The sequence below is a fragment of the Acidobacteriota bacterium genome, assembly GCA_033549365.1.
GTDB lineage: Bacteria > Acidobacteriota > Aminicenantia > Aminicenantales > Saccharicenantaceae > JAWSUF01.
Genome location: JAWSUF010000009.1, coordinates 1 through 110,277, shown reverse-complemented (window position 1 = coordinate 110,277; position 110,277 = coordinate 1). Strand labels below are relative to the sequence as shown.

The window sequence follows — 110,277 nt, the reverse complement described above, 5'->3', positions numbered from 1 at the left end:
TGCTTGGTATGAGCTCCCGTGGCGTATCTGACCATAGCCAGATTATGCCGGATTTGCCTCCACTTCGCCAGCTTCGCTGGCTTCGTTCCGGGTGCCATTCATCCCCAGGCTTAAAAGCCTGGGGTTTTCTGGCAATGATATAATGATATGAACGCATTCCGGCTGCAGGCTTCGTTCCGGGCGCAGGGCGACCAGATCCGAGCCGTCACCGAACTCAGCCGAGGCCTCGAACAGGGACTCCCCCGCCAGGTTCTGATGGGCGTTACGGGATCCGGAAAAACCTTCACCATGGCCAATGTCATCGCCCGGACCGGCCGACCCGTTCTCGTCATATCCCACAACAAGACTCTGGCCGCCCAGCTCTACCAGGAGTTCCGGAGGTTCTTTCCTTCAAACGCGGTCGAATACTTCGTCAGCTACTACGATTACTACCAGCCCGAGGCCTATGTGCCCTCCACGAACACCTACATCGCCAAGGAGGCCACGGTCAACGACGAAATAGACAGACTGCGCCTCCGGGCGACAAACGCCCTGTTCGAAAGGCGCGATGTGATCATCGTCGCCTCGGTGTCCTGCATTTACGGCATCGGCGCCCCGGCGACATACCATGCCATGAGCTTCGGCCTGAAATGCGGCGACGCCCTGGGGCGGAAAACTCTTTTGGAAAAACTCGTCTCCGTGCAGTACGAACGGCGCGACGACGCGCTTGTCCGGGGGACGTTCCGCGTCCGTGGAGACACCGTCGAGGTCTTCCCGGGATATGAAGAATCGGCCCTCCGGATCGAGATCGAGGACGGCCGGATTTCCGGGATGGCCGTCATCGACCCTCTGCTGGGTACCGTTCTGGAAAAGCGCGACGCCGCGATGATCCATCCCCGGACTTTCTTCGCCGTGCCCGCAGACATCCTGACCGCGGCGATCCGGAACATCGAAGACGAACTCCGGGAGAGGGTCGCCTTTTTCCGGGACCGGGGCCGGCTTCTCGAAGCCGCGCGGATCGAGGAGAAAACCCTCTACGACCTTGAAATGCTCCGCGCCTTCGGCTATTGTCCGGGAATCGAGAACTATTCCCGCCACCTCAGCCGCAGAAGCCCGGGCGAGCCGCCCTTCACGCTTCTCGATTATTTTCCCGACGGGTTCCTGACCGTCATCGACGAATCTCATGCCACCGTCCCCCAGATCGGCGGCATGCACGCCGGCGACCGCTCGCGCAAGCTCAATCTCGTCGAGCACGGCTTCCGCCTGCCCTCGGCCCTGGACAACCGCCCCTTGAATTTCGAAGAATTCGGGGCGCGGATCGGCCCGGTTCTTTTTGTTTCGGCCACACCCGCCGCGTATGAAATCCGCTCTTCCGGAGGCCGCGTCGTCGAACAAATCATCCGGCCGACCGGTCTGACCGACCCGGCCGTCGAGGTCCGCCCGGTGCGCGGCCAGGTCGACGACCTGATGCGCGAAATCCGGGACCGCGCGACACGGAACGAGCGCGTTCTGGTCACGACGCTGACCAAAAAGATGGCCGAAAACCTGACTCGGCACTATCACGAACTCGGCCTCCGCGTCCGCTACCTGCATTCGGATATCGAGACCCTGGACCGGGTCAAAATCCTCCGGGATCTCCGGCTGGGCGTCTTCGATGCTCTGATCGGCATCAATCTCCTCCGCGAGGGCCTGGATCTTCCCGAAGTCTCGCTGGTGGCCGTCCTCGACGCGGACAAGGAGGGTTTCCTGCGGTCGTCGACGTCGCTGATCCAGACTTTCGGCCGGGCCGCGCGTCACACGGCGGGCCGGGCCATCCTCTACGCCGATACCGTCACGGAATCCATGCGGGCGGCCATCGAGGAAACCAACCGGCGCCGAAGCATCCAACAGGACTGGAACACCCTCCACGGGATCACACCCCGATCGATCATTAAGGATATCGACGGCGCCCTGACCGGAGCCGCGGACAGGGATTACCTGGACATCACGCGGGTGGCCGAGGACAGCGAGATCTATCTTTCTCCGACCCGGCGGAAGAAGCGGATGGAGGATCTGGACAAACAGATGAAAGAGGCCGCAAACCGGCTGGACTTCGAAAAGGCGGCCCGCCTGAGGGACGAACTCCGCCGATTGAAAATCCGCGACCTGGAACTCGATCTAAAACAGCCATGACCCTTAAACGCCTCAGGGACAAGGCCGCAAGGCTTCCGGACAAACCGGGAATCTATTTCTTCCGGGATGCCGGCGGAGCCGTCGTCTACATTGGGAAAGCCCGTTCGCTCCGGGACCGGGTCAAATCCTATTTTTCAGCGTCCGGCGACGACAAGGTTCGACGCATCCTCGAGCGGACGGCCGATATCGACGTCATCCTGGCCGGTTCGGAACGGGAGGCCGCCTTCCTCGAAAGCAATTACGTCCGCCAGCACCGACCGCCCTTCAATCTCCGCCTCAAGGACGACAAGAGTTTTCCCTTCCTGAAACTGACCGCCGGAAACCGTTTTCCCGGAATCTCTTTGAGCCGCAAGGTCGATCCGGCCGGAAGCCGGACTTTCGGGCCTTTCAGTCCGGCCTCGCGGGCCCGAGCCGCGCTCCGCCTGGCAGCCAAACATTTCGGTCTCCGGACGTGTCCCGATTCCGTCTTCAAGGGTCGGAAAAGACCCTGCCTCGAACACGATCTCGGGCTCTGTTCCGCACCCTGCACGGGCGTCATTTCCGAATCGGCCTACGCCGAGAATGTTGCCGACGCTCTGTTGTTTCTCGAGGGCCGGACAGGCGAACTGTCATCATCATTGAAAAAGAAGATGGATGCGGCGTCGGCCGACCAGGACTTTGAACAGGCCGCGCGTCTCCGGGACCTCATCTTTGTTCTCGACGACCTCAACCGGAAATCGGAAACCATTTCAACAGGCCTGGAGGACCAGGATGCGGCCGGCTTCGCCCGTTCGGGCGGCCGCGCCGTTCTCTTCATGTTCCACATGCGGGCGGGCCGTGTCGAAGACTCCCGGGTCATCGTCAAGGACGTGGCTCCGGCGGCCTCGAGTTCCGCCGTTCTCACCTCACTTCTGGAGGAAGCCTACAAGGATGAGCCTCCTCCTCCGCGTCTGCTTCTCCCCTTTTTTCCCAAGCCCAAGCGGCCATTTCACAACGTCCCCCGGTCCGGGCGGGCGAAACATCTCGTCGATCTTGCCTCGCGAAACGCAGAGGCCGCGCTCTCCGGCGGAACGGCCGTTCTCTCATCCACGGGCGTCCTGGCCGAACTCCTGGGTTTGAAAAAATCCCCGGAAACGATCGAGGGCTTTGATATCTCTCATACCGGCGGTGAGGAGTCCGTGGGTTCCCTGGTGGTCTTCACAAACGATCGTCCCGATCGAAAAAATTACCGCATCTTCCGCATCCGGACGGCCTCCAAATCCGACGATACGGCCGCCCTCGCCGAAGTCATCCGCCGCAGGTATTCCCGGATTCTCCAAGAAAACGGGAGGCTTCCGGATCTCGTATTTGTCGACGGTGGAAAGGGGCAATTGTCGGCGGCCCGGAAGGCCCTGGCCCGGCTCGGACTTGATGCCGTCCCTGTTGTCTCTCTGGCCAAGCGTGAAGAGATCATCTTCTCCGCGGGAGCTCCCAACGGCCTTCGCCTCGAAGGAACATCGCCGGCCCTGAAGCTGTTCCAGAGAATCCGGGATGAAGCCCATCGGTTTGCGGTCATCCATCATCGCAAGCGGCGGGAAAAAAAGAGTTTGGTCTCGCTTCTCGATGGGATTCACGGAATCGGCCCCAAAAGAAAACAGGCTTTGCTGGAACGTTTCGGCAGCCTGGAAGCCGTTCAGGCCGCCCGGGAGGAAGACGTGGCGGCGATCGTCGGTCGAAAAGCCGCCCGGACTCTCAAGGCCGGAGTTCTTTGCGAGCCGGACTGATGACCTTGAACGGCCGGACCAGCCTCCGTCCTTGGCCATCGACCAGGATCAGCACCCGGTCTCCCGGATCGGGATCAACGGCGATCTGGTGGAACCTCTGGGTCGAAGTCACGTACATGTCGTCGATATGCCAATGGATCACGGCATCGACCTCGCTGTGGACGGCCTCGAAGACAACCTCCCCCCTGCGCCCGTCAATGTCCACGGGGATATAGACCGACGTATCGGGATCGGGATAGACCAGATTCATGACCTGACGGCCCGCGTCCAGAGGGCTGCCGCAGTCGGCGCGAAAGGGAGGCAGCAGCCGGTATTCCGGATGGTCTTTCCTGTAGTAAAACTCCTGAACCGGAGGAAGGATGAACCAGGACTCGGGTCGCATCCGGTCCACGGACTCGCAACGGCTGTCCACCCGAAAGCGTCCCGAGGCGTCGAGATGAATCCGCTGGTGGTAGACGCAGACCCGGTTGAAACGGCTTTCCTCGGGAACCCAAACCGTTTCTGAAGGACAGAGAGGCGAGGCAAGAAAGCCCGAGTCGCGGCACACCTGAATCGGCTTGAGACCCCGGCGGGGCCGGTTGATCCTCCCGCCCGTATCGAGGGCATGAAGAACATCAAAGAGAACCGGGGCCGCCGCGGACAGCCCCGTCAGGCCGGGTTTGCCCTCGCCGTCGGCGTTCCCGGCCCAGATTCCGACCGTATAGCGGGGCGTGACGCCGACCGCCCAGGCATCTCTCAGGCCGAAGCTCGTGCCGGTTTTCCAGGCCGCCCACTTGGCCGAGCTGAAATTCCTCCAGAAACCCTCCTCGTCGGGGCGGTTGACCGCGGTCAGGGCTTCGAGCGTCAAATAGGCCGCTCCGGGGCCCAGTTCGCTCAACCTCGAGGGAACCGGAGTATCGTCGCGCAGCAGCCGGAGTTCCAGACTGCCGTCCTCGAATTCCATGGCCGTCCTGGCCAACCCTGCATAAAGTGCGGCGATCTCCAGTAACCGGCCTTCGGCGCCGCCGAGAACCAGGGTCAAGCCGTAATGTTCGGGAGAACGGGTGAGGGTCGTCATGCCCCATTGTCTCAACCGGTTGGTCATCCGCGGAATCCCGAACTCCCTCAACATCCTCACGGCGGGCACATTCAAGGACCAGGCCAGAGCGGCCCGGGCCGGGACGGCTCCACGGAACCGGCGGTCGAAGTTTTCCGGGCGGAAATTTTCGAAGCGGACCGGAGTGTCCGGGACGAGCGTCAACGGCGTGATGCCGCCCTCCTGAATCATGGCCGCATAGAGAAAAGGCTTGAGGATGCTCCCCGTGCTCCGCGGACTCAGAAGGATATCCACATGTTGACCGCAATCCCCCTCCCGGTCGAGGCCCACGTTGCCGATGTAGGCGACAACGTCGGCTGTCGAATTGTCGATGATAACGGCGGCCAGATTCCGGATGCCGATGTGGAACAGCCGGTCGCCCTGCTCCCGGGTGATGCGGGCGAGAGTTCTCTGAAGATCGGCCTTCAGCAAAGAATGGTAGGGCGTCCGGATATCTCTCCGGGCGGCCAGGCTGTCAAGAAGGTGGGGCGCTTCGCGTGGCACGGGGCGGAAAGCTTCGGGTATGGATTCCGTAAGGGCCAGACGGTACTCCAGGTCGGATATGATATTCCGGCGCTTCAGACGATCGAGCAGCGCATTTCTCTTTTCAAGGATGCGCATCCGGCCTTCCGGCGAGGCGATCAATCCCGGATCCTTGGGAAGAACGGCGAGATAGGCGGCTTCGGCCCAGCTCAATTCCCGCGGACTTCGCCCGAAATACATCCAGGATGCGGCGTCGATGCCGACGACGTTGCCGCCGAACGGGGCATGGGCGGTGAAAAGCGCCAGGATCTCTTTTTTCGACCGCGAGAGCTCGACCCTGAAGGCCAGAGCCGCCTCCTTCATTTTCTCGAAATAGGTCCGCCTGGGGTTTTTTCTCGACAGCCTCACCACCTGCATGGTGATCGTGCTCGCTCCGCTCCGGACCCGGCCGGCCCGAAGGTTGAGCGCTGCGGAGCGGACGACGGCCGCGGGATCGACGCCCGGATGCCAAAAAAAGCGCCGGTCTTCATATTGAAGAAGAACCCGGAAAAAGCGGGCGGGCACATCTTCCCCCTGGGGAAAGCGCCATTGCCCGTCAACGGCTGTGCGGGCCCCCAGGAGCCGGCCCTCCTGACTGAATAGAACCGGCGAAAGCGGATCGTCGAAAAGCGCCCCCGGGGCGGTCAGTTTGAGAATGACGATCAAAGCGGCGACTCCCCCGGCCGCAGCCAACCCCATTCTCTTGGTTCTCTTGCTTGGCTTGGCCATCCTATTGATATGTAAAAATAAACGCTATTTTTCCCATGAAAACGAGCGTTCTAAGCTTTTTCAGCGCACGATCTCGATCCACTGCCCCCGGGTGTTGGCATGAACGGCCGCTTCATACATGGCCTCGACGGCCAGGCCCGGCTGATAGTAACGGCCGCGGTACGAAGCGTTGAGGACCACCCGGAACGTCTTCTCAGCTCCCGGCTCCAAGTCGAAATAGGTGTAGACGCGGTCATCGCGGAAATCCTGGTAATCGACGGGTGCGGCCGATTCGTCATCCAGGGCGAACCGCGGATTCTTGATCTGGCAGCCGGCGGCGACAAGATGAGAAAGCACAAGGTTGTTGAGTTTCCGCGAGGTCAGGTTTTTCACCCGGATATCGACCAGAAGATCCAGTCCCTGAGACAGCCGGTCGATCGGGATGGGTGTCCGTCTCATGTCAAGGTACCGGACTGTAAGCGCCAACCCGTTTGAAGACTCCTTTTCGAGACCGGCCGGAGGCATGCCCCGGCGATAGATGTTCACGTAGAGCGGCGAATCTCCGGGATTTTCAACCGCGAGACTGCGTCCCGCCGCCGGAAAATCGGCGAACACCTGCTGATAGAACGGCACGGCCGAGTCGATTTCCCTGAGGGCTTCCTTGTCCCAGCCGAGACGGAAACGGAAAGGCTTGATGTCGGCGCTGCCGTAATAGGACGAAACGGCCATGAGGCCGAACGCGGCCTCCTGGGTGGACAGCCAACGGTCGGAACCCAGAACGCGGGACACGTCATCGAGCAGGGATTTGGCCCTGTCCGAACGGCCGATCTGCACCAGTCCGCGGATCATGAGGGCGGTATCCCGAAACTCCGATCCGAAGGTTACGGAGTCGTCCCTGTACGGCGCAACCTTCAGGTCGGCCCTTTTGCCCAGATCGGCGGCGGCATCGGGCTGTCCGGTCAGGTGAAACGCCGCAGCCAGGGTGACCGCGGCCGTCCCGTCCAGATTGGCCGTTTCCCTGAGTCTGTTCATGGCTCCCAGGTCGGGGGTGCGAGCCGAAGCCAGGCCGTACAAACGAAACGCCTGAATCAGCTGTTGGGCGGCCGGTCCGGCTGTCCAGGCGTTGGAGAGCATTCTCTGGTTGGCCTTCCACTTATCGAGCATGGCGGTCGGAACGTGATAGCCGAGGCGGGCGGCTTCGAGCAGGAAGAACCCGGCATAGGCCGTCGTCCAATCATGGCCTTCGCGGTCGCCCGGCCAATAGGAAAACGCTCCGTTGGGCATCTGGAAACGCCCCATTTTATCGATGGCCGCCTTGACATTGTCTTCGATGGCTTTTTGACGTTCCGGATCGAGCCTCAGGAGTCCCTTGAGATAGAGTTGCGGAAGAACGGTCGACAGGGTCTGTTCGAGACAGCCGTGCGGAAACTGAATGAGGTCGTCCATTCTCTTTTCCAGGTTGAGCGGAGGAACGGAGGAGGCCTCGACGGTCACCGTATTGGTGTTAGCCAGCCCGAACGGCGCGACCTCATGTTTGAGCGTTTCGCCGGGCCGGACCTCAAGGGGCGTCGTCTGTGTGACAAGCGGGTTGGATCCCAAAACGGGAATGGCGACAACGTCTTCAATCCTTTCGGAACCGCTGCGGACACGGAACCGCACTTCGCCCGACCCGACCGCATCCGCCGCCCGGAGGGTGAACGAGGCGATCTGATCGCCGGGAGCCGCGAAAAACACGTTCTTGGTGCTTTCGCCCTCGATTTGGAACATGGCGTTCGTTTCCAGCCCGACCGTGACATTCTTGAGGGAGGGATTGGTCACGAAAACCGCAATGGGCATTTCGATTTTTTCGCCGGGCCGGACAACGCGGGGCAGCGTGGGCAGGGCCATCAAATCACGCCGGACGGGCACGGATTTCGAATCGGACCCGAAAGCGCCGTCACGCCCGGCCACGACCATGACCCGAACGGCGCCGAAATACTGCGGCATCTCGAGCTCGTGGGTCGCGGTTTCTCGAGCCTTGAGTTCAAAAGGACCTTCGAACAGGACGACCGGAGGAAAACGCCTCGGTTTGCGGGCCTCTTCCCCTTCCTCGCCGCTTTCATCGCCTCCCAGGGCCAGGATGCGGGCCAGCTCGGCGCCGTAGGCACCGACGACTTCGTCAAAAAGATCCCACGTTTTGACGCCCAAGGCTTCTCGTCTGAAGAATTCGCTCCGGAGATCGGGAGTCTGGAAACGCGTCAAGCCCAGGAGACCTTCGTCGACAACAGCCAGGGTATAGACGGCCGGACGGGCGTTTTTCTCCCGCACCTGGATTTTGATTTTTTCCAGAGGGCGGAATTCATCGGCCGCCTGGAGGATGGGTTCGAGACGTGTTGCGGGGTCGTCGACCATGATCGGAATGACCCCGTAAAGGCGGATGGGCGCATCCGAGACCCGATCCCGGTGCGGCTGGATGAGTGTGACGTGAACATAAACATTGGGCGTCATGTCCCGGGTCAAAGAAATTTCGAACCGGTTTTCCCCTTTCCGGGTCGAAACCCACATTTTCTGGAGAACTGAGGAGCCGTTCTCGATGGACACCAGGGCGCGCCCCTGGACCGCCTCGGGCAGAAAGATGACGGCTTTTTCGCCGACCTGATAGCGGGCCTTGTCGGCGGTGAAGGTGAGCCGCGCGGCGGCCGCGTCGGATTCGTCGCGGGCCCGGCCGGCCCAACCCGGCCAGTCGATATAGACGATTTTTCCCGCGGCGTGGCCGCCCTCGGGATCCTCGACCCGGATGAGGTAGCGTCCCCACTCGGGGTATTTGATCTGGAACGTCCACCGCCCCACACCGTCGCGGGTCGTGACCTCCCCTTTGAGCAGGGGTTGAACCCGGGTGCTCGAAGCATAGTGCGCCAGGGATTCACCGCTTCTATCCCACCACCATCGCCATTCGATCTTGTAGAGGGAAACGTGAAGTTTCGGACCGGACACGGGCCGGCCGGAGGGATCCACCGTCACGATGTCGACGACATGGTCCTGATCGGTCAGGAGCATGCCCCGGGCTTCGTCGCCTTTGGGGGTTTTGAGACCGACATAGACATCATAGGGATAGTAGGGATACGAAACCGTATCGATGCTGAAGTCGCCGCTTTCCTCAAAGATGCGCGTTGTGAAGGAGGCTTCGAGCAGGCCTGGGCTGGGTTGTTCCGGCCTGAAGTCCAGGCTGACCGTCCCTTGGCCCTGGGCGTCGAGACTTCCCCTCCCCGTCGTTACGTCTCCCCCGCTGAATTCCCTCGCGGGGTCGTCGAAGGCGTAGTCGGCAAACTTGTCGAAACGGGTCGCACGCGGTGACAGCCCGACGGTCACGTCGAAGGCCAGGTTCGCGGCCGGAGCGCCGTGAAGCCATTGGCCGATAACCGTTGCCGTGAACGGCATGTGGCGGCGCGTCAGGATGTCCCGGCCTGTCTGAAAATCGACCTTGAGCCGATTGGGCACGACGGTTTCGATTTTGAGGGTTTTGTTGAAGGTCAATCCTCCGACAAGAACCCGGGCCCGCCAATTGCCTGTGGGCACGGCCTCATCCGTGGCAAAACGGAAGGCATGGAACGGTTCCACCGATTTCGCCGGTTTCAGGGTCCGGACAAGTTGTCCCAACGGGGAATAGATCTCCATGACCACGGGATGGCCGGCCGGAAGCGTGCGGTCGCGGTCGAAAAGCACAAATGTCAGAAACAGGGTATCGCCCGGCCGCCAGACGCCCCGTTCTCCATAAATCGCGCCCTTGACGCCCTTCACGACGGTCTCGCCGCCGACATCGAAGTGACTCATGGGCAGGGCGGAGTCGTTGTTAATCCTCAGGTAGCCGGTATCGTTCCCCGATTGAGCGGACACGAAAAAAGCCCGGTCGGCAAGCTTGAGAACGGCGAAGCCGTTGCCGTCGCTCGCGGATTCGCCGACGAGCTGGTTCTGGAAGTTGTAGGCCCGAACCCGGGCGTCGGTCAGAGGCCGCCCCGAAAGGATATCGGTCGTCACGACATGAAGCGTGCCGTTCTCCTCGAGCTTGGCGGCAAGACCGATGTTCGAGGCGATGAAATTGCGGGAGACCCGGGCATTGGAGTTGAAGTTGGGGTTGTAATAGGCATCTTCGCAGGGATTGTTGCGGTTCTGCCAGCCGTCGTATCCATAGCCGTAGGCGCCCTCGAAATAGTCCCAACTCGAATAGCCGGTATAATCGGGGCTGTCCTGATTGACCAGCGGGGGCTCGGCGACGACGGGCTTATCGCTCGGCGGACACGGATAAGTCGAATTCCCGCGGTTGAAAGTCAGAACAATGCGGAAGAGGCTGCCGGGATTCTCCTTGAACAGCGAGGTCACGTCCAGATCATAGCGCGACCAGCGGCCGGTCACGGCCGGATCGTCGGACAGAGGGATGGTTTTCCGCCAGAGATAACGGCCGACCCGTGTCATTTCTTCCGAACCCTGGAGAGGGTTGACCTGGAAGAACTGAGCCATGTTGTTGACATAGATCTGGAACGCCGCGACCTGAACGGACTTCAGGTTGACGGCTTCGATGGGAACGGTCAAGCGGTCCTTCTGGGGCAGGATCGCGCCCTTGCCGACGAAACGCACCTGAGGGTGGATGGACTCGAAAACAACCGGGCGGCTGTCTCCCTGGGGCAGGCGGCGGTTGAGATAGTTTCGGATGCCGGGCGAAACCTCGACCGTGAGACCGCCCATGAACTCGCGGCTGGAATAGACACGGATGACGTTTCCGTCGATCTCGAACGTAAGGGGAAAGTCGCCGATGCGGATGAGTCCCTGGAGGTCCTGGTTCCGGGCCAGGACGTCGGAAAACCTCAGCAAAACATGCCGAGCCTCGTCGAGAACGGGTTCCACGCTCACCCATTCGAACATTCCCTGGGCGGGAATATCGACCGTCCGGGATCCGCGCTCATCGATCCTGAGGGGAGCGCCGTTCCAGGCGAGAAGAACGGCCGAGGCCTGTTCGCGCCGTTCGACATCCTTGATGGTGAAATAATGGCTGCGGCGGTCTTCCGTATGACTCCACTCGATGTTCAGAAGTTTTCCATCCTGGAGAGCTTCCAGGACTTTTTGCACGAGGGCGGGGTCTTCGGCGTCTGAAGTGTTGAGCCGGCCCCGGATGACCTGAACGAGGGGACGGGCCGGATCTTCGACAAAAAGACCCTGGATCTGAATTTCCATCTCCGGACGGATGACATCGAAGCCGAACTCGAACCGGGCGAAACTTCGAGGCAAATCGAGGATGCGGCCGGTCTGCAGGACGGCCTTGTAGGCCGTTCCCGGCTTGAGGTCCTCGGAGGGTCGAAACACCAATTCACGGGGACTTCTCCACTCCGCCGTTCCCTTCAGAGAGGGCTTGAACTCGAAGAGATTGGCGGCCGCCGGCCCGGTCTCGCCTGCGGGACTTACGAAAAGGATCCGGATTTCGGCCTTGCGGGACACCGTTCCCGATGTATAGGCGCTGATATAGCGGTACCATTCCTGGGCCCGGGAGTCGGGTTCTCTTTTCTCTTTCGGCTTGCAGCCCTCGACGGCGAAAACCGATGCGATAATCAGAAGACCGGCGATGATGTTCTTTCTCATGGATGCGCCTCCCTCACCCCGCCATCGTAAGCGGGAGCCCCGGTGAAGTCAAGCCTTGCGCAGCATCGTGGAACTCTTCCCCGGGAGCATCGCCGCCTGACCCGACTTACAGACCCAGAAGACCGAGAAGTCCGGACGAACGGAGCAAAACGAGAAGGATGACAACGGGACAGAAGTATTTCAGCAGCACGGCCCAGACCTTGGACTGAATGCCGAGAAATTTCTCGTTGCCCAGGCAGATCTCCTTGACCGCCTCGGGGATACCCCAGCGCCAACCCACCAGAAAAGCGAACATCACCCCGCCAAGCGGGAGGGCGATATTGCCGAAAATGTAGTCCATCATGCCGAAAAAGGAGATGCCTCCGAAAATCGGCAGGCTCGTGAAGAAGTCCGAGGCGCCGAAGGAGAGGGCCGAGGGGATGCCGAACAGAACGGTGGTCCCGCCGACAAGCCACGTGGCGACCTTGCGGCGCATGTTTTTCTCGTCGATCAGGAACGCCACAGGCACCTCGAGGAGCGAAATCGTCGAGGTCAGGGCGGCGATGGAAAGCAGAATAAAAAACAGCGTCCCGACCAGGATGCCGCCGGGCATCATCCGGAAGATCTCAGGCAGCACGACGAAGACGAGTTCGGGACCGGCCGCAGGACTTTTTCCCATGGCGAAGACGGCCGGAAAGATGGCCAGCCCGGCCAGAAAGGAAATCAGGATGCCGAAGGACACGACGCCGATTCCCGAGCTGATGATATTCTGCTTCTTGTCGAGATAGCTTCCGTAAGTGACCATGGCCCCCATGCCGAGGCTGTTGGCGAAAAAGGCCTGGCCCAGGGCGATGAGAACGGTGTTTCCGGTGACACCGGCGAAATCAGGACGCAGATAAAAGCGCAGGCCGGCCATGGATCCGGGAAGCGTCAGCGAATAGATGATGATGAACAGGAGAATGATCGGCAGAATCGGCATGAGAATCTTCGACCAACGCTCGATGCCGCCCTGCACGCCCCCGTAGACCACTCCGATCGTCATGAGAATGAAAGCCAGGTAGAGCAGCGCGTTCAGAGGCGCGTTGCCTGCGAACTGCTGGAAGCTGACCGTATTGCCCAGAAGCGTTTTGAAGATATAACCGAACGTCCAGCCCGCGATGAGTGCGTAGTAGGAGAGGATGAAAAGTCCGCATGAGACGCCGAGATAGCCGAGGTATTTCCAGTTGCTTCGCGGAGCCACTTTTTTGATCGCGCCGACCGGATTGAGTTGGGCGCGCCGGCCCAGCGTCAGCTCGGCGAACAGAATCGGGACGCCGATGATGAAGACGCTCGCAATGTAGAGAAGGACAAACGCGGCGCCTCCGTTTTCTCCGGTCACATAGGGAAAGCGCCAGATGTGGCCCAATCCCACCGCCGATCCGGCGGCGGCCAGAATGAAGCCCATTTGAGATCCCCAGGTTCCGCGCGATTCCGTCGTCATGTCGCTCTCCGTCGGTCGAAAGATCAGGCGAACTATAGCCTCGCCGCGGCCGTCCTGTCAATGTTGAGCTTCATCCGCATCTCACGCATGCTTTAAGTTGGGTTTTTTTTTCATGTCCTACGATATCCTGACTATGATACAGCCAAGCAAAATCAAATCAAGAGCCGGACAAGAAGGCTGAGAAGAAGGGCGACGGTGATGTTCAGGGCGGCGGAGAGGAGCGCGTAGAGTCTTCCGATTTCCTTCCAGATCACGGCGACGGTGGAAAGACAGGGAATGAAAAAACTGATGAAGACCGAGAAAACGAGAACCTGTTCCCGGCTGAGGACCGTGAGGACATCCTGGAATTCCACTCCGAGGGCCTGGAGCATCATGATCAGGGACAGTTCCTTTCTGAGGAAACCGAAGATCAGGGTGACACCAAGCTCATCGGGAAGACCGAGTGCTCCGGAAACGAGAGGCGAAAGAATCGTATTGATATGCCGGTCGGCTCCGAGGGCGTGAAGGATGCTCAGGACGATGCTGCCGCCGATCAGGATGGGCCAGGCAAACCGGATGAAGGAGTACAGCTGGAGCCAGGTTTTCCGCCAAATGTTCCGAAGCCGGGGGATTTTCAGCGATGGAATCTCCAGGATCAGACCCGGAGAGGCGCCCTTGAAAAAACGGCTCAGAATCCATCCCAAAACGGCCACGATGACTAGGTTGACCGCGTAAAAACCCAGAGCCCAGAACGGGCCGAGGTAGTAGGCCACCAGAGCGAGAATGATCGTCGTCCGGGCCGCACAGGGGATGAACGGAATGAGAAGCGTCGTCAGGATCCGATCCCGTCTCGACTCCAGGATGCGCGTGGCCATGATGGCCGGGACATTGCACCCGAAACCCAGGAGGAAGAGAGAGACGGATTTGCCGTGAAGTCCCAGCCGGTGCATGAATGTGTCCAGAAGGAATCCGGCCCGGGATAGATAGCCGAGATCATCGAGAAGGGACATGAGAAAAAGAAGGGGAATAAAAAACGGAAGAACGATGCCCAGGCCGCCGCCGAAGCCCTGGATCAGTCCGTCCAGGACGACGAAGACGGGTCCGCCGCCGAAATTCTGTTTAAGGATCTCTCTTAACGAACCCAGAGGCCCCAGGACCAGTTCCTCAAGCGGCGTCCCGATCTTGAAGATGACCAGAAAAAATGCCAGGAAAACGGCCGCCATGATGACGTACCCGAAGAACGGATGCATGAGGATGCCGTCGATCTTTTTGTCCCAGGTCAATCGGCGGCCGCGTTCGACCCGGCTGCTCTGTTCAAAAAACTTGAGAGCCAAGTGGTGGCGTTCGGCCGAGATGATCTCATAGGCGGGAACGCCGCGGTGCGCCTCCATCTCCCGCCGGATTCTCTCGACATTCCCTTTCAACTCCGGCGCAATTTCGCCGAGCAGCTCGTCACATGCCATATGAGCCGATTCCAAAAGCTTGACGGCGGTGAAACGGCGGTTGCCCAAAATCGGGTAGTCCTCAGGGATCAGGCTTTCGAGTTCGCGGACCTTGTCCTCGACATCTCCCGACCAGCACCGCGGATCGGGCTTAGCGCCTCGGGCCAGGACATCAAAAGCGGCATCCAGGAGCTGCTTGACGCCGCGGCCGTGAGTGGCGATGGTCGGAATGACCGGAACGCCCAGAAGAGCTTCCAGCGCGGCGGGGTCGATGGTCACACCCTTGCTTTCGGCCAGATCGATCATATTCAGAGCGACGACAAGCGGATAGCCCAATTCGACGAGTTCAAGCGTAAATTCAAGACTTCGACTCAGGATCGAGGCGTCAATGACGTTGACGACGATATCGGGCTTTTCCGTGAAAAGATGGACCAAGGGGACCTGTTCATGAGGGTCGCTCGGACAGAGAGAATAGGTCCCCGGAAGATCGACAATGGTCAGGAGGCGGCCGGCGTCATTGACGTTGCTGTGCATGTGCGTAAAGGTCGTGCCGGGAAAATTGGAAGTTTCCGCCTTATGTCCGGCCAGAGCGTTGAAAAGCGTGCTTTTGCCGGAGTTCGGCTGGCCGACAAAAACAGCGACGGGAATGTCAGGCCGGCTCATCGGCGATCGCCACCAGGATCTTCTGAGCCACTCCCCGGCCGAGAGCGACACGGGCGTCCGAGGTCAGATTCCTGACGATGACGGGACCGCGCAGGATGGCCTGGGAATTCAGCTCGACGAGATCATCCTTGTGGAAGCCGAGCGCCATGAGTTTGCGGCGGACGCCGTCCCCGCCGTCGATATTGACGATTTTCAGAGTTTTGCCCTTGGGGGCATCTATCAGAGTCATCGGTTCTCCTTGTACCGGGGTCCCCACAGGGAGGACGCCTTTTCCGGTCAACCATCATAGCCGGGCACGGGGAAAAAATCAATTGCCGCGGCGGACCGTTTCTGGACATCGCCCCGGCCGCAACTTATAATAACTTTATGAAATCACTGACCGAACACATTTGGATACGGACGAACGAGGAGCGGGCTTTTGTGAGGATCACGGACAAAGTCCGGGATCTTGTGCATCGCAGCGGAATCCGGGAAGGTCTCTGCCTCGTCAACGCCATGCACATCACAGCCAGCGTTTTCATCAACGACGATGAAGGGGGTCTGCACAAGGACTTCGCCGTCTGGCTCGAAGGGCTGGCGCCGCACGATCCGTCCCGGTGGCAACACAATTTGACCGGAGAGACGAACGCCGACGCCCATCTCAAACGGACGATCATGGGCCGCGAGGTCGTCGTAGCCGTCACCGACGGAGATCTGGACCTCGGCACCTGGGAGCAGATTTTCTACGGCGAGTTCGACGGCCGGCGCCGCAAACGCATCCTGGTCAAGATCATCGGCGATTGAGTGCCCTTCTTGCCTGGAGTTCGATTTGCGCCCCTGCTGCTTTCTAAAAGCCTTCTTGACCGTGCCGATCTTTTCTTGGACTTTTCCGGCCGTTTTTTCACCCCGGCCTTCCGCTTCCAACTTTGGGTTATCGCTCAGTTTTCCCGCGATCGCTAATCCTTCTTCCCCGCAAAGAACATCAGGGCACCGCCGATGACGATTCCCGCCACACCGGCCCAGATAGGGATGTTGACCCTTTCCTTGTCTTGTACGGTCAGCTTGAAAGGCCCCAGCTTCGTTGTGTGGGAATCACTGATGTAGCTGAAACCTCCGTACACCAACGCCAGAATGCCGGCCACAATCAACACGATCGCCAGAATTTTCATTGTTTCCTCCTGCCAAGTCAATTATTCGATTGTCATGCGGTTGTCGATGCGGACAACGCCGCGGATATCTTCAATGCGCTTGTTGACCAATTCTCTTTCCGCGGCGTTCTTGGCCACGCCGGACACGGTGACCACTCCTCTATCAACAATAATATTGGTTCTTAAGGGATTTGTGCCTCGGTGGAAGAGCAACATCAATTTGATCTGCGATTTAACCGATGCATCGTCGATATACTCTTCAACCGTTCTGGATTTCTTTTTGGGCGATGTCGCCACAGTCAGCTTATTTTCAATATCCTTCACCCCTTCGACATCTTTGACATATTCGGCGGTCAGCCCTCTTTCGGCTTGGCTTCCGACTTCGCCGTGCAGGGTGACCAGACCGTCTTTCACATCCACCACGATATTGTCGCTATCCAGATTGCGATGCAGCAAAAGCATATTTTTGACTCTCGTTTGGATCCAGGCATCGGAATTTTTTTCCGGAATTCCGCCCCTGATTTCGAGCTGGTTGATAACACTTACGACTCCGGGCAGATCGGCGACAGTTTCCGCCGCCAATAATGAATGAGGTTCGCCCGCCACAGTCCCTGTCAAGGTGACAACGCCGTCTTTGGAATGAATTTGGATGTCATCGCTTTTTAGAAACGTTTTAAAGATATACGATTTTCTGGCGGCCGATTCGATCGCAGCGTCCCTATCCTCGGCAAACGCGTCTCCGTTAGCCGCCAAGAACAGGCATAATCCCGCCATCACCGACAATACCGCCAATCCCGGCACCAGGGCGTTCCGGCACTTTGAACAGTTTTGCATACTTATCCTCCTTGCTTCATAGTCACATAATCAATCCTGCCGTTTTTATGCCAATCTATAGAAACCAGTTCAACAGATAAGCGTTCGGCATGTTCTGAGAAACGAATTGACGAGAAATGTCCTGATAAATAGGAATCAGCCTGTTTAATGAACCAGTTTCTCCGTCTTTGATTCGCCCGTTATGTGGTTTTTTCCCTTTTATGGATACAAACAAAGGAACGTGCCTGGCACGAAAATTGCAATACTTCGGAACAAAACAATGATAGACGAAATAAAAGGGAGACCGGCATGATTGCAACGATATTCATCGCCCTATGTATTCTGTGGGTTATTGGGGTTTTTGCTTTCCACTTCGCACGAATGTTTCGGGACCGGGGAGTTTCATTAGGGGAAGAGAGGGGCAACAGGATTCAAGGGGAAAATTGACTTTGACGGGAGGTTCTGATAATAAATAGTGAATGTATAAGTGGATTCTTTGCAAGGTCTTCGGAACGAAGACCGATCGCGACATCAAAAAGATCCGGCCGCTCGTCACCCGGATCAACGAGTTCGAACCCCGCATCCAGGCGCTGACCGACTCCGCACTCCGCGCCAAAACCACCGAATTCAAGGAGAAGCTCGCCCAGGGCGCCTCCATCGAGGATCTTCTGCCCGAAGCCTTCGCCTGCGTCCGCGAAGCATCCCGCCGGACGACAGGCATGAGGCATTTCGACGTTCAGCTCATCGGCGGCGTCGTTCTCCACCAGGGAAAAATCGCCGAGATGAAAACCGGCGAGGGAAAAACCCTGGTCGCCACCCTCCCCGCCTACCTCAATGCCCTCGAAGGCAAGGGCGTCCACATCGTCACGGTCAACGACTACCTGGCCAAACGCGACACCGAGTGGATGGGACCCATCTACAACTTCCTCGGCCTGACCGTGGGCACGATTCAGCACGAAATCGGCGACCGGGAGCGCTACGATGCCTACCGGTGCGACATCACCTACGGCACCAACAACGAATTCGGTTTCGACTATCTCCGGGACAACATGAAGTTCCGGCTCTCCGACCTCGCCCAGCGCGAGCACAACTACGCCATCGTCGACGAAGTCGACAGCATCCTCATCGACGAGGCCCGGACCCCGCTGATCATCTCCGGTCCCACCCAGGCCTCGACCCAACTTTACTATCGCGTGGACGGACTCGTCCGGCGCTACACGCGGGGAAAGCATTTTCAGGTCGAAGAGAAAACCCGGACCGTGTCCATTCTCGAAGACGGCGTCTCCGACGCCGAACGCTATTTCAAGGTCGACAATCTCTACGATCTGGCCCACATGGATCTCGTCCATGCCATCAATCAATCGCTCCGGGCCCACTTCCTCTTCAAGCGCGACGTCGATTACATGATCAAGGACGGCAAGGTCATCATCGTCGACGAATTCACCGGCCGCCTGATGCCCGGCCGGCGCTACAGCGACGGCCTCCACCAGGCCCTCGAGGCCAAGGAGAAAGTCCGCGTTGAAGAGGAGTACCAGACCCTGGCCTCGGTCACCTTCCAGAACTACTTTCGCATGTACAACAAGCTCGCGGGCATGACGGGAACGGCCGTGACCGAAGCCCCGGAGTTCATGACCATCTACAAGCTGGACGTTGTCGAAACCCCGACCAACCGGGAACTCATCCGGCATGAGTATGCCGACGTCATCTATCGGACGGCGGAGGAAAAATGGAACGCCGCGGCCGAGGAGATCATCGAGCTCAACCAGGCCGGCCGCCCGGTTCTCGTCGGCACCGTATCCATCGAGAAATCCGAACTCCTGAGTACGGCCCTCCGCCGTCGCAACGTCAAACATGTCGTCCTGAACGCCAAATACCACGAGCAGGAGGCGCAGATCATCGCCCAGGCCGGACGCATCGGGTCCGTGACCATCGCCACGAACATGGCCGGCCGCGGCGTCGACATTCTTCTCGGCGGCAATCCCGAGGAACTGGCCCGGGACACCCTCCGCAGGCGGAACATCGACCCTCTGACGGTTGACAAAGCGCAATGGGAGGCGGCCCTCAAGGAGGTTCAGCCCATCTTTCAGGCCGAACACGACAAGGTCGTGTCGCTGGGCGGACTCCACGTCCTGGGCACGGAACGCCACGAAGCCCGGCGCATCGACAATCAGCTGCGGGGCCGGGCCGGCCGTCAGGGCGACCCCGGATCATCGCGTTTTTACCTCTGCCTCGAGGACGACCTCATGCGGATCTTCGGCAGCGACCGGATCTCGGGCCTGATGAGCCGGATCGGCATGGGCGAAGGCGTCCCCATCGAACATCCCATGGTCACCCGGGCCATCGAGCGCGCCCAGAAACAGGTCGAAGGCCAGAACTTCTCCATCCGGAAGCATCTTCTGGAATACGACGACGTCATGAACAAGCAGAGGGAGACGATCTACAGGCAGCGCCGGGAAATTCTCCACGGCAAGGATCTCCGCGAATATTTTTACGATCTCGTCGACCAGATCATCGAATGGTTCCTCGATCAGCATTGCAACAAGGAAACGCACCCGGACGACTGGGATCGCGAGGCTTTGGCCAAGGCCGTTCAGGCCCAGTTCGGACTCGATATCGCGACACTCCAAATCGATTGGGAAACCGTGACGCCCGACGAACTCCAGGACGACCTGACGGAGGCCGCCAAAAAAATCTACCAGGAGAAAGAGCGGGTCATCGGCCCGGACGCCATGCGGGAATTCGAACGCATGCTTCTTCTCCAGGTCATCGACTCCCGATGGAAAGACCATCTCCTGGGTATGGACCATCTCAAGGAAGGCATCGGGCTTCGCGGTTACGGACAGAGAAATCCTCTTGTCGAATACAAAAAAGAAAGCTTCGACATGTTCCAGGGATTGATGGACCGGATCGAGGAAGACGCCCTGCGCTTCCTGTTCCTGATCCAGCCCGTCATCGAACAGGAGATGCCCCAAAGACAGGAGCAGCCGGTTTTCTACCAGAAACCCAAAGGCCCGGCCCCGCAGAGAGTCCGCCATGTGAAATCCACCATCCCCGGACGGAGAAAACGGCGTTGAACGAGGAGGACATCATGCTGGACGCGGAAATCAAGGAAGGGCTGACATTCGACGATGTCCTGATCCTGCCGGCCAAGTCCGACGTCATTCCCGCGGACGCCGATGTCACCACCCGGCTCAGCCGCAACATCTCCCTGAACATCCCGATCGTCAGCTCGGCCATGGACACGGTCACGACGTCGCGGATGGCCATCGCCCTGGCCCAGCAGGGGGGCATCGGAATCATCCACCGCAACATGACCGTCGAAAACCAGGCTGAGGAAGTCGACAAGGTCAAGCGCCACGAGAGCGGCATGATCGTCGAACCCGTGACCATGCGGCCTACGGACAAGATCACCAAGGCGATCGAGGTCATGAAGGAATACCGGATCTCCGGTCTGCCGATCACCGACGCCTCCAACCGGCTTGTCGGCATTCTGACCAACCGCGATATCCGTTTCGAGACCCGGATGGACCTGGCGATTTCCGAAATCATGACGAAAAAGGTCATCACCGTCCCTCTGGGCACGTCTCTCGAAGAGGCGGAAAATGTCTTCCACAAATACAAAATCGAAAAACTCCCGGTCGTCGATGACAAAGGCCGCCTGAAGGGACTGCTCACATACAAGGACATCCTCAAGCGCATTCAATATCCCTTCGCCGCCAAAGACGGCCTGGGCCGGCTCCGCGCCGGCGCCGCGGTCGGAGTCGGCGGGGACGCCCTGGCCCGGGCCTCGGCCCTGGTCAAGGCCCAGTGCGATGTTCTTGTCGTGGACACGGCCCACGGACACTCCCAGAGAGTCCTGGACACCGTCCGCCTGCTGAAAAAAGAGTTCCCCAACCAGGAACTCATCGCCGGAAATATCTGCAGCGCCGCAGCGGCCGAAGAGCTCATCGGGCTCGGCGTGGACGCCGTCAAGGTCGGGGTCGGGCCCGGATCGATCTGCACGACCCGCATCATCACGGGGGCCGGCGTTCCCCAGATTACCGCCATTTCCGACGTCTTCAGCGTGGCCCGGAAACACGACATTCCCGTCATTGCCGACGGCGGGATCAAGTACTCCGGCGACATCACCAAGGCCGTCGCCGCCGGGGCTCAGTCGGTCATGCTCGGGAACCTCCTGGCCGGAACGGACGAAGCGCCCGGTGAAGTCGTCATGTACCAGGGCCGCGCCTACAAGAACTATCGCGGCATGGGCTCCCTGCAGGCCATGAAAGAGGGTCAGAGCCGGGACCGCTATTTTCAGGATACGGCGGCCGGCGACAGCAAGCTCGTTCCCGAGGGCATCGAGGGACGCGTCCCCTTCAAAGGGAGCACGATCTACTTGATCCAGATGCTGGTCGGCGGCCTCAAAGCCGGCATGGGTTATGCCGGATGCCGGACCATCGCCGAACTCACCGAGCGGGCCCGCTTTATCAGAATCACGTCCGCCAGCCTCAAGGAAAGCCACGTCCACGACATCGTCGTCACCCAGGAAGCGCCCAACTACCACCTCGACTGAAAATCAGCCGCTGCGGATGATTTCGTTCTTTTCGTTCAGGATAACGACCCGGGGGGCAAATCCTTCGATCTCGTCTTCCGCGAGAACAGCATAAGCCACGACGATGAGCCGGTCTCCGGCCTTGGCCCGCCGGGCGGCGGCGCCGTACACGCCGATCGTCCGCGACCCCCGTTCCTTGACGATGAGATAAGTCGCGAACCGCTCGCCGTTCGTGATGTTGAAGACTTCGACGCGTTCGAACGGCTTCAGTCCGGCCGCCTCCATCAGGTCTTCGTCGACACCCAGGCTGCCTTCGTAATCCAGGTCGGTCTCCGTTACGGCCGCCCGGTGGATCTTGGCATGGAGAAACGTTTTTAACATGGCGCTTCGCCTTTCGGATGAATCAGGATGTTGTCGATCAAGCGGGTTTTTCCGATTCGGGCCGCAAGGGCCAGCAAACCCTCGCCCACGATTCTGTCCAGCGGCTCCAGGTTCGTCGTGTCGACCGCCGCAACGTATTCGATTTCTATTTCGGGAGCGGCGGCCAGAACATTCCGGACCCGGGCAACGACGGCCCGGGGATCGGTCTCGCCCGCCGCGATCATGGCCTCGGCCTCGGCCAGACTCTTCGAAAGCAGGTGGGCGGCCGCCCTCTCGTCCGGCGAAAGATAGGCATTCCGCGTGCTCATGGCCAAGCCGTCGGGATCCCGAACAAGAGGCAACGCGACAATCTCCGTATCCAGGTTGAGATCGGCGGTCATCCTCCTGACGACCAGAACCTGTTGGGCGTCCTTCCAGCCGAAATAGGCGACATCGGGCCGCACGATGTTGAAAAGCTTGAGCACGACGGTGCAGACCCCTCGGAAATGCCCCGGCCGCACGGCCCCGCAAAGCTTGTCCTGGAAATCGTGCACCTCGACATAGGTCCGGTATCCCTCCGGATACATGGTCTCCGGTTGGGGATGGAACATCCCATCGACCTTCTCGTTTTCGAGAAGAGACATGTCTCTCTCGATATCCCGGGGATAGGAGGCCAAATCCTCCCCCGGACGGAATTGTGTCGGGTTGACAAAGATGCTGACGACGACCACGTCCGTGCCGGCCCGCGCGGCCCGCACCAGGCTCAAGTGGCCCTCGTGCAATCCTCCCATGGTCGGGACCAAGCCGATGCGCAGACCCTTTTCCTTCCATCCCCGGCAGAGGGAAGCCATGGCCTCGACTTCCGTTATGATTTTCATCGGGATCTCCCCCTGCGAAGCTTTTCGGCCGCCTCCGGCTTGAGGCGATAGGAGTGCGCCTCGTCGGGGAAAGCCCCGGTCCGGACATCCTCAATGTAGCGGCCCGCCGCTTCGCGGACGACCGACCGGAGATCGGCATATGTTTTCACGAATTTCGGCAGCCGGCCCTGGGTGTATCCCATCACATCATGGAAAACGAGGACCTGGCCGTCGCAGGCCGCGCCGGCCCCGATTCCGATGGTCGGGATGGTCAGACTTTCGGTGATGACCGCCCCAAGCTCCATGGGAATGGATTCCAGGACAACGGCGAACGCTCCGGCCGACTCGACGGCCCGGGCATCGGCGAGGATGGCCTCGGCCTCGGCCGCCCCATCCCGCCCGCGAACCGCATAGCTCCCCCATTTGCGGATGGATTGCGGGGTCAACCCGACATGGCCCATGACGGGGATTTCGGCCTCGACGCAGGCCTCGATTTTTTTCAGCCGTCCGGCCGAGGCGCCTTCAATCTTGACGGCCCCCGCTCCGGCTTCCTTCAGGAACCGGGCCGCGTTCCGGATGGTTTCCTCCACCGAGAGATGAAAGGACATGTAGGGCATGTCCGCGACAACCAGGGCCCGCCGGACCGCTCCCGTGACCGATCTCGTGTGAATCAGCATCTCCTCCATGGTCACCGGGATGGTCGAGGAGTATCCCTGAACGACCATGCCCAGGGAATCCCCGACCAGGATGATGTCGATCCCGGCCTCGTCCAGGACGGACGCCGAGGGATGGTCATAGGCGGTCAGAACGGCGATCTTTTCCCCGCGCGCCTTCATCTCCCGCAGAACAGGAAGAGTGACGCTTTCGGTCTGTTTGTCAGGCATTGTGATTCCTTTCTCCCCATCCCGCCCGCATGTCGGGATTGGGGTAAAGACTTACGGCATTATTTCTTGGCGGGCCGCCTCCCGGATCCTTCCGGATTGTAATAGAGAGAACTTTTTTTCATCTGGCGGATCTGGTCCACGAGATCGTCGACGTCCTCCTCGCGCTCGAAGTCCATGTCATCGGCTTTGACGACAAGAAGCGGTGCGGCCCGGTAATTGAAAAAGAAGTAATCGAAGGCTTCGAGAATGTCCTCAAGGTATTTTTCGGAAATGTTTTTTTCCAGGGGATCCGGTCCCCGGGCGATCTTGCGAAGAAAAACCGGCAGTTTCATCTGCAGAAAAATGACCAGATCCGGCCGGGGAACGCGCTCGGAGAGAATGCCGTAGATGCGTTCGTAAACCACGAGTTCGTCGTCGGAGAGCGTCTGATAGGCATAGATTTTATCTTTTTCGAACAGGTAGTCGCAGACGACCCGGTCGATGAAGAGATCCCGTTGCGAAAGGCGGACCTGCTGATTGTAGCGGTTGGCCAGGAAGACGAGCTGGGAAAGAAAGGCCGCGCCCTCGCGCTCATTGTAAAAATCCTTGAGATAAGGATTGCCGGGCGGGTCCAGAACGAGCTTGCCGCCGAGTTTCCGGGCCAGGGCGTCGGCCAGACGGGTTTTTCCGGTTTTGAAAACGCCTTCGACGGCGATGTGCCTGAAGGGAATGTCCCGCATGGCTCTCAATTCAACTCGGGGCTTCGGCCTCTCTATGCCTTTTTCCCGTTCACGGGAATTACGATCCAGGCGACCATGTAGAAAAGCACCATGGGGAAAATGGCCGTGACCATGGCCACCCCCACAAAGATGAGGCGGACGAGAGAAATATCGATATCGAAATACGCCGCCAGTCCTCCGCAGACGCCGCCCAGCATCTTCTGGTTCGAGGACCGGGTCAATTTTTTGGACATAACGAAAAATCCTCCGATTCCTTGAGCTTCTTCGGATCATCATATCAAAAGACGGCTCGAAATAACAGGGCGGCCTATTCTTCTTGACTCAAGTCCGCTCCCTGTGTTATTCGGTTGGAGTATAAATTCATTGATGGAGGTCTCATCATGTTCGGATGGACGGGCAACATTCTCAGAGTCAACTTAACGGACAAAACATACAAAACAGAGACATTCGATGAGGAATTCGCCAAAAAATGGGTGGGCGGCCGGGGATTCGCCCTGAAAACCCTCTGGGACGAACTCGATCCCGGCATCGATCCCCTGGGACCGAAAAACAAACTCATTGTGGCCCTCGGCCCGATCGCCGGCATTCCCGCGCCCAACACCGGAAAAACCGTCGTGGCCGCAAAATCGCCGATTACCGGCGGATACGGCGACGGCAATTTGGGCACGCGCGTCAGCGAGCAGCTCCGGAAAGCCGGCTACGATATGATGATCGTCGAGGGTGTCGCCGCCGAACCGACGATGCTCTATATCGAGGACGACAAGGTCGAATTCCTCCCCGCCTCCGAGGTCTGGGGCAAGGGCACCTATGATACGAACGACTGGATTTACGCCAAGTATGGGAAAGGCGTCGGCGTCCTCAATATCGGGCAGGGCGGGGAAAACCTCAACCTCTACGCCATGGTCCGGAGCCTCGAGGGCCGGGCCGGCGGCCGCCCCGGTATCGGCGCCGTCATGGGTTCCAAGAAGCTCAAAGCCATCGTCGTCAAAGGCACCAAGCCCATCCCCCAGGCCGATCCCGAAACCATGAAAAAGCTGGGCACGGCGGATCTCCGCACCGTCCACGAAATGGACAAGAAATCCGGCTGGTCCATCCAGAGTACGACGGGCGTCCTGGCCTGGTGCAACGAGGTGGCCGCGCTTCCCGTCCGCAACATGAGGAAAACCCAGCATCCCGACGCCTGGAAGATCGACGGCGAACGCCTGAACGACGCCCGAATCGCGACCTACGGCTGTCCGACCTGCACCATGCGCTGCGGCATCACCATTCACGACCGAGAGGGTCGCGAATCCGAACTCGACTATGAAAACATCGGCATGCTGGGCAGCAATCTGGAAATCTTCGAGCTCGACCAGGTCGGGTCACTCAACTACCTCTGCGACGATTACGGCATCGACACCATTTCCGCGGGCGCCGTTCTCGGGTTTTACGCCGACGCCATCGACCGGGGCGCGATCGCCGGCGATTTCAAGTTCGGCGACGCCGAAAAAGCCAAGGAGTTGCTGCGAATCGCCTCCCTCCGCGAAGGCGAGGTGGGGAACATGCTGGCCGACGGGTGCATGCGCATGGCCCAAAAGATCGGCCAGGGCTCCGAAGCCTACGCCATGCACGTCAAGGGGCTGGAGATCTCCGCCTACAACTGCAAGTTCTGTCCCGGCATGGCGCTGGCTTTCGGCACCAGCCCGATCGGCGCCCATCACAAGGAATCCTGGGTCATCACCTTTGAGCTCAAGCAGACCGTCCGCGAATCCTACGGACGCGAAAAGGCGGAAAAAGTCATCGAACTCCAGCGGATCCGGGGCGGGCTGTTCGAATACATCCTAGCCTGCCGCTTCCCCTGGATTGAGCTCGGCTGGGAACTCGAACACTATCCGGTCTATTTCAACACCGTAACCGGCCTGAACTGGACCCTCGACGACTTCTGGAAAGTCAGCGACAGGATCTATGCTTTGATGAAGTTCTTCTGGCTTCGTGAAAAACCGGACTGGAACCGGACCATGGACTATCCCCCGGCTTCCTGGTTCGACCCGGCCAACGCCGATACCGAGGGTCCGATCGCCGGAAAAATCCTCGAAATGGACAAGTACGAAGAACTGCTTGACCACTATTACGACCTCCGGGGTTGGGACAAGAGAGGCATCCCCACGAAGAAGACGGCGGCCGCTCTGGACATTCAGGACGAAGCCCGAACCGCCGAAAAATACGGCAAGCTGGAGGACTGACGTAAAAGTGACTGTTACGGTCAAGATGATCGGCCCGTTCATCTACGCCGCCGGGTTCAGCGAAAAAGCCTTCGATCTCCCGGCGGGAACGACGGCCGGAGGCCTCATGGACCTCGTGAATCTCGAGAAGTCCAGGCCCAGGATCGTGACCCGGAACGGCCGGGCGGTGGCCCCTGATGACACACTCGAAGACGGCGACCGCGTCGTCATGTCGCCCCTTTATTCGGGCGGATAAGAGGCTGTCCAAATGACCCAACCCGTTCTCATCGACGGAGAATGGCGGGAAGCCGAGTCTCCTGCGGGTGTCTTTACGGCCTTCGACCCGACAACGGGAAGTCCGCTCGATGAACATTATCCCGTCTCCTCGTTCGCCGATCTCGAACGCGCCCTGACCGCCGGACGACGGGCCGCTGAGATTCTCGAAAGCACGCATCCCGACGCCGTTGCGGAATTCCTGGAAGAGTCGGCCCGGAGAATCGTCGCGCGGAGCACGGATCTGGCCCAAAGCGCCGCCCGAGAAACGGCCCTTCCCCTTGAGCCGCGGCTTCTCTCCGTCGAAATCCCCCGGACGGTCGATCAGCTCCGCCAGGCCGCCGCGGCCTGCCGGGACAGATCGTGGCGGCGGGCGACCATCGACACCCGGCTCAACATCCGCTCCCGCATGGCTCCTCTGGGCGGACCCGTCATCATTTTCAGTCCCAGCAACTTCCCTTTCGCCTTCAATTCCGTGGCGGGCGGCGACTTCGCCGCCGCCATCGCCGCCGGCAATCCGGTCATTGCCAAGGCCAATCCCGTCCACCCGGGAACGACCCGACTCCTGGCCGAAACCGTTATGGATGCCGCGAAGACAACCGGATTCCCACCGGAGGCCGTCCAACTGCTCTATCACTTCAACGGACAGGACGGGGCGCGGCTCGTCTCGCACCCTCTGACGGGGGCCACGGCTTTCACCGGAAGCTTCCGGGCCGGAACATTCCTTAAGGAAGCGGCCGACCGGGCCGGCAAGCCGATCTATCTCGAGATGTCGAGTGTCAATCCCCTGTTCGTCCTCCCCGGGGCGATTGAGGAAAGATCGCAAGGGATCGTCGAGGAACTTTTCAAATCCTGCGCCCTCGGCGCCGGGCAGTTCTGCACGAAACCCGGCCTCGTCATTGTCCTGGGAGACGAGCGCGGCCGCCGCTTTTTCAAATCCGCCCGAAAGGCGTTTGAGACCCCGCCAACCGGATGGCTTCTGAGTGAGGCCGTCCTCAAAGGACTGCTCCGAACCGTGGACAAGTTCCGCGAAGCCGGGGCCGAGCTTGTCTGCGGCGGTTCTCCCGTCGAGGGACCCGGCTGGAAGTTCCAAAACACGCTTCTGCGGGTCGACGGCAAGCGTTTCCTGAAATCCCCGGCCGCCTTCCAGATCGAGGTCTTCGGCACTCTGACGGTCTTCGTTTTTGCCGAAAACGAAAATCAAATGATCGAGATCGCCGAAGCCGCGGAAGGCGGGCTAACCGCCGTTCTTTACAGCAGCCGCGAAGGCCGGGACAACGCCTTCTACGACCGGCTCGCGCCAATTCTCCGGCGCAAGGTCGGACGCCTTCTTGACGACAAGATGCCGACGGGCGTCGCCGTCACTCCGGCCATGAACCACGGCGGTCCTTTCCCCTCGACGGGACATCCGGGCTTCACCGCGGTGGGTATTCCCGCTTCCATGCTCCGCTTTGCGTCTCTTCACTGCTACGACAATGTGCGGGAACACCGCCTGCCGGACGACCTGCGGGACAGAAACCCGACCGGCGCCATGTGGCGGCTCGTCGACGGCGTCTGGACGCAGGCCGACGCCGGATAGGGACTCCCTCGGATACATCACTCTTGAAAAAATCAATTCCGCATTATAGCGTTTTCGCCGAAAAAGAGACCTGAAGTTCCGCGACGGGCCGGCCGGAGTCAGCCCGGAGAAGCGCCGGCACGATCAATCGTACGGCGGGTGGATCATATCGGCTGGACTAAATGGTTCCTTTGCGGGGAACGGAGCGGCTTGGCCGAGAAAGGTTCATTCTCCGCAGCAGGTCCTGGAAGCGCGGATCGTCGTAGACGGCCTCGAATCCCCCGCCGGCTTTCCAGTGCACTCTGATCCACGGCAACGTGGCCCGATGAGCCTCGTAAGCACTTTCGAGCACCCGAAATGCTTCGTCTTTGTCACCAAGAGCCAGATAGGCCTGGGATACTGTAAGGAACCTAAGCGTATCTTTCTCGAACATCGACGAGATCTCCAACGCCTCTTCCCTCCGCCCGGCCGACACATAAGCCATGCATAAAAAGGCATTCCCCTCTTCAGGCAATAACTCCTTTAAGCGCAGGGCCGCGGCGATCGCCTCATCAGGCATGTTTTTACACAGGTAAGCCGCACACAACACATTGAAACTCGGCCCAAATTTCGGATTCAACTCGAGGGCCTTGTTGGCTTCGACGATCGCTTCATCGAACCGGCCGGCATAGTTGTACAATCCGCCCAGCCAGGCCGTATGCAAAGGCCGGAGCGGGTCGAGGTCGCGGGCGATCTTATGGTGCTCGATGGCTTCGTCGAGCCGGTCGACGAGAGGCAGATACCACGCGTAATGATAGTGGGTCATGGCCACGCTGGGGTTGAGCTCGAGGGCCTGCTTGAAGAGCCTTTCGGCCTTTTCCCAATCCCACTCGTAATAAAGGGCGACATGGGCCAGGGCGCCCACAGCTTCCGCCATATTCTGGTCAAGCTTTAGGGCCTGCTCGGCGGCGGCCCGGGCTCTCTTGAAGGCATCATGCAGCTCCGCGCCGCCGTGACCGAGGGTGATGTATCCCTCCGCGAGACCGAGATAGGCCAAAGGTTCGGCGGGGTCGATCTCCACGGCCTGATGCAGGATTTTCATGCCCTTATCGAAGCTTTCCTGGGTGTTCTGCGACACGTAGAACATCCCCTTGAGATAGGCGTCATAGACTTCGGGGTTGACGGTTCGGGCGGAGGTCAGGCGGGTCTTCTCTTCAGGGAGCAGCTTGAGCGCCAGGGCATCGGCCACATTCTGGGCCACCTCGCTCTGCACCGTGAGTAAGCCGGAGACCTCACGCTCGTAGGTTTTTGTCCAGAGCTGCGTCTGGTCCTCCACCTTGATGAGCTCGGCGGTGATGCGGACTTGGCCCCCCTCGTGACGGGTGCTACCCTCCAGGACATACTCCACGCCGAGCTCCCGGCCGACCTGGTCGATCGGCGTGTCCCCCTTTTTGTAGCGCATGACCGAGCTTCGGGCAATGACGTTCAATCCCGACGGGTTCAGGCGTCCGAGCTGGGAGATCATCTCCTGGGTCAGCCCGTCGGAGAGATAATCCTGCTCGGCGTCGCCGGCGATGTTGACGAACGGCAGGACGGCCAGCCTGAGGGCCGGGGCGAGAGGCGCGGTTCTTCCAAGAATCCGGTCCCGGACGCCCCCGACATTGACGCCGATGAGAATCGCCAGAACGGCGGCCGCAGCGGAACCGACGTGAGCCGCCCGGATCCCGAAGATCCTTCGGACCGGCCGGGCCCTGAGGGGCTTCAGGCCTTCGGCCACCGCTTCGACGTCTCCCTGAAACTCCTCCATCGTCTGATAGCGGTCCCCAGTCCTCTTGGCCAGGGCCCGGAGAACGATTCCATCCATCCCCACGGGCAGCCCGTCCTTGATCTGGGACGGCGGTTTCGGCTCCTTATGCAGGATCGCGTGGATGACCGTCTGGTCGTGATCCCCCTTGAAGGGCGGCTCCCCGGTCAGCATCTCGCAAAGAACAATGCCCAGCGACCAGATGTCCGTCCGCGGATCGAGCTCATCGCCCCGGGCCTGCTCCGGCGACATGTAGGCCACCGTCCCCAATGTCGTCTGTGTCCGCGTCAACGAACTCCCGCCCCGAAGCTTGGCCAGCCCGAAGTCCATGACTTTGGCCCGGCCTTTCTCCGTGACCATGATGTTGGCGCTCTTGATGTCCCGGTGAATGATGCCCTTAGCGTGGGCCTCGCCCAGTCCGGCCGCAACCTGGCCGGCGAAGGCCAGCGCATCCCCGGCCGGGAGAACGCCATCCCGTTTGATCCTGTCCCGCAGCGTCTCGCCCTCCACGTATTCCATGGCGATGAAGGGACGGCCTACGTCCTCCCCCACTTCATGGATGACGCAGATGTTCGGATGCGACAGCGCCGCGGCCGCCCGGGCCTCGATCAGAAACCGCTCCTTGAGCTCGGCCGATTCGGAAAGATGAGGCGGTAGGAATTTCAGGGCGACGCACCGATTCAACTTCAGGTCCTCGGCCTTGAAGACAACACCCATCCCGCCCCGGCCGAGTTCCTCGACGATCTTGTATTTCCCGGCGATGAGCGCGTCCCGCGCCGGGACGGGAATCGGCGTTGCGATGGTTTTTGTCAGGGAAAAGGCCGCATCCTCCGGACCGAACGGCGCCCCGCAGCGGCCGCAGAACCGGGAATCATCGGGATTTTCGACGTGACATTTCAGACACTTCATGACCAGCCCTCCTTGCCATTAAGATGCTCCGATCCAAAACGATGTCATACCTATCTCTCCACGGGGCCCAAATACTTGTCGAGCCAGGCCAGGATCTCCTTGATGTATTCGTTCCGCGGGGGGATGTGGTCGGTGTCGTAGAGAATCATCCGCTTGTGCTCGAGGGGCGTTCCGAGGAATTCGAACATCGGCCTGATGCTCTCCTCCAGGCCGAAGTTCGTGTCGTACCGGCCGTTCAACATCAGCGTCGGCGTTCGGACGCGGGTGACGTAGTTGATTTGCTGAGCTTCGGAACGGACGGCCCGCCCCCGAAGACCTCCCGCACACAAAACGCCGGCCTGAAGACGCTCTTCCACCGCCGGGATGATCGCCCCCAACATGCCGCCCCAGCTCATACCATAAAAGGCGAACTTCCGGCTGTCGATGTCCGGGCGGGTTTCCAGGTAGTCGATGCTGCGCTTGAAATCCTTGACGACCTGGATGAGGAATTCGGTGTAGGCATGGGAATCACCCCCCAAATGAAGCGAAGCCGATTCCGGGAATACGCGTTCGAAAGTCCCTTTATAAACGGGATAGAGGACGGCCCGGCCGTTCTTCACGAGAAAAGAAAGGAACATCGTGAATTCATAGTAGGTTTCGATGTCCCGACTCGAGTTCTCCCAGGTCGAAGCGCTCCCCGGAAAGTAGATGACCGTCTGAAAGGGAGGAAGCGCATTCACAGGCAGAAAGAGATGGGCCAGAACCCGCTCGCCGCCATAAGCGGCGTCGAACGAGACCCGCTCGTGGACCCAGCCGCCGGGGTTTTCTTTCCGCGATTCCACGCGGGCGTCGAGCGCCGTCTTGTCGTAGAAGAACTGGTCTTTGTAGATCTCGAAAATGGGATCGGGCACCGGTTGCCGGACGCGGAGGTCGATAGTGTCCCCGAGGCGCCGGAACGCGAAGGCCGCTTCGGGGACGGCCTCGGGTTGCGGATAGAACGCGCACCGGAAACCGTTCTTGGCGGAGCGATCCATGCTCGGGGCATGACGAATATTCACGGCCTCGTAGGTGTTCTCGCCCCACGCGCCGCCCCGGATGATCCTTCCTGCCTGGGTCTCGTTCCAACACCATTCCCGGACATTGCCCGTCATATCGTAGGCCCCATAGGGCGTGAAGCCCTGGAGGCTTCCGACCGGAACGGTGTCTTGCCCGGTCCCGATATGACTGAAGGAGGCGATGACCGCGATGCCGCCGAGCTGATACAGTTGGAACATCGGAGTGAAAGCTCCTAAAGCCACACCCCAGTGTGCGGAGGTCGGCAGGCTCTTTCCGGCGTATTCGGCGTAGGCCGCCGCCTCATACCAGCTGACGCCCGACACAGGATGATCTCCTTGACCATCGGGATAATCTCCCGCGCTCCAGGTCGAGGGACCGGGCAGGCCTGTCTGGTCCACGAACTCCCGCATCGCTTCTTCCAAGGCAATCTCTTTCCCGTCTTTGATAACGGGGTATTTCCAATATTCCCTGTTCCTGTAGCCGCCCTTGTCGACGAACTCCATGAATTGCCTGTTGGTAACCTCGTGCTTATCGATGAAGAAGTCCTCCAGTTTCCCGATGGCAAGCTCAGCGCCCGGGATACGGACCATGGCTGGAGGTATGCTTCCTTCCTTATCGAGAGTTCTCATAAGTGAGTCTGGAATGCCTGGTTTATCGACCGAAAGTGAGGGCATTTTCCATGTCGACGCCGCGGCCAGGACGGTCTCGTAGCCCTCCTTTTCGAACTTCCAGCGGAAGAACCCAATGGGCATTCGTAATTTCTCGATCGGGGTTTCGCCCACATAGGTCCACTCGGCTTCGGGGGTCGCATACTCCTTCATGTAAGCCTTGGCTCCCGGAGGCTCCGTCTTGACGTCGATGTTTAGGGAGCATTTTGCAAAAAGCTCCGCCAGCTTGGGGTCGCTCCCGAGAATAGACTCTGCCTGGACCGCAAGACGGTAAGGCGGGACGAGGTTTCGCCAAACGTCGTTGTCGGCGATCATCCGCTCGATCTCCGGGAAAGCCACCTGCCGGGCCCAACGGACCTTGTCCTTGTGGTTGAAATAGAGAAAAGCCCCCGCCGCGATCACGACGACCGCCAGCACCGTGGGGACCGCGACAGCGGGGCGGCGGAGGCGCTTCACGAGCGTGCGCATGTTGAACAACCCGGCGGCTTCGGCCTGAAGGGCCTCGTGGTATCTTCTCAAATCAAGGAGCATGTCCCCGGCCGTGGCGTAGCGCGAGTCGCGATTCTTTCTGAGCGCTCGGGCGACGACCTGCTGGAGCTCTTCGGGAATGGGCGGTTTGCGGGCCGCGATGGGCTTGGGCTCCTCGTGGACGATCGAATGAATGATCGACAAGTCCCGGTCGCCCTTGAACGGCAGCTCTCCCGTCAGCATCTCATAGAGGACAACCCCCAGCGACCAGAGGTCGGTGCGCTGGTCCAGCTCGTCCCCACGGGCCTGCTCCGGCGACATGTAGGCCACCGTCCCTAATGTCGTCTGTGTCCGCGTCAACGAACTCCCGCCCCGAAGCTTGGCCAGCCCGAAGTCCATGACCTTGGCCTGGCCTTTCGTCGTAACCATGATGTTGGCGCTCTTGATGTCCCGGTGGATGATGCCCTTGGCGTGGGCCTCGGCCAATCCGGCGGTGATCTGCGTTATGACGGGCAGAGCTTCTTCCGGTTTCAAAGGCCCCCGCTTGACCCTGTCCCGCAGCGTCTCGCCCTCCACGTATTCCATGGCGATGAAGGGACGGCCGTCGTCCTCCCCCACTTCATGGATTACGCAGATGTTCGGATGCGACAGCGCCGCGGCCGCCTGGGCCTCGATCAGAAACCGCTCCTTGAGCTCGGACGATCCGGCAAGATGCAGCGGCAGGAACTTGAGCGCAACATATCGATTCAGCTTCAAGTCCTCGGCCTTGAAGACAACACCCATCCCGCCCCGGCCTAGCTCCTCGACGATCTTGTATTTCCCGGTGACGAGCGTGTCCGGCGCCGGGACGGGACTCGGCGTTGCGATGGTTTTCGTCAGGGAAAAGGCGGCGTCCTCCGGGCCGAGCGGCGCCGCGCAGCGGCCGCAGAATCGGGAATCATCGGGATTTTCGACGTGACATTTCAGACACTTCATGACCCGCGCCCTCCTTTTGGCTTTAATATACTCCGCTTTCCACCTATGTCAACAACTTCCAGCGACCGATAGTCATATCGGATGAATTCCCCCCGGCCTTTACCGGGACGGACCAACGGTGTACAATTTTTCGAGTTGATGCATTGCCTTCGAGGAGGGACCGATGAGAAACAAATCGTGGCTTCTGCCGTGCCTTGCCGTCTTTGTCTTTGGGGACGGCCCGATTCCAACAGCCGCCGAGGTCGTACGCTTTCAACCGGTCAAGGGAGTTCAGACCTACGCCGCCCGTGAGCCGGTGCTCACGCTGAAACCGGGAGACGTCCTTGAGACGAACACGCTCTGGTCGGACTGGTTCGCAGGAAAGGACGCGCCGTGGCCGGGCGAGGTCGGCCCCATCGCCGTCGAAGGCGCCATGCCGGGTGACACGCTCGTCGTCCGGATTCTAAAGATCCGTCCAAACGCGCCGGTCGGCCGGTCCGGAACATCGACGGTCTACGGTTGCCTGACTGCGACCGAATCGACGCCGATGCTCCACGACCCCGTGCCCGACAGGATGTTTCTCTGGGAGATTGATCCGGACGGGCGCTCGGCCGTCCTGGATCTCCCTAAAAGCCGCATCAGGCGGATCCGCGTGGATCTGGTCCCGATGGTCGGCCGTCTGGCCACGGCGCCTCCCGGCGATCAGGCAATCCCGGGAGGGGTGCCGTCAACCTTCGGCGGAAACATGGATACCTCCGAAGCCCGTGAAGGAACAACCGTCTACCTTCCCGTCCATCATGAGGGAGCCGGCTTCTATTTCGGCGATGTCCATGCCCTCCAGGGCGACGGAGAGATTATCGGCAGCGGGATCGAGACGACGGCTGATGTTATTTTTGAATTCGGGCTCCTAAAAAATAAAGAGATCGCCTGGCCGCGGCTTGAAAACGGAGACTTCATTATGGTCGCGGGTTCGGCCCGGCCTCTGCTTGACGCCTTCCGGATCGCCCACGTCGAGATGGTCAAGTGGCTCGAGTCCGAGTACGGCTTCGACCGCTGGGACGCCCTCCAGGTCCTGTCCCAGGTGGGGACGGCGCAGGTCGCGAACGTGGTCGATCCGAACTACACGGTCGTGGCCAAGTTCCCGAAACGTTACCTGCCCGGGAAGTGAATCCCCGCGAAGTCTGGATATGAAAATCCACCCGATGGGAATGTCAGGGCCCGCTCCCGAAGGAGGGACCGGCGAGGGATTGGGAGCGAGATCGCGCTATTTATAGAGGCAGAGGTAGGCGGTTTCGCCGGACGACCGAACCTTGAATTTTTTTCCGGACTCGACGATGAAGCTTTCGCCGGCGCCGTAAGGCTTCCAGTCGGCCGCATCCGGCTGGCGAACGTCCATTTTGCCGCTGACGACAGTCATGATTTCCTTGGTCGCCGTGCCGAATTCATATTCACCGGGGGCGATGACGCCGATCGTGGCCGGACCATCGCCGGTCTCAAAAGCCAGGGATTTCACTTTGCCGTCGAAATACTCGTTGACCTTAAACATGTTTTTTACTCGCTTTCATCAGAAGTTCTACGGCCAGATTGGCCTGGAGCGCGGCAACGGCGGCGACGCGGGGCGCCATAGGGCTCGTGTCCGGGGCGCATTCGCTCTCTTCGTCGCCGCAGATATGGAGCGATCCGAGACGCCTCGTCCGGATTTTGCTGTTCTTTCCGTAGCCGGCGAGACCTGAGGCCGCAATGACGGGCTTGTCGGGAAACCGGCTCAGCCACGTCTCGATCAGCATCTGTTTGGATTCGGCCCGGTCAAAGGCCTCGATCAGGATGTCGGCTTTGCCGAACAGGCGGGCGACCCGCGACGGCGTCACTTTGATATCGTGGATCTCATAGGCACTGAAAGGATTGATCCGCATGAGATTTTCCCGAAGAGCCCGGACTTTTCTCTCACCGATTTGCTCGATGAAGAAATACTGGCGATTGAGGTTGGAGGGCTCCACACGGTCGCAGTCGGCGATAATGAGACGCCCAACGCCGGCCCGGGCCAGGCAGACCGCCGCGTTCGATCCCAACCCCCCGGCTCCGGCGATCGCCACGACGGAGGAACGGAGAACCGCCAGAACCTCGGGGTCATGGGCGGAGAACATCGCTTTCTTCAAGTTCTCACCCGTGTCCCCTACCCGACCGCCGGCCTTCAGGACAATTTCTGAACGAGCATCCGCCGCATTTAAAAGCAGAAAATCCAGGATGTCACTCACCTGATCCGGGGCGAAGACCGGGACTTTTCCGCCGGCGACGCCCTTGCCGACTGCGGCGATCAATCCGGGCGACGGCGCAACCGTCTTTCTTGCCGCCGGCAGAATCTCGATCCGCTTGAGTCCTGGGACGGCGCGTCCGCCTTCCACGAGAACGATATCGGCCCGGGGATGGAGGCGTTCGGCCAGGGAGCGGAGCCCGGATTTATCCGGGTCGTTGTCGATTACGGCGACCCGGTCGGGCGAGACCAGAGCGACGCGGTCCGCTCCGGCCTCCGTGAACAGCCGGGAATCCTTGCCCTTGGGGTCGAGATCGAATCCGTGGGCACAATGCTTGACGACGGCGATCTTCAGTCCTCGCGATTTCGCCTCACGGATCAGGGCCCGGATGAGGTATGTTTTACCGCTTCCCGAAGGCCCGGTGACCGCCGCGATTTTCATCGTTTCTCCCGATCAAGCCAGGCCGAGTTCTCCGTCGATCCCCTGCATGGCCCCGAGGCAGATCGAAATGAATTCGTCGAGATCCATCCCAAGGTTCCGGCTCTCCTCGATTTCCTCTCTCCTCGCGCCCTTGGCAAAGGTCTTTTCCTTGTAGCGTCTTTTGACGAAATCGAGATCGATCGACTTCAGTTTCTTGTCCGGATGCATCAGGGCGGCGGCGATGATCAGGCCCGTCAGCGGATCGCAGGAATAGATGGCCCAATCCATGGGCTCCCGGCAGGGCACTTTTCCGGCATGGGCCTGGACGGCCTGGATGATGGGCTCGGGAATCCCTTTTTCCCTCAGGATGCCCACGGTCTGCTCGGTGTGGTGCTCCGGACTTTTCTCCGTCAGTTCGTAGTCGAGATCGTGGAGAATGCCCGCCAGGCCCCAGGGTTCCGGGTCGTGGCCGAGGCGCTGCGCCAAAGCCCGCATGCAGGCTTCGACCGCCAGGCAATGCTTACGAAGATTTTTGTTTTTAAGATGTGCCGTTAAAAGCTCCATCGCTTCGTTTCGCGTCATGGCCTCTTCTCCTTTTTTTCCTTGGGCTCCTTGGGCTTCTCGGCCGCCCGCTTGACTTCAAAATCCGCTTTGGCCTCAAGACTCATCCGCTCGTCCCTGACCGAAACCTCGATGGCGTAGGCACCCTCGCGATCGGGAAACCAGGCCAGGGTGTTTCTCTCCGACTCGGCCTGAACGATCCGGCGCGCCTCGTTTCCCGATGTGAGAAAAAACGTATATTGAGGCCTGTGAAAGCCCACCGCGGATGCCGTAAACGTGATCTCCTGTCCGGGTTCCTGAGGTGAGGTTTTGTTCGCGGTCAGGGACAACCGGATATCCCTTTCCAGGAAGACAAGCCGGCCGGCTTCATCCGGTCCCTGGATGGGAACGACAATCCGGGGATCCAGCCAGAGCGCTTCAGAAACCAGCTCATCGGCCAAGGCAAATTCTCCGGCCTTCTCCCCCGTCCGGGCGTTGAAAGCCGTCAACAGCGGGGATCGGCAGGAGACATAAACGTTATCGCCGGCGAGCGCCAGACCGAGGACGGATCTCGAGGGAAGGGCGCGCCACCACAGAATGTCTCCACGATGGGCCATCATTCCGTACAACACTCCCTCAGTCGTCAGGACATAAAGCGTGTTGCCGCGGATCTTGGGCCGGGCCGCGACATGCCCACCGACCCGCATGCTCCATCGGAGCCGCCGGCGTTCCAGATCGAATCCCCGGATATGTCGATCCTCGGTTCCGTAATAGGCCATGGTTTCTCTGATGAGCAGAGGCCCGGAGGAACGCCCTCCCGCATCGGTGGACCAAAGGAGGCGACCCGAAGGATTCAAAGCGTGGATCCGGCCGTCTTCCGTCATGAAAAACAGGCCGTCTTCGAAGACCTCCGGGCCGGAGACGACCGGGTTTCCGGCCTCGTAAATCCAGGCGACGCGGCCTTCTCCGGCCGTTTCCAGAGCAAAGATCCGGCCCTCTTCCGTTCCTAAACAGATCTTGTCTTTGAAAAGCACCGCATCCGTTGAGACTTGGCCTTCGATGGACGTTTTCCAGATCAGCGCTCCGTCTTCATCGAGGACATGGACAACGCCGTTTTCATCGACCGCGAAGATTCGCCCGGATGAGACGGCGAGAGTGTCGGAGAGCGGATGCCCGGCTTCGTATGCCCAGAGGACGCCGTCCTTTTCCGAACGGACGGCCAGAATCCGCCCATCCCGAAGGGCGGCGAGAATCGTCCCGTCATCTCCGGCCGCCAAACTCGACGGCGTTCCTTCCATATCCATTTGTTCGGCCACGACGAGTGGAAAAACCAGCCCTTCGGGGTAAGGGGCCGGACGGGGCCGGATCATGGCACAGGAAACACCCGACAGAAGAATCAGTACGGCGACCGGAGCGAGTTTGCGTCTCATGGGATCACGGTTGCGTATCTTAGCACTTTTCTCCCGGCCTCTCAACGCCGCGGCTTTACGGATCCGGGCGAAGTTGGTATGATGCGGGGCGGACATCACATGGCCAACTATATTCTTCTCTACCGGATCCGGAAAGTCGTCAAAAAACTCCTCAAGGAAAAAATCGCCGACGACGAACTGGCCACAACGGCCAAATCCTGCCTCGGCTGCCTGGCCGACGACATCAGCTGGGAAATCCACGACTTGATTAAAGAAAAATACTCCGACGATTGAATAACTTTTCAAAGCCAAGCAACTAAGACTAAGACTTTTTTTTAAGGGACTGCCACCAAGCCATCCGTTTGGCGATGTCCTTTTCGAAGCCCAAGTCTCCCGGCTTGTAATACACGCGGCCTTTCAGGCTTTCCGGCATCGTTTCCATGTCCGTCGTCGCCTCCGGGGAATCGTGGGCGTATTGATATCCCCGGCCGTAGCCCAGCTCCTTCATGAGTTTTGTCGGCGCATTCCGGATGTGAAGCGGGACGGGCTCGTGGGCGCTTTTCTCGACATCCTTGACAACTTCGCCGTAGGCGATGTAAACCCGGTTGCTTTTGGGCGCCGCCGCGAGATAAACGACGGCCTCGGCCAGGGCCAGCTCGCCCTCCGGACTGCCCAGAAAGTCATAGGCCTCCTTGGCCCGGAGGGCGACGGCCAGGGACTGGGGATCGGCCAGCCCGATATCCTCGGAGGCAAAACGGACGAGACGCCGGGCGACATAGAGCGGATCGTCCCCCGCTCTCAACATGCGGGCCAGCCAATACAGGGAGGCTTGAACGTCGGAATTCCTGAGACTCTTATGGAGTGCGGAGATCAGGTTGAAATGCTCCTCGCCGTCCTTATCATAAAAGAGAACCCGCTTCTGAAGCGCTTCCTGGACATCGGCCGCACCGATCTCCGGCGGTTGGGCCAGGCTGGAGGCGATTTCCAGGGTGGTCAAAGCCTTTCTTGCGTCGCCGTCGGCCCAGGCGATCAGAAGGTCGAGGGCCTCTCCGGCAATCCGCCATCCCGCCTCTCCCAAACCCTCTTCCTTGTCCGCAAGAGCGTCCTCGACGATGCGGGCCAGGGCTTCCGGCGTCAGCGGATTCAGGACGAGAACCCGTGTCCGGGAGAGGAGAGGCGCAATGACTTCGAACGACGGGTTTTCCGTCGTGGACCCGAACAGGATGACATCCCCCTTCTCGACATAAGGCAGGAAAGCGCCCTGCTGAGCCTTGTTGAAGCGGTGGATTTCGTCGATGAAAACGACCAGAGGTTTTCCGAACAACCCCCGCCGCTTCTCCGCCTCGGCCATGGCCTCCTTGATTTCCTTGATGCCGGAAAGGACAGCGCTGAAAAAGAGGCAGGGCAGGTCGAAATGCCGGGCCAGCATGGCCCCCAGAGTCGTTTTTCCGGTCCCCGGAGGACCCCAGAATATGATGGACACGAGATGCCCGCTCTCGATGAGCTGGGAGAGGATCTTTCCCTTTCCCAGAATGTGGTCCTGACCGTAGACGCGGTCGAAGGAGCGCGGGCGCATGCGTTCGGCCAGAGGAACCGTCGTCCGCTTTTCGTCCTGGGCCATCCCTTTACCTCCGGGCCGTCCGATCGAATCGATGTTTCTTGCGGATTATATCAGAAGCCCGGATGTCGCGGTAGGGCGGCGCCTTGACCGGGCCTATCGGAAATGGTAAGGTGATTCACGTTGTTGGCTCCCGTGAAAAACAGACTCCCCGAAAATCAAACCTCGGAAAAATCGGCTTCGGCGGCAAAGCTCGTCTATCGGATCGAGGAGGTCGGCCGGATCTCCGGAGTGCCCCTCGAGACTTTGGAAATCTGGGAAAACGAGCTGCCGTTCCTGAATTCCGGCCTGACGGCCGGCGGACGGAAAGTCTTCCGCCGGAAGGACCTGGACATCATTCTCAGGATCAAGGCTCTCCTGGAGGAGAAAAGCCTGACCCTGGCCGGCGTCAAAAGGAAAATCGAGGAGGAATTCGGCCTGACACCTTCCGCCCCGGTGCATCCGGAAAAACTCCGAAAAGCCCTGTGCCTGCTTCGGGAGGAATTGCAGTCCATTGCCGCGGCACTTGAAAAAAAACCGAAAACAGGATAAAAGTATCTGCCTGCGCTTTTAAATCGGATTCCCCGGTCGGGACGTGGCGCAGCCTGGTAGCGCACACGCTTGGGGTGCGTGGGGTCGGCGGTTCAAATCCGCCCGTCCCGACCATTTTTTTCATAAGGACCCTTATCATGGACGACAAAGCCAACGCCGCCGCAGAGAAATTGAAATCCGAAATTCTGGATCCCGCCCGGCTCGTCGATTATCAGGACGGCGCCGTGGTCAGCCGCGAGATCATCCGGGAAAAAACGGGCACCGTGAGTGTCTTCGCCTTCGATGCCGGTCAGGGTTTGAGCGAACACACCGCCCCCTTCGACGCTCTGGTTTTGATTCTTGACGGCAAGGCGGAGATTCTCATCGGCGGCCGGCCGCACATCGTGGAAAGCGGCCGCATGATCATCATGCCCGCCCACGTCCCCCACGCCTTGAATGCGTTGGATCGGTTCAAAATGATGCTCGTCATGATCAAAGCCCGGCCGGAATGACGGACCTTCTCTTCCTCCTGACCAACGACGACGGCCATTTTTCCGCAGGACTCAAGGCCCTCTTGGACGCGGTCCGCGATCTGGGACGGATTGTCACCGTCGCGCCCGACCGGGAAAAGAGCGCAACCTCCCTGTCCCTGACTCTGCGCCGCCCGCTCCGCATCCGCGAGGCCGGTCCCGAAATCTATTCCGTCGACGGAACACCCGCCGACTGTGTTTACATGGCCGTGCAGAAAATTCTGCCGCGGAAACCCGACCTTCTCCTTTCCGGCATCAACCACGGCCCCAACCTGGGACGCCAGGATATCGCCTACTCGGGCACCGTGGCCGGGGCCCTGCAGGGTTCGTTTCTCGGCATTCCCTCGGCGGCCTTCTCCCTGCATGCCGATGTGAAGGGGGTTTTTCACTTCGATCAAGCCGCCCGCATCGCCCGAGAAATCGCCCTCAGGATGACGGCCATGACCTTAGCTCCGGGCTCTCTTCTCAACGTCAATATTCCCCCGCCCCCCGTCAAGGGCGTGCGGATCACGTCCCTCGGCCAGAAGCGATACGATCCTCAGATCATCGAGAAACATGATCCTCGGGGAGCGTCCTATTTCTGGATCGGGACGGGCCGGCCGAAAGCCACGGGAGGCCGAGGCAGCGATATCCGAGCCGTGGCTCAGGGTTTCGTTTCCATCACGCCTCTTCAAACCGACCCGACGGATGCCGTTATGGCCGAAAACCTCCGCAACGCCGGGACGTTCGACGGATGCGGCCGTGACCCCGGAGATTGAAGCCAAGGCCGGGCGCATTGAAAACGCCCTGGCCGCTCTCTCGGAGCAGGAAACCGCCTGCTTTCTCTGTCCCAGAAACTGCGGAGTCGACCGCCGGACCGGGCGCGGTGTCTGCCGCGCGGGAACGACGGCCGTCGTTTCCCACGCCCTTCTCCATTTCGGAGAAGAGCCCGTCCTGAGCGGCGACGGATCAGGAACCATCTTTTTCGCCGGCTGCAACCTGGCCTGCCGGTTTTGTCAGAACTACCAAATCAGTTGGTTCGACGAGGGTCGGCCGGCCGGCGACGACGATCTCGCGGACATGATGCTGGATCTCCGGGACCGGGGCGCTTTGAACATCAATTTCGTCTCCCCCACCCATCTCGTCCTCCCCATACTCAGGGGGCTGCGGAAAGCCGTCCTCAAGGGTCTCGATATTCCGCTCGTTTACAATTCCAACGGCTACGACAGCGCCGCGACACTCAAGGAATTGGGGGGCGTTATCGACATCTACCTGCCCGATGCCAAATATGTCTCGCCCGATCTTTCGTCGAGATATTCGGGAGCGGCCGATTATTTCGAGCGGGCGGCCACGGCGCTCATCGAAATGCACCGCCAGCAACCCCGTCTCGAAATCGATGAGAAAGGGGCCGCCCTCAAGGGCCTTATCATCCGCCATCTCGTTCTGCCGGGCTGCGGGGAGGATTCCCTGAAAGTCCTGCGATGGATCCGCGACAACTTGTCGCCGTCCATCGGACTCAGCATCATGAGCCAATACCGTCCCTGCCACTGGGTGCCGGAGGAACTGAATCGGACCGTGACTCCGGAGGAATACGGCCGTGTCGTGGACTTCGCCCTGAGCCTGGATTTCGAGAACCTGTTCATCCAACCCGAGCCCTTCGGGCCGGACGAACACCTTGTTCCGGATTTCCGGTTGCCGGAGCCTTTCCGCTGGAAAGGCTGATAGCCGGGAACCGGGGAAAGAATCAGGGCCTGCGGACGGAGGGAGTATAACTTCTCGTTCGGGGCAGACTTTTTTCGGGAATATTCAGGGCCGCCGCGATTTCCCTGATTTTCCCCTGAATGACCTGGACATTATCCCGTCCCATGCGCAGAAAGTGTTTCTGGGCCGGGCTGAGCTTCTCCAATTCGGGATCGGCGAAAACATAGGCCAGAACTTTCTGGTCGACCCGGACACGTCCTTCGACAAGAGGCACGGACAGAAGCTCGGACATGGCCCTGATCAGAGTTTCCTTGAAGTCCTGATCCGGATAGCCCAGATCGCGATAAGCCTCCTGGATCAACGGCTGAAGGGATCGATAGAGACGGGCGGCCGCCACGGCGTCGATGGACACGAACACATCGGCGGCCGGGTCATAGCGGTCGAAACTCGCGGGAGCGACATAACCGCGGGAGACCGTGAAGGCCCGGGACGGAACGAAGAAATCGATCTGGGCCCGCGGGCTGACGCCGTTGGCCACGTTGTCCACGGCGGCCACGAATTTTCGGACAAGCTCCTTGGTCTTCAGCCAGGAGGCCAGGCGGGGATGGGACGAGATATCCTGGACCAGCCCCCGGATGATGTCGTCGCTGGTGTCGAGTTCAAGACGGGGCAGAGCGAGAATATCCTCGGGATCATCAACGACGGCTTTCGTGACTTCGCTGATTTCAACGGAATCGGTCGGGACGATGGGCGGGACTCTCCCGGGCTTCCTGTATTCAAGAAAATAGTACAGAAGGCCGCCGACCACGACGACGACGGCCAGGATGGTCAGCCCGATCCGGATGATCTTCCGGTTGTCTTCCATGTCGTTCGCTCTCCTCTCCGGTTCAATTCCCCGGAATGCGATCCGAATCGGGAGGATCGGCCTTGAGGATCCGGATGCTTCCCAATGTCGATCGAAGATAAATCTGCGCCGCGGCCTCTTCCCCGCCGAGACGGCCGTCGATTTCGGACAAGGGGTGTTCGCCTTCGAAATCGAATTCCCCGCTGATCGTTCCTCCGGGCGCCTCGGCCCGGATTTCCGCCCGAACGTCAGGCTGCAGGAAAAGAACGATGTCGCCGTTTTCGACCCGGATCGAAATGTAGTCTTCCTCCCGGAAATCAAGGACTTCGGCCCGGACGGATCCCGAACCCACCTCGGCCTCAATCGACCCGGAATAGTTCTCGATATCCACATTTCCCTGCTCGATGTCAAGAACCACCCGTCCGAAAAGATCGCTGATCCAGATCTCTCCCTTTTCCAAGCTCAGAGGTTCCAGGTTGACGGGTCGGGGAACGCGGATCCGATAATCGATTTCATCTTCGGGTTCATCTCGCCACGACGGCCGCCGGCTGATGCGCACCGAATTCCCCTCCCTTTCGATAAGGATATCGGGTTTTCTGTCGAGCCTCAGTGCGGCGACGCGGATCCCGCCCCGGGCATTGCCCGACCCTATTTTTTCTGCAGAGATTTCCAGTTCGTTCCTGTCCCAACCGGTGATTTCGATAACACCCGCTTCATGTTCCAGAGAGACGGTCCCCCCGGTTTCGAAATCCAAGGTGCGGTTGAACGTCCGGTCGGCCCGGAAGGAACCGCCGGCCCCCTGCTCGACAACGGCGATGATGCAGGAGGCGGCGGCGAAAACGAGAACGGCGGGAATTCCCATGCGTAAAAAGGAAGTTTTGTTCATGTCACCTCCTCAAACCAAGACACCGAAGAGCTTTTTTTTGATTATACACCAATCCACGTCCGGAGCGCCATGCCCATCGGAACCCCAACTCCGGATTTATCCGTATCGTCCGGTGATATAGTCCTCGGTCCGAGAGTCCTGAGGCCGGGTAAAGATGCGGTCGGTTTCTCCGAATTCGACGAGTTCGCCCAGAAGAAAATACCCGGTGGCGTCGGACACCCGTGCCGCCTGCTGCATGTTGTGGGTCACGATGACGATGGTGTAGGTTTTCTTGAGCTCGTACATCAGGTCCTCGATCTTGGATGTGGCGTCGGGATCGAGGGCCGAGCAGGGCTCGTCCATAAGGACGATTTCCGGTTCGACGGCGACCAGACGGGCGATGCACAGGCGTTGCTGCTGTTCTCCCGACAGGAGAACGGCATTCCGATCCAATCCGTCTTTCAGCTCGTCCCAGAGATGGACGGCCCGGAGGCTTTTCTCCAGAGTTTGCTCCAGGAGGCTCGGCTTCCTGATGCCGTGAACTCTCAGTCCGTAAAGGACATTGTCGGAGATGCTCAGGGGAAACGGATTCGGACGCTGAAACACCATTCCGACCTTCTTGCGAAGGCGGAGTAGATCCACGCCGGGACGATAAATGTCCTCTCCGTCCACGATCACTTGCCCACTGATCTTCACCTCGTCGATGAGGTCGTTCATCCGGTTCAAGGTCCGGAGAAACGTCGACTTGCCGCAACCCGACGGCCCAATGAGCGCCGTGATCCGGTTTTTCCGAATCTCCAGGCTGACATTTTTCAGGGCCTGAAAATGGCCGTAGAAGAGGGAAAGATTCTCCACCCTGACAATGCTCATGCCGGCCTCATCCGTATTTCCCCCGGAGATAACCGTCCGTCCTCGCATCGGCCGGAGCGGTGAAGAGTCTGTCCGTCCGGCCCACCTCGACCAAACGGCCTTTCAGGAAAAAGGCCGTCGTGTCGGCCACGCGGGCGGCTTGCTTGACGTTGTTCGTGACCAGAATGATCGTGTAGTTCCGTTTGAGCTGGCGCAGGGAGTTTTCGATTTTCATGGTGGAGATGGGATCCAGACCCGAGGTGGGCTCGTCGAGAAGGATGAACTCGGGCTTGAGGGCCAGGATCCGGGCGATGCACAGCCTCTGTTGCTGCCCGCCCGACAAGTTGCAGGCTTTTTCGTCGAGTCGATCCTTAACTTCCTCCCAGAGACCGGCCTTGTCCAGAGAGTCGGTGACAAGCTCGGCCAGGCGGATCTTGTCTCTGATGCCGGCCAGTTTGGCCCCGAAGGCGATGTTTTCGAAAATCGACCGGGGAAGGGGCACAGGGGTGGCAAAGACCATCCCCAGTTTTCTCCGCAGTTCGACGACATCGACGTCGGGATCGTAAATGTTCCGGCCGTCGATGGCGATGGTTCCCTCGACGCGGGAGCCGCGGATGAGGTCATTCAGCCTGTTCAAGGAACACAGGAACGTGGATTTCCCGCTGCCTGCCGGACCGATGATGCCCAGAATTTCGTTCCGCGCGATATCGAGATCAATGTCTTGCAGAGTCGGAACGCCGTCGAAATAATGATTGAAACCCCGGACGCTGATGGCCGCGTTTGTCATGAATACTTCCGGATGAACTTGTCCATAAGGATGTAGGTGACGATGTTGACCGCCAGAATGGCCAGGATCAGAACGGCCGCCGTGCCATAGGCGTTGTCCATGGAAATGCCCTCGCGGGCCAGGATGTAAAAATGCACGGACATCGTTCGCGATGAGGACAGGAGGGAGGTCGGGATTCTCAGGGCCGAGCCCGCAGTGAAAATCACGGCCGCCGTTTCCCCGATGCTTCGTCCAACGCTGAGAATGATGCCGGTGACGATCCCGGGCAGTGCGGCCGGCAGGACGACCCGGGTCACGGTCTGCCACTTGGTGCCGCCCAGTGAAAAGCTGACCTGGCGATAGGACGGCGGCACGGCCTTGATGGCTTCCTCGCTCGTTCGGATGATGGTCGGCAGGATCATGAAGGCCAGGGTCAGGCTGCCGCTCAGGATGGACCAGCCGAAGCCCAGACGGGTCACGAACAGGATGAATCCGAACAGACCGAAGATGATGGAGGGAATGCCTGCCAGGCATTCAGCGCCGAAACGGATGATCCGCGTCACGGGGTTTTCCCAAGTGTACTCCGTCAGGTAGATGGCCGTTCCCACGCCGAGCGGGGTGGCGATCAGAATGGCCGCAGCCGTCAGGACCATGGTTCCAACGATAGTCGAAAAGATCCCGCCGCCCTTGCCCATGTCAACGGGATTTTCCGTCAAAAAGGCCAAGTCAACGACCGGAAGTCCTTTTTTCAGGACAAAAAAGACAATGAAGACAAGGATGAAAACCGTGGCCCCCGTAAACAGCCATAGCACGGCCTGTGCGATCCCCTGTTCCAGCCGCGGAGGAATTCTCATTTCGTCTTTCTCCGCGACGTGACATTGGCCAAGGTGTTGAGTATCATGATGATGACGAAGAGAATGACACCGGTCGCAAACAGCGCCTGACGGTGTTCCCCGGAGGCATATCCCATCTCGAGGGCGATGTTCGAAGTCAGCGTTCTCACGGGATCCAGGGCCGAACGCGGCACGGCAACGGCGTTTCCGGCGATCATGATCACGGCCATGGTTTCCCCGATGGCCCGGCCCATGCCCAGGATGACGGAGGCGATGATGCCGGAGCGGGCGGCCGGGAGAAGAACCATTTTCACCGTCTGCCAGCGTGTTGCGCCCAACGCAATCGAGCCTTCCCGGTAGGACGGCGGGACGGCCGACAGGGCGTCGATCGAAATGCTGATGACGGTCGGCAGAATCATGATGCCGAGGATGATGGAGGCGGCCAGGACGGACAGCCCGGGCCCACCGAACGTCTCACGGATGAAGGGCACGAGGATGACGACGCCCATGAAGCCGTAAACGACAGAAGGGATTCCGGCCAGGAGTTCGATGACGGGCTTGATGATCTGCCGCAGGCCGCGGGAGGAAAACTCCGTCAGGAAAACGGCGCAGGCCAGGCCGAAGGGAACGCCGAGGACGAGGGCGCCTCCCGTGACATAGAGAGACCCGAGAATCATGGGCAGAAGACCGAAGCTTCGTTCTCCGGGATACCAGTCCATCCCGCCCAGGAAATTTTTCAGGCCGTATTTGAACATGATGGGCGTGCCTTCGACGAAAATGAACAGGGTGATGACGGCCAGGATGGTGACGGCTGAAAGGGCCGTGACGAGCAAGGCCATGCGGATCAGCTTGTCCGTCCGTTCGAGCCTGTTCAAGATCCCCTCGCTTTGGCCGGAATCAGTCCTTCGCTCACGATCAGGGCCTGGCCTTCGGGAGAGAGCACGAAGTCGATGAAATGCCGGGCCAATCCGTCGACCGGACCGTCCGTGATGAACAGGAAGGGACGGACAAGCGGATAGAGACCGTCCTCGATGGCCTCCTCGCCCGGATAAATCCCGTCCAGTTCCAGCGCCTTGACCTGCTTGTTGACAAGCCCGAGGGAGATATAGCCGATGGCGTAGGGATCATGAGCGACGATTTCGCGGACCGTCCCGTTCGAATCCTGGACGATGGCTCGCCGGTAGATCCGCGTCGGCCCCATCACCAGCTCCTGAAACGCACCTCGGGTCCCGGATCCCTCCTCCCGCGTGACGACGGTCATTTCCCGGTCGGCATAGCCGAGGGCCCGCCAGTTCGGAATGTCTCCGGCGAAAATCCTTTTGACATCGGACAAAGCCAGGCCTTGAAGGGGATTCGAGGGATGAACAATGACGGCGAGGCCGTCACGCGCCACAACGATCGTCTTCAAATCCTGTTCGTCCGCTTTGAGCGGTCTCGAAGACATGCCGATCGTCGCGGCTCCGCTCCGCACGGCCTGGATGCCGGCGCTCGAACCCCCGCCCTGGATATTGATCGAGGTTCCCCTGTGATGTTCCATATACACTTCGGCCCATTTGTCGGCAAAGGGCTGGACGCTTGTCGAACCGGCCACGGTCAGATCGCTTTCCGAATCGGACAGCGAACATCCCGCCGCCAGAAGAAAGACCATCATTCCAACAATCCAACGCCACATGGTGAGAGCCCGATTATATCAAATTCTTCTCTTCAAAACGCCTGAGCTTCTCCTCAAAAACGGCCTGGGCGCTTTCATGGTCCGAGGACAGACGCTCCAGTTCGGAATACAGGATTTCGCTTTCGGACTTGACCCGATGCAGAGACTTGGAGAGCTCGGCGATCCGGGCGCCGTTTCCGGCCTCCGAGGCGGCAATCAGATCCTGCGTCAATTCCCGGATGCGGGCATCGTTCTTCTCGATCTTCGCCTCGATTCCGGCCATTGTTTTCTCGAGGGGCTTTAAGGTTTTCGACCGCTCGGCCGTGAGTTCCGATTTCAGTCGACGGAGCTCCCGCGGATCCGGACGCGTCTCTTCCGGCGGAGGAGCGGGCTTGGCCCGCCCGGGGGGTTTTTCCTCGTCCTTCCATCCCACCTTCTCCAGAAACCGCCGATAACCTCCCTCATGGACGGTGACGGCATCGTCGTCGAAAACGACGAGCCGGTCGGCCAGAGCGTCGAGAAACATCTCGTTGTGGGTGACCATGATGACGGCCCCGTCGAAGGAGTCGACGGCCTCGAGAAGAGCGTCGCTCGATGCCATGTCCAGATGGTTGGTCGGCTCGTCAAGAAGGAGGACATTGACCGGGGTTGTGATGAGCTTGGCCAGCATGACGCGGCTTTTCTCGCCGCCGGACAGGACGCGGATCCTCTTCAGGGCGTCGTCGCCCTCGAACATCATGGCCCCGCAGATCTGGCGCACCCGGCCCGGATCGGCCTCTGCGTCGGCCGAGGCGACCTCGTCGAGGACGGTGTTGCCGTCCGAGAGAGAGGCCACATTGGTCTGTTCGAAATAGCCGAGAGCCGCGGACTGGGGAAAGGCAATCCGGCCCCGTTCAGGTTCGAGCCGGCCGGCCAGGAGCTTGAGAAGCGTGGTTTTGCCCTTACCGTTCCTTCCGACGACGAAGATCCGGTCCCGGGCGCCGATGCAAGCGGAAAAATCCTCGATGAGAGGTTTTCCGGGCTCATAGCCGAAAGTCAGTCCCGAAACGTCCATCGCATAGGTGTGATAAAACGGCTTTTCCGTGAAGGCGAACTCCAGGTTTCTGATCGCCGCCAGCTTCTCCTTTTTTTCCATTTTTTCCAGCGATTTGACGCGGGACTGGACCAGGCCGCCGAGCCGGGCTTTGGCCCGGAACCGGTTAATGAACAGCTCCATTTCCTTGCGCTTCCGTTCGTCGTTGACCCGCGTTTTTTCGTAGATCTCCTCGTCCTGGGCGATCTGGGCGTAATATTTTCCGGTGTCCCCGGGTATCTTCCGGACCTTGCGCCGGTGGATGCCGAGAATGTGGGTCGCGACCGTGTCCATGAAACTCCGGTCGTGGGTAATGAGCATGAGTTCGCCGGGCCAGGCGACAAGGAACCTCTCCAGCCAGCGGATGGAAGTGATGTCGAGGTAATTCGTCGGCTCGTCGAGCAGGATCATTTGATAGTCGGCCAGAAGCACCTTGGCCAGATTGAGCCGGACCTGGTATCCCCCGGAGAGTTCGGCCGGCGGACGGTCCATGTCCTCGGGCTGAAAGCCCAGCCCGGCCAGGACTTTTTCGGCCCTCCAGCATTCGTGCCGGCCGTCCGGAGGAAGGGCCGAGACGGCCTCGTCGAAGACGGAGTCCGCCCTGAAAACCAGACGCTGCTCGACATAGCCGATCCGGTATTTTTTCGGTTTGACGACCTCGCCGTCGTCCGGCGTCTCCTGTCCGGCAATGATCCGGAAAAGCGTCGTTTTCCCGTGGCCGTTGCGGCCGACCAGCCCGACGCGTTCGCGCGGGTTGACCTTGAAGCCGATGTTTTCGAAGAGCGTCTGCCGGCCGTAGCTCTTCGACAGGCCGTCAACGGTGATCATGAGAGAGCCGTCCCGTCCGGATCAGAACCCCAGTTCTCTCAGGATATGGTCCGCACCGGAGAACTTTTCGGTGATGAAGAGCACATAACGGATATCGACACTGATCGAGCGCTGGAGCTCGGGGATGACCAGATAATCGCCGATGACGCTCTCATAGGTCATATCAAAGATGATGCCGACGATTTCCCCGTCGGCGTTGAGTGTCGGCGATCCGGAATTTCCGCCCGTGACACTGGCCGTATTCAGGAAGCACACGGGGACATCGCCGAGGAGGGAATCGGCATAGCGGCCGAAGTCCCGGTACTCGAACAGGGCTTTGAGTTTTTCGGGCACGATGAACGGAAATTCGCCCGTCTCTTTTTCCACAACGCCCCCAAGTGTCGTCAGGGGAAGATAGGCAACGGCGTCCCTTGGGATATACCCTTCGACGGGGCCGTGAGTGAAACGGATTGTGGAGTTGGCGTCCGTGGCGATTCGTCCTCCGGTCATTTGAAGCAAGGCCTTCTCGTAAACCATCTTGAGATCGGACCGCTCCTGGCTCATGGCTTTGCCCTGTTCACGGAGAACCTTGAGCTCCTGTTCGAGATCGGCGGCCAATCCGAGGAAGGGATCCTTGAGCACGGCAAGTTGAGCCGGCGTCATGGACAGCATCTCCAGCCTGCGTTTCGGATCGGCCAGCGAGGTTTTCTCATAAAGGCCGTCAACGAAAGCCTCCACGGCCTCAGGAGAAGGATCCGCGGCCAGCATCTTGAACGCGGCCGGAATCTGCTCGGGGGACAGCTCGGACAGCTTTTTCAACTGGTGCTTGAAAAAGGCCTTGTCCGTCTCGAGAACGTAGCCGCGCTCGGCCAGCTCGATGCCCTGGCGGATATAAGGCGCGTTCCTCTCCTGGAAGCCGGGTTCGCGGTCCTTGTCGGGTTTCTGAAACTGCTCGGCGGCCCTGATGAGGGTGTGGGCCTGGGAGAGAAGCGTGGAGCCGAAAAACGAACTGACGATATTGTTCAGGAACTCGTTTTTCCCGGAAAAGGCCTTGAGCCGCTCCATGTAAGCCTCGATGTTCTCGAGGGCGCCGCCAAATTCTGCTTTTCGTTTCGGGTCGGCGCTCAGCCAGTCCCGATGGGCCTGTTCCTCGCAAGCTTTTCTTTCAAGCAGGCCGTATTTTTCCATTCCCTCGAGTTTACCCGTCATGTTTTTATGACTGTTGTTGAGGCCCTGGAGCTTGGAGGCGTAACGGATTTCAACGGTCTTATCGCGGCCCGCGGCCTCTTCCAGGAAGCGGATGATGTCCTCGAATTCCGCCTTTCTTCGCGCCATGGACTCCATGTCGGTGCTGAGTTCCGAGAGCGCGAAGTTCCGGTAGGTTCGTCCCGGATAGCCCATGACGAACGTGAAATCCCCCTCTTTGACTCCGTCGAGGGAGATCTTGAAGTGGATCTTGGGCTCATAGGGCACGTTGTCGGCGCTGAAAGCGGCGCCGCTTCCATCGGGGGCGACGTAGGCTCTGAGAAACGTGAAGTCGCCGGTGTGACGCGGCCACATCCAGTTGTCGATGTCTCCGCCGTAATTGCCGATGTCCTGGGGCGGGGCGTAAACGAGGCGGACATCGCGAAGACGCTTGAATCGGAACAGGTAGTATTCGTTTCCGCTGTACATCGAGGCCACGTTGGCCCGGATGTCCGGCCCGGCTTTTTCCGTCCGGGCCACGATATCCCGGGTCGCTTTTTCAATGGCATCATATCTCTGACGCGGAGTCATCCCCTTCTTCAGGCGGGCCTGGATTTCAGCCGTGACGTCTTCGTATCCAAGCAGAACGTCGGCCGTGTAGCCCTGGGCCGGAATTTCCTGGTCCAGGGAGGCGGCCAGGAAGCCGTTCCGAATATAGTCGTTCTCCTTGTCCGCGGCCCTCTGGATGGCGCCGAAGGCGACATGGTGATTGGTCAGGATCAGGCCTTTGGAACTGACGAATTCGCCCGTCCCCCCGCCGAACCAGACGACGGCGCTCATGAGGCCCGTGCCGTCCGTCTTGTAGAGGCCGCCCGGATCCATGCGCAGGCCCAGGCTTTTCAGATCAAGGGTCTTCATCTGGTGGGGCAGCCACATGCCGTCGTCGGCCGGGGCCGCCGCCGCCCAGCACAGAATTAGAGCCAATAAAAGAATTCTCGCCGTTTTCAACATTGTTTTTTCTCCCATTATTCTCCGTCCCGGGATTCGAAAGACTTGGAGAGTTTACAATGACACAAAACCCCCCTCCCAATCAAGTCAGGAGCTGCACGTGAAAACGCATTTTTTTACTTTCATCTTTGATCTTCTGCGTTTTCACCCTCCGGGCGTACCGATCTTGCCATTCCGCCTGCGTTGCAGCCTGTTCGACGTAGCTCAACTACGCCTTCACAAGCCGCTTCCTTGTCGGAACGGCAACCTCAGCACGCGTGCAGCTCCTTTGGGGTCCGGAGTGAATTTGCTTTTTGTGCGGATTTCGTTATAATAGGCCGCCGTGTCGGGGAGTAGCGCAGCCCGGTAGCGCACAGCGTTCGGGACGCTGGGGTCGTGGGTTCGAATCCCACCTCCCCGACTCGTTTCCAGCCATGATCATCAAGGACATCAAAAAATGCTGCCCCTTCCCTTCCGGAGACAGGGCCGTCTTGAGAGAGCTGCTTCATCCCGGAAAGGAAAACCTCGATCTTCGTTACAGCCTGGCCCACGCCGTCGTGCATCCGGGCCGGACGACCCTTCCCCACCGGCTGAAAACGTCCGAAGTCTATTACATTCTCGAAGGCCGCGGCCTCATGCACATCGACGAGGAATCGACTGAGGTCTTCCCCGGACAGGCCGTCTACATTCCGCCTCACGCCGCCCAGTTCATCAAGAATACCGGCCCGAAGGACCTTGTCTTCCTCTGCATCGTCGACCCGGCCTGGCGGCCCGAAGACGAAGACATTCTCGCCGAGGAGACATGACGGCTTCGAACGGGTGTTTCGGACGGTTGCTGAGGATCGATCTTTCGAGGCGGTCATTCCTCTACGAAGATCTGCCGGCTGATCTCACCGGCGAAGTCCTGGGAGGAAAGGGATTGGGCTCCCGTCTCCTGACGCGGGAGAATCCCCCCGGCGTCGATCCTCTCGGGCCGGAAAACCGGTTTATCCTGACCGTCGGTCCGGCCACCGGAACGGGTTTCTGGAGCCATGCCCGGGCCGCCGCCTTCGCCAAAAGCCCGGCCACGGGCGGCTTTGCGGAATCCTACTGTGGGGGAACCCTCGCTCCGAAAATCAAGGGCTGCGGCGTTGACGCCGTCGTTCTTGAGGGCAAAGCTTCCGGATTGACCGTGCTCCATGTCGACGAGACCGGCGTCGTTTTCGAGGAGGCCTCCCGACTCAAAGGCATGGAAACTCATCTTGCCGAACGGCAAATCCTGGGCTCGGCGGCGGCCGGCGCCTCCGCTCTCTGTATCGGTCCGGCCGGAGAAAACCTCGTTCGTTTCGCCTGCATCAAGTCGGATCGCTGGCGGAGCTTCGGCCGCTGCGGCCTCGGAGCCGTCCTGGGATCCAAGAACGTCAAGGGCATCTCCTTCTGCGGACGGAAAACGGCCGAGGTCGCCGATCCAACCCTTCTCCGCGTCCTGATCCGCGATGTCGCCCGCAAGGCCGCCGAATCCCCGGTGACGGCGCTTTACCGCAGACTGGGGACCCCCCTTCAGGTCGCAGCCACCAACGCCCGGAAATGCTTTCCGACCGGCTACTGGACGTCCGGCTATTTCCCGAAGTGGGAAACCCTGTCCGCCGACTACATGTTGAAAGAGTTCGACGTCAAGCCCACGGGATGTCCCAACTGCTTCCTCAAGTGCACCAAGCATTCCCGCATCCTTCGCGGACGGCATGCGGGACTGGAAATCGAAGGTCCCGAGTACGAGACGATCTATGCCCTCGGCGGGCTGAATGAAATCGAGGGCCTCGAGGAGGTCGCCTGGCTCAATGATCTCTGCGACCGGCTCGGCCTGGACACCATGAGCGCCGGAAATATCACGGCTTTTGCGGCCGAAGCCCGAAGGCGCGGCCGGATCGACTTCGAAATCGGACCCAACAATCCGGACGCCGTGGCCGAACTCCTGACCCTCACGGCGGAACGCCGCGGCGTCGGCGACCTTTTCGCCCGGGGCATCCGCGAGGCCGCGACCGAACTCGGCCTCGAAGACGTCGCCGTCCACGTTAAAGGTCTCGAACCGGCCGGATTCGAGCCGCGGGTGCTGAAGGGAATGGGCCTGTCCTACGCCACCTCGGCCCGGGGCGCCTGCCATCTTCGCGGAACATTCTACAAGGCGGAACTCTACGGAGAGGCCGATGCCGGTGTCATCCCCGGAAAAGCCCGGGCCGTCATCGACTATGAGGATCGGGCCGCACTTTTCGACTGCCTGATCCTCTGCCGGTTTTTCCGGGATTTCATCCTATGGGACGAACTCGGACACCTGATCGAGGTCCTGACCGGCCGCGCCTATTCCAAAGCCGGCCTCGAAGTGCTGGCCAACGCCGTGACCCAGGAAACGCGGAGATTCAATTTGAGAGAGGGCTTGGGAGAGGATTTGGACACGCTCCCACCACGCTTGCTCAACGAAAAAACCGTCGAAGGCGCGGCTCTGCCGGCCGAGGAACTCGGCCGGATGCTTGCGGAATACAACGCTCTCCGTTCGGCCCGGGAGAGCGGCAAACGTCAGACAATCGAAACGAGCTCGTAGTCCCTTCGCCCCAGCCCCAGTTCTTCTCCCCGGCGGAGCTGGATCTCCCAGTCGATGTCGTAACCCGACCGAAAAACATCCGAACCGGCCGTCCTGAGGACGAGATCGATGGACGCCTTGTCCACGGCGACCGGATCGCAGGCCCCCAGAATGCCGATATCCTCGACGATTCTCGGCTGATCCCGGGACATGCAGTCGCAGTCCTTGGTCACCCGGATGAGAACATTGATGAACGCCGACCGTCCTTCGAAATTCTTCTGAACCAACCGGGCGTATTCGGCCATTTTCTCCTGGACGCGACGGGCGTCGCCGTGCCAGCTGATCTTGACGGCGCCCCGCTTGCAGACGGCCAGGCATTCCCCGCAGCCGATGCACCGTTTGCCGTCTATGGCGACATGCCCCTCGGCCTGAACGATGGCCTGTTCGGGACAGAAGTCCAGGCAAAGGCTGCAGTTCCGGCAGAGCTTGGGATTGATGCGGGGATGGACGACGGAGTGCTGATCGAGCTTTCCGGCGCGCGAGGCACATCCCATGCCCAGATTCTTGATCGCTCCACCCACGCCGGTCTGCACGTGTCCCGTGATATGGCTCAGACAGATCAGGACGTCGGCATCCCGGATCCCCGGTGCGATCCGGGAGCTCATCGGAGAATCCGCTGATGCGGGCGCCGTCTTGTCCCGGCCGAGAAGACCGTCGGCGATGATCACCGGAACTCCCACCGTCTCGGGTGTGAAACCGTGTTTCCAAGCCAGCCGGATGTGTTCGACGGCGTTCGACCGGGGCCCGGTATAGAGAGTATTGGTGTCGGTCAGAAAAACCCTCTCCGTGCGGGTCCGGACCTCGTCGATCACACCCCGGATCCATGGCGGCTTGATGTGGCCCTTGTTGCCCTTTTCGCCGAAATGGATCTTGACGGCGGCGAAATCCTCCTTGGCGACGGTCTCGTTGAGTCCGATCCTGCGGTAGATTTGGAGGATCTTGTCCCTGACAACCTCCGGGGATTCCTTTTCAGCCGCAGCCAGAAAAAAAACCGGGACCTTACCCATGGAAAACCCGGTCGGCGGCCCGGACTCCCGCGCCCTGGAAGAGGCAGGCTCCGAGCGAAACGAGACTGCGTTCGACGGCCTGGAGAGCGAATCGAATCTGTTCGGCGGTCAAGTTCCCCATATGGCCCATGCGGAAAACCTTTCCCGCCGTATGAGCCAGCCCGCCCGCCACAACAATATTGTTGGCATAGAGAACACTCCGGAAGGCCTTGTCCTCGACGCCTTCGGGATAGGTCACGACGGACAGTGTCGGGGCCAGGCAGGACGGATGAGTAAAAAAGCCGAAACCCATGGCGGCCAGTCCGGCCCGAACGGCTTCGGCGTTGCGGACGTGGCGGGAAAATCGCGCCTCGAGACCTTCCTCCAGCACAATCCGCAGCGCTTCACCGAAGGCCCGGATCTCGTTGACGCAGGGAGTCGCAAAATAGACCGTGGGATCGGTCATGACGGGCAGCCAGCGCAGGATGTCACTGTAATATGCGGGAACGGCGGCCAGGCTGCGTCTCTTGTCCACAGCCCGGCGCGAAAAAACGCAGAGAGCCAGTCCGGGAGGCGCCCCGAAACACTTCTGAGCCGCCGAAAAGACGACGTCGATCCCCCAGTCGTCCATTTTTTCCGGCACACCTCCCGTGGCGCAAACTCCGTCTACGATAAAGAGCGACCCCGCCGACTTGACCCGGGCGGCATAGGCTTCGACGGGGGCCATTGCGCCCGTCGCCGTGTCGACGTGAGTGCAGACGACGACGTCATAGTCCGCGCGGCCCAGCGCAACCGCCAGGTCTTCGGGGGAGACGACGGTTCCCCACTCGGCTTCCAGAACGTCATGGGCGATTTGAAAAGACGAACAGATATCGCCCATCCTTCGGCCGAAGTAGCCTTGAGAGAGAACCAGGACCCGTTCTCCCGGGCCGACGACGTTCAGAAGCGCCATCTCCATGGCCAGTGTCCCGCCGCCGGAAACAATGAAGGCTTCCCCTTCGGCGCAAAAGACAACCTGCTTGAGATTCGCGCAGGCTTCGCGCAGCTCCGCGGCCATCTCGGGACCGACATGAGAAACCGTGGGTCGGGCCAGGACCTCGAGAATGCGCGGGTGGACCGGGCTCGGACCCGGGATCAGCAGAAGTTTTTCCTGGGACATGGGACCTCCTTTTTTCGGCGCATCGGCTTTCATTTTACCAGAAGCCGGGTTGAATCCCCAAGGCGGTTCAAATGATTGACAGGCATCCCTCCGCGGTGCTATACATGGTTCAACCTGAATCGGAAGGACGATCATGAAGACGGGCAAAGCGTTTTTCTTCCGCCACTTCGAAGGTTCCCTGATCGCACTCATCCTGGTCGGCATCGCGGCCATCGCTCTTCTTGTCCAATTCGAGTTCGCTTTTCTGAATTTTTTCTTTCTTCCCGTCATCCTGTCCGGATACTACCTGGGGAAAAAAAAGGCCGTCCTGACCGCCATCCTTTGCATCCTCCTTGTTTTCCTCTACTTCATTTATCTCAACCTGTTTACCACACCTGAAGAATCTCTGGACTTCAACACGGTGATTCAGGTGCTGACCTGGGGCTGTTTTCTTGTCGTGACGGCGGGAATCATCGGAGGGGTCTCCGAACAGCGCGAAACCAAGGTCCGGAATCTCGGAAAAGCCTATATCGGCGTCCTGGACATCCTTCTTCGTTACCTGGAAGCCGCCGACGAAGTTCAACCGCGGTCTCTGCGGGCCGCCGCCCTCGCGGGTCGGATTGCCGATCAGCTCGGCCTTGACCGCCGGGACATCGAAAACATCAAGTCGGCCGCTCTTCTTTATGAGAGCGATCGCCTGCCCTCCAGCCTTTCGCTGCTGGATCAAGCCGCCGATTTCGTCAAGGACGATCTCCGGACTTCGAAATCCGAAATCAGTTCGCGGGAGCGTGTGCTGGTGACGACGGCGGCCTGCCTGATGAAAGAGGTCGAACCTTTGCTGACCGGCTATTTCCGCCATTACGTCGAATACGCATCAGTAGAAGACAAGAATCTGGAGGTGGTCCCGACAGGAAGCGCCGTTATTGCTCTGATCGATCGATATATCAAAGCCTTTCCCAAGGGGGAGCCGGACACCGATGAAAAACTGGCTTTCCTGGCCGAAGTCGGCCCGCTCAAAGACCGCACCTATCCAGAACCCGTACTCGCCGCTTTTCGCGAAGCCATCTTCCCCTCCTAAGCTCCGGGTCTGTGCGTCATAACGCCGGTGTTTTTCTTCTTTTCCAATAATCCGGCGTTATGACCCTTCGGGCGTGCCGATCTCACCATTCCGGCTTCGTTGCACCTTATTGTCCCCCGCAAGGAGGTTTCTGCGAGGCGCAGGGGGGATCCCGGCTCTTTTAACGCACAGCCTCGGGAATTAGTCGGCGAAGTAGCCGGCTCTGTGTCGGATGGTAAAACTGCCGGTCTTGACCTTCACCTGGATGCGACGGAATCCGCCGTCGGCCTTGTAGTCCCGCGGGGAATAAAACAGAAGGTAATAGCTTTCCGCCGCGTCGGCCGCTCTGCGGAAGGCCGCGGCCGGATCGGATGAGGCGGTCGTCAACCCGCCCGTCGCTCCGGCGATCTCCCGGAATGCGCTGTAGATGTCCTCGGATTGTTCGACCATGATCAGTCCCGAGGGCCGTCTTTCCGTAATGTCCATCTGCTGAGCCGGGGTCCGCGTCAAGAAGAGGAAATGAGCGGAGAGGGACGAGTCCGAAAAGGCTTTCATGATCTCTTCGACATTCACGTTGAGTTCCCGGCGATAGAAATCGAACCTGTCCATAAGCGTGAAGACGAAGCTCATCTGGTCCAGGGACATGTCCATGGTCTCGCTCAGAACCCTCGGGTGAAGCTTGGGGATCTCCTCTTTCTGGTAAAAGAGAAAGACGTGCTTCGAGCCCTCCCTGTCTTTCAGGAACCGGGCGAATTCGATCATCTTGGCCTGATCGACGACGCGCAGGGTTTCGAGGCGGTTCAGGGTTTCCTCGTAATAGGTCAGGGATTCTTCCGTGATTCCCCCGGACAGCAGAGAGTGAAGCTCCCTCATGATGTTCTTGTATTCCGTGCCGCCGATGGCGACATCGGTCCGCAGGATGCTCATGAGCCTGTCTCTGACGGCATCCCGGCTCATTTTTTCCAGAGCATCGCCCTTCAGGCTGTAACTTCGGAGGGGCGTGATGACGATGAGCGTGTCGCCGGGAAGAAAAATGTCGGTCAGAAAATGGTCGACGGCCTTGGCGATCTCGGGAAAATAATCCGAGAGTTGGAAGAGGAAGACAAAGGTCCGGCTGACCCGGGGATCGGGTGTTCGGCCTTCCTCTCTGAGAACGCTTGTTTTTTTGACGAGAACGACCCCGGAGATGTCCTGGATCCGGCCGTCCTCGATCAGTTCGAAATCCTCGATGCCGAGATTGTCGACGAAGACATCCCCTTGAAAGACCCGGACGGGGACTTCGATGTTGACGACTTTCACGACATGCGAGATGTCCTGCCCGCCGACGGCTCCGGCGGCCAGCACCGCGGCCGCGGCAAATCCGAACCATGCTGTTTTTTTCATATTAGGGAACCTGTTCAGCCTTGATGAGATTCGTCGTGCCGGGGACTCCCAGGGGAACCCCGGCTGTGATAACGACGGTCTGCCCTTTCCGGACCAGACCGGTTTTCCGGGCCGAGGTCAAAGCCGAAGCGACCATGGCGTCGGTATCCGTCATGGATTCTCCCAGAACAGGAATGACGCCCCAGCTCAAGGCCAGCCGGTTGCGCGTCTGTTCCAGGGGGGTATGGGCGATGATCGAGCATTCCGGACGGCAACGGGAGACAAGCCGGGCCGTGCCGCCCGAATGGGTGAATGTGATGATCGCGGCGGCCCGAATGTCGGCCGCGAGACCGCAGGCGGCGCGGGCCACGGCCCCCGGCAGGGAAACAGGGGTATCGAGATCTTCCGCGCCGGGCCGGAGACCGAGCGAGGGTGTCCGCTCGGCTTCCTCGGCGATGCGGCTCATCACGGCCGCGGATTGGACGGGATAGCGGCCGACGGCGGTCTCCTCGGAAAGCATGACGGCGTCCGTTCCATCGAAAATGGCATTGGCGACGTCGGTCACTTCGGCCCGGGTCGGGCGGGGGGCATCGACCATGGAACGCAGCATCTGGGTGGCCGTGATAACAGGAATTCCGGCCCGGCCGGATTTCCGGATGAGAAGTTTTTGGATCCGGGGAATTTTTTCAAACGGAATTTCCACGCCCAGATCGCCCCGTGCGACCATGATTCCGTCGGCGACCTCGACAATGGCGTCCAGGTTATCCAGGGCCTCGTGCTTTTCGATCTTGGCGATCACCGGAATCTCTTCACCGTGACGCTTCATGTGTCTTCGGGCTGCGGCGATATCCGACGCTTTTCGAACAAAAGACATGGCCACAAAGTCGACCCCGTTTTGGATCCCGAAAACCAAATCGACTTTGTCTTTCGCCGTTAGGCTGGGGGTTTGAAGCGTCCGGGTGGGCAAATTGATGCCTTTGAAAGAACTGAGAGGCCCTCCGATAATGACCCGGCAGCGAATGTCCCGATCCTTGACGGACAGCACTTCGAGTTCCAGGGCCCCGTCGCTGAGAAGGAGAACATCCCCTTTCCGAACTTCGGCGGGCATGGCCCGGTAATTGACCGAAACCTCCCGCTCGTCTCCCGTCACCTTTCGGGACGTCAACGTGAACTCGGCGCCCGGCTCAAGCATGATCGATCCGGAATCGATGGGACCGATGCGGATTTTCGGCCCGGCCAGGTCCTGAAGAACGGCCACCGGCCGGCCGAGCCGCCGGGATAGACGGCGCAACCGCGCAATGACCTCCCCGTGCTCCCGGTGAGTGCCGTGGGAAAAATTAAGACGGGCGACATTCATCCCGGCCAGGATCAGACGCCTCAAGGTTTCCGGCGATCTCGAGGCCGGGCCGATGGTGCAGACGATTTTGGTTTTTCTCATGACATCGGTTATTATTATAAAGGACAGTTGACACCCAAACAACCCGGTGTTAGCCTGATATCCTCATGTCCATGCCGGATTTCTCATGAATAAGGAGTGCGCATGACAACACGGTCCAGAGTCTTTATGAAAAGTGCGGCGGGGCCTCTCCTGCTGTCGCTGCTTCTCATTGTCCTCGTCATTCCCGGATGCTCGCCGAAGAGCGATACGGCCGTTCAGCCTCCCGTTGCAGCCAAGAAACCCGTTGAACTGACCGCGCACGGACACACCCGGATCGACGAGTACTTCTGGCTCCGGGAAAGGGAGAATCCCGAGGTCATCGCCTACCTCGAGGCGGAAAACGCCTATACCCAGGCTGCGATGAAGCATACCGAAGTGCTCCAATCCAAGCTCTTCGATGAAATCGTGGGCCGCATCCAAGCCGTCGACATGTCCGTTCCTTATCGCAAAAATGAGTATTATTACTACACCCGGTTCGAAGAAGGCGGCGAGTATCCTCTGCACTGCCGGAAAAAAGGCAGCCTGGACGCTCCGGAGGAGATCCTGCTCGATGTCCCCGCCATGGCCGAAGGGCAGGCTTATTTTCACGTCGCCGGGCTTTCGGTCAGCCCGGACAACCGGCTCCTGGCCTTCGGAACCGACACCGTAAGCCGCCGCCTCTATACGCTGCAGATCAAGAACCTGGAGACGGGAGAGATCCTGCCGGAACGCATGATCAACACCTCGGGTTCGGCGGCCTGGGCCGACGACAACGCCACGTTTTTCTACACGGTCAAGGACCCGACAACCCTCCGCACTTTCAGGATCATGCGCCACGTCCTGGGAACCGATCCTTCCGACGATGTCGAGGTTTTTGCCGAAAACGACGAGACCTTCAGTGCCGGAGTCTACCGGACCAAGTCCGACGCCTACATCATGATCGCCTCGATGAGCACGCTGTCCAACGAATTCCGCTTTCTTGAAACCGGACGTCCCGCAGGAGAATTCAAGATCGTCCAGCCCCGGGAGCGCAATCTCGAATACAGCGTGGAACATCTGGGGAATGTCTTCTACATCCTGACCAACGACAAGGCGGAGAATTTCCGCCTGGTGTCGGCCCCCGTGTCGCGGCCGGGCAAGGCCCACTGGACCGAGGTCATCCCCCATCGCCCGGATGTCCTGATCCAGGGCATCGAGGTTTTCAAGGACTATCTGGTTGTCGGAGAAAGGAAGGCGGGATTGACCCACATGCGCGTCATCCGCTGGAAGGACCGCTCCGAGCACCATCTCGATTTCGGCGAGGAAACCTACGCCGTCTTTCCCTCCCAGAACCCGGAAATCGAAACCGAAGTCGTCCGCTACAGGTACACATCCCTGACGACGCCCATGTCCGTCTTCGATTACAACATGAGAACGCAGGAGAAGACCCTCCTCAAGCAGGACGAGGTCGTCGGCGGCTACGATCCCTCCGCCTACCACGCCGAGCGCTTTCACGCGGCGGCGGCCGATGGAATCGAAGTGCCGATCTCTCTCGTCTACCGGAAAGATCTCAAGACCGACGGCCCCCAACCCCTCCTTCTCTATGGATACGGTTCCTACGGAGCCAGCACCGACCCCACATTCAGCTCGGTGCGTCTGAGTCTTCTCGACCACGGGTTCATTTACGCCATCGCCCATATCCGCGGCGGCCAGGAGATGGGCCGGGCCTGGTATGAGGACGGCAAGCTCCTCAACAAAAAGAACACCTTCACCGATTTCATCGCCTGCGCCGAGCATCTCATCGACAGACAATACACCGAACCCGGCAAGCTCTTCGCCATGGGCGGAAGCGCCGGCGGGCTTCTCATGGGCGCCGTCGTCAATATGCGCCCGGAGCTTTTCCGCGGCGTCATCGCCGCCGTGCCCTGGGTCGATGTCATCACGACCATGCTGGACAGTTCCATCCCCCTCACGACGAGCGAATACGACGAATGGGGAAATCCGAATGACAAGGAATACTACGACTACATGCTGTCCTACTCGCCCTATGACAATGTCGAGGCCAAGGACTATCCGGCCATGCTGGTCACGACCGGTCTTCACGATTCCCAGGTCCAGTACTGGGAACCGGCCAAGTGGGTGGCCCGGATGCGGGCCCTGAAAACCGGCGATGCTCCCCTGTTCCTGTGGACCAATTTCGACGCCGGACACGGCGGCGCATCGGGCCGTTTTCAGCGTTTTCGCGAAACGGCCATGGAATACGCTTTTCTACTCGACCGGGCGGGAATCCGGGAGTGATTCTTGCGGAGAGTCGGACGATTTGATATAATGCGTCAAAAATTATCTGGAAGGGAGGTTTTCCATGGGTAAGTTTTTAGCTGTTCTCGGAGGCCTGGTCGCCATGGCCGGAGGGCTTCTCCTGGCGATCTTTCATTGGACGGAACAATTCGTGGCTCTCGTGCTGGGATTCATTCCTCCCATCCTCTTCTTCGGTGGATTGATCGCCCTCATCGCCGGCATCAGCAGCATCAAGGACGCCCAGAGGACGAAGAAACTCGAGGAAGAAACCGTCGAAAAAAAAGACTAGCCTCCACACCCGATCCGCCCCCCGGCCGAAACCACACGGCCGGCGGGACTTTGTGTTCCAAACAGGCGCCGCGGCGGCCGCTGGTTGTCGGCAACGGCCTGTGATACCATGGGTCAGGTGAATCCGTTATCCGTCGTCCTGGCATCATTCCTCGTTTCTTTTTTATCCCCCCAGACGAAAGATATTGAGAGCGCATTTCTGCAAAACCGCGCCGACGGCCTTCACCGGTTGTTCACGTCATCGGGATCCCTGCATCTTTCTCTTCCCGAGCCCCTGGGCTTCTCCGACCGGGTTTCGGACGAGCAGGCCCGGCTGCTGTTCGAACGGTTTTTCTCGTCTTTCCGGACCGTGGAATTCTATCTCGACCCCCGGCCGTCCGTTCTTCCCGGAGACCCGGCCCGCATCCACAAGTCCCGCTGGTCCTTCCGGAACATTCGGACAAACACGGCTTATGTCTTTGACGTCTTCATCCGGATTCAGCCGGAGTTCCCACCGCCCGGCGCCGAACGCCGGGCGCGCCCGCTCTGGAGGATCGCCGAAATCCGGGCCGATAAACGCTGATGTCCAAGCTTTCCCCTTTTCACCGCTTTGGAACCCGCGCGGCGGCCGGTTTCGCAGCCGCCGCGGCCGTCTGTGCAGCCTGCGCCCTGATCCTGCCCTCCTTTCTTTCGGTCACCGACCCGGAAAAGACCCTGACCCTTCTCAGGAACCGGGCGGAGGACATCCGGACCGCGTTCCTTCGGGTTCGGGTTGATTTGAATCGGACCCTGGACCGTCTGCCCGCGATACCGGCCGGGGACATTCCGGCCGTTTTTCAATCTTTTGAAAACCTCGGCCTCGATCCCGAGACCGAAGGCATCGCTCGATTCGATGCCCGGGGACGGATGTTGGCCTGGCTGGGCAACATCGCCGATCTGACCGATGACTTTTCAGCGGCCCAAGAAAAGCATCCCCTCCTTCTCATCGTGCGTTCCGGGGCTTCGGCACATCTTGCCGTCATCCGGCCCGACGGCGACGGAGGCTCGACGGCCGGATTCAAGCTTCTCTCTTTTATGCCCCGATTTGAATCGCCTTATCTCCGGGAATATCATTTCCTGGAGCCAAGGCACCGCAGGCACGTCGATATCGATTACTGGGATCACCGGGAGGACGTCGGCGGATTCGAAAGAATTTTCACCCGCCACAATGACGAATATCTGGGTCATCCCCAGGATCGAAGCGATATCCAAACACTCTTTTTTCCTCTGCGAAACCCCGACGGCCGAATCGCCGCGACGGTCACCCTGAACTCCCCATCGCCGGCCTACCGGAAATCGGCCATGAGGGAAGATCTTCTCCTGGCCGCTTTCGCGTTGTCGGCCGCCGCTCTCGCCATCGGACTTATCCTGCTGGGGACGACCTTCCGCATCCGCCCGGAGAAACATCCCGCCGCCGTCGCGGGAATCATTCTTCTCATCGCGGGACTGCGTCTTTTATTTCTGGCCGCGAGCGGATTGGAGCGGATCTCCGCACTGCCCGTTTTCTCCCCGGCCGCCGCGGGTTTTTTCTCGATCGGCGCTTTGACGCGATCTCCGGCCGATATTTTTTTGACAACGATGGCCGTTCTGGGAACGGCGGCGGCGCTGGCCTTCGGTGTCCGGAAGTTCCCGAGGTCTTCCCGGGCCGGCCGCAGACGGACGGCCGCAACAGCCGCCGTCGCGGCCGCCGCGACCCTGTCCTGGTGCTTCGCCGCCGTTTTTCAGAACCTGGTCGTCCGGCTGGTTCAAAACTCGAATGTCCATCTCCTGGATTTTTCGCTGTCGGGATCTTTTCTTCTCCTGCACGGCGCTCTTCTGGCCGCAATGGCCGGGCTTCTGGCGGCCGGCTATTTCGCCTTCCGGCTTGCATCGCTCCTCACTCCGAACCGGTATTCGGCCCTGGGATTCACCGCCGGAGCCGGTGCAATCTTTTTCCTTCTTCAACCTGCAGGTTTCCCGCCCGTCATCGTTCTGACGCTGTTTTTTCTTCTTGCCTCCGTCGGCGCCGCCGCACTCAGAGCCGTCTCCATTCGAAAAAACGCGGGGGCACTTCTTGTCTTTGTCCTGGCCGTTTTCCACATCTCCCTGTCCCTGAACCTCGCCCTGGACAATCATTCCCGCCGGCTGGTTCGGAATTTCTTGACCGACACCATCATCTCCCAGGAGCGGTGGGGCCGTTTCCTCGTTGAACAGACCCTCTTCGAAATCGACAAGCACGACAACGTCCTCCGGGAATACTTTCGAAACCCGCGCGCGCCGGACCTGGCCCGGGTCCTTTGGGAAAAGAGCCCGGCCGCCCGCCTGAACTGGTACTCCAGCCTGGAGATTCTCGGGCCCGATCTCGAGATTCTATCCCGCTTTTCCCTGAACGTTCCCCGAGTCTATGGAGCGGCGTTCACTCTGGCCGGCAATTCCGAATGGACCGTCGTCCGGCGAACGATTTCGTTCATCGGGAAGGAGCGCGATTTCTTTATCGCTTACCGGGACTGGGAGACGGACGAAGGGCTTCTCGGCCGCGTCCTTCTCTATCTCTCCATCGATCCGGAAATGCTTCCCTTTCTCTATTCGGCCAACCCCTATTTCGAACTCCTGCGAACGGATACGCTTCCCTCCCTCGACGCCTTCAACTTCGGTTTGGCCGTCTACGATTCCGAAGGCGGGCTCATGTTCAATCCGCTCCGATCCTCGGCCGGCATTCCCCCCGAAGTTCTGTCCGCCCTGGCCCTTAACGGTGAGCCCGTATGGGGAAATTTCCGGGACAAGGAGAAGCCCTACCTGGGATACTATTTCCGGCACAATGACCGAATCGCCGCGCTGACTCTGCCGCGCAAGACATTCCGGGGCCATTCCGTCGATTTCGTGAAACTGCTGGTTCTCTATCTCTGTCTTTTGATCCCGGCCGCCGCCGGGCTGTTTCTGGTTTCCGGCAAACGTCCACCCGTTCCGACGCTCCGTTCCTTTTTCCACCGTGTCTACGCCGCGTTCTTCGCCGTCGCCTTCATTCCCCTTCTTCTGTTCACGTTTTTCACCCGCGACCTTTACGACCGGATTTTCTCGGCCCGTTTTACGGCCGAAGCCGAAGCCCAGGCCGGCTTCGCCCGAAACATCATGGACGACTTTCTATTCATCCAGGAGCAGGAGGATTCGCAGTTCGCCTCGCCGTCGGAGGATCTCGTTCTATGGATCAGCGCCACACTCACGAACGACGTCAATCTGTTTCAGGACGGACGCCTCCTGGCCTCAAGCCGTAGGGAGTTTTTCGATGCCGGACTTCTCCCGTCCCTCCTCGACGGGGAAACCCACCATCGGATCGTCCACGAGAAACGTCCGTTTCACACGACCCGGCAGAAGATCGGCGATTACTCATTCCAGACGCTGACCGTCCCCTACATGTTCAAAGACATCTCCTATTTCATTTCCCTGCCCTTTCCCTTCGAAGGCCGGGAGGCGGACAAGGCGGCGCAGGAGCTCATCGAGTTCGTCGTCTTTTTATCGATTTTTTTCGCCGCCCTGGTCGTTCTGTTCGCCCGCGGTATCCGAACCATGATCATCGCTCCCCTGCGTAAGCTCCTGGCCGCAACCCGCGAAGTCAGTCTCGGCAACCTCGAGGTGGCCGTCGAGCACGGCAGCCGGGACGAAATGATGACGCTCATCGAGGGCTTCAATGCCATGATCCGCAGCCTCAAGGAACATCAGCAGGAACTGGCCGACATGGGCCGGAAAGTCGCCTGGGCGGAAATGGCCAGAAAAGTGGCTCATGAGATCAAGAACCCTCTGACCCCCATTCAGCTTTCGGCCGAACACTTGCTCCGCGTCTACGAGAACAAGCGCGGCGATTTCGGAAAAGCCCTGCGGGAGTCCGTCTCCTACATCATCGGCGAAGTCGAAAACCTGAGACGCATCGCTCAGGAGTTCATGGATCTCTCAAGGGACATGACGCTTCAAATCGAAGCCTTCGACCTCGGAGAACTCCTGGATGAAACGATCCGGCCCTACGCCCGTCTTCTTGAAGGCCGAATTCGTTTCCGCAGGCATCCGTCCGGGCCGGCCGGCGTTCCCACCAGGGCCGATCCGTCCAAGATCAAAATGGCCGTCCGGAATGTGCTCATCAACGCCATCGAATCCATCTCCGGCGCGGGAGAGGTGGACGTCCGGGTCTTTGTGAAGGACGATATTTCCGTTGCGGAAATCCGCGACTCCGGAATCGGCATGGACGAAAAAACCCTGGAAAAAATATTCGTCCCCTATTTTTCGATGAAAGCTTCCGGCACCGGGCTGGGGCTGGCCATCGTAAAAAAAATTCTCGAAGACCACGGCGGCCGGGTCCATGTCTCCAGCCGTCCCGGACGGGGCACAACGGTCACGCTGGAGATCCCCCGCCCGGAATCCTGAGGAAGTGGCATTGGCGGACGAAATGTGAAACAATGATTTCGAGGTGGCCATGAGCGGAAAATATGTCATCCACGGAATTCTGGCAGGTCTCGTCCTGGCTTTGGGAGCTCCCTCGGCCGGAGCGGAAACCATCGGGCTTCGATTCAGCTACGGCCCCCCGACCCTCAGCGGAGGCGACGTCAATACCTGGATCCGGTCCTCGAACTCCCTCTGGTCGGACTGGGCGGCGCGGACGGGAGGACGAATGGAGGGCCGCATCGCCGAGTTGGGTTTCGCTTCCGGGATGGAAGGCGAGTTGAGCTTCACCCTTTACAAAGGCCTCTCGTTCCGCCTGGGCGGAGGACGGCTGCAAAGCCGGTCCCAGGGATCGGTCTTCCTGCTCGGATCGGCCCAGGGCCAGAGTGAGACTTACGCGATGTCCAACAGCATGTCGGCCGTTTATGCAAAGCTGGGACTCGTTTTCTCCCATTCCATTCTGGCGAACCTCAGCGCCCACATCGGCGGCGGCCGGCACCTGTCCTTCATCAAGTACGAAGCCTCGGAAAACTACGAAGCCCGGTTCACGTTTCTCGGCCGGGAGTATGTCTACTGGTTCGAAAAGACCGGCACCTTCCGTTCCGAGGGTCTGGGTTATTACGCCCTTTTCGGTCTGGAATACACCCTTTTCAAGCACATCGGCTTCGTCATCGACTTCGAAAACATCTGGTCCCGGGTTGACGGTTTCAAAGGCCCTTCCACATATCGACGATTGGGACCTGAGGACGAAAGAGAATACGTTGAAAGCGGCGGCGCTTCCCTCTATTTCTATGAAAGCCGCCCGCCCGGCCTCGATTCTTTTTACTCCGTTCTGTCCGGAGAGATAGACCGGCCTCAAGGAGAATCCGCCCGCGGCGTCCGCCAGGGCCTCTTCGATTTCAGCGGCGCAACCGTCAGGCTCGGCCTGCGTCTGAAGTTTTGACCGGCCGGACGGTCAGACGGCCGAGCGGCCGCGGATTCTCTCAAAACCCGAAGTGTTGACAAATGTCACCGGTCCGGATTTTTCGAGCTCATCGAACAGCAGGTTGAGCCCCAACACGTCACTGGCGATATGCCCGGCCACAACCATGTTGAGATGGGTCTTCTTGGCCTTTTCCAGAGCCTCCTCGCTGAAGTGCATGCCGACTATGGTGCTGATTCCAGCAGCGGTATATTTTTCGAAGATGTCCTTCGACCCCTCCGTTCCTCCCGTCATGTCGACGCAGATCCGTCCGCACCGGTTGTGATCCCCGCCGCTGACGATCTTGGGCGGCGTTCCCAAACGGGCGGACTTTTCGTATTCGGGGATCCGCCGCAGCAACCCGACAAGATCCTTGAGCGTGGTCGGCGCTTCGCGTTCGAAAAGTTTTTCCAGATGCCGTGTGACGCAGTTGTCGGCCGGGGTATGGACACAGATCAGGGGCAGGCCGAGAAGCCGGGCGGCGTCGACCGCCCGCTCATGGTTGGCCGGAAGGAGACGGCGCTCGACCTCGCCGATGCGTTTTTCCATGAGGTGTTCGGCCGTGGCGACCGGAATGCCGTGGGCGGACAGAAGATCGGATTGAAGTTTCATGACGTCGTGAAGCTGGGCCAGTGCCCGTCCTTCCGGGTGATGCGCCACCAAGAGGTCGATGCCTGAACCGCGGTCCCGGTTCATCAGATAGGCCAGCAGGACTTCACCGACTTCGACGTCGATTCCGGCCAGGACGGTGTTAATTTTCGCGCCGGGATCTCCGAACAGGATTCGGGTATCCGCGTATGGATTGAACAGGCGGTCCGAATCATAAGTTTCGCGCTCTTCTTCGGAAAGCTTGTCTCTCCGGGCGGCCTCGCGTTCGAGAAGGCTCTCGACCTCTTTGCGACCGCGCGGGTCGTTGTCCATGCCGATCCGCAAAATGTTTTCATAGAACTCTTTAAGCGTCATCCGGGTCTCCTTCCAGGCTTGTATTTATAAAATGGGCCGCCTCGGCAAAAAATTGCGGACCCTCGGCCCTGCGGGCTGCAATCCGGATTGCGGCTCGGACGGCGTCTTCGGCGGCCCGGTCGGCAAGGAGCGCCTCTTCCCCCCGGCCCGCACGTCCGGCATCTTCGAGAAGACAGGCCCGATAGGTCCGAAGGCGGGCGGCCTCGACCTCCATCAGAACCTCGGCAGCCTCGGACCGCTCTTCCTGTCCGGCATCGAGCGCCCCCGCAAGAAGCGCCTCGGCCCGGCCGAGTCGGCAGGCCGCCGTGTAGATCTTTCCCAAGGCGGCCGTCTCCGTCATCGTCTCTTCGCCGGCGCCATCACCGAGGATTTCGGCCGGAATGGAGCCGGATGTTCCGATGCGGCGGGCGAGGAAGACTTTCGAGCTTCCGGTCGGCCCGCCGTCTTTGATTTCGGCCGCAACAACGGCCAGTTCCCCTTCGATTCCGATTTCGAAAATCGGTCCTCCCCGCAGTTCCCATCTCCCGGAATCGAAACCTGCTTCAACGGATACCGAACACCAGGTTCCCAGGTTTTCGCCGGAGGCCAAGCCGCGCAGGAGGCGGGCCGATTGTTCCGCGGTTCCATGGCGCCGGATCTGCGCGGCGCAGAAGCCGTTGTGAACGGCCAGAAAAAACGCCAGGGGCGGAGACACCCGGCCGATCTCTTCGAGGACAAGCGCCGTCTGCAGGGCCGTTCGCTCCATTCCCCCGAGCGAAGCGGGGATGCGGAGCCCGGTAAACCCGGCCGACCGGAGTTGATCGCGCAATCCCCGGGTCCAGGCCCGGAACGGAAACGCGGGCGGGACAAGGAAACGGGGAAGCGTTTCCCGGACGAAAAGTCCGGCCCTCTCCCGAAGAGCCTTATCCTCATCCGACAGAAGAAACTCCATGCCGCCATCTTACTTCCCGGCGGCGAATCATTCAAGCCGCCGGCTGCGTTGACAGGGGCGGGCAAATCGTCTACTTTGGATAAATGATCGTCGGGCTCTTCCGTTTTATTCTTTTCGCCGTTTTAGCCTATCTCATCATGGCCGTCGTGAGAGCCTTCCGCAGAATCGGCCGGGAACGGCGGGAGCCCGAACCACCGCGAAAAATCACCGGTATCATGGTCAAGGATGAGATCTGCAACACCTATCTCCCGAAAGAACAGGCCTTGAGGGAAGTCCGCGGCGGCCGGGATCATTATTTCTGTTCAAGGGAATGCCGCGACCGATTTCTGGCTGAAAAAAGACCGCCGGCGTGACGCGCCGCGTCACCAGCCGCGGCGGATTTCAAAACCCTGCAAATCGCCCTTGAAGTCCGACCATTCTTCCGTCACGTCATCAACCCGGGCCATGGACGGTCCGACGCGGAGTCGACCGACGAAAGCCTCGACGGCGCGCGACGGCCCCTCGGCCAGAACCTCAACGCGGCCGTCCGCGAGATTGCGTGCCCATCCGGCCAGACTGAGAGCCGAGGCCTCGCGCTCGGCGAACCAGCGGAAGGCCACTCCCTGCACTCGGCCGGAAATCAGGCAATGGACCCTTGCGTTCATGGAAACGCGACGATTTTAACACAGTCCTCCGGCCGGGAAAAACACGGCGGGAATCCGGTATAATAGATGGAGTATGAGCAAGACTCGACAAGCGACCCTCATTTCCATCGCCGGGTTCGACCCCACCGGGGGGGCGGGGATCCTGCTGGATGCAGCCGTTTTCGCCCGACTGGGTTTCCGGAGCGCGGGCGTCGTCTCCGCCCTGACCGCCCAGAATGCCGATCGCGTCGCCGCCGTCCAAGCCGTTCCCGCCGCCTTCCTGAAAAAACAGTATGCGACCATGCGCTCGGACAACCGGCCCGTGGGCATCAAGGTCGGCATGCTGGGAAGCGCCGCCAACCTCGTCGAGACGGCCCGCATTCTCGGCCGGGAAAGCGGCATCCCGCGGGTGGTTGATCCTGTGTTGCGCTCCAGTTCGGGACGGACCCTTCTGGAAAAGACCGTCTGGCCGTCTTTTCTGAAAATTCTCAAGGGCCGGATGACCCTGATCACTCCGAACCTCGATGAAGCCGCTCAACTCTCCGGATTACAGGTGTCCGATCGAACCGGCATGAAAGAAGCGGCTCGAAGAATCGGCGGTCAAGCCGAATGTGCCTGTCTGCTCAAGGGCGGACATCTCCAAGAGAATCCACTGGATATTCTCTGGGACGGCCGGATTTTCGAGGAGTATGGCCATGAAAAAATCGAGGGTGACGCCCACGGCACGGGCTGTTTTCTCTCTTCGGCCGTTCTCGGCTTCCTGGCCCGGGGTGAAACATTGGCTGAGGCTTGCCGCAAAGGCATCGATCTTACGCACGAAGCCATTCGCAAGGCCATCCTGACGGCCCGGCCCCCGGACACCGCGCATCGGTCTTTTCTTCTTTAGAAGATCTGAAAGTATCGCCCGGGTCTGTCAGGAATCTTGTCCCTTTAACGGCTTGCGGGCGGAGATGAGGACGCCTCGGCTCCCAAAATCCTTTCGGCCCGCTCGAGAACGGACGGCGGAAAAATGACGGACTGTTTTGCGGCGGCCTCCAGGTTGAGGTGAATTCTGACATCGTCCATATACTCGATGGGGATGCGGCCCGGGTTTTCTCCCGCCATGATCCGCAAGGCTATCCGGCCGGTCCTGTAGCCCATATCCGTGAAATCGAACCCCATGGCGGCGCAGGCGCCCATTTCGACGGATTTCAGAAAACCTCCGAAAAGCGGCAGAGCGCTATCTTCAGCGGCCCGGCCCAGGACTTCGAAGGCGGCGTTGACGGTGTTGTCCGAGATCTGGTAGACGGCGTCCACACCCTCATTGATCAACAGCGTTGCGGCGTACATGACATCGCGACCGGAAGAGACGGGCACGGCGACGATTTCCACACCGCATTCGGCCCCCGCCCGCCGGGCGAGATCGAGATAGTATTCCGAATTGATTTCCGCCGGAGTCCACAGCGTGCCGATGCGATCCGCATGGGGAAGGATGTCCCGGATGAAGGTCAGCGATTTCCGGATCGGGCCCGTGGATGCGACTCCGGTCACGTGGCCCGGCCCCCCGTTTTCATTCAGGCCTCCCCCGACAAGAGCGGGATGAGCCACCGCCGTGAACACGATCGGGACACTCGACGTGGCCATCAGTGCGGCCTGAAGACACGGTGTCGAAATCGGGATGATCAGGTCCGAAGTCGACGCCAGTTCATGCGCCAGACGCTGAACAGAGGCGACGTCGCCCCGGCCGTTTCGGATCCGGACCTCGATGTCGACACCCTCGCGAAGACCGCTGTCCCCGACAGCCCGGAAAATGCCTATGCGGACATCTTCCGAGGTCGGGGAATCCACGAGCTGAAGAATGCCGATCCTGAAGCGGCCGTCCCCGGTTGAGGGTCCGGGCGTTTCGCCGCGGCGGTCGCAGCCCGCAACCAGGATGACGGCGATCCCTGCGGCGGCAAAAAGATATCGAGCGCGCATTGTGAAGTCTCTCGCGTTAAGCATAATCAAAAATCGGGTCGTCGGCAACACCCGCCCGACGGCCAAATTTTTGAAAGACTTGTAGGATCGGCCGGGAGGCCGAACCGGGTTGTCACTTCAGTAATGAACGGCGCGGGGAAGCTTCTTGGCCTGTTTGATCCAGTCTTCGACCAGGGACAGGGTCGGGGGACGTCTCAGGATTTTTTTCTTCTTATTGACATCCAACATTTTTTCGAGAAGGTTGTCGGCGCGGCGCTGGGCGAGTTCCACGACCGTGTCGACACCGGCGGCTTCGAGCAGTTCCGAATACTGCCTTTCGACGCCGCGGATACGCTTGAGGTCGGCATGGTTGATCCAGGTAAGGATGAGCTTGGGACTCAAACCGGTCTTTTTGGCAATCTCCTTGCGTCCTGCCGGCGTTTTGCCCTGGGAAAGCAGAGAGGTGATGCTGCCGACTCCTCCCTTACGCAGCTTGGCGCCGTAAGCCTGACCGATGCCTTCGATGTTTTCCAGTTTTGGCACGATCCCTCCTATGAATGAAAGTGTTTTTTATTAACATACCCCTCCGTTTCAGGCCATGTCAAGTTGATGGGCAGTTAAGAGGCGTTGCCGCCGCTTGCAATCAGAACGACCTTGAGACCGTGGAACGGTTCAGGGCACGAGTCGAGACCGGCCAAAGCGAGCGCCCCCGCAGCCTCGATAACCCGTCCGCAGTCACGGGAAAGGACAGTTACGGCATCGCTGATAGCCGTCTCCGTAACCGTGATAATGCCGTCCAGGAATTTCCTACAAAAATCGAAGGTGATCGATCCGGGCTCGATGCCGCCGGCCACGGCATCGGCCGTCGTCGGCTTCTCTTCGACTTCAACCAGCCGTCCGGCCGCGATCGAGGCGTTCATGAAGGCCGATGTTTCGGGTTCGACGCCGAAGATCTGCACTTCAGGTCGAACACTTTTCAGATAGGCCGCAAGGCCCGCCGCCAGCCCTCCTCCGCCCACCGGCACAAGAACGGCATCGACACCGGGAAGATCCCGATGGATTTCAAAGGCCGCGGTCCCCTGCCCCAGAATGACATCGATGTCATTGTACGGCGGGATGTAGGGCTTCCCCGAATCGCCGGCAAAGGCCCGGGCCAGCCTCTCCGTTTGCTCGCAGGACGCGCCGCGGATCTCCACGTCAATACCGAGCCGGCGGAGCTTTTCGAGTTTGGCCGGAGAGACGGATTCGGGAACGAAAAGCATGAGATCCGTTTTTTCAAGCTCGGCCGCCTTGGCGACGGCCAGACCGTGGTTACCGGTGGAGGCGGAGACCAGGCCCCGCGCCCGAACGTCCTGCGGAAGATTGCGGATTGCGGACAAGGCACCCCGGATTTTAAAGGAACCCGTGAGCTGCTCGGATTCCCACTTGACGAAAACGTCCGCGCCGTATCTCTCGCTCAAATCGGGAGACCGTTCGAGCGGCGTCCACATGACGACATCCCGGATCCGCTCCCAAGTCTTTCCGACATCGCTTCGAAAATCACGGTTTTTCATATGATTTCTCATTGGGTTTACTATTGACAAATCGACGGCAAAATGCAAGCCGCCACCCCTCGGTTTCTCATTTTGCCTTCGGCCCGCATTTTCCATACAATAGGCCCGATGACGCGCTATCATATCGGAACGGCCGGCTGGAGCTACGAGGACTGGAACGGCATCGTCTATCCGGAAACGAAACCGCGCGGCTTTCATCCTCTGGTTTTCCTCGCCGCCTTCATCAACCTCATTGAGGTCAACAGCACCTTCTATCGCCCGCCTTCGCCTTTTATCGTTGCATCCTGGCTCCGCAGGATCGAGGCTTTTCCCGATTTCCTTCTGGCCGTCAAGCTCCATCAGGTCTTTACGCACAAAGGCACGGAATTCTCCGCAGGCGATGCCGATGTCTTCAAGACGGGAATAGCCCCTCTGCGGGCCGGCGGGCGCCTGGCCGCCGTCCTCGTCCAGTTTCCCTGGTCGTTCGCGAATACGGCGGCATCCCGCGATCATCTGCGCCGCATCTTCGAACTCTTCGCCGGATATCCCCTGGCCGTCGAAGTCCGCCACGGCTCCTGGGACGTTCCGGAGTTCTACGCCATGCTTTCGGAATATCAAGCCGTATTCTGCAACATCGACCAACCCCTTTACAAAAACTCCATCAAACCTTCGGCTGTGGCCACCAATCCGCAATTGGCCTATGTCCGCCTCCACGGCCGGAATTATCAAAACTGGTTCAGAAAAGACGCCGGCCGCGACGATCGATATGACTATCTCTACACAAAGGATGAAGTGGCCGAATGGACGGAGAGAATCCGGAAACTCGGGGCTTCGGGGGGAAAGGTTCTCGTCGTCACGAACAACCACTACCGGGGCCAGGCCCTGGCCAACGCACTTCAGATCAAAAACATGCTGAGCGGTGAAAAGATCGAAATCCCCGAGCTTCTCCTCCGCACGTATCCTGAACTCGAGGAGATCGTCGCAAAAATCGAACGCGGACAAAAAAATCTGTTCGCCGAATCGGAGTCCCGCGCCGGGACAAAGGATCATGAATGATGACCTGGTGGCAAAACGCTTTTCTCGGGGTCTCCGACGGGCGCCTGACCCTGGCGGGTCGGGATGCGGCAACGATCGCCGACCGTGAGGGAACACCCCTTTTCGTTTACGGCCGGGCCCGCATCCGCGAAAACTTCGACCGTCTGGCCGCGGCTTTCGCCGGGCTCGACGGCCTGGAGACGCGCATCTGTTACGCCATGAAAGCCAACCCCCACCCGGGGATCCTGCGGTTCGTCCGCGGCCTCGGGGCCTGGATCGACGCGGTTTCGCCGGGCGAAGTCGAGGCGGCCCGGAAGGCCGGCTTCCCTGCGTCGCGCATCCTCTTCACCGGGACAAGCGTGGGCGCCGCGGACCTGCGCCGCGTCTTCCGGGAAGATGGGATCACGATCAACATCGACGCCCTGGAGCAGATCGAAATTCTCCGCGAAGTCCGCCGGGAATTTCCCGGGCAACGGAAAATCTGCGCCTCTCTCCGCTGGAATCCCGGTTCGGGACGCGGTTTCACCGCCGGAGTCATCACGGCCGGTCGACGGTCAACGGACGGAACACCCATCAAATTCGGCATCGAACCGTCCAAGCTCGACTCCGCATTCTCGGCCGCCTCGGCGGCCGGATTCCGGCCCGTCGGACTCCACCAGCATCTCGGCTCGGGCTGGACGGCCGAAGATTTCCGGTCCGTCGCCTCCTCCGTCGACCGCATGGTCCGCAAAGCGGCCGAACTCGAAAAGTCCGGAATCCGGCTCGAATTCCTGGATTTCGGCGGCGGGTTCGGTCCGCGCTATCATCCCAACCAGGGAGTTTTTCCAGTCGAAGCTTATGCCGAGCGCATCGGCCGCCGCATGAAAGAATCGGGATTGCAGATCAAGACGATCGCCGTCGAGCCGGGGAAATATTTGGTCGGCGACGCCGGCGTTCTTCTCCTGCGCGTCAACTATGTCAAGGAGAGTTTCGGTCAGATTTTCGCCTGCGTCGACGGCGGAACGTTCACGTCGGTCCCGCGCCCGGCCATCTACCCCGGCGCTTATCATGAAATTGTGAACGCAACACGCCTTTTGGAGCCTCGCCGGGTTCGTGTCACCGTAGCCGGAAACCTCTGCGAAACAGGGGACGTCTTCGCCAAGTCACGGCCGCTCCCGATGCCCCGCCGCGGCGACGTTCTGGCCGTTCTGTGCGCCGGCGCCTACTGCCGAAGCATGGCCTCGCGCTTCAACCTCCGGGAAATCCCCCGCGAAATCCTGGTTTGAAACGGAAAGGTGCTCCAGGAGACGCAGGGCCCCCGTGCAGAAGAGCAGCGGACCGGTCTTGAAAATCTCTTCGTCGACGGAGAAATCCGTGCCGTGGAGCTTCTCCCTGGTGCCGGTGCCCAGGAAGAAGAAAACACTCGGGATCGTGTGGCTGAAAGCCGAAAAATCCTCGGCGATCGTCATCGGCTCCGTCGCAAGAACGTTTTGCACCCCGATCGTCTCCTGAAAATTCTTTGTGACGACCTCGGTCAGCTCCGGATCGTTCTTGACATATTGGGAGGCGCGGTCGAACTCGAAGTCGAATTCCATCCCGTAGGTTAACGCCAACCCTTCCAGGACATTCCGCATCTGTTTTTCAATGGCGTTTTCCGTTTCGAAGGAAAAGGACCGGACCGTTCCCCTCATGACCACCCGGTCGGAAATGATATTGGCGGCCGTACCGCCGTGAATGGAACCGACGCTCAACACCGCTCTCTCCCCGGGATCCTTCAGGCGGCTGATGATCGCCTGGAACTGCTGGATGGCCAGGGCGGAGATATGGACGGCGTCGATGCCCTGGTGCGGCAGCGCCCCGTGGCTGGATTTGCCCTTGATCACGACTTCGAAAAAGACCACGTTGGCCATGAGCGGCCCCGGACGAAGGGCGACGCTTCCGACGGGAAAGTCCGGCATCACGTGGAGGCCCAGCATGGCCTCGATTCGGGGATTTTCAAGGACGCCGGCTTCGATCATGAGGTGGGCGCCCGACTTCCCTGCCGTGTTGCCTTCCTCACACGGCTGGAATATGAAAACGATCGTCCCGGCGATCCTCTCCCGCATTTCAGATAAAATCTTGGCGCTGATCAGGACATTGGTCATATGCCCGTCATGACCGCAGGCATGCATGAAACCGGGATGTTCGGAGGTGAAGGTCAGGCCCGTGTCTTCGTTGAGCGGCAGCGCATCCATGTCGGCGCGGATGCCGACCACCGGCCCCGGCTTCGCGCCCCTGAGGACGGCCTTGATTCCCGTTTGAGCGATTCCGGTCTCGATCTCCAATCCCAGTTTCTCAAGATAAGCCGTGACGTACCGCGCGGTTTTCGTTTCCTGAAGGCACGGCTCCGGGATCCGGTGCAGGTCGCGCCGGATCTTCACCGCTTCCGGATAAAGATCCAGCGCCTTTTCTCTGATGAATTGCGTGCGCCCGTCTTCAGCCGCCAACACAACCGGGACACAGGCCAACACCGCGATCAGCCGTGCAAAACGTACGGTCATGGTCCACCTCCGTTCAACGCCCGGAGTATAGGCCCGGCCGGAGGGCCCTGTCAAACCGCAACACCTTCTCTGAGAGTCTCCTCCGGAATAATTCGTCTGTTTAAATGGAGACGGAGGATCATGTTTAAGCGACCCCGGATCAAAGTCTGTGAACATGATTCCGGAGGGCTTGACACATCCTTTAGTATGACATATCGTCATACTGAGAGGTGTTTCATGCCCAAAGCTAAAATCGCCGTTTCGATCGATGGAGAATTGCTGAGGCGGCTGGATCGCCTTGTCGAAAGCGGGACCTTCCCCAATCGAAGCCGGGCCGTCGAATCCGCCCTTACAGAGAAGCTCGACCGTTTGAACAAGATCCGCCTGGCCCGGGAATGTGCCCGGCTTGATCCGGGCGCGGAGAAGGAACTGGCCGAAGAAGGATTTTCCGAGGATGTCGCCCGATGGCCGGAATACTGAGAGGCGAGATCCGTTGGGCGGATTTGAGCCCGGGACGAGGCCATGAGCAAACCGGCCGAAGGCCCGTACTCATCTTGAGTCATGACGTTTTCAATGACCGCTCCGGTACCGCGATCGCCATGGCCATAACCGGTCGCCCCCAACAGGCGGGATTTCCCCTGACCCTGGAAATTAAAACCAAGGGCCTTCCCAAGCGTTCCTGGATCAAAATCAGCCAGATTCGGACCCTGGCCGTGGAGCGCATCGGCGACAAAATCTCCCGCCTGTCTCCGGAAGAGCTTTCCGAAGCCCTCGTCGGGCTGAACGAAATCATCGGCGACTGAAAACGCCTTCAAGCCCGTGGTTTCTTGACAATCCCCGGGTGTGGGTCTATGCTTTTCCGCGGTCCCGGGACGGGATCGATTTCGTTCAAGGAGACGCGACATGTGGTGGGACGGCAAAATCCAGAGAACATTCCGCTGCAGGCTTCAGCAAAAACCCGGAACGCTCGGCCGGCTGCTTTCCGTAATCGGCGCCGAGGGCGGCCTCATCGGCGAAATCAAGACCATCCACATCGGCGGGGCCGCCGTCGATCGCGACATCAATGTCTGGGCCGGTGACCTCGACCATCTCGGCCGTCTGATTCAGGCCGTCGAAAACGACTCGGAGGCCCAACTGATCGAGGTCCGCGACGACGTTCTGGAGATGCACCAGGGCGGAAAGATCGCCGTCCGCAGCCGTTACGACATCACCAACCTGTCGACCCTGCGGCGGGTTTACACGCCCGGCGTCGCCGAAGTCTGTCTGAAGATCAGGGACAATCCGGCCCTGGCCCGGCGGTACACGTCCATCCGCCACCTCGTGGCCATCATCACGGACGGAACGGCCGTCCTCGGTCTCGGCGACATCGGCCCGAAGGCCGGCATGCCGGTCATGGAAGGCAAGGCCAGCCTTCTCGAAACCTTGACCGGCCTTTCAGGCATGCCGATCCTCCTCGACACCAAGGATCCCGACGAGATCGTCGAAACCGTCGTTCACATCGCTCCGACTTTCGCAGCCATTCAGCTCGAAGACATCTCGGCTCCCCGCTGTTTCGACATTGAAGAGCGCATTCAGGCCCGGGTCGACATCCCCGTCATGCACGACGATCAGCACGGCACGGCCGTCGTCGTGACGGCAACACTTCTGAATGCGTCTAAGGCGGCCGGGATCGATCTCGCCCACTGCCGGATGGGCGTCATCGGGCTCGGCGCGGCCGGGCTGGCCCTTTCGAAAATGCTGATATTCCGGTTCGAAACGCCGGTCGCCGGTGCCGATATCGCCCCGGAGGCCCTCGCCAGGCTGAAAAGCGCGGGCGGTGAGCCCTCCGACCTTAAGGCGGTCATGGCCGGCTGCGACGTCGTCATCTCCACAACGGGCGTTCCCGGGTTGATCAAGCCGGACATGGTTCGGAAAGGACAGATCATTCTGGCCCTGTCCAATCCCAACCCCGAAATCGAGCCTGAAGTTGCCCTGAAAGCCGGAGCGGCTTTCGCCGCCGATGGTAAGTCGGTCAACAACGTCCTCGGATTTCCCGGAATCTTCCGCGGCGCCGTCGATGCCGACGTGCCGAGGATCAGCCGCGAGATGCTTTCCGCCGCGGCCGACGCCATCGCCGCCGCCGCCCAACCCGGAGAGATCGTCCCCAACCCGCTCGACAAGAATCTTCACAAATCCGTGGCCCGCGCCGTGGCCCGGACGGCCCTCGAACAGGGACTCAACCGGGATGATCTCACGGGCTATTTCGATTGATGTTTCCGGGGCTTATTCGACGATGACGGGCGGCGGGGGTGTTTCCCGCTCCCGGACGACAAGCCGTCCGCGGAGTTCGATTCCCTTGCCCGTAATCCGGACCGTATGCTCGCCGGCCGGTGCGAACTCCCTGTACCGGATGAAATAGGGCTCCGGGCTGTCAACGGTTCGGGTCACCAGATCCCAGCGGACCTGGTTGAAGCCCGTTTTTCCATCGATTTTTTTTGCCCAAATCGCCTCATCTTCCACGTTCCGAACGCTGAGGGTCACTTCCGCATCGCGCGTCAGATAAAAAGTGATCGGCGTTTTCTCGATCGTGCTCAGACGCGGGTCGCGGTGGGTGTCGTTGATCCAGGGCAGCCGGGCGGCGGGGGGATCGAAGAGGCGGTCGGCGGCGGGCGCTCCGCCCACGAAAGCTTCGCGGATGGGCCGGATGTTCATGACATATATCCCCCGCCCGTAGGTCGAGGCGACGAGGTCCTGCTCCCGTTCCTGGACGGCCAGGTCCGAGACCGCCGCCGCGGGCATGTTCGGTCCCAGCAGAGACCAGCTTATCCCGCGATCGGTCGAGACATAGACGCCGCGGAATAGTCCGGCGAACAGGATGTTTTCGTTGGTCGCATCCTCCAAAATCACATAAGCGACCTCGTCGGGAAGATTTCCTTTTATGGAGGTCCACGTCTCCCCCAAATCCTCCGTGACGAAGAGGTGACAGCCGAAATCGTCGTCGTTGATGCCGGGAACCGCGACATACACCCGGTCGCGGTCGAAGCGGGAGGGGAAAATGCTCCGGATATAGCGGTTCGGCAGCCCGGCCGAACGCTCGATCCACCTCCGGCCGTCGTCCGGACTGACCCAGAAAGCGCCGCAGTCCATCCCGACAAAGAGAAGACCGGGTTCAAGCGGCGATTCCGCGGCCGCGCCGGCCGCCGTTGAGATGCGCTCCGGATCACGGGACTTCGAAAGATCGGGGCTGATGAGCCGCCAATTATCGCCGCGGTCGAGGCTTTTGAAGAGATAGTTGCCCGCATGGTAGAGCGTCAAGCGGTTGTGAGGCGATAAAAAATAAGGCGTGATGAAATTGTATTCCTGTCGACCCGTGTGCCCCTTGGGCAGACGAGGCCGGATGGACACCGAACGTCCCGACCGCATGTCCTTGCGCCGCGCGGCGCCGTGCTGCGCGGAAAAGTAGACCGTGTTCGGATCTTCGGGATCGGCGAAAGTCACACAGCCGTCCCCCCCGGCCCAGGCATCGAGCCAGACGTATCGCCAGCCGTCGGGAAAACGCGGATCCCACTCCCGGGCCGGACCGGTAACGGAAGAATCGTCCTGCGTTCCGCCGTAAATCATGTAGGGGTCCTGGTTGTCGACGGACACGGTGTAGAATTCCCCGACCGGAAGATTGTTGTGATGCAGCCAGCTTCCGCCCTTGTCGTAGGAGACGTAGAGACCGCCGTCATTGGCCAGGGCCAGGTGGTCGGGATTCCGCGGATTGATCCACATCTCACAGTGGTCGAGGTGGAGGGTCTCGGCGATGTTCGGGAAGAGATGGAAAACATTACCGCCCATGAGCCCGAAGGTCCGGCCGCCGTCCGTGCTGTGAGCGACCCGAACGCCGAGTGCGAAAATCTCCTCATCGTCCCTGGGGTTCACATAGATATCCGTGAAGTACCAGCCGATCCGTGGAAAGATGAGAAGATCGTCGTGGTGCGTCCGGGCCCATGTTCGTCCGCCGTCCGTCGTCTTGTAGACTTCGGCTCCCCGGGTGTCGCTGATGTTGAGATTGTCGACAAGGACGTAGGCCTTGTCGGGATCGGTCCAGGAGACATCGACGCCGATCCGTCCGGTCTTCGGTCCGTCCGGAAGTCCGCCCCCGAGCCGCCGCCAGGTCGCCCCGCCGTCCTCGCTTCGATAGACGCCGCTTCCCGGTCCCGAAACGCCGGGATGGATCTCCCAGGTCGTCGCGTAGACGATATCGGGATTGGAGGGCGCCAGGACGACCTCGTTGGCCCCGGTCCGCTCGTCGACGAACAGGACGTGTTCCCAGGTCCGGCCGCCGTCAAGGGTCCGGTAGAGGCCACGATTGCGGTTGGTCGTCCAGTAATGCCCGTGGACGGCCGCGAACACGATATCGGGATTTTCCGGATGCACGGCGATCTTTCCGATGTGATAGGAGTCGTGAAGCCCCATGTTCCGCCAGGTCCGGCCGCCGTCGTCGGAGCGAAAAACACCCGTTCCCGGCATCGTGAAGTTGCGGGGCTTCTTGAGGTTGACGCCCGACCCAAGCCAGATCGTTTCGGGACGTGACGGGGCTAGGGCAAAATCCCCGATCCCCAGCGTGGACTGGTTTTCGAAGATCGGGGTCCATGTCAGACCGTTGTCCGTCGTTTTCCAGAGATTCCCGGGGCCGAAGGCCACATACAGAGTGCCCGGCCTGTCAGGATCGCCCTTCACGGAAGCGGCACGGGCGCTGTTCATGACCGGGCCGACCGAGATCCATTCCAGGCGGAACTCGGTTTTTTCACGATGTTCGACGTGCTGCGGCCAGGAGTCGAGAAGCGGGCTCCGCACGGCATCCGCCGGGGCATCAGGCGGTCTTGAAAGGCCGGCTCCGGGACCGATCACCGCAAAGATTCCGATCAAAAAAATCATCACGGTTTGCATGTTGATTGAAGCTTTCCTCTTCATTGGGGATATCCTTTCCAATCTTGACACCGGAATTTTCCGCTGCCGATGCCGTCGCCGCCAACGCCCACGGCGAGATTGTTCCCAATCCGCTCGACAAGAATCTCAATAAGTCCGTGGTCCCAACGACCCTCGAACAGGGGCTCAACCGCAACGACCTCACGGGCTATTTCGACTGACTTCCGTCCGTTTTGTCCTGTCTCAGTCTACTTCTTCTTCCGAACCGGCCGGTCGGTGAGAATCGGATTGTACATCGTGTCGAAGGTCCCGCCGGTCGAGACGTGTCCGGCGGCGCGCTCCGGCGCCTCCTCGATGTCGACCGGGTTTCCGTCCTTGTCGACCGGCACGCCGTCCGCATTGACGGCGACAAGACCCGTGGGCGTCACGCCGACACCGTCTTCGCCGTAGGGACGGCTGGCGATAACCTCACCTGCGGCGATCGTTTTCCGCGAAGCATCGAGCACCGTTCCGTCCGACCGGAAAGTGAACGGCACGTGGCCGGGTTCCGTCCCGAAGACGTCCTTCCCCAGATTGTAGCTCTGGTCCAGCACGATCTTCCTATAGAGCTGAATGTTCGCCTTCATGGTCGAAAGGAAGGGATAGAAGATCGAACCCTTGATGTAATACGCATCGTCGGACTTGTCGTAGGCGAGATATTCCCGCGCGGCCGCATAGTCGCGCATGACGGCCTGCCGGGCGCGAAGCCGGCTTTCGCGCTCTTCCCGGGCCATGGTCTTGAGCGCTTCGTCGTCGAAAATCTCCCCGTTTCCATGAGCGAGGCCGAGCTTGCCCACAAGATCCCTGTCCTTGGCATAGCGCTTGAGTTCGGCGGAGATTTCGGCCGGCATCACGCCGTAGAGGTCGGCCCCGACGACGGCATGATAGAAGTATTCGAGCTCCCCTCTTCCATCGTCTTCCCTCTCGAAGTCCTGAAGCCGGGTCATGTCCGGCCGGCGGCTGTCGTAACGGCCGTAGTCCATCTCCCGCCAGCCGTCCTCGCCGGGAAGTTTTCTCGTGAACGACCAGACGGAGTCGATCGTGTTGCCGACGTTGCCGTGGCAGCCGATGCACTGCATGAGCTCTTCGGTCGTCTGGGTCCGGAGCTCCCCTTTGCGGTTCTCGATATAAGCGGAAAGAATCCAGCCGGCACCGTTGTCCACCCAGCCCTGGCCTTCCCGGCCGATAACGATCTCCTCTTCATCGTCCTCATCATCGGGTGGGGCGATATCGGCCAGGGTCACGGGTTTCCACTTGTACATGTAACGGATTTCCTTGACCCGCTTGGAGCGCGTGCCCGGAAATTCGTAGACCGTACCGCCGACGGCCTCCGCACCGTCGAGTTCATAGCCTCTTTCGCCGTCGGCGTTGAGATCGACGTAGTGAAGCGGATGGGCGATCTCCGCGCCCACGGGATAAAAGCCTCTTTCCACCGGAACGCCGGACGCATCGCCGTAGTAAACTTCTTCCTCGGGCGCACGGTCCTTGATGTTTCTTTCGAGGAGGTCGAGGTTTTTCTTGTAGATCTCAATGTCGAAGGCGCCGGCCGCGGACATGAAGCTTCCGGGAAGGCGGATATAAACCCCGCTGACGCTTCCGGTGAGCGGCGTGAAAATCCCGTAAGGGAAGAAATTGTAGGCCCGCCAGCCCGTGTATCCGTCCTTTTCGTCCCGGACAAAACCTTCGGGATCGATATAGCCGTGCGTCCCACCCGAGGTCGGGTCGGCGGGATCATACGGGAAAAGATGATTCGGGTCGAGGGCCGGAAACAGGGCAAACTCGTCGTCCGGGTCGTCCATGTTCATCCAGTCCATGTTGCCGCCGGCCCGGGCCCGCAGAAAGGCCGGCCGCCAGTTGTCGGCGCGGACGTAAGCCGTGTCGTCGAACTCCGGAAGAGGCACGCCCTCGGCTTTGAGGCGGGCGTCGATGCTGCCCGGAAAGATCACGTTTTTCCACAGGATGTGGTTCAGCGAGGGCGACGGGAAGCTGTAGAGAACCTGGTCCTCGCCCAGCGGAAACGCGTTGCCGTGGCCGATTTTCGTGAGATAGTCCGTGTGGCAGTAAAGACAGGCGTTCTGAGTCCCGTAGCCCGTCTCGATCCAGCACTGGGCCGGAATGGCCGGATCTTCGTTGAAACTCGGTTTGTAGTCGGCGCCCGCCCGCTTGACGAAATCCTTCGGGGCCCGGCCTTGACGGAACTCGGCCGTCGAAATGAGTTCGGCTTTCATTCCGAGATCGCGCAGTTCCCGGACCGTCGGATCGATCTCAACTTCCGCCTTTCGGCAATAAGAAAATGTCAAAAGAATTGCGGCGGCCGCCGCCAAGACGGTCGCGCCTTTCTGGATTTTTTTCATCGGTCGTCCCCTTTCTTTCCGTAATAATTTTCAAAGTCGAGGCGCAGGACATCGGATCCCTGCGATATTTCAAAAATCCGGCCGCCCTCCGCGGACCGGATGAACGGCCCGGAATAGAGCGGCCAGGCGTCGATGTCGACCGGCTCGCCGTCGACAAAACGCAGATCGGGATGACCGAACTCCAGCCGCGTGCCGCCCGACGTCGTATAGCCGACATAGAGGTTACCGATGTCGAACTCGAGCGCGTTCCGGCGGATTTTTCTCTTGAATGCGGCGAATGACCGGAAGTCCTTCGCCGATGCGGCCTCCAGAATAAGTCCCGTCCGCGGGCCGTCGAGAGTCAGACGAAAGTGGTCGGTTTCTTCCGTCCATCGGCCCGGCGTGAGCGGTCGCACGGCGAAAAACACCCGGCCTTCACGGGTGAAGATCCAGCCCGAATCGTCCGCCTCGCGGGCTTCGAGGATTTTGGAGAAAAATCCGTTGACATGGCCGTGGCGCGCCTCCGCGGGAATGTCGTAGAGGACGACGATCGCATTTCCGTGCTGGAGAATCTCCTCGTAGGGTGAGCCCTCGACCCACTTGTGGGGACTGTCGGCATACGGGCGCTGTCTCAGAATATTGGCTTCGATCTCCTCCGGGTCATCGTCGAAATAACTCAGAAGGTGCTCGCGCGAAAAATAGGGATTGATGAAAAAGCAGGTCGCCCCGTCCCACACCGAGACCCAGGTCAGGTCCCAGCGGTGGTTTTCGACATCGGTGAGATCGCCGTAGGAGGATCCCAGGGCGTAGTCGGCCGTCATGTAAGTGTACTTGCGAATGGGGGTGGCGCCGCGGTTGACTCCGAGTCCGGCCCGGGGCGCCTTGGTTTCGATGTGGACGTAAGGCGCGGCGCGGTCTCCGGCGATTCTTTCGATCAGCGGATCCGGGCGGAAGTTCTGGATTGCGGCAAGCCCGACGTAGAAGGTTTCGGGAAGTTCCGGCCGGAAAACCGAGCGCCCGAAGAAAAGATAGCCGAAGGGCGTCGCCGTCCCGGAATGGAGTGCCGTATGGGTCGCCTGGTTGAATTTCTCGCGGCTGTGGCCGCCCGTCCAGTTGCCATCGAGGTACAGCACCGCGTAATCGGCGAGAAGCAGGTTGAGCAGCATCCCGGCCTTCCGGCTCAAAATCGGATCGTCGGCGAAATCATGGAGGCTCGTCAGGCACAGGAAATAGAGCGAGGCGTAGTTGGGCGAGGAGTACTCGTACTGGCCGAGAGTGACCGTGCGTTCGATCCAGCCGTCAATCCAGGAGGCGGCCTCCGCCCGGGCCTCGACGGGGCTCATCCCGTCGGCGAACCACGGGCCGTTGGGCCAGGTCTGCCCGAAAAGATAGCGGGCCGTTCTGTACTGAAGTTTGTGATTTTCCGTGAATCCGAGGTCGGGACCGAAGCCCGCGGCAAGACGCGCCTTCATGTCCTCAACAAGATCGTCAGGCAGCTCGTGGCCGAGTCGCAGGATGATCTCCATCGCCGCATAGGTCTGGAAACATTCCCACGGCTCGATCTGGACGGTCGCTTCGCGGAGATAGCGGAGGCCCGTCTCCCGGTCACGGCCGGATTCGAGCTTGACCGCGGCCAGATAAAGGCGCCGGCGCAGGTCGTCTCCGTCCTCCCAGGTTTGCCCGGCCAGAGCCGAGAGAATCTCCTGGCGCCGTTCTTCGAAACCGGGGGATTCGGCGGGCTCAGGCGAAGGCGGCTTGGTGCCGCAGGACACAAAGAGCGCTGGTCCGAGCATCAGAATCAGGACGACGGTGAGTCCGCACGCAGACGCTATGTTCGCCCGGGATATTAATTTTTTCCGAGCCAAAGACATGGAATCAGTTTATCACATCAAACTCAGGTCCGGAAATATTCTTCGGCAATTCGTCAGCCCGGGACTTCGGCTTCGATGTGGATGTCGCGGTTTTCGAAGGGGATCGTCCATGTGCCGTCGCCGCGCACCTCGATGCGCGCGTCGCCGCGGCAGAAGGGCTGTTGTCCGGGTTCGGCAGCCCGGATCTCAAAATAAAACCTTCGCCCGCGGAAGGGGACATTTCCCGAAATCCGGTTCAAGCCGGGAATGAGCCGCGGCCGTAAGACGATGGCGTCTTCGGCCGCCCGAATCCCCGCGGTATGCCGGACGCAGAGCATGACCATTTCCGCCCAGGCCCAGGGGATGATGCCGATCTGGGCATAGGGAGGCGAGATCCGGTCTCCGTGCATTTCGAACCAGGCGCCGGATGCGGCCGAAGGCAGCCCGGCGAGCCAGTCGAGGACACGGCGCGCCTCGGCCGGCCGTCCGGCTTCGATCGAGGCCCGGGCGACGAGAAGAGAGGCCAGGGGCCACGGGCCGGCCGAGTCGGCTTCCGATGTCATGTTGTAGCGGCCGTGGCCGCCCATGTCCCAGCCCTGGTTCCAGAGGACCTCCAGTCCGTCGAGAGTCTCCCGGGCGACCGGGCTGTCCGGCGGCACGAATCCCAAAAGGATCGGCATGATCGTCGAGACATCGGGTTGAAGAGCATGCGGCCCGGGCCCGGCCAGAGGCACGCCGTCGGGAAGTCCGGAATCCGGCCGAGGATCGGCTGTTTTCTGAACCGTGCCGTCCGCCCTCCGTCTCTTGATGAATCCCAGCTCATCGGCCATGCGAAACTCCCGGTGGCCGAGCACGGCACGCTTAAGAATCTCGGATTCTTTCCACCAGCGCTCCGCCTCGGCCGTCTTCCCCAGCCTTCGGGCGAGATGCGCGGCGTCGACCAGTCCGACCGCGGGATAGACCTGATACATGAGTTCGATTCCCGGCTCGATGCCGTGGGCGGCGTGGCGTTCCCAGTATTCGCGGCTGTTGCAGAGAAGGCCGGATGCGGGATGGCGGAATACCGGACGCAGCGGGAAATCGGCCGTCTTCCGGATTTTCTCCCAGCAATCCTCGACGATCCCGAAGTCGCCGGTCCAGCACACATATTCCCGGACGGCGTTGAGCAAAGCGCCGTTCTGGTCGAGTTCGACGTCCTCCACGGCCCGTCTCTCGCTCGAGTCGATACAGTCGCCTTCGTCGGAAACGAATTCGGCAAGCAGGCGGCGGAGCAGAACCCCGGCTTTGTCGTGATGTCCGGCCAGGATGAGCCCGTGGGCCATAAAGGAGTGATCGCGCACCCATTCGCGGTTGTACTGCCAGATGGAGGCGTCCACCCGCCCCGTACGCGAAACGACCGCCGGAAGCTGGGCGGCCGCGGCCTGGAAAAGCCGATCCGCGATGAGGCAGTCGAACTTCAGTTGCGACGCTTTTTGCCATTCGGCGGCCGTCTTGACGCGCGGCGGCGGGCCGTCGAGGACTTCGACGGTTACGGACCTGCGTTCGGCGTTCAGCCGGTAGCCCAGCGTCCAGCGGACTTGTCCTTCCTGCGGAAAGACCAATGTCTCATCGATTATCTCCTTCGAGCCCGCCCATCCCCCGGTTCTTAAGCGCACCGAATCCGGCCGCTTCCCCATTCTCTCAACAACAATCTCGCGCACCACAAGCGGCTCATCCGCCGCCGGACAGGAAAACATCTCCCGGACACGAAACGGCCCCGCCCGCCATTCGGCGGCCACGGTCGGGATATCGGAATCCTCCAGCCGGAAAACTTGGGGATCGGCCGCCCGGTAAACCGTACGCCTGTCTCCCCCGCTCTCGATTTCGATCCGCGTCGGTTCCAGGCCGCACTCCGGATCCAGGGTCGGGGCGTCGCGTTTCGGACCGAGCGTTTCCGGATCTTGGACGATCAAGCCCAGCGGAGTTCCCTCCCCCGAAGGCGCCCACTGGACGGCGGCCTGGACGTGGCCGTTGCCTAAAAAGAAATAGGCGACGTTTTCGAGATAGGTGCGGACGTCGGGATGGCCCGACTTCGGGTCATCGCGATAAAGATGTTCCTTAACGTCGATCATGCCCTTGATTCAGCTCACTATATGATCTTCAAGCACTATTTCTTCTCGACCGGAAGCAGGACCTCCGTTCGAAGATCTTCGGGTTTGACCGCCTGCGGGTTCATGTCGAGGTACTTCTCGATGCTCGGACCGGCCGCCTTGTAGCCGTTCATATCGCAAAATGCGGCGACTTTACCGTAGGCATATCTGATATTCTCATAGGGGCCGACGTAGAGATAGACGACGGCTTTGGAGTAGTTGAACTCGTCCTTCCGCAACGGTTCGATCACCGCGGCATCGGCGGAGACGGGAAAACCAAGCCTCCACAACAGATCCTCCTCATGGACCTGGTCGGGTGCGTTCAGGTACATCGCGAAGAAACCCCCGGTCGGCACAAGTCCTTGCTTGAAGAACAAGCCCATGAACTCATTGATCTTCGCCGAGATTTGGGTATAGGGGCCGCGGCACTCGAGATATGCATAGGAAAAGGCTGTGATGTCTCGAAGTTCCGCCGGGCGCATCCTCTCTTCCAGGGGCATCTGTGGCAGAAGACCCCCGGTTTTTTCCTGTGCCGGCGACAGGACGCTCAAAAGCGAAAGCAAGAGCATGACAAGAAGGATCTTTTTCATTTTCGCCTCCTTATTTTTTGGGGATGAATTCGATCCACCACTCCCCGTGGTCTTCGGGATCTCCTCCCTCATAGGGAAATTTCAGGGTGAGCGGCTTGCCTTCGAGAAGCGGGTTGAGCGGCGCCTGGAATTCAAACAGCATGTTGGACAGGACATTGGAGCCGAGTTTCGAGATCCATTCGAGATCGAGCAGGCCGAAGCGGGCCAGGAAACCGATCTTGACGGTTTCCTTGACGAGCGGAGCGATCGGCATGCCTTCCATGTCCAACGTCACTTCGTCTTCATCTTTCTCGCTCCAGCCGGACAGAAGAGACGCCGCAAATTCATTGGGCCAGGCTTTCTCGACCCAGGGCTTGTGGCGTTCCGCACCGTCGTAGACGTCATTGAAGGCATGCCGAGTGAGAAAGAGCCGGCCACCTTGGTCTTCGATGATTCCCGCGCCGCGCGCCGGATCATTGAAGACGACGACATCCCTGAAAGTCGCGCTGAAGGCCAGGTCGGCAAAGGTCATCCGGCCATCGGGGACATACGGCGAACTCATTTCAATCGCAACCATGACCGTATAAGGCGGGGATGTCCGCCGGGCCGATTTCTTGCTCTGTTCGGGATCCGGCCGCAGATCCGCCCAGACCCCGAGCAACAAAATCAAGGAAACGCATCCGGCGATGATCCGCACTTTCATGTCTCGATCCTCCTCATCTCCCCTTGATGGTTTTAGCCTTATTGGGAAGTGTATGTCCGCTTTTCGGGAGTGTCAAGAACCGGAAGGCGGTTTGCCTGGCTTTCCGACTGGCTCAAGCGGTCGGATGGCGAGTTGATCGAGCTCGAACCCTGATCCGCTCCTGGGAGAGTCGAATCTGACCTCCACGCTTCCGCCCGGGCTTATCAGACGATCCAAGACAACGGCATTCTCACGGGCGATTCTCACCCGGATATTCTCTTTTTCCCGTTCGATCTCGATATCAAACACGTTCCGGAAGCCATGGACATTCTTCAGTTTCATCCCGTCCCAGTCCTCCGGAAGCAGCGGCGTCAGGACGAACCCGCTCAAAGATGTCGGCCGGATGCCGAACAATCCTTCCGTATAAATCCGACAGTACAGGCCGCTTTCCGCGGAGAGATGGCGCTGATTGCCCTCCGGATACGCCTCGACCGCATAAGGGACATGATCGCCCAGAAGCCGGCGCGTCGAATAGTTTTTCAAATACTGAAGGCCGCGCCGAGTGTCTCCGCCGGCAAACACGCCGCGCAATCCGTAAAGCGTGGCCCTGTCCCAGAAAGTTCCGTCTCCCGAAACCGTCGCCAACCCGTCTTCCGTCCACAGTTCGGGAGAAAAAAGCGCGTCGATGGTACCGTCCTTTCTGTCGAAAATGCCGACCGTCAGCGGAATGCAAATCCAGGCCCGCAGCACGTCGTTTCCGTCATAATAGCGGTAGGTCTCATACCCCATGACTTTCGCGCCGAAATGGTTGTCAATATTTTTCCTCAGCTCCTCCGCCTGCGCGCTGTAGGATTGCGCAGAGCGACCCTGGGTCAAATCCTCATCGAGCCGGGCGGCCGATAAAAGCGCGTCGTAATAAAGCGACGACGTGACAAGATTCGCATCCCCCGAAGGAAAGCGGTTTTCCAGTTCATCCGAATCCGAGGCGACCACGCCATGTTCGTTCAGTTTACGCCGGCAGAACTCAAGGCACCATTCGATGAGAGGCCACAGTTCTTCCGCAACCGACCTGTCGCCCAAAGACAGCGCAAAACGCGCGGCGCCGTAGGCGATCATCGCGCCGTCACCGCGGTCTCCCGCACCGTGCCAGATGTCAAGGCCTTCGGCGATGATCGAGCTGGGAATGGGCCGGTATTCGGGGTTCATGAACCGGGCGAAATGACGGAAAGAATTCAACGCCGATTCATTTGCATAATCATAACCCAGAAAGGGAAAAAAAGGATTGATGTATTCCGCCTGATCGTTGGCCCAGATGGCGGCGTAATAGCGAAGTCCGCCCGGACCGTGCATGGGACCACCCCGGGTTTGATAGATGCTCTCGGCGCCGCGGATTTTGGCAAAGGCGAACATCGCGTTCAGCACCGGATCGGGTGTCTCGAGAATCATGTTTTCGGCCATGCGCTTCAGAAATGCATTGCGTTTATCAAGCTCTTGTTCCGGATCGATCTCAGGAATGGCTTCGCCGTCTTTTACGCCCGAGATAACCATGGAAAACCTGACGGTTTCTCCGGGTTCAAGCCGGTAATCGCCGTGATTGACGGATTGGACGGTCAGCACATAACGGCCCTCCACGCCCTGGTTCTCGGCGGTGCGCATGACGATGTGGATTTCGGGAATATCCAGGGCCACCGCTCGGTCCCGGTTGCTCGTGATCTCATAGATTTCACAGAAAACCGGTAAATCCGTGGAGGGAAAAATCACCCGTTTGAGATGAAGATCCTGATTCAGGAGGCTGTGGACCGTGATTTTTCCATCAAGCCCGACGTCCTCAACCTTTTCCTGTCTCACTCCCCATCCATCGATGGTTAACAGGGTGATGGGATCGATATTGAAGGTCCGGATCAAACTGGCATGCGTGTTGTTGGGGATCGTCCTCAGTATGGGCCAGACGATATCCCGGCTGATGAAATACGACTGATCCTCCTCAACGCCGTATCGGACCACCGCCGATATGAACTTCCCGCTCATTTCCAGATGATCACGGAAGGCGCGCCCGGCCTCCGCAACACGGGTGATTCCTCCGGATTCATTGAGGGTCCAGTTATGATCACCATCCTGCGCGGATACGGACACGGCCGAAATCGCACAGAAAAGAATAACCGCTCTTTTCATTCCGACTCCTTTTTTCTTTTAGCCGATTAAAAATTCCGGGGTTCGAAGACAAGGCGAAGTCCCGCAACGATTTCCTGAATCCGCGGGTGCGTCAGGGTTCCGATTTTGTCCCGGAGAACGGCTTTGTCCACAGTGACGACCTGAGACACGTTGATGACGCTCGGCCGGGGAAGATTGGCCTCACCCTTCTGAAGAGGGACATTCCCCGGGGCGTCAGCCCGCTTCAGATTTGAGGTCACGGCGCAAAGGACCGTCGTTTGGATACGGCTGGAATTGAACATGTCGTTCTGCACAACGACATGAGGTCGTCTGAAGCCGGGTGCGGAACCGAGAGGTTCGCCGGCATCGAGCCAGAAGACATCCCCCTGACCGATCACCATGGGTCCCTCTTGAAAACGGTTTCCTTGTAGAGATGAAGATCCGCCGCCCGAGTGTCCTTGTCCTCGGCTGTTTCCTCATCGGAATAGGCCCTGTTCAACGCTTCAAGCATACGCAGGGATTCGATCTTTTCCAGGTAGGCCGCGACGGCTTCGACGAAGATTTCGCTTCTCGACTTCTTCTGTTCCTCGGCAATCCGCTTGACTTCGCGGAACACGTTGTCCGGAATGGAGATGGCAATTTTCATACTATTAGTATGAATATTGGTATTCCAGTTGTCAAGCCGCCGCGTTGAACCGTTTTCTGTCATCTCAAGGAATAGACGTCAGCAACGGTCGTGTTGTCTCATAATGTCAGCCCGACTCGAGAAGGTCCATGTCTCCGACGAGTTCCAGTCCGGCGTGCCGGCCGATTCCTTCGAAGACCGTGCGGTTGTTTGCGTCGGTCATTCTCACCGACAACTCGCCGTCAACACACTCGTGGATGACCCGGTCCATTTGCCCGACGACCGGCGCCTTGAGGGTGCCCCGGGACGTGTTTTTTCCCTCGACGCTTATGGAAAAACGCCGGGATTGAATCCGGACGGCCACATTGTCGCCGCGGACGCTCAGATCCGCGATTTTGGCCCGCTGCCTTTCCCGGGCTATCTTGGCACAAACCGAACTCAAACTCAACCGCTCCCGTTGAAAGCCCCCGACTTCGGTGATATAAGGTCCATAAGGAGCCGCCCGTGATCGAAATAACGCATGTTTCCAAGAGTTACAACAAGGGCCGGATCAAGGCCGTCGACGATCTGACCCTGCGCGTCCGCCCCGGCGAGATCTTCGGATTCCTCGGGCCGAACGGAGCCGGCAAGACAACGACCATCAAGATGATCGTCGGATTGCTCCGGCCGGACACAGGGACGGTGGCGGTCGAGGGCTACGACGTCATCAAGGAACCGCTGGCGACCAAGCAGTTGACGACATACGTCCCCGACACGCCGGCCGTCTACGAACGTCTGACGGGACTCGAATACCTGAATTTCATCGGCGACGTCTACGGCGTTCCCCGCGAGGCGCGGCTCGAGCGGATCGGAAAATGGCTCGAGATCTTCGAGCTCCAGGAGGCCGTCGCCAACCCCATTCAGAGCTACTCGCACGGCATGAAGCAGAAGATCGTTTTAACGGCGGCCCTGCTCCCCGGCCCCCGGGTCATGGTTCTCGACGAGCCGCTGGTCGGGCTCGATCCCCGGGCGGCCCACCAGATCAAGGAGATGTTCCGGGAACACTGCGACGCGGGCAAGACCCTCTTCTTTTCGACCCACATCATGGAAGTCGCCGAGAAACTCTGCGATCGCATCGGCATCATCCACCGGGGCCGCCTGGTTGCCTCCGGAACGATGGAGGAGCTCCGAGCGCTCGGCCGCAGCGACACATCCCTCGAGGAGATCTTCCTGGAAGTGACCGAAACATGATCCGTCCCGGAAAGCTCCGGACCGCCGTCCGGGCCGGGCTGAAGTCGAACTTCGGCCTGTCGATCCTGAAATACCGGCTGTTCAAGCAAAAGAAGGACCGCTGGCTCGTTCCGGCCTTCGGGCTGGCCGCGGCCGGCATCCTGCCGGCCCTTTACGGCTGGATCCTGCTCATCCAGGGGGCCTACGTCGTCCTCGCACCGCTGAACCAGCAGCGGGCGCTGCTCTCGCTGGGGATCCTGGCCGGGCAAATCGTCGTTCTCCTCTTCGGGATCTTCTACGTCATCTCGGCCTTCTATTTCTCCCGGGACATGGAGATGCTGATTCCCCTCCCCTTCCGCCCCGGCGAAATCATGGCCGGCAAGTTCGCCGTCATCATGATCAATGAATACCTGACGGTCGCACTCTTCGTTCTACCGGTCGTCATCACCTACGGGGTACTGGACAAGGCGGGCCTTGGCTACTGGGTCAGCGCGGTCCTGGTCTACCTGGCGCTTCCGGTCATCCCTCTGGCCGCCGTCTCCGTCGCGGTCGTCGTCCTGATGCGGTTCGTCAATATCAGCCGAAAAAAAGACGCTCTCATCCTGGCCGGCGCCGTCCTTCTTCTCGGGCTTGTCTTCTCCCTGCAATTCGCCCTGGGGAGGTCGGCCGCATCGGGAGAGCTGGAAGCCGGCGCCCAGGCCGTCATCGCGTTCTTCACCTCGCCGAACAGCCTCCTTAACCGGGTCGGAGCCGTCTTTCCGCCGGGCATCTGGGCGACCAAAGCCGTGTCCGGAGGTTTCAGCGGAGAGGGTTTGTCCAACCTCTTCATTTTCCTGGGCGTTTCGATCGCACTTTTCGCCGGTCTCGTCGCCGCCGCCGAAGGCCTCTTTTTCAAGGGAGTGATCGGACTGGGCGAGACGACGGCGAAAAAGCGGCGGCTGACGCGCGGCGAGATGTCGCGACGACTGTCCTCGGGACGGAGGGCGACGTCGGCGATTTTCCGGCGCGAGTGGAGGCTCATGAACCGGACGCCGATCTTTCTCCTCAATGGAACTCTGGTCGCTTTCATCTTTCCGGTGCTTTTCGTCCTTATGACATCCTTCAATTCGGGTGGGGATGAAAGCGGGGGCGGGCCCATGTTTCTTTTAAGAGCCCTGATGGCGGCCAATCCCCTGATCGTCATCCTGGGTACGGCCCTGTTGATGATCGTCTGCGGCAGCCTGAACGGAACGTCGTCGTCGACGTTCTCGAGGGAGGGGTCGCAATTCTGGATCTCGCGCATCATTCCCGTTGCGCCCCGCGAACAGGCGGCGGCCAAATTCCTCCACTCCTACCTTGTGGCCGTCCTGGGCGTCGTAACAGCCGGGGCGACGGCCGCGTTCTTCCTCCATGTCAAGGCCGTTCACCTGGCGGCCGCGGCGGCTCTGGCGCTCGCCGCCGGAGCCCTGCTCACGGCCGTGGGAATGATTATCGACTTGGCCCGGCCTCTTCTCGACTGGACGAACCCGCAGAAGGCCATCAAGCAGAATCTCAACGTCCTCCTGGCCCTGCTGGCCGATATCGGCATTTTGACGGCCGTTTTCTTCGGGATCAAGGCGATGATGAAGGCGGGGTGGACGGCCCCCGCAGTCCTCGGCGGGCTGTTTGTTGCGCTTTCGGCCCTCGCCGCGGTCGTCTATGCCGTCCTGCTTCGATTTGCCGACAGGCGCTATCCTGAAATCGAAAACTAGTGCCGGCCGGCGTCGACGATCAGATGAATAATCCCTTCGGATTTACCGGCTCATCCGGTCAATCCGGCAAAAAAGGATCTTCCTTGATCCGAATCGAGAGTTTCTTGGCCAACGCCTTCATCCGCTGATCCCGGGTCAGGAGCAGGGCGTCATGACGGCGGGCGCTGATGACGTAGAAGAGATCGTAAAGCGGGTGTTCATGAGTGATGGATTCGCCCAAAGCCTCGCGCCAAAGATCCTGGGCGGAGATGAAAGCGTCGATCATCTGCAAAGCATTTTCGGCCAGGCTGACGGCCTGTTCCTTGGTGAAGCCGGCCAGTTTGACGTATTTCCAGGCGACATTGGTGATCTCGGAAATGAAGAGATCCGGGGAAATGACCGACTGCGCCTTTTTAACGTTTTCGCGGATGAACTCGTGGTCTCCTTTGTTCAGGACGAGATCGACGGCCGCGGAAGGATCCAGAACGACAATCATCGGTCGCGGTCTTCACGAATCAAAGCGGCGGTATCGATATGCTCGGACGAGGGGTATTTGATTTGAGCGATCTTTTCCAGAAGGGCCGCTCTTCTGAGCTGATTATTGCGATGCAGATTCAACCCCTGCTTGAGCAGGACGATGGTTTGTTGGGTCACGCTGCGGTTTTCTTCCTTGGCCAGCAAGGTGAGACCGATGTAAACGTCATCCGGCAAATCTCTGACCTGTAAGGTGGGCATTTTCTCCTCCTGCATGCAATATATATACATATTGCATGCACGTCAAGTTTTTTTATTTTTCGGGGATTAATTCGACTCGCGACACCCTGTCCCAGAGTGTCCCGTCACCGGAAATCGCGGCTAGGCCTTCCTCTTAAGGAATAGACGTCGGCAACGGTCGTGTTGTCTCATAAGATCATCCTGACATGAGAAGGCCCATATCTCCGACGAGTTCCAGTCCGGCGTGACGGCCGGTTCCCTCGAAGACCGTGCGGTTGTTTTCGTCCGTCATTCGCACGGACAATTCGCCGTCGACGCACTCGTGGATGACGCGGTCCATTTGCCCGGCGACCGGCGCCTTGAGGGCGCCCCGGGACGTGTTTTTTCCCTCGACGCTTATGGAAAAACGCCGGGATTGAATCCGGACGGCCACCTTGTCGCCGCAAACACTCAGATCCCCGATTTTGGCCCGCGTATAAGTGGCGAAGGGATAAAGGCGACCTTCGACCAGGAAAAAGCCCAGAAATCCGGTGAAAGCGCTTCCCAGCCAGGGAATGTGGGCGATGGAGAGCATGAAGGATGTCTGCTCGGTTTCGAAGTGGTTTGTCTGCATCCAGATCCAGGCCCGAGGCATGGACGAGCCCCAGTCTTTTTCGATGTAGCCTTTTCCCCCGGTGAAGTCCGCCGTCTCTCCGTTGATCCGAAGCGTTCCTTCAAGCGCATGATCAAGGCTGACGACCCCATGGTAGCATTCCATGAAAGGGACGTAGCGGTACCATCCCATGATGCCCGGCCGGGCCGGGGTTACGGGATATGTCACGGAATTTCGGAAAGAAAGTTCGCCCTCGAACGTTCCGGATTCATCACGGATGTCCAGGCGGAATCCCCGGTCAGAAAACACGTTTTCCGCGACGCGAGCTTGAAACTCCCGGCGGGAATAGGCGAAGTCTTCGCTGCCGTAACGGAAATACCAGGTGTGGCCCGTCATGCCGTCGATCGCCTGGATAAAGGCATGGCCCCCGTCGCGGCCGTAAGAGATGCCCGGAATGAAGGCCCACGCCCGCCGGCCGTCCGCGCTGACGACCTTGAAATACCAGCCTTCGAAATAATTACGGGTTTTGCCGTGGCCCTGAAACCAGGCCGGACGGAAGATTTTCCTTATGGGATAAAAATCCATTGGTGAATTTTATCATATTTGATTCCTAACCACCGTTTATAATAAACTTCCGTCATGAACCCAACCCGGGAATCGGTCGATCTGTTTCGGCGATTTCTCGATATCATGCGCGCTCTTTTTGAGGAAAAAGCCGATTATGTTCTGATCGGAAGCTTTGCCGTGATTCTGCACGGCTTATCCCGGCTGACCGTCGATATCGACATTTTCATTAAGCCTGAAGCCGGAAATCTCGAACGCTTGAAAAAAGCCCTGAGGCGGGTCTTCCCCTCGGATGACGAGATCGATTCCCTGACTCTCGACGACTTGCGCGACTATGCCGTTGTTCGATTCGGAACCGAAGACGATTTCTATATCGATCTCATCGCGGGGATCGGAGAGATGTTCCGTTACGAAGACATGGAATGGGAAGTCCGCGAAGTCGAGGGCGTGCCGGTGCGGATTGCAACTCCGGAAACGCTTTTTCGGATGAAAAAAGACACTGTGCGGCCGGAAGACAAGCGCGACGCCCGGTTTTTGGCCGAGCTCATAGCCGGCAAGGCCGCGGAGAAGACATGACGGCCGTCCGGAATTTCCGAACGTTCGCCGAGGCGGAAAAAGACCTTTGGACGTTCCGCCCGGACGAAGCCTATTACCGGCGCGTCGCGGCCCTCTGGATCGCCGCACGGCGCCTCTGCCCTCCTCCGCCCGTCCGGCGGGGAATCACGCGCTTCCGCACATTCGAAGACGCTTCCGGCAGAGACGTATCCGATCGACACTGAACTCCTGGGCTTCCTGCACGTCTTCAAGCAGATTTTTATTGACAAAATGTGCTCTTACATGAATATTTACTTATAAATATGCTCAGATTAGTTTGTATCCTATTCATGACGTCTTTATTGTTCGGCTGTGGTTCCGAACAAGACCCTATGGAAAAGAGAATTGAAGAAGTCTTCATCATCGATACTGAAAAAAATGAAATCGCAGAGTTGGGCTTAACCGATCCAAAAACATTTGATGTCGATTCCGAGGGGAACATCTATTTTCTCAATGACGGACAAAGCGAAAGTCATATTTTCAAGTTTGACGCCCAGGGGAATTATGAAACCTCGTTTGGCAGAAGAGGACAAGGTCCCGGAGAAATTCAATTTCTTTCAGGTTTTGGCATCGGACATCAAGATGAAATCGCCGTGACCGATTATGGAAACAAAAAGCTCGTCATTTTTGATGGAACCGGAAATCTGGTTCAGGAAACGGATATCGAAAGAAATGTCTGGGACATTCGTCCTTTGAAGAATGGCAACTATTTGATCGTTAAAAAGCTTGCGGATATTGAAGGAGAATATTTGTTCCAATATCCGATTCTTTTATGTGACAAGGACTTTAGACCCATCGAGGAGCTTGATCGACAAAAAATACCAAACTATTTAAAAAAAAAGTCCATGGCGATGATCCCCTATATTTTCCTGTACGGCATTTCCCCGGATCGAATCTTTATCGGCAATGCGACCCGAGGATATCGCATTCGGACCTATGATTTTGATGGGAATCTTCTTCGCGAAATCAGGAAGGAATCCACAGCCGGAGATAAAGATGAATTTCTCAAAGACTTGAAGACGATTTTGCCTGAAGATGTTTCAAAGGAAAAAAAAGTGCGCTTTCCCAGCCGGCTGCCGCCGTTTACAACATTTTATTCCGATGATGACGGGCGGTTGTTTGTCATGACTTCCAAAAAGAGAAAAGGCTCCGATGAATATTGGGTTGACATCTTCAATCCGGAAGGTATTTTTATCGGGCAAACAAGTCTGAAAAGCCTGGTATCCATGTTGTCTCCGGAGCCTTTGTATCCCTATATCAAGATCAAAAAGGACCGTCTCTTTCACTTATCGATTAAAAGCGGTGGTTTCAAGAAATTGGCCGTTTACAGGATGTTGGAATAGCTATCGCGAAGCGGAGTATTTCATCATATTTGATTCCGGTCCGCCGGATATTATAAACTTTTATGATGACCCCAATCCGGGAACCGGTCGATCCAGCCAGAATGGTCAAAAACGCTTTGAAGATCCCGTCGTTCATCTGCATTTTCCTGCTTGCGGCCGCCGCCTGCCGATCCCCGAAGCCGGCCGCGCCCATCGAACTTTCCGAACTGACCGTGGCCCGAATACATGCGGCTTACGAAAACGGGGAGTACGGCAGCAAGGAGCTGGTCCGGGCCTATCTGGACAGGATCGCGAAGTTGAACGACCGCATCAATGCGCTGACAACCATCAATCCCGAAGCCCTTTCGATCGCCGAAAAGCTCGACAAGGAATTCGCCGCCACCGGCAGGCTGCGCCCGCTGCACGGCATCCCGCTGATCGTCAAGGACAACATCAACACCCACGGTCTCCCAACCACCGCGGGCGCTTTGGCGCTGGCGGATTTCGTCCCTCAGGAGGACGCCTTCATCATCCAAAGACTTGTCGAGGCCGGCGCGATCATTCTCGCCAAGTCCAATATGGCCGAGTGGGCGTTCAGTCCGATGCACACGGAAAGCTCGACGGCCGGCACCACCCGGAACCCGTACAACCTGGACTTCGTTCCGGCCGGATCAAGCGGCGGCACGGGCGCCGCAATCGCCGCAAACCTGGGCACGATCGGCCTGGGAACGGATACCGGCAATTCCATCCGCGGACCTTCCTCGCATAACGCACTGGTCGGTTTCCGGACGACCTTGGGATTGGTGAGCCGATCCGGGATCGTACCGCTTTACCTGCGAAACGATGTGGTGGGCCCGATGTGCCGCACGGTCGAGGACGCAGTCAGGGTGCTGGACGTCATCGCCGGATACGACCCGGCGGACCCGTTGACGAAGCATTCGGACGGGAAGATCCCTGAATCCTATTCCCGGTTCCTGGATAAAGACGGGCTCAAAGGCGCCAGAATCGGGGTTTTCAGGACACTGAGCGAAAAGGATGCCGATCCGGAGATTTCCCGGCTTTTCGATCAGGCGCTTGCGGACATGGAAGGCCTGGGGGCGGTCATCGTGGATCCTGTGGAGGTCGAGAATTTTGAAACGCTTCGGCGGGATCAATGGTGCCCGACGTTTCGGGACGATCTGGAGACCTTTTTGGCGACCTACGTGAAAAAGGATACGCCGAAAACCCTGGAGGACGTGATCCGGGCGGGGACGAAATCGGAATATGTCAAAACCCGCATGGGCGCGTTCGCGGAGAAAAAAGGCCGATGGGAGGATCCGGATATCGAATGCGGGGACGCGTATTCGGATGTCAAGAGGATCGCCTTCCGCGAGGCTATTGAAAAAGCGATGGACACCCTCCGCCTCGATGCCGTCGTCTACCCCACATGGAACCATAAGCCGGCCCGCATCGAGCTTTTCCAGGAAGAATACAAAGGGGACAATTCCCAGATCATCGCTCCCCATACCGGGCAGCCCGCCTTCACGGTCCCGATGGGTTTTACATCCGGCGATCTTCCGGCCGGGCTTCAGTTGCTGGGCAGAATGTACTCAGAGCCCACACTGATCAAACTCGCCTACGCCTACGAGCAGGGAACCCGGCATCGGAAACCTCCGAGCCTGGAATAGTTCTTTAGTCCTGAACTTCGCTGCACGTCTTCCAACAGGTGTGGAAGTGAGAGATCAAGAAGATCGCGGAAGCTGAGTAATATTGATCGAAGGGCCCTTATTCTTTTCATTCTCTCGGGGTTGAATTGAACATCCTTTTTTTTCCGGCCCTCAACATTCAAACGCGCCTCCTCCGACTTTGGCATATCATTGTTGAATTTTATCTCTCTATCTCTTTAAGTTCATTTGCAACCCATTGCTGTTTCTCTTGACTCAATCCCAGATTTTTTAAAAGTTCAGGTTTTTCGGAAAGCTGAGCACAGGTCACAATCCCCTGTTCCATAAGCAGATTCTTTAACGTCATAATCCCGCCGCTTGAATAGTTTCCCTTGTAGGCGCGGGCATAAATTTTTCGGGTCGTTACGCCATCATGCACTCAATCTTCAATATCAGCAGCAATCATATTGACGACATCACCGTCTGCTCCGGCATTTTTAAGTGATGTTTTCAGCTTGGAAACGTCAAAGGGGTAGGGGTTCCTTCCGGCGGCAGACGGGTCGGCTCAATAACAGGAAATTGACATCGGCTCGGAGCGGTGATATTCTTTTTGTCGGGAAAGGGTGGACAAAGAGTCGTGACCCGGGATGTCCGTAAATCAATGATCGGAAAAACGATCTCTCACTACAAAATCATCGACACGCTCGGTCAAGGCGGAATGGGTGTTGTTTACAAGGCCGAAGACACCAAGCTGAAAAGGACGGTTGCCCTAAAGTTTTTATCTCCGGACCTCACCAGGGATCGGGAGTCCAGAGAACGCTTTGTTCAGGAAGCGCAGGCGGCCGCGGCATTGGATCACCCCAATATCTGCACCGTTTATGAGATCAATGAATCCGATGGAGACACCTACATTGCCATGGCTTACGTGGAGGGCCAAAGCCTGAAAGAAAAAATTCGGGGAGGCCCTCTTGCTTTGGATGAAGCTTTCAGCCTTGTTTCCCAGGTTGCCGAAGGGCTGCGGGCTGCGCATCAAAAAGGCATCACTCATCGGGACATGAAACCCGCGAATATCATGATCACCGGTGAGGGGACAGCCAAGATCCTTGATTTCGGTCTGGCCAAGTTATCCTGGGGAGAAGATCTCACAAGAACGGCGGTTGTTATGGGAACCGCAGCCTACATGTCTCCCGAACAGGCTTGTGGCAAACCGGTTGATCATCAGACGGATATTTGGTCCCTGGGATGCGTCCTTTATGAGATGCTGACGGCAAAGCAGCCGTTTGAGAGTGCAAGTATCCAGTCGGCCCTATATGCGATCTTGAACGAGAATCCTGAGCCCGTCTCACGGGTGAGGAACGACATTCCGCCTGAGGTTGAAAAGATCATCGAGACCTGCCTGCAGAAAGATCCCCACAATCGCTACATGGATATGGAGGCTTTGCGGGACGACTTGAAATTGTTGGTCGCAAGGGATAAGACCTTAACCATGCCTTCCATCACCAGGGAAGTAAAGCCGCCCTCCATCTCCGTTCTTCCCTTTGTCAACATGAGCAACGATCCTGAGCAGGATTATTTCTGCGACGGTTTGGCCGAGGAACTCATCAATTCCTTGACCAAAATCCAAGCCATCAAAGTTGTGGCCAGAACCTCCGCCTTCGCCTTTAAAGGAAAAAATATCGATGTGCGTGAGGTGGGCCGGCGGTTGAATGTTGAAAAAATCCTGGAAGGCAGTGTCCGCAAGTCGGGAAACAAACTGCGCATCACGGCGCAGCTTGTCAACGTCGCGGACGGTTTCCACCTGTGGTCTGAGAAATTTGACCGCGACATGGAAGACATTTTCGCGATTCAGGACGAGATCTCATTGGCCATCGTTGACAACCTCAAGGTCACGCTTTTAAAACGGGAAGAAAAAGCGCTGCTGAAGCGGTATACGGAAGATCCGGAAGCTTACAATCTCTACCTGAAAGGGGTTTTCAATCTGCGGAGATACACGGCCGAAGGATTCCAGGAGGCCATCAAATACTTCGAGCTCACCCTTCAAAAAGATCCGGATTATGCCCTCGCCTATGCCGGTTTGAGTGAAGTCTTTTATGCCATCTCCTACTGGGGAAACGTTCCTCCTCATCAGGCGTATCCGAAAGTCAAGGAATTTGCGAAAAAAGCCATAGAAATCGATAAAGAGATCGGAGAGGCTCATGCCTCTTTAGGGATGGTCTACGCATTTTATGATTGGAACGGGAAGGAAGCGGGGCGCGAATTGGCCACAGCTCTGGAATTGAATCCGAGTTCGGCCATCATTCACTTGAGTTATTCCTGGTTTTTAACACTCACGGAAAGGCATGAGGAAGCCGTCGCTGAAGCCAAAAGGGCCCAGGAGCTCGATCCGCTCTCACCCCTGATTATTGCTCACGTCGGCCTGGCCTGCATCTGGGGCCGTCAGTACGATAAAGCCATTCAGGAAATGAAGGCGGGAATGATCCTGGCTCCGGATTTCTACCTGATGCACTATTATTTGGGATTGGCTTACCGGGGCAAACAAATGCGCAATGAGAATATTGCCGAGTTTGAGAAGGCCGTCGATTTGTCAGGAGGAGCCCCCTGGCCGGCTTTGATGTTGGCCTGCAATTATTTTGAGACGGGTCAGATCGAAAAAGGAGAGACTCTCCTGCAAAGCCTGGAGCAGAGAGTCCGGCAGGCATATATGCCGGCGCTGGGATTCGCCTACGTTTATTTTTTCCGCAAGGATCTGGAACATACGTATGATTGGTTGAAGCGGGCCTGCGAAGAGAGGGACAATTTTCTTCCCTGGTGTGCGATCATCCCGATTCAAGAGTACCAGCTTCACAACCATCCCCGGTTAAGGCCTTTATATCAAAAGTATGGATTGATCAAGTGAATCGAGTACGGAATTTGATTCCGCTCCGCCGTTTATCATAAACTTCCGTCATGAATCCAACCCGGAAACCGGTCGATCTGGGCAGAATGGTCAAAAACGCTTCCCGCCGAGATACGGTCGGCAAACTGATCTCAAGATCGAAAAAAAGGAGGGTCATCCATCTATGCCGTCACGGCTTGGGATCCCCGCCTTCCCGTCGACCAGGCCCTCAAAGGATTGATGTTCTGGCAGTGGGTGGCGCGGAATCACCCCGGCATCACGATCGCAACCCGGGCCGAGGACATCCGGATTATCTGGATGTCACCAGCGCCTACAACAAACACGTCACGGCAAACATCCGTTCGCCCCACCGCATGGTCGAAGGCTTTGCCTACTACCCCGAAGTCCTGAACTTCGTCGAAAGGCTGCGCCAAAGGAACTGAACTATCTGCGCGTCTTCCAACAGGTGTGGAAGTAGCGAAATCCCCGATTCACCCGAGGAGCTTGAGATAGTCATCGCCCGTAACGATGAATTCCGCCCGTCCGGCCGCGGCACAGGCCAATATCTTGTTGTCTTGGGGGTCGCGGCAAATGAGCGGGACGGGTTGCGTGATCGGCGCCGGTCGAGCGATTTCCTCGATCGATTTGAGGAAGTAGTCTATGAAAACAGGGTCCACGCCGAACTTCGGACGTCGCAGGACAACGGCGATTTCATCAAGAATCTCCCGGCAGACCAACAGCTCGTCATTCCCTCTGACGGCTCTTTCAAGGACTCTTCGGGGACTTCCATCCCAAAAGAATGCCGAGATGAAAACATTCGAATCGATGACGACTCTCATCGCTTTCGTCGAAGCCGTTTCAACTCCTTGAGAACATCGGCCTCGCGAATGCCCCGGTCGGCGGCAAGATCCTCTCCGTAAGAGAAAATGCTTTGCCACCGTTTCTTCCTCTCGATATACATCCGGGCCGCTTCGCGAATCAGTTCGGAACGGCTTCTGGTCTCGGCTTTGGCGACGAGGTCGATTTGCTTCAGCAAATCTTTCTGAAACGAGATATTGACCGTGGCGATGCCCATGATGACCTCCGGTCACAATATACAAACATTGTATATAATTGTCAATGACGTCTTGCAACCCCAGATTCTGCTCACGAGAGCTCGCGCGGCTCGAAGACGAGACGGAGACCCGCCGCGATCTCCCGGATCCGTTGACGGGATAGGGTCCCGATTTTTTCCCGGAGAAGGGACTTGTCTACGGTGATGACCTGTGACACATTGACGACACTGGGCCGGGGAAGGTTCGCCTCGCCCTTGTGCAGCTGGAGATTCCCGGGCGCTTTGGCCCGCTCCAGGTTCGAAGTGATAGCGCAAAGGACGGTCGTTCGGATGCGGCTCGAGTTGAAAACGTCGTTCTGGACCACGACATGAGGATGCCTGAAGCCGGGGGCGGAACCTCGGGGTTCACCGGTGTCGAGCCAAAAGACGTCGCCCTGGCCGATCACCATTTTTCCCTCTTGAGGACCGTGCTCTTGTAGAGTTCGAGGCTCGCGGCGCGGGTGTCCTTCTCTTCCTGAGTTTCCGACCCGGTATAGGCCTCATTCAGGGCCTCGAGAATTCGGCGGGATTCGATCTTCTCCAGATAAGCCCTCACGGCTTCGACAAAGATCTCGCTTCGGGAACGCTTTTGCTCCTCGGCGGCCTTCTTGACCTCGCGGAACACGTCGTCAGGAATTGAGATGGCAATTTTCATACCATTAGTATGAACAGTGGTATTCCGTCTGTCAAGAGGCCGAGCCGGGATTTCTTCCGTCATCACATGAGAAGAACGTCAATATGCAGCCATGTTTCTCATCGCGGGCACACCCAGATTCTCCTCGAAGGCCGGCTTCTCCTTGATCCACTGCAGCGTATTGCTCTTATTTTCGAGACTTGGCCAGAAGTTCCTTAACCCTGCGCAACACCCGGACATCTTCCCGGTGTCTCGGGTCATCGATAGGGCTTTTGATTTGAATGAGCGTATCGAGATCGACGAAATAAGCCGGAGCCTCTCCGTAGCGGCTCCCTATTTTTTTCTCCCAGGAAGCATTAAAATCAACATCCGGCACACTCATAAGGAGATCGATTCGGTTGGGTGCCATCCCCAGTTGCAGGATCTCTTCGGGCTTGGAGGGATCCAGCAGGAAGGGACTGCCGAATTCGGCAAGAGCCTCGTTGGCACGGGTTACGTTATCTTTTTCAGGACCGATCCAGAGATCCATATCTTTCGTGAACCGGGGCTTGGCGTGAAAGATAAAGGCCAGGCCTCCGATGATCAAGTATCGCACACCATGCTTGGCAAACTGATCAAGGATATCTTCGAAGTCGCGAACCGTGTCCACGCCTACTCCCGCCTTGGAATATTTCGCGTTTTTTTTCCGTCTTTGATCAGGACCGCGTCATTCCTGATGGCCGCGAAGGCCGCAAGTCTCTCTTCCGGGCTTCGACTCTGCCAATACAGAAGATCCCATTCCTCGGCCTCGGCGAATCCGACAGCCCTGTTGGCCACAATCCTTTTTCGCCGCTCCGCGGCCCGCTTTTCGATGTTCAAAAAAATATCGACTCCTGTTGGATATTTTATCACAAAAGTTCGGTTATTGCCGGTCAGTATTCCGGCGATATTCATAATTCCGGTCCGCCGTTTATCATCAACTTCCTTCATGAATCCAACCCGGAAACCGGTCGATCTGGGTACAGGGAAATCACGCACTTCCGCACCTTTGAAGACGCTTCCGACCGGGATACCGTCGGCAAACGGACTGAACGATCGGAATAGCGATCCCCGTTGACCCTTTTGCGCAAGAGCCATGCTGGCCTGCATCCTCGGGGACCGGTACCCCGATTGGGATGAACCGATGATCCAAAAAGAAGCCGCCAGGAGAATGCCGGTGGAACAAAAGGAGACGCAGTACGGGAGGCGACCTTCGAGCAGGAGCCAGCGCCCATGGGGGGCATCCGGGAAACGATGAAAATCGAACCGGCTCGGGATTTCCCGCAAAGAGCATGAGTGTATATTCCGGTTGAAAGCGGACAGTGATTCCGATTCATTCCGGACACCTGTTCCGGTTCAAAGCGGCCACCGATTCCGGTTGATTCCGGCCACTTTTTCCGGGTGTCCGGAATCGGGAGCGGCGCTGGATAACCCAAACAAAAAGGGTCAAAATGCCTCCTTGGAAAGGAGGCACACATGGCCCGAGCGAGGTTATCCATGCGGAAGATACGAGAGGTGTTGAGGCTGAAGGCCTCGGGGTTGAGCTACCGGGCGATCGCCCGGGCCTGCCTGATCGGAAAAGAGACGGTCCGGGAGTATCTGGGCCGGGCGACGGAGGCGGGTTTGAGTTGGCCGTTGCCGGACGGACTCGGTGAAGAGGAACTTGAGCGGCGGCTTTATCCGAACGAGCCGATCTCGGTTCGCAAGGAGGCCGAGCCGGACTGGCGGGAGGTTCACCGGGAACTGCGTCGCAAGGGGGTGACACGGAAGCTTCTGTGGGAGGAATATCGACGGGACGCTCCGCAGGGTTATCGGTATTCGCAGTTCTGCGAGCGGTACCGGCGTTGGACGAAAGCGCTGACGCCGGTCCTGCGGATGATGCACAAGGCGGGCGAGAAGATGTTCGTCGACTATGCGGGGATGACCGTTCCGTACACGCATCGGGCGACGGGAGACGTGCGGGACGCTGCGGTGTTCGTTGCGGCGATGGGTGCAAGCTCGATGACCTACGCCGAGGTCCAGGACTCTCAATCGCTTCCCGACTGGATCTCGGGCCACATCCACGCCTTCGAATTCTTCGGTGGCGTGACGGAGGCGCTGGTTCCGGATAACACCAAGACCGGGGTTCGGTCGGCCTGTTTTTACGAACCCGTGATCAATCCGACCTACCAGGCCTTGGCCGAATATTACGGGACGGCCGTTCTGCCCACACGGGTCCGTTCGCCGAAAGACAAGGATCATGCTTCATACTGCACCTCATTCCGTACATTCGGAGTAAGTTGAGGGTAAATGCGCCGATCTCGGAAGCGCTTGCCTGGATGGGTCTTCGGCAAAGGCCCGCTGATAGATTCGAAGAGGATCTGGCCGCGGTCATCGGCATAAACGCCGCGCAGAACACCTTCTTTGGCGAACCGCGTCGCCGTACTCAGGTGGACATTGAGAACGGCGGCCATCTCGGAAGTGGTCAGCCAACCCTGTCGGCGAAGGCGTTGGGCCAGACTCTCGATCCCATAGGTTATCCGGATGTTCCGAACTAAAAGCCTTGTGAAGGCACAACCCGTACCGGAACGATGACCGCGGGCCCGGAGGGCCTGAGCGATCTGTCTATCCGTTTGTTCGGCGGCCATGGCGCGAATCAACTCGACGATTCCGGCGGGTGTCCGCCTCAGATCCGGAGCGGACAAGGGC

98 protein-coding genes, 2 tRNA genes and 1 pseudogene are annotated in these 110,277 nt (G+C 59.3%); 41 read left to right on the top strand and 60 right to left on the bottom strand.

Features of this window, described 5'->3' with window-relative positions; all coding sequences use genetic code 11:
- Positions 1 to 147: 147 nt before the first annotated feature.
- Positions 148 to 2,151 carry an excinuclease ABC subunit UvrB gene (uvrB, locus tag SCM96_12355; protein ID MDW7761409.1) on the top strand — a complete coding sequence of 668 codons (2,004 nt, stop codon included), beginning with the start codon at positions 148 to 150 and terminating at the stop codon, positions 2,149 to 2,151.
- Positions 2,148 to 3,893, top strand: coding sequence for an excinuclease ABC subunit UvrC (gene uvrC, locus SCM96_12350; GenBank protein MDW7761408.1), 1,746 nt, complete (start codon positions 2,148 to 2,150; stop codon positions 3,891 to 3,893). The genes uvrB and uvrC overlap by 4 nt, the downstream gene beginning before the upstream one ends.
- On the opposite strand, the gene pbpC is transcribed toward uvrC, so the two are convergent.
- The 5 genes from pbpC to SCM96_12325 form a co-directional block, all read right to left on the bottom strand.
- Positions 3,862 to 6,219, bottom strand: coding sequence for a penicillin-binding protein 1C (pbpC, locus tag SCM96_12345; protein MDW7761407.1), 2,358 nt, complete (start codon positions 6,217 to 6,219; stop codon positions 3,862 to 3,864). The two genes, uvrC and pbpC, sit on opposite strands and share 32 nt — an antisense overlap.
- A 60-nt stretch (positions 6,220 to 6,279) precedes the next feature.
- Positions 6,280 to 11,805, bottom strand: coding sequence for an MG2 domain-containing protein (locus SCM96_12340; GenBank protein MDW7761406.1), 5,526 nt, complete (start codon positions 11,803 to 11,805; stop codon positions 6,280 to 6,282).
- A gap of 106 nt (positions 11,806 to 11,911) precedes the next feature.
- Positions 11,912 to 13,264, bottom strand: a complete 1,353-nt coding sequence (locus tag SCM96_12335; GenBank protein ID MDW7761405.1) for a sodium-dependent transporter — start codon at positions 13,262 to 13,264, stop codon at positions 11,912 to 11,914.
- Between the two features lie 152 nt (positions 13,265 to 13,416).
- Entirely contained in the window at positions 13,417 to 15,348 is a 1,932-nt protein-coding gene (gene feoB / locus SCM96_12330; GenBank protein ID MDW7761404.1) for a ferrous iron transport protein B, read from the bottom strand.
- On the bottom strand, positions 15,335 to 15,577 hold the full coding sequence (locus SCM96_12325) for a FeoA family protein (protein ID MDW7761403.1): 243 nt from the start codon (positions 15,575 to 15,577) through the stop codon (positions 15,335 to 15,337). Before SCM96_12325 ends, feoB begins: the two co-directional genes overlap by 14 nt.
- Positions 15,578 to 15,714: 137 nt before the next feature.
- On the opposite strand from SCM96_12325, the gene SCM96_12320 reads away from it, so the two are divergent.
- Positions 15,715 to 16,131 (top strand): secondary thiamine-phosphate synthase enzyme YjbQ, encoded by a 417-nt coding sequence (locus SCM96_12320; protein MDW7761402.1) that lies wholly within the window; start codon positions 15,715 to 15,717, stop codon positions 16,129 to 16,131.
- A gap of 152 nt (positions 16,132 to 16,283) precedes the next feature.
- Here the strand turns inward: SCM96_12320 and SCM96_12315 are convergent, their stop codons facing one another.
- A complete protein-coding gene (locus SCM96_12315) occupies positions 16,284 to 16,496 on the bottom strand; it encodes a hypothetical protein (protein MDW7761401.1) in 213 nt (70 codons plus the stop codon).
- A gap of 21 nt (positions 16,497 to 16,517) precedes the next feature.
- A complete protein-coding gene (locus tag SCM96_12310; GenBank protein MDW7761400.1) occupies positions 16,518 to 17,309 on the bottom strand; it encodes a BON domain-containing protein in 792 nt (263 codons plus the stop codon).
- Positions 17,310 to 17,767: 458 nt separating this feature from the next.
- Between SCM96_12310 and secA the strand changes: the two genes are divergently transcribed.
- Positions 17,768 to 20,362 (top strand): preprotein translocase subunit SecA, encoded by a 2,595-nt coding sequence (gene secA / locus SCM96_12305; GenBank protein MDW7761399.1) that lies wholly within the window; start codon positions 17,768 to 17,770, stop codon positions 20,360 to 20,362.
- A gap of 14 nt (positions 20,363 to 20,376) precedes the next feature.
- Positions 20,377 to 21,843 carry an IMP dehydrogenase gene (gene guaB / locus SCM96_12300; GenBank protein ID MDW7761398.1) on the top strand — a complete coding sequence of 489 codons (1,467 nt, stop codon included), beginning with the start codon at positions 20,377 to 20,379 and terminating at the stop codon, positions 21,841 to 21,843.
- Between the two features lie 3 nt (positions 21,844 to 21,846).
- Here the strand turns inward: guaB and SCM96_12295 are convergent, their stop codons facing one another.
- Genes SCM96_12295 through SCM96_12275 form a run of 5 tightly spaced genes read right to left on the bottom strand, consistent with a single transcriptional unit; the run spans position 21,847 to position 24,875 of the window.
- Positions 21,847 to 22,203: an aspartate 1-decarboxylase gene (locus SCM96_12295; GenBank protein MDW7761397.1), complete on the bottom strand. Its 357-nt coding sequence runs from the start codon at positions 22,201 to 22,203 to the stop codon at positions 21,847 to 21,849.
- Positions 22,197 to 23,060 (bottom strand): pantoate--beta-alanine ligase, encoded by an 864-nt coding sequence (panC, locus tag SCM96_12290; protein MDW7761396.1) that lies wholly within the window; start codon positions 23,058 to 23,060, stop codon positions 22,197 to 22,199. Before panC ends, SCM96_12295 begins: the two co-directional genes overlap by 7 nt.
- Entirely contained in the window at positions 23,057 to 23,923 is an 867-nt protein-coding gene (gene panB, locus SCM96_12285; protein MDW7761395.1) for a 3-methyl-2-oxobutanoate hydroxymethyltransferase, read from the bottom strand. Before panB ends, panC begins: the two co-directional genes overlap by 4 nt.
- Positions 23,924 to 23,982: 59 nt before the next feature.
- Positions 23,983 to 24,642 carry a deoxynucleoside kinase gene (locus SCM96_12280; protein MDW7761394.1) on the bottom strand — a complete coding sequence of 220 codons (660 nt, stop codon included), beginning with the start codon at positions 24,640 to 24,642 and terminating at the stop codon, positions 23,983 to 23,985.
- Between the two features lie 32 nt (positions 24,643 to 24,674).
- Positions 24,675 to 24,875 carry a PspC domain-containing protein gene (locus SCM96_12275; GenBank protein MDW7761393.1) on the bottom strand — a complete coding sequence of 67 codons (201 nt, stop codon included), beginning with the start codon at positions 24,873 to 24,875 and terminating at the stop codon, positions 24,675 to 24,677.
- A gap of 147 nt (positions 24,876 to 25,022) precedes the next feature.
- Here SCM96_12275 and SCM96_12270 point away from each other — a divergent pair, with 147 nt between their 5' ends.
- The 3 genes from SCM96_12270 to SCM96_12260 are packed head-to-tail and all read left to right on the top strand — an operon-like array spanning position 25,023 to position 28,695.
- Positions 25,023 to 26,864: an aldehyde ferredoxin oxidoreductase family protein gene (locus tag SCM96_12270; protein ID MDW7761392.1), complete on the top strand. Its 1,842-nt coding sequence runs from the start codon at positions 25,023 to 25,025 to the stop codon at positions 26,862 to 26,864.
- A gap of 7 nt (positions 26,865 to 26,871) precedes the next feature.
- On the top strand, positions 26,872 to 27,099 hold the full coding sequence (locus SCM96_12265; protein ID MDW7761391.1) for a MoaD/ThiS family protein: 228 nt from the start codon (positions 26,872 to 26,874) through the stop codon (positions 27,097 to 27,099).
- 12 nt (positions 27,100 to 27,111) lie between these two features.
- On the top strand, positions 27,112 to 28,695 hold the full coding sequence (locus SCM96_12260; protein ID MDW7761390.1) for an aldehyde dehydrogenase family protein: 1,584 nt from the start codon (positions 27,112 to 27,114) through the stop codon (positions 28,693 to 28,695).
- Between the two features lie 157 nt (positions 28,696 to 28,852).
- Here the strand turns inward: SCM96_12260 and SCM96_12255 are convergent, their stop codons facing one another.
- Together SCM96_12255 and SCM96_12250 are read right to left on the bottom strand one after the other, a co-directional pair.
- Positions 28,853 to 31,366 (bottom strand): protein kinase, encoded by a 2,514-nt coding sequence (locus SCM96_12255; protein ID MDW7761389.1) that lies wholly within the window; start codon positions 31,364 to 31,366, stop codon positions 28,853 to 28,855.
- Positions 31,367 to 31,416: 50 nt separating this feature from the next.
- A complete protein-coding gene (locus SCM96_12250) occupies positions 31,417 to 34,512 on the bottom strand; it encodes a protein kinase (protein MDW7761388.1) in 3,096 nt (1,031 codons plus the stop codon).
- A 163-nt stretch (positions 34,513 to 34,675) separates the two neighbouring features.
- On the opposite strand from SCM96_12250, the gene SCM96_12245 reads away from it, so the two are divergent.
- The gene (locus SCM96_12245) at positions 34,676 to 35,659 is read left to right on the top strand and encodes an acetamidase/formamidase family protein (protein MDW7761387.1); all 984 of its coding nucleotides are present in this window, start codon (positions 34,676 to 34,678) and stop codon (positions 35,657 to 35,659) included.
- 96 nt (positions 35,660 to 35,755) lie between these two features.
- On the opposite strand, the gene SCM96_12240 is transcribed toward SCM96_12245, so the two are convergent.
- Genes SCM96_12240 through SCM96_12225 form a run of 4 tightly spaced genes read right to left on the bottom strand, consistent with a single transcriptional unit; the run spans position 35,756 to position 39,133 of the window.
- Positions 35,756 to 36,037 (bottom strand): pyrimidine/purine nucleoside phosphorylase, encoded by a 282-nt coding sequence (locus SCM96_12240; protein ID MDW7761386.1) that lies wholly within the window; start codon positions 36,035 to 36,037, stop codon positions 35,756 to 35,758.
- Positions 36,030 to 37,184, bottom strand: a complete 1,155-nt coding sequence (gene thiF, locus SCM96_12235; GenBank protein MDW7761385.1) for a sulfur carrier protein ThiS adenylyltransferase ThiF — start codon at positions 37,182 to 37,184, stop codon at positions 36,030 to 36,032. Before thiF ends, SCM96_12240 begins: the two co-directional genes overlap by 8 nt.
- A gap of 12 nt (positions 37,185 to 37,196) precedes the next feature.
- Positions 37,197 to 37,745, bottom strand: coding sequence for an HDIG domain-containing protein (locus SCM96_12230; GenBank protein ID MDW7761384.1), 549 nt, complete (start codon positions 37,743 to 37,745; stop codon positions 37,197 to 37,199).
- Positions 37,742 to 39,133 carry a PQQ-binding-like beta-propeller repeat protein gene (locus tag SCM96_12225; protein MDW7761383.1) on the bottom strand — a complete coding sequence of 464 codons (1,392 nt, stop codon included), beginning with the start codon at positions 39,131 to 39,133 and terminating at the stop codon, positions 37,742 to 37,744. Before SCM96_12225 ends, SCM96_12230 begins: the two co-directional genes overlap by 4 nt.
- Before the next feature lie 99 nt (positions 39,134 to 39,232).
- Here SCM96_12225 and SCM96_12220 point away from each other — a divergent pair, with 99 nt between their 5' ends.
- Positions 39,233 to 39,406: a hypothetical protein gene (locus SCM96_12220; GenBank protein MDW7761382.1), complete on the top strand. Its 174-nt coding sequence runs from the start codon at positions 39,233 to 39,235 to the stop codon at positions 39,404 to 39,406.
- A gap of 28 nt (positions 39,407 to 39,434) precedes the next feature.
- Here SCM96_12220 and SCM96_12215 read toward each other — a convergent pair whose 3' ends face one another.
- The gene (locus tag SCM96_12215; GenBank protein ID MDW7761381.1) at positions 39,435 to 40,733 is read right to left on the bottom strand and encodes a replication-associated recombination protein A; all 1,299 of its coding nucleotides are present in this window, start codon (positions 40,731 to 40,733) and stop codon (positions 39,435 to 39,437) included.
- Positions 40,734 to 40,865: 132 nt separating this feature from the next.
- On the opposite strand from SCM96_12215, the gene SCM96_12210 reads away from it, so the two are divergent.
- The 5 genes from SCM96_12210 to SCM96_12190 all read left to right on the top strand — a co-directional run bounded on the left by SCM96_12210 (position 40,866) and on the right by SCM96_12190 (position 43,471).
- On the top strand, positions 40,866 to 41,261 hold the full coding sequence (locus SCM96_12210) for a MerR family transcriptional regulator (GenBank protein ID MDW7761380.1): 396 nt from the start codon (positions 40,866 to 40,868) through the stop codon (positions 41,259 to 41,261).
- Positions 41,262 to 41,298: 37 nt separating this feature from the next.
- Positions 41,299 to 41,375, top strand: a tRNA-Pro gene (locus SCM96_12205).
- A gap of 23 nt (positions 41,376 to 41,398) precedes the next feature.
- A complete protein-coding gene (locus tag SCM96_12200; protein MDW7761379.1) occupies positions 41,399 to 41,752 on the top strand; it encodes a cupin domain-containing protein in 354 nt (117 codons plus the stop codon).
- Positions 41,749 to 42,528, top strand: a complete 780-nt coding sequence (gene surE / locus SCM96_12195; GenBank protein MDW7761378.1) for a 5'/3'-nucleotidase SurE — start codon at positions 41,749 to 41,751, stop codon at positions 42,526 to 42,528. Before SCM96_12200 ends, surE begins: the two co-directional genes overlap by 4 nt.
- Entirely contained in the window at positions 42,512 to 43,471 is a 960-nt protein-coding gene (locus SCM96_12190; GenBank protein ID MDW7761377.1) for a radical SAM protein, read from the top strand. The genes surE and SCM96_12190 overlap by 17 nt, the downstream gene beginning before the upstream one ends.
- A 22-nt stretch (positions 43,472 to 43,493) precedes the next feature.
- Here SCM96_12190 and SCM96_12185 read toward each other — a convergent pair whose 3' ends face one another.
- The 9 genes from SCM96_12185 to SCM96_12145 all read right to left on the bottom strand — a co-directional run bounded on the left by SCM96_12185 (position 43,494) and on the right by SCM96_12145 (position 53,333).
- On the bottom strand, positions 43,494 to 44,315 hold the full coding sequence (locus SCM96_12185) for a DUF3014 domain-containing protein (GenBank protein ID MDW7761376.1): 822 nt from the start codon (positions 44,313 to 44,315) through the stop codon (positions 43,494 to 43,496).
- 22 nt (positions 44,316 to 44,337) lie between these two features.
- A complete protein-coding gene (locus tag SCM96_12180; GenBank protein ID MDW7761375.1) occupies positions 44,338 to 45,180 on the bottom strand; it encodes a hypothetical protein in 843 nt (280 codons plus the stop codon).
- Positions 45,181 to 45,276: 96 nt separating this feature from the next.
- Complete coding sequence (gene pstB, locus SCM96_12175) at positions 45,277 to 46,029, bottom strand: phosphate ABC transporter ATP-binding protein PstB (protein ID MDW7761374.1); 753 nt, start codon at positions 46,027 to 46,029, stop codon at positions 45,277 to 45,279.
- Between the two features lie 7 nt (positions 46,030 to 46,036).
- Complete coding sequence (locus SCM96_12170; protein ID MDW7761373.1) at positions 46,037 to 46,795, bottom strand: phosphate ABC transporter ATP-binding protein; 759 nt, start codon at positions 46,793 to 46,795, stop codon at positions 46,037 to 46,039.
- The gene (gene pstA / locus SCM96_12165; GenBank protein ID MDW7761372.1) at positions 46,792 to 47,628 is read right to left on the bottom strand and encodes a phosphate ABC transporter permease PstA; all 837 of its coding nucleotides are present in this window, start codon (positions 47,626 to 47,628) and stop codon (positions 46,792 to 46,794) included. The genes SCM96_12170 and pstA overlap by 4 nt, the downstream gene beginning before the upstream one ends.
- Positions 47,625 to 48,455, bottom strand: a complete 831-nt coding sequence (gene pstC, locus SCM96_12160) for a phosphate ABC transporter permease subunit PstC (protein MDW7761371.1) — start codon at positions 48,453 to 48,455, stop codon at positions 47,625 to 47,627. Before pstC ends, pstA begins: the two co-directional genes overlap by 4 nt.
- Positions 48,456 to 48,478: 23 nt before the next feature.
- Positions 48,479 to 49,258 carry a phosphate ABC transporter substrate-binding protein gene (locus tag SCM96_12155; GenBank protein ID MDW7761370.1) on the bottom strand — a complete coding sequence of 260 codons (780 nt, stop codon included), beginning with the start codon at positions 49,256 to 49,258 and terminating at the stop codon, positions 48,479 to 48,481.
- A 34-nt stretch (positions 49,259 to 49,292) separates the two neighbouring features.
- Positions 49,293 to 51,158: an ATP-binding cassette domain-containing protein gene (locus SCM96_12150; protein ID MDW7761369.1), complete on the bottom strand. Its 1,866-nt coding sequence runs from the start codon at positions 51,156 to 51,158 to the stop codon at positions 49,293 to 49,295.
- A 21-nt stretch (positions 51,159 to 51,179) separates the two neighbouring features.
- A complete protein-coding gene (locus SCM96_12145) occupies positions 51,180 to 53,333 on the bottom strand; it encodes a S46 family peptidase (GenBank protein MDW7761368.1) in 2,154 nt (717 codons plus the stop codon).
- Positions 53,334 to 53,656: 323 nt separating this feature from the next.
- Between SCM96_12145 and SCM96_12140 the strand changes: the two genes are divergently transcribed.
- The 3 genes from SCM96_12140 (at position 53,657) to SCM96_12130 (ending at position 55,884) form a co-directional block, all read left to right on the top strand.
- A tRNA-Pro gene (locus tag SCM96_12140) sits at positions 53,657 to 53,730 on the top strand.
- Positions 53,731 to 53,743: 13 nt separating this feature from the next.
- On the top strand, positions 53,744 to 54,115 hold the full coding sequence (locus SCM96_12135) for a cupin domain-containing protein (GenBank protein ID MDW7761367.1): 372 nt from the start codon (positions 53,744 to 53,746) through the stop codon (positions 54,113 to 54,115).
- A complete protein-coding gene (locus SCM96_12130; protein MDW7761366.1) occupies positions 54,112 to 55,884 on the top strand; it encodes an aldehyde ferredoxin oxidoreductase family protein in 1,773 nt (590 codons plus the stop codon). Before SCM96_12135 ends, SCM96_12130 begins: the two co-directional genes overlap by 4 nt.
- On the opposite strand, the gene SCM96_12125 is transcribed toward SCM96_12130, so the two are convergent.
- Positions 55,860 to 56,930, bottom strand: a complete 1,071-nt coding sequence (locus SCM96_12125) for a DUF362 domain-containing protein (protein MDW7761365.1) — start codon at positions 56,928 to 56,930, stop codon at positions 55,860 to 55,862. The genes SCM96_12130 and SCM96_12125 overlap by 25 nt on opposite strands.
- Positions 56,923 to 58,068, bottom strand: a complete 1,146-nt coding sequence (locus SCM96_12120) for an alanine--glyoxylate aminotransferase family protein (GenBank protein MDW7761364.1) — start codon at positions 58,066 to 58,068, stop codon at positions 56,923 to 56,925. The genes SCM96_12125 and SCM96_12120 overlap by 8 nt, the downstream gene beginning before the upstream one ends.
- Before the next feature lie 133 nt (positions 58,069 to 58,201).
- On the opposite strand from SCM96_12120, the gene SCM96_12115 reads away from it, so the two are divergent.
- The gene (locus tag SCM96_12115; protein ID MDW7761363.1) at positions 58,202 to 59,125 is read left to right on the top strand and encodes a hypothetical protein; all 924 of its coding nucleotides are present in this window, start codon (positions 58,202 to 58,204) and stop codon (positions 59,123 to 59,125) included.
- Between the two features lie 180 nt (positions 59,126 to 59,305).
- On the opposite strand, the gene SCM96_12110 is transcribed toward SCM96_12115, so the two are convergent.
- Together SCM96_12110 and pyk are read right to left on the bottom strand one after the other, a co-directional pair.
- Positions 59,306 to 60,487, bottom strand: a complete 1,182-nt coding sequence (locus SCM96_12110) for a hypothetical protein (GenBank protein ID MDW7761362.1) — start codon at positions 60,485 to 60,487, stop codon at positions 59,306 to 59,308.
- Position 60,488: 1 nt separating this feature from the next.
- Entirely contained in the window at positions 60,489 to 61,904 is a 1,416-nt protein-coding gene (gene pyk, locus SCM96_12105) for a pyruvate kinase (GenBank protein MDW7761361.1), read from the bottom strand.
- Positions 61,905 to 62,006: 102 nt separating this feature from the next.
- Between pyk and SCM96_12100 the strand changes: the two genes are divergently transcribed.
- The 5 genes from SCM96_12100 (at position 62,007) to SCM96_12080 (ending at position 69,816) form a co-directional block, all read left to right on the top strand.
- Entirely contained in the window at positions 62,007 to 64,160 is a 2,154-nt protein-coding gene (locus tag SCM96_12100) for a S9 family peptidase (GenBank protein ID MDW7761360.1), read from the top strand.
- Positions 64,161 to 64,224: 64 nt separating this feature from the next.
- Complete coding sequence (locus SCM96_12095; protein MDW7761359.1) at positions 64,225 to 64,449, top strand: hypothetical protein; 225 nt, start codon at positions 64,225 to 64,227, stop codon at positions 64,447 to 64,449.
- 117 nt (positions 64,450 to 64,566) lie between these two features.
- On the top strand, positions 64,567 to 65,010 hold the full coding sequence (locus tag SCM96_12090; protein MDW7761358.1) for a hypothetical protein: 444 nt from the start codon (positions 64,567 to 64,569) through the stop codon (positions 65,008 to 65,010).
- Positions 65,010 to 68,858, top strand: coding sequence for an ATP-binding protein (locus SCM96_12085; GenBank protein ID MDW7761357.1), 3,849 nt, complete (start codon positions 65,010 to 65,012; stop codon positions 68,856 to 68,858). Before SCM96_12090 ends, SCM96_12085 begins: the two co-directional genes overlap by 1 nt.
- A 49-nt stretch (positions 68,859 to 68,907) precedes the next feature.
- Entirely contained in the window at positions 68,908 to 69,816 is a 909-nt protein-coding gene (locus SCM96_12080) for a hypothetical protein (protein ID MDW7761356.1), read from the top strand.
- 12 nt (positions 69,817 to 69,828) lie between these two features.
- Here SCM96_12080 and SCM96_12075 read toward each other — a convergent pair whose 3' ends face one another.
- Positions 69,829 to 70,797 (bottom strand): NGG1p interacting factor NIF3, encoded by a 969-nt coding sequence (locus tag SCM96_12075; GenBank protein ID MDW7761355.1) that lies wholly within the window; start codon positions 70,795 to 70,797, stop codon positions 69,829 to 69,831.
- Complete coding sequence (locus SCM96_12070; GenBank protein ID MDW7761354.1) at positions 70,787 to 71,728, bottom strand: acyl-CoA dehydrogenase family protein; 942 nt, start codon at positions 71,726 to 71,728, stop codon at positions 70,787 to 70,789. Before SCM96_12070 ends, SCM96_12075 begins: the two co-directional genes overlap by 11 nt.
- Before the next feature lie 83 nt (positions 71,729 to 71,811).
- On the opposite strand from SCM96_12070, the gene SCM96_12065 reads away from it, so the two are divergent.
- Positions 71,812 to 72,081 carry a hypothetical protein gene (locus SCM96_12065; GenBank protein ID MDW7761353.1) on the top strand — a complete coding sequence of 90 codons (270 nt, stop codon included), beginning with the start codon at positions 71,812 to 71,814 and terminating at the stop codon, positions 72,079 to 72,081.
- Positions 72,082 to 72,090: 9 nt separating this feature from the next.
- On the opposite strand, the gene SCM96_12060 is transcribed toward SCM96_12065, so the two are convergent.
- Entirely contained in the window at positions 72,091 to 72,372 is a 282-nt protein-coding gene (locus SCM96_12060; protein ID MDW7761352.1) for an acylphosphatase, read from the bottom strand.
- 73 nt (positions 72,373 to 72,445) lie between these two features.
- Here SCM96_12060 and SCM96_12055 point away from each other — a divergent pair, with 73 nt between their 5' ends.
- Positions 72,446 to 73,237, top strand: a complete 792-nt coding sequence (locus SCM96_12055) for a hydroxymethylpyrimidine/phosphomethylpyrimidine kinase (GenBank protein ID MDW7761351.1) — start codon at positions 72,446 to 72,448, stop codon at positions 73,235 to 73,237.
- A gap of 44 nt (positions 73,238 to 73,281) precedes the next feature.
- Here SCM96_12055 and SCM96_12050 read toward each other — a convergent pair whose 3' ends face one another.
- The 3 genes from SCM96_12050 to SCM96_12040 all read right to left on the bottom strand — a co-directional run bounded on the left by SCM96_12050 (position 73,282) and on the right by SCM96_12040 (position 75,839).
- Positions 73,282 to 74,307: an ABC transporter substrate-binding protein gene (locus SCM96_12050; protein ID MDW7761350.1), complete on the bottom strand. Its 1,026-nt coding sequence runs from the start codon at positions 74,305 to 74,307 to the stop codon at positions 73,282 to 73,284.
- 117 nt (positions 74,308 to 74,424) lie between these two features.
- On the bottom strand, positions 74,425 to 74,829 hold the full coding sequence (locus SCM96_12045) for a DUF4332 domain-containing protein (protein ID MDW7761349.1): 405 nt from the start codon (positions 74,827 to 74,829) through the stop codon (positions 74,425 to 74,427).
- A 74-nt stretch (positions 74,830 to 74,903) separates the two neighbouring features.
- Positions 74,904 to 75,839, bottom strand: a complete 936-nt coding sequence (locus SCM96_12040; GenBank protein ID MDW7761348.1) for a pyridoxal-phosphate dependent enzyme — start codon at positions 75,837 to 75,839, stop codon at positions 74,904 to 74,906.
- Between the two features lie 108 nt (positions 75,840 to 75,947).
- Here SCM96_12040 and SCM96_12035 point away from each other — a divergent pair, with 108 nt between their 5' ends.
- Complete coding sequence (locus SCM96_12035; protein ID MDW7761347.1) at positions 75,948 to 76,874, top strand: DUF72 domain-containing protein; 927 nt, start codon at positions 75,948 to 75,950, stop codon at positions 76,872 to 76,874.
- Entirely contained in the window at positions 76,871 to 78,118 is a 1,248-nt protein-coding gene (gene lysA, locus SCM96_12030) for a diaminopimelate decarboxylase (protein MDW7761346.1), read from the top strand. Before SCM96_12035 ends, lysA begins: the two co-directional genes overlap by 4 nt.
- Before the next feature lie 63 nt (positions 78,119 to 78,181).
- On the opposite strand, the pseudogene SCM96_12025 reads toward lysA, so the two are convergent.
- Positions 78,182 to 79,372, bottom strand: a pseudogene (locus SCM96_12025) (M20 family metallopeptidase).
- Positions 79,373 to 79,588: 216 nt separating this feature from the next.
- Between SCM96_12025 and SCM96_12020 the strand changes: the two are divergent.
- From SCM96_12020 to SCM96_12010, 3 genes are all read left to right on the top strand, one after another.
- Positions 79,589 to 79,831: a ribbon-helix-helix domain-containing protein gene (locus SCM96_12020; GenBank protein MDW7761345.1), complete on the top strand. Its 243-nt coding sequence runs from the start codon at positions 79,589 to 79,591 to the stop codon at positions 79,829 to 79,831.
- The gene (locus SCM96_12015) at positions 79,816 to 80,154 is read left to right on the top strand and encodes a type II toxin-antitoxin system PemK/MazF family toxin (GenBank protein MDW7761344.1); all 339 of its coding nucleotides are present in this window, start codon (positions 79,816 to 79,818) and stop codon (positions 80,152 to 80,154) included. The genes SCM96_12020 and SCM96_12015 overlap by 16 nt, the downstream gene beginning before the upstream one ends.
- Before the next feature lie 100 nt (positions 80,155 to 80,254).
- Positions 80,255 to 81,601 carry an NAD-dependent malic enzyme gene (locus SCM96_12010; protein MDW7761343.1) on the top strand — a complete coding sequence of 449 codons (1,347 nt, stop codon included), beginning with the start codon at positions 80,255 to 80,257 and terminating at the stop codon, positions 81,599 to 81,601.
- Between the two features lie 12 nt (positions 81,602 to 81,613).
- On the opposite strand, the gene SCM96_12005 is transcribed toward SCM96_12010, so the two are convergent.
- The gene (locus tag SCM96_12005; GenBank protein ID MDW7761342.1) at positions 81,614 to 84,289 is read right to left on the bottom strand and encodes a hypothetical protein; all 2,676 of its coding nucleotides are present in this window, start codon (positions 84,287 to 84,289) and stop codon (positions 81,614 to 81,616) included.
- Positions 84,290 to 84,309: 20 nt separating this feature from the next.
- On the opposite strand from SCM96_12005, the gene SCM96_12000 reads away from it, so the two are divergent.
- Positions 84,310 to 84,465, top strand: a complete 156-nt coding sequence (locus SCM96_12000; protein MDW7761341.1) for a hypothetical protein — start codon at positions 84,310 to 84,312, stop codon at positions 84,463 to 84,465.
- A 27-nt stretch (positions 84,466 to 84,492) separates the two neighbouring features.
- Here the strand turns inward: SCM96_12000 and SCM96_11995 are convergent, their stop codons facing one another.
- From SCM96_11995 to SCM96_11955, 9 genes are all read right to left on the bottom strand, one after another.
- On the bottom strand, positions 84,493 to 86,637 hold the full coding sequence (locus SCM96_11995) for a hypothetical protein (GenBank protein ID MDW7761340.1): 2,145 nt from the start codon (positions 86,635 to 86,637) through the stop codon (positions 84,493 to 84,495).
- The gene (locus SCM96_11990; protein ID MDW7761339.1) at positions 86,634 to 88,409 is read right to left on the bottom strand and encodes a hypothetical protein; all 1,776 of its coding nucleotides are present in this window, start codon (positions 88,407 to 88,409) and stop codon (positions 86,634 to 86,636) included. The genes SCM96_11995 and SCM96_11990 overlap by 4 nt, the downstream gene beginning before the upstream one ends.
- A gap of 131 nt (positions 88,410 to 88,540) precedes the next feature.
- The gene (locus SCM96_11985) at positions 88,541 to 90,577 is read right to left on the bottom strand and encodes a hypothetical protein (protein ID MDW7761338.1); all 2,037 of its coding nucleotides are present in this window, start codon (positions 90,575 to 90,577) and stop codon (positions 88,541 to 88,543) included.
- A gap of 35 nt (positions 90,578 to 90,612) precedes the next feature.
- A complete protein-coding gene (locus SCM96_11980) occupies positions 90,613 to 91,185 on the bottom strand; it encodes a GyrI-like domain-containing protein (GenBank protein ID MDW7761337.1) in 573 nt (190 codons plus the stop codon).
- Positions 91,186 to 91,195: 10 nt separating this feature from the next.
- Positions 91,196 to 91,867: a hypothetical protein gene (locus SCM96_11975; protein MDW7761336.1), complete on the bottom strand. Its 672-nt coding sequence runs from the start codon at positions 91,865 to 91,867 to the stop codon at positions 91,196 to 91,198.
- A 72-nt stretch (positions 91,868 to 91,939) separates the two neighbouring features.
- Entirely contained in the window at positions 91,940 to 94,018 is a 2,079-nt protein-coding gene (locus tag SCM96_11970) for a hypothetical protein (GenBank protein ID MDW7761335.1), read from the bottom strand.
- Positions 94,019 to 94,044: 26 nt separating this feature from the next.
- Positions 94,045 to 94,398: a type II toxin-antitoxin system PemK/MazF family toxin gene (locus tag SCM96_11965; protein ID MDW7761334.1), complete on the bottom strand. Its 354-nt coding sequence runs from the start codon at positions 94,396 to 94,398 to the stop codon at positions 94,045 to 94,047.
- A complete protein-coding gene (locus tag SCM96_11960) occupies positions 94,392 to 94,643 on the bottom strand; it encodes a ribbon-helix-helix protein, CopG family (GenBank protein MDW7761333.1) in 252 nt (83 codons plus the stop codon). Before SCM96_11960 ends, SCM96_11965 begins: the two co-directional genes overlap by 7 nt.
- Before the next feature lie 106 nt (positions 94,644 to 94,749).
- Positions 94,750 to 95,064, bottom strand: coding sequence for a hypothetical protein (locus SCM96_11955; protein ID MDW7761332.1), 315 nt, complete (start codon positions 95,062 to 95,064; stop codon positions 94,750 to 94,752).
- A 62-nt stretch (positions 95,065 to 95,126) separates the two neighbouring features.
- On the opposite strand from SCM96_11955, the gene SCM96_11950 reads away from it, so the two are divergent.
- Positions 95,127 to 95,852 (top strand): ABC transporter ATP-binding protein, encoded by a 726-nt coding sequence (locus tag SCM96_11950; protein ID MDW7761331.1) that lies wholly within the window; start codon positions 95,127 to 95,129, stop codon positions 95,850 to 95,852.
- Entirely contained in the window at positions 95,849 to 97,561 is a 1,713-nt protein-coding gene (locus tag SCM96_11945) for a hypothetical protein (protein MDW7761330.1), read from the top strand. The genes SCM96_11950 and SCM96_11945 overlap by 4 nt, the downstream gene beginning before the upstream one ends.
- A 58-nt stretch (positions 97,562 to 97,619) precedes the next feature.
- On the opposite strand, the gene SCM96_11940 is transcribed toward SCM96_11945, so the two are convergent.
- From SCM96_11940 to SCM96_11930, 3 genes are all read right to left on the bottom strand, one after another.
- Positions 97,620 to 98,036, bottom strand: a complete 417-nt coding sequence (locus SCM96_11940; protein MDW7761329.1) for a type II toxin-antitoxin system VapC family toxin — start codon at positions 98,034 to 98,036, stop codon at positions 97,620 to 97,622.
- A complete protein-coding gene (locus tag SCM96_11935; GenBank protein ID MDW7761328.1) occupies positions 98,033 to 98,275 on the bottom strand; it encodes a hypothetical protein in 243 nt (80 codons plus the stop codon). Before SCM96_11935 ends, SCM96_11940 begins: the two co-directional genes overlap by 4 nt.
- A gap of 175 nt (positions 98,276 to 98,450) precedes the next feature.
- Positions 98,451 to 99,431 (bottom strand): tocopherol cyclase family protein, encoded by a 981-nt coding sequence (locus SCM96_11930; protein ID MDW7761327.1) that lies wholly within the window; start codon positions 99,429 to 99,431, stop codon positions 98,451 to 98,453.
- Between the two features lie 54 nt (positions 99,432 to 99,485).
- On the opposite strand from SCM96_11930, the gene SCM96_11925 reads away from it, so the two are divergent.
- The 4 genes from SCM96_11925 (at position 99,486) to SCM96_11910 (ending at position 102,993) form a co-directional block, all read left to right on the top strand.
- Positions 99,486 to 99,986: a nucleotidyl transferase AbiEii/AbiGii toxin family protein gene (locus SCM96_11925; protein MDW7761326.1), complete on the top strand. Its 501-nt coding sequence runs from the start codon at positions 99,486 to 99,488 to the stop codon at positions 99,984 to 99,986.
- The gene (locus SCM96_11920) at positions 99,983 to 100,189 is read left to right on the top strand and encodes a hypothetical protein (protein MDW7761325.1); all 207 of its coding nucleotides are present in this window, start codon (positions 99,983 to 99,985) and stop codon (positions 100,187 to 100,189) included. Before SCM96_11925 ends, SCM96_11920 begins: the two co-directional genes overlap by 4 nt.
- A gap of 147 nt (positions 100,190 to 100,336) precedes the next feature.
- Complete coding sequence (locus tag SCM96_11915; GenBank protein MDW7761324.1) at positions 100,337 to 101,347, top strand: 6-bladed beta-propeller; 1,011 nt, start codon at positions 100,337 to 100,339, stop codon at positions 101,345 to 101,347.
- Between the two features lie 62 nt (positions 101,348 to 101,409).
- A complete protein-coding gene (locus SCM96_11910; GenBank protein MDW7761323.1) occupies positions 101,410 to 102,993 on the top strand; it encodes an amidase family protein in 1,584 nt (527 codons plus the stop codon).
- A gap of 199 nt (positions 102,994 to 103,192) precedes the next feature.
- Here SCM96_11910 and SCM96_11905 read toward each other — a convergent pair whose 3' ends face one another.
- Positions 103,193 to 103,408: a hypothetical protein gene (locus tag SCM96_11905; protein MDW7761322.1), complete on the bottom strand. Its 216-nt coding sequence runs from the start codon at positions 103,406 to 103,408 to the stop codon at positions 103,193 to 103,195.
- Positions 103,409 to 103,630: 222 nt separating this feature from the next.
- Between SCM96_11905 and SCM96_11900 the strand changes: the two genes are divergently transcribed.
- Together SCM96_11900 and SCM96_11895 are read left to right on the top strand one after the other, a co-directional pair.
- On the top strand, positions 103,631 to 105,865 hold the full coding sequence (locus SCM96_11900; GenBank protein ID MDW7761321.1) for a protein kinase: 2,235 nt from the start codon (positions 103,631 to 103,633) through the stop codon (positions 105,863 to 105,865).
- 230 nt (positions 105,866 to 106,095) lie between these two features.
- Complete coding sequence (locus tag SCM96_11895) at positions 106,096 to 106,287, top strand: hypothetical protein (GenBank protein MDW7761320.1); 192 nt, start codon at positions 106,096 to 106,098, stop codon at positions 106,285 to 106,287.
- A 48-nt stretch (positions 106,288 to 106,335) separates the two neighbouring features.
- On the opposite strand, the gene SCM96_11890 is transcribed toward SCM96_11895, so the two are convergent.
- From SCM96_11890 to SCM96_11865, 6 genes are all read right to left on the bottom strand, one after another.
- A complete protein-coding gene (locus SCM96_11890; GenBank protein MDW7761319.1) occupies positions 106,336 to 106,683 on the bottom strand; it encodes a putative toxin-antitoxin system toxin component, PIN family in 348 nt (115 codons plus the stop codon).
- On the bottom strand, positions 106,680 to 106,919 hold the full coding sequence (locus SCM96_11885) for a ribbon-helix-helix domain-containing protein (GenBank protein ID MDW7761318.1): 240 nt from the start codon (positions 106,917 to 106,919) through the stop codon (positions 106,680 to 106,682). Before SCM96_11885 ends, SCM96_11890 begins: the two co-directional genes overlap by 4 nt.
- A gap of 71 nt (positions 106,920 to 106,990) precedes the next feature.
- On the bottom strand, positions 106,991 to 107,347 hold the full coding sequence (locus SCM96_11880; protein MDW7761317.1) for a type II toxin-antitoxin system PemK/MazF family toxin: 357 nt from the start codon (positions 107,345 to 107,347) through the stop codon (positions 106,991 to 106,993).
- Positions 107,341 to 107,592 (bottom strand): ribbon-helix-helix protein, CopG family, encoded by a 252-nt coding sequence (locus SCM96_11875; protein ID MDW7761316.1) that lies wholly within the window; start codon positions 107,590 to 107,592, stop codon positions 107,341 to 107,343. The genes SCM96_11880 and SCM96_11875 overlap by 7 nt, the downstream gene beginning before the upstream one ends.
- A gap of 166 nt (positions 107,593 to 107,758) precedes the next feature.
- Positions 107,759 to 108,220, bottom strand: a complete 462-nt coding sequence (locus SCM96_11870) for a hypothetical protein (GenBank protein MDW7761315.1) — start codon at positions 108,218 to 108,220, stop codon at positions 107,759 to 107,761.
- A 2-nt stretch (positions 108,221 to 108,222) separates the two neighbouring features.
- The gene (locus tag SCM96_11865; protein MDW7761314.1) at positions 108,223 to 108,429 is read right to left on the bottom strand and encodes a hypothetical protein; all 207 of its coding nucleotides are present in this window, start codon (positions 108,427 to 108,429) and stop codon (positions 108,223 to 108,225) included.
- A gap of 657 nt (positions 108,430 to 109,086) precedes the next feature.
- Here SCM96_11865 and istA point away from each other — a divergent pair.
- On the top strand, positions 109,087 to 109,872 hold the full coding sequence (gene istA / locus SCM96_11860) for an IS21 family transposase (GenBank protein MDW7761313.1): 786 nt from the start codon (positions 109,087 to 109,089) through the stop codon (positions 109,870 to 109,872).
- Here the strand turns inward: istA and SCM96_11855 are convergent.
- Positions 109,827 to 110,277: hypothetical protein (locus SCM96_11855; protein MDW7761312.1), on the bottom strand; the 451-nt coding region annotated here is incomplete at its 5' end. The genes istA and SCM96_11855 overlap by 46 nt on opposite strands.

What these genes read in the sequence shown, in the direction of transcription:
- uvrB (MDW7761409.1), top strand. Translation starts at nt 148, where the DNA reads ATGAACGCATTCCGGCTGCAGGCTTCGTTCCGGGCGCAGGGCGACCAG.
- uvrC (MDW7761408.1), top strand. Translation starts at nt 2,148, where the DNA reads ATGACCCTTAAACGCCTCAGGGACAAGGCCGCAAGGCTTCCGGACAAA.
- pbpC (MDW7761407.1), bottom strand. Translation starts at nt 6,219, where the DNA reads ATGGCCAAGCCAAGCAAGAGAACCAAGAGAATGGGGTTGGCTGCGGCC.
- SCM96_12340 (MDW7761406.1), bottom strand. Translation starts at nt 11,805, where the DNA reads ATGAGAAAGAACATCATCGCCGGTCTTCTGATTATCGCATCGGTTTTC.
- SCM96_12335 (MDW7761405.1), bottom strand. Translation starts at nt 13,264, where the DNA reads ATGACGACGGAATCGCGCGGAACCTGGGGATCTCAAATGGGCTTCATT.
- feoB (MDW7761404.1), bottom strand. Translation starts at nt 15,348, where the DNA reads ATGAGCCGGCCTGACATTCCCGTCGCTGTTTTTGTCGGCCAGCCGAAC.
- SCM96_12325 (MDW7761403.1), bottom strand. Translation starts at nt 15,577, where the DNA reads ATGACTCTGATAGATGCCCCCAAGGGCAAAACTCTGAAAATCGTCAAT.
- SCM96_12320 (MDW7761402.1), top strand. Translation starts at nt 15,715, where the DNA reads ATGAAATCACTGACCGAACACATTTGGATACGGACGAACGAGGAGCGG.
- SCM96_12315 (MDW7761401.1), bottom strand. Translation starts at nt 16,496, where the DNA reads ATGAAAATTCTGGCGATCGTGTTGATTGTGGCCGGCATTCTGGCGTTG.
- SCM96_12310 (MDW7761400.1), bottom strand. Translation starts at nt 17,309, where the DNA reads ATGCAAAACTGTTCAAAGTGCCGGAACGCCCTGGTGCCGGGATTGGCG.
- secA (MDW7761399.1), top strand. Translation starts at nt 17,768, where the DNA reads ATGTATAAGTGGATTCTTTGCAAGGTCTTCGGAACGAAGACCGATCGC.
- guaB (MDW7761398.1), top strand. Translation starts at nt 20,377, where the DNA reads ATGCTGGACGCGGAAATCAAGGAAGGGCTGACATTCGACGATGTCCTG.
- SCM96_12295 (MDW7761397.1), bottom strand. Translation starts at nt 22,203, where the DNA reads ATGTTAAAAACGTTTCTCCATGCCAAGATCCACCGGGCGGCCGTAACG.
- panC (MDW7761396.1), bottom strand. Translation starts at nt 23,060, where the DNA reads ATGAAAATCATAACGGAAGTCGAGGCCATGGCTTCCCTCTGCCGGGGA.
- panB (MDW7761395.1), bottom strand. Translation starts at nt 23,923, where the DNA reads ATGCCTGACAAACAGACCGAAAGCGTCACTCTTCCTGTTCTGCGGGAG.
- SCM96_12280 (MDW7761394.1), bottom strand. Translation starts at nt 24,642, where the DNA reads ATGCGGGACATTCCCTTCAGGCACATCGCCGTCGAAGGCGTTTTCAAA.
- SCM96_12275 (MDW7761393.1), bottom strand. Translation starts at nt 24,875, where the DNA reads ATGTCCAAAAAATTGACCCGGTCCTCGAACCAGAAGATGCTGGGCGGC.
- SCM96_12270 (MDW7761392.1), top strand. Translation starts at nt 25,023, where the DNA reads ATGTTCGGATGGACGGGCAACATTCTCAGAGTCAACTTAACGGACAAA.
- SCM96_12260 (MDW7761390.1), top strand. Translation starts at nt 27,112, where the DNA reads ATGACCCAACCCGTTCTCATCGACGGAGAATGGCGGGAAGCCGAGTCT.
- SCM96_12255 (MDW7761389.1), bottom strand. Translation starts at nt 31,366, where the DNA reads ATGAAGTGTCTGAAATGTCACGTCGAAAATCCCGATGATTCCCGGTTC.
- SCM96_12250 (MDW7761388.1), bottom strand. Translation starts at nt 34,512, where the DNA reads ATGAAGTGTCTGAAATGTCACGTCGAAAATCCCGATGATTCCCGATTC.
- SCM96_12245 (MDW7761387.1), top strand. Translation starts at nt 34,676, where the DNA reads ATGAGAAACAAATCGTGGCTTCTGCCGTGCCTTGCCGTCTTTGTCTTT.
- SCM96_12240 (MDW7761386.1), bottom strand. Translation starts at nt 36,037, where the DNA reads ATGTTTAAGGTCAACGAGTATTTCGACGGCAAAGTGAAATCCCTGGCT.
- thiF (MDW7761385.1), bottom strand. Translation starts at nt 37,184, where the DNA reads ATGAAAATCGCGGCGGTCACCGGGCCTTCGGGAAGCGGTAAAACATAC.
- SCM96_12230 (MDW7761384.1), bottom strand. Translation starts at nt 37,745, where the DNA reads ATGACGCGAAACGAAGCGATGGAGCTTTTAACGGCACATCTTAAAAAC.
- SCM96_12225 (MDW7761383.1), bottom strand. Translation starts at nt 39,133, where the DNA reads ATGAGACGCAAACTCGCTCCGGTCGCCGTACTGATTCTTCTGTCGGGT.
- SCM96_12220 (MDW7761382.1), top strand. Translation starts at nt 39,233, where the DNA reads ATGGCCAACTATATTCTTCTCTACCGGATCCGGAAAGTCGTCAAAAAA.
- SCM96_12215 (MDW7761381.1), bottom strand. Translation starts at nt 40,733, where the DNA reads ATGGCCCAGGACGAAAAGCGGACGACGGTTCCTCTGGCCGAACGCATG.
- SCM96_12200 (MDW7761379.1), top strand. Translation starts at nt 41,399, where the DNA reads ATGGACGACAAAGCCAACGCCGCCGCAGAGAAATTGAAATCCGAAATT.
- surE (MDW7761378.1), top strand. Translation starts at nt 41,749, where the DNA reads ATGACGGACCTTCTCTTCCTCCTGACCAACGACGACGGCCATTTTTCC.
- SCM96_12185 (MDW7761376.1), bottom strand. Translation starts at nt 44,315, where the DNA reads ATGGAAGACAACCGGAAGATCATCCGGATCGGGCTGACCATCCTGGCC.
- SCM96_12180 (MDW7761375.1), bottom strand. Translation starts at nt 45,180, where the DNA reads ATGAACAAAACTTCCTTTTTACGCATGGGAATTCCCGCCGTTCTCGTT.
- pstB (MDW7761374.1), bottom strand. Translation starts at nt 46,029, where the DNA reads ATGAGCATTGTCAGGGTGGAGAATCTTTCCCTCTTCTACGGCCATTTT.
- SCM96_12170 (MDW7761373.1), bottom strand. Translation starts at nt 46,795, where the DNA reads ATGACAAACGCGGCCATCAGCGTCCGGGGTTTCAATCATTATTTCGAC.
- pstA (MDW7761372.1), bottom strand. Translation starts at nt 47,628, where the DNA reads ATGAGAATTCCTCCGCGGCTGGAACAGGGGATCGCACAGGCCGTGCTA.
- SCM96_12155 (MDW7761370.1), bottom strand. Translation starts at nt 49,258, where the DNA reads ATGATGGTCTTTCTTCTGGCGGCGGGATGTTCGCTGTCCGATTCGGAA.
- SCM96_12150 (MDW7761369.1), bottom strand. Translation starts at nt 51,158, where the DNA reads ATGATCACCGTTGACGGCCTGTCGAAGAGCTACGGCCGGCAGACGCTC.
- SCM96_12145 (MDW7761368.1), bottom strand. Translation starts at nt 53,333, where the DNA reads ATGTTGAAAACGGCGAGAATTCTTTTATTGGCTCTAATTCTGTGCTGG.
- SCM96_12135 (MDW7761367.1), top strand. Translation starts at nt 53,744, where the DNA reads ATGATCATCAAGGACATCAAAAAATGCTGCCCCTTCCCTTCCGGAGAC.
- SCM96_12130 (MDW7761366.1), top strand. Translation starts at nt 54,112, where the DNA reads ATGACGGCTTCGAACGGGTGTTTCGGACGGTTGCTGAGGATCGATCTT.
- SCM96_12125 (MDW7761365.1), bottom strand. Translation starts at nt 56,930, where the DNA reads ATGGGTAAGGTCCCGGTTTTTTTTCTGGCTGCGGCTGAAAAGGAATCC.
- SCM96_12120 (MDW7761364.1), bottom strand. Translation starts at nt 58,068, where the DNA reads ATGTCCCAGGAAAAACTTCTGCTGATCCCGGGTCCGAGCCCGGTCCAC.
- SCM96_12115 (MDW7761363.1), top strand. Translation starts at nt 58,202, where the DNA reads ATGAAGACGGGCAAAGCGTTTTTCTTCCGCCACTTCGAAGGTTCCCTG.
- SCM96_12110 (MDW7761362.1), bottom strand. Translation starts at nt 60,487, where the DNA reads ATGAAAAAAACAGCATGGTTCGGATTTGCCGCGGCCGCGGTGCTGGCC.
- pyk (MDW7761361.1), bottom strand. Translation starts at nt 61,904, where the DNA reads ATGAGAAAAACCAAAATCGTCTGCACCATCGGCCCGGCCTCGAGATCG.
- SCM96_12100 (MDW7761360.1), top strand. Translation starts at nt 62,007, where the DNA reads ATGACAACACGGTCCAGAGTCTTTATGAAAAGTGCGGCGGGGCCTCTC.
- SCM96_12095 (MDW7761359.1), top strand. Translation starts at nt 64,225, where the DNA reads ATGGGTAAGTTTTTAGCTGTTCTCGGAGGCCTGGTCGCCATGGCCGGA.
- SCM96_12085 (MDW7761357.1), top strand. Translation starts at nt 65,010, where the DNA reads ATGTCCAAGCTTTCCCCTTTTCACCGCTTTGGAACCCGCGCGGCGGCC.
- SCM96_12080 (MDW7761356.1), top strand. Translation starts at nt 68,908, where the DNA reads ATGAGCGGAAAATATGTCATCCACGGAATTCTGGCAGGTCTCGTCCTG.
- SCM96_12075 (MDW7761355.1), bottom strand. Translation starts at nt 70,797, where the DNA reads ATGACGCTTAAAGAGTTCTATGAAAACATTTTGCGGATCGGCATGGAC.
- SCM96_12070 (MDW7761354.1), bottom strand. Translation starts at nt 71,728, where the DNA reads ATGGAGTTTCTTCTGTCGGATGAGGATAAGGCTCTTCGGGAGAGGGCC.
- SCM96_12065 (MDW7761353.1), top strand. Translation starts at nt 71,812, where the DNA reads ATGATCGTCGGGCTCTTCCGTTTTATTCTTTTCGCCGTTTTAGCCTAT.
- SCM96_12060 (MDW7761352.1), bottom strand. Translation starts at nt 72,372, where the DNA reads ATGAACGCAAGGGTCCATTGCCTGATTTCCGGCCGAGTGCAGGGAGTG.
- SCM96_12055 (MDW7761351.1), top strand. Translation starts at nt 72,446, where the DNA reads ATGAGCAAGACTCGACAAGCGACCCTCATTTCCATCGCCGGGTTCGAC.
- SCM96_12050 (MDW7761350.1), bottom strand. Translation starts at nt 74,307, where the DNA reads ATGCGCGCTCGATATCTTTTTGCCGCCGCAGGGATCGCCGTCATCCTG.
- SCM96_12040 (MDW7761348.1), bottom strand. Translation starts at nt 75,839, where the DNA reads ATGAAAAACCGTGATTTTCGAAGCGATGTCGGAAAGACTTGGGAGCGG.
- SCM96_12035 (MDW7761347.1), top strand. Translation starts at nt 75,948, where the DNA reads ATGACGCGCTATCATATCGGAACGGCCGGCTGGAGCTACGAGGACTGG.
- lysA (MDW7761346.1), top strand. Translation starts at nt 76,871, where the DNA reads ATGATGACCTGGTGGCAAAACGCTTTTCTCGGGGTCTCCGACGGGCGC.
- SCM96_12020 (MDW7761345.1), top strand. Translation starts at nt 79,589, where the DNA reads ATGCCCAAAGCTAAAATCGCCGTTTCGATCGATGGAGAATTGCTGAGG.
- SCM96_12015 (MDW7761344.1), top strand. Translation starts at nt 79,816, where the DNA reads ATGGCCGGAATACTGAGAGGCGAGATCCGTTGGGCGGATTTGAGCCCG.
- SCM96_12010 (MDW7761343.1), top strand. Translation starts at nt 80,255, where the DNA reads ATGTGGTGGGACGGCAAAATCCAGAGAACATTCCGCTGCAGGCTTCAG.
- SCM96_12005 (MDW7761342.1), bottom strand. Translation starts at nt 84,289, where the DNA reads ATGAAGAGGAAAGCTTCAATCAACATGCAAACCGTGATGATTTTTTTG.
- SCM96_11995 (MDW7761340.1), bottom strand. Translation starts at nt 86,637, where the DNA reads ATGAAAAAAATCCAGAAAGGCGCGACCGTCTTGGCGGCGGCCGCCGCA.
- SCM96_11990 (MDW7761339.1), bottom strand. Translation starts at nt 88,409, where the DNA reads ATGCTCGGACCAGCGCTCTTTGTGTCCTGCGGCACCAAGCCGCCTTCG.
- SCM96_11985 (MDW7761338.1), bottom strand. Translation starts at nt 90,577, where the DNA reads ATGATCGACGTTAAGGAACATCTTTATCGCGATGACCCGAAGTCGGGC.
- SCM96_11980 (MDW7761337.1), bottom strand. Translation starts at nt 91,185, where the DNA reads ATGAAAAAGATCCTTCTTGTCATGCTCTTGCTTTCGCTTTTGAGCGTC.
- SCM96_11975 (MDW7761336.1), bottom strand. Translation starts at nt 91,867, where the DNA reads ATGAAAGTGCGGATCATCGCCGGATGCGTTTCCTTGATTTTGTTGCTC.
- SCM96_11970 (MDW7761335.1), bottom strand. Translation starts at nt 94,018, where the DNA reads ATGAAAAGAGCGGTTATTCTTTTCTGTGCGATTTCGGCCGTGTCCGTA.
- SCM96_11965 (MDW7761334.1), bottom strand. Translation starts at nt 94,398, where the DNA reads ATGGTGATCGGTCAGGGGGATGTCTTCTGGCTCGATGCCGGCGAACCT.
- SCM96_11960 (MDW7761333.1), bottom strand. Translation starts at nt 94,643, where the DNA reads ATGAAAATTGCCATCTCCATTCCGGACAACGTGTTCCGCGAAGTCAAG.
- SCM96_11945 (MDW7761330.1), top strand. Translation starts at nt 95,849, where the DNA reads ATGATCCGTCCCGGAAAGCTCCGGACCGCCGTCCGGGCCGGGCTGAAG.
- SCM96_11940 (MDW7761329.1), bottom strand. Translation starts at nt 98,036, where the DNA reads ATGATTGTCGTTCTGGATCCTTCCGCGGCCGTCGATCTCGTCCTGAAC.
- SCM96_11935 (MDW7761328.1), bottom strand. Translation starts at nt 98,275, where the DNA reads ATGCCCACCTTACAGGTCAGAGATTTGCCGGATGACGTTTACATCGGT.
- SCM96_11930 (MDW7761327.1), bottom strand. Translation starts at nt 99,431, where the DNA reads ATGGATTTTTATCCCATAAGGAAAATCTTCCGTCCGGCCTGGTTTCAG.
- SCM96_11925 (MDW7761326.1), top strand. Translation starts at nt 99,486, where the DNA reads ATGAACCCAACCCGGGAATCGGTCGATCTGTTTCGGCGATTTCTCGAT.
- SCM96_11920 (MDW7761325.1), top strand. Translation starts at nt 99,983, where the DNA reads ATGACGGCCGTCCGGAATTTCCGAACGTTCGCCGAGGCGGAAAAAGAC.
- SCM96_11915 (MDW7761324.1), top strand. Translation starts at nt 100,337, where the DNA reads ATGGAAAAGAGAATTGAAGAAGTCTTCATCATCGATACTGAAAAAAAT.
- SCM96_11910 (MDW7761323.1), top strand. Translation starts at nt 101,410, where the DNA reads ATGATGACCCCAATCCGGGAACCGGTCGATCCAGCCAGAATGGTCAAA.
- SCM96_11900 (MDW7761321.1), top strand. Translation starts at nt 103,631, where the DNA reads ATGATCGGAAAAACGATCTCTCACTACAAAATCATCGACACGCTCGGT.
- SCM96_11890 (MDW7761319.1), bottom strand. Translation starts at nt 106,683, where the DNA reads ATGAGAGTCGTCATCGATTCGAATGTTTTCATCTCGGCATTCTTTTGG.
- SCM96_11885 (MDW7761318.1), bottom strand. Translation starts at nt 106,919, where the DNA reads ATGGGCATCGCCACGGTCAATATCTCGTTTCAGAAAGATTTGCTGAAG.
- SCM96_11880 (MDW7761317.1), bottom strand. Translation starts at nt 107,347, where the DNA reads ATGGTGATCGGCCAGGGCGACGTCTTTTGGCTCGACACCGGTGAACCC.
- SCM96_11875 (MDW7761316.1), bottom strand. Translation starts at nt 107,592, where the DNA reads ATGAAAATTGCCATCTCAATTCCTGACGACGTGTTCCGCGAGGTCAAG.
- istA (MDW7761313.1), top strand. Translation starts at nt 109,087, where the DNA reads ATGCGGAAGATACGAGAGGTGTTGAGGCTGAAGGCCTCGGGGTTGAGC.